Annotated in this window: 108 protein-coding genes, 4 pseudogenes and 1 riboswitch (2 of these 113 only partly in view); of the genes and pseudogenes, 78 read left to right on the top strand and 34 right to left on the bottom strand. The window is 35.7% G+C overall.

The annotated features are described in order from the left end of the window. The 6 genes from BOQ64_RS14495 to BOQ64_RS14470 form a co-directional block, all read left to right on the top strand. Positions 1–218 carry the 3' portion of a response regulator transcription factor gene (locus BOQ64_RS14495; protein ID WP_129057532.1) on the top strand. It extends 457 nt beyond the left edge of the window, so only the last 218 of its 675 coding nucleotides appear in the window; its start codon lies off the left edge, out of view; its stop codon occupies positions 216–218. 250 nt (positions 219–468) lie between these two features. Next, positions 469–1,485, top strand: a complete 1,017-nt coding sequence (locus tag BOQ64_RS14490) for a histidine kinase dimerization/phospho-acceptor domain-containing protein (RefSeq protein ID WP_228448394.1) — start codon at positions 469–471, stop codon at positions 1,483–1,485. After that, positions 1,482–1,754, top strand: a complete 273-nt coding sequence (locus BOQ64_RS24015; RefSeq protein WP_228448393.1) for a sensor histidine kinase — start codon at positions 1,482–1,484, stop codon at positions 1,752–1,754. The genes BOQ64_RS14490 and BOQ64_RS24015 overlap by 4 nt, the downstream gene beginning before the upstream one ends. Before the next feature lie 495 nt (positions 1,755–2,249). Then, a complete protein-coding gene (locus BOQ64_RS14480; RefSeq protein ID WP_129057530.1) occupies positions 2,250–2,993 on the top strand; it encodes a hypothetical protein in 744 nt (247 codons plus the stop codon). A gap of 45 nt (positions 2,994–3,038) precedes the next feature. Further along, complete coding sequence (locus BOQ64_RS14475) at positions 3,039–5,456, top strand: TonB-dependent receptor domain-containing protein (protein WP_129057529.1); 2,418 nt, start codon at positions 3,039–3,041, stop codon at positions 5,454–5,456. Positions 5,457–5,471: 15 nt separating this feature from the next. Beyond that, positions 5,472–6,278 carry a phosphatase PAP2 family protein gene (locus BOQ64_RS14470; RefSeq protein WP_228448392.1) on the top strand — a complete coding sequence of 269 codons (807 nt, stop codon included), beginning with the start codon at positions 5,472–5,474 and terminating at the stop codon, positions 6,276–6,278. 66 nt (positions 6,279–6,344) lie between these two features. On the opposite strand, the gene BOQ64_RS14465 is transcribed toward BOQ64_RS14470, so the two are convergent. Beyond that, complete coding sequence (locus BOQ64_RS14465; protein WP_228448391.1) at positions 6,345–7,268, bottom strand: alpha/beta hydrolase; 924 nt, start codon at positions 7,266–7,268, stop codon at positions 6,345–6,347. 342 nt (positions 7,269–7,610) lie between these two features. Here BOQ64_RS14465 and BOQ64_RS14460 point away from each other — a divergent pair, with 342 nt between their 5' ends. After that, positions 7,611–9,149: a T9SS type A sorting domain-containing protein gene (locus BOQ64_RS14460; RefSeq protein ID WP_129057528.1), complete on the top strand. Its 1,539-nt coding sequence runs from the start codon at positions 7,611–7,613 to the stop codon at positions 9,147–9,149. 84 nt (positions 9,150–9,233) lie between these two features. Here the strand turns inward: BOQ64_RS14460 and BOQ64_RS14455 are convergent, their stop codons facing one another. From BOQ64_RS14455 to BOQ64_RS14445, 3 genes are all read right to left on the bottom strand, one after another. Further along, complete coding sequence (locus BOQ64_RS14455; protein ID WP_129057527.1) at positions 9,234–10,037, bottom strand: SDR family oxidoreductase; 804 nt, start codon at positions 10,035–10,037, stop codon at positions 9,234–9,236. A gap of 11 nt (positions 10,038–10,048) precedes the next feature. Continuing rightward, positions 10,049–11,725 (bottom strand): FAD-binding dehydrogenase, encoded by a 1,677-nt coding sequence (locus BOQ64_RS14450; RefSeq protein ID WP_129057526.1) that lies wholly within the window; start codon positions 11,723–11,725, stop codon positions 10,049–10,051. 119 nt (positions 11,726–11,844) lie between these two features. After that, a complete protein-coding gene (locus BOQ64_RS14445; protein ID WP_129057525.1) occupies positions 11,845–12,948 on the bottom strand; it encodes an SMI1/KNR4 family protein in 1,104 nt (367 codons plus the stop codon). 125 nt (positions 12,949–13,073) lie between these two features. Here BOQ64_RS14445 and BOQ64_RS14440 point away from each other — a divergent pair, with 125 nt between their 5' ends. The 10 genes and pseudogenes from BOQ64_RS14440 (at position 13,074) to BOQ64_RS14395 (ending at position 23,760) form a co-directional block, all read left to right on the top strand. Continuing rightward, on the top strand, positions 13,074–13,349 hold the full coding sequence (locus BOQ64_RS14440) for a hypothetical protein (protein ID WP_129057524.1): 276 nt from the start codon (positions 13,074–13,076) through the stop codon (positions 13,347–13,349). Positions 13,350–13,424: 75 nt separating this feature from the next. Further along, on the top strand, positions 13,425–13,853 hold the full coding sequence (locus BOQ64_RS14435) for a rhodanese-like domain-containing protein (protein WP_129057523.1): 429 nt from the start codon (positions 13,425–13,427) through the stop codon (positions 13,851–13,853). A 1-nt stretch (position 13,854) separates the two neighbouring features. Further along, the gene (locus BOQ64_RS14430) at positions 13,855–14,358 is read left to right on the top strand and encodes a TlpA family protein disulfide reductase (protein ID WP_228448390.1); all 504 of its coding nucleotides are present in this window, start codon (positions 13,855–13,857) and stop codon (positions 14,356–14,358) included. Between the two features lie 582 nt (positions 14,359–14,940). Beyond that, a complete protein-coding gene (locus tag BOQ64_RS14425) occupies positions 14,941–16,011 on the top strand; it encodes a terpene synthase family protein (RefSeq protein ID WP_129057521.1) in 1,071 nt (356 codons plus the stop codon). Positions 16,012–16,102: 91 nt separating this feature from the next. Further along, positions 16,103–16,483 (top strand): DoxX family protein, encoded by a 381-nt coding sequence (locus BOQ64_RS14420; RefSeq protein ID WP_129057520.1) that lies wholly within the window; start codon positions 16,103–16,105, stop codon positions 16,481–16,483. 84 nt (positions 16,484–16,567) lie between these two features. Further along, a complete protein-coding gene (locus tag BOQ64_RS14415; protein WP_228448389.1) occupies positions 16,568–17,653 on the top strand; it encodes a sensor histidine kinase in 1,086 nt (361 codons plus the stop codon). Next, positions 17,634–18,335, top strand: coding sequence for a LytR/AlgR family response regulator transcription factor (locus BOQ64_RS14410; RefSeq protein WP_185147078.1), 702 nt, complete (start codon positions 17,634–17,636; stop codon positions 18,333–18,335). The genes BOQ64_RS14415 and BOQ64_RS14410 overlap by 20 nt, the downstream gene beginning before the upstream one ends. A gap of 319 nt (positions 18,336–18,654) precedes the next feature. Beyond that, positions 18,655–21,678, top strand: coding sequence for a SusC/RagA family TonB-linked outer membrane protein (locus BOQ64_RS14405; RefSeq protein ID WP_129057518.1), 3,024 nt, complete (start codon positions 18,655–18,657; stop codon positions 21,676–21,678). A gap of 11 nt (positions 21,679–21,689) precedes the next feature. After that, positions 21,690–23,128, top strand: a pseudogene (locus tag BOQ64_RS24890) (SusD/RagB family nutrient-binding outer membrane lipoprotein). A 203-nt stretch (positions 23,129–23,331) separates the two neighbouring features. After that, positions 23,332–23,760, top strand: coding sequence for a hypothetical protein (locus tag BOQ64_RS14395; RefSeq protein ID WP_129057517.1), 429 nt, complete (start codon positions 23,332–23,334; stop codon positions 23,758–23,760). An 89-nt stretch (positions 23,761–23,849) separates the two neighbouring features. Here the strand turns inward: BOQ64_RS14395 and BOQ64_RS14390 are convergent, their stop codons facing one another. After that, complete coding sequence (locus tag BOQ64_RS14390) at positions 23,850–24,167, bottom strand: DMT family transporter (protein ID WP_129057516.1); 318 nt, start codon at positions 24,165–24,167, stop codon at positions 23,850–23,852. 232 nt (positions 24,168–24,399) lie between these two features. Between BOQ64_RS14390 and mug the strand changes: the two genes are divergently transcribed. Beyond that, a complete protein-coding gene (mug, locus tag BOQ64_RS14385; RefSeq protein WP_129057515.1) occupies positions 24,400–24,903 on the top strand; it encodes a G/U mismatch-specific DNA glycosylase in 504 nt (167 codons plus the stop codon). A gap of 3 nt (positions 24,904–24,906) precedes the next feature. Here the strand turns inward: mug and BOQ64_RS14380 are convergent, their stop codons facing one another. The 3 genes from BOQ64_RS14380 to BOQ64_RS14370 form a co-directional block, all read right to left on the bottom strand. After that, positions 24,907–25,512: a DNA-3-methyladenine glycosylase gene (locus tag BOQ64_RS14380; protein ID WP_129057514.1), complete on the bottom strand. Its 606-nt coding sequence runs from the start codon at positions 25,510–25,512 to the stop codon at positions 24,907–24,909. Between the two features lie 248 nt (positions 25,513–25,760). After that, positions 25,761–27,932 (bottom strand): S9 family peptidase, encoded by a 2,172-nt coding sequence (locus BOQ64_RS14375; RefSeq protein WP_129057513.1) that lies wholly within the window; start codon positions 27,930–27,932, stop codon positions 25,761–25,763. A gap of 10 nt (positions 27,933–27,942) precedes the next feature. Further along, positions 27,943–29,337: an aminopeptidase P family protein gene (locus BOQ64_RS14370; protein ID WP_129057512.1), complete on the bottom strand. Its 1,395-nt coding sequence runs from the start codon at positions 29,335–29,337 to the stop codon at positions 27,943–27,945. A 187-nt stretch (positions 29,338–29,524) separates the two neighbouring features. On the opposite strand from BOQ64_RS14370, the gene BOQ64_RS24010 reads away from it, so the two are divergent. The 10 genes from BOQ64_RS24010 (at position 29,525) to BOQ64_RS14330 (ending at position 38,350) form a co-directional block, all read left to right on the top strand. Next, positions 29,525–29,854, top strand: a complete 330-nt coding sequence (locus BOQ64_RS24010) for a cupin domain-containing protein (RefSeq protein ID WP_228448388.1) — start codon at positions 29,525–29,527, stop codon at positions 29,852–29,854. Beyond that, entirely contained in the window at positions 29,851–30,408 is a 558-nt protein-coding gene (locus BOQ64_RS24005) for a helix-turn-helix domain-containing protein (protein WP_228448387.1), read from the top strand. The genes BOQ64_RS24010 and BOQ64_RS24005 overlap by 4 nt, the downstream gene beginning before the upstream one ends. 88 nt (positions 30,409–30,496) lie before the next feature. Next, positions 30,497–31,402 carry a dihydrodipicolinate synthase family protein gene (locus tag BOQ64_RS14360; protein ID WP_129057510.1) on the top strand — a complete coding sequence of 302 codons (906 nt, stop codon included), beginning with the start codon at positions 30,497–30,499 and terminating at the stop codon, positions 31,400–31,402. An 18-nt stretch (positions 31,403–31,420) separates the two neighbouring features. Beyond that, positions 31,421–32,905 carry an aldehyde dehydrogenase (NADP(+)) gene (locus BOQ64_RS14355; RefSeq protein WP_129057509.1) on the top strand — a complete coding sequence of 495 codons (1,485 nt, stop codon included), beginning with the start codon at positions 31,421–31,423 and terminating at the stop codon, positions 32,903–32,905. Continuing rightward, entirely contained in the window at positions 32,902–33,900 is a 999-nt protein-coding gene (locus BOQ64_RS14350) for a 4-hydroxyproline epimerase (RefSeq protein WP_129057508.1), read from the top strand. Before BOQ64_RS14355 ends, BOQ64_RS14350 begins: the two co-directional genes overlap by 4 nt. Before the next feature lie 14 nt (positions 33,901–33,914). After that, the gene (locus BOQ64_RS14345) at positions 33,915–34,817 is read left to right on the top strand and encodes an NAD(P)/FAD-dependent oxidoreductase (RefSeq protein ID WP_262708763.1); all 903 of its coding nucleotides are present in this window, start codon (positions 33,915–33,917) and stop codon (positions 34,815–34,817) included. Next, positions 34,781–35,179 (top strand): NAD(P)/FAD-dependent oxidoreductase, encoded by a 399-nt coding sequence (locus BOQ64_RS24580; RefSeq protein ID WP_262708762.1) that lies wholly within the window; start codon positions 34,781–34,783, stop codon positions 35,177–35,179. The genes BOQ64_RS14345 and BOQ64_RS24580 overlap by 37 nt, the downstream gene beginning before the upstream one ends. A 233-nt stretch (positions 35,180–35,412) precedes the next feature. Next, entirely contained in the window at positions 35,413–35,613 is a 201-nt protein-coding gene (locus BOQ64_RS14340; RefSeq protein WP_129057507.1) for a hypothetical protein, read from the top strand. A 35-nt stretch (positions 35,614–35,648) separates the two neighbouring features. Beyond that, positions 35,649–37,559: a zinc-dependent metalloprotease gene (locus BOQ64_RS14335; protein ID WP_129057506.1), complete on the top strand. Its 1,911-nt coding sequence runs from the start codon at positions 35,649–35,651 to the stop codon at positions 37,557–37,559. Positions 37,560–37,852: 293 nt separating this feature from the next. Beyond that, a complete protein-coding gene (locus BOQ64_RS14330) occupies positions 37,853–38,350 on the top strand; it encodes a GNAT family N-acetyltransferase (RefSeq protein ID WP_129057505.1) in 498 nt (165 codons plus the stop codon). Positions 38,351–38,414: 64 nt separating this feature from the next. Here the strand turns inward: BOQ64_RS14330 and BOQ64_RS14325 are convergent, their stop codons facing one another. Both BOQ64_RS14325 and BOQ64_RS14320 read right to left on the bottom strand, forming a co-directional pair. Next, positions 38,415–38,807: a DoxX family membrane protein gene (locus BOQ64_RS14325; protein WP_129057504.1), complete on the bottom strand. Its 393-nt coding sequence runs from the start codon at positions 38,805–38,807 to the stop codon at positions 38,415–38,417. A 43-nt stretch (positions 38,808–38,850) separates the two neighbouring features. Continuing rightward, the gene (locus BOQ64_RS14320) at positions 38,851–39,831 is read right to left on the bottom strand and encodes a polysaccharide deacetylase family protein (RefSeq protein ID WP_129057503.1); all 981 of its coding nucleotides are present in this window, start codon (positions 39,829–39,831) and stop codon (positions 38,851–38,853) included. 89 nt (positions 39,832–39,920) lie between these two features. On the opposite strand from BOQ64_RS14320, the gene BOQ64_RS14315 reads away from it, so the two are divergent. From BOQ64_RS14315 to BOQ64_RS14255, 13 genes are all read left to right on the top strand, one after another. After that, a complete protein-coding gene (locus tag BOQ64_RS14315) occupies positions 39,921–40,775 on the top strand; it encodes an AraC family transcriptional regulator (protein WP_129057502.1) in 855 nt (284 codons plus the stop codon). A 95-nt stretch (positions 40,776–40,870) separates the two neighbouring features. Then, positions 40,871–41,287 (top strand): RrF2 family transcriptional regulator, encoded by a 417-nt coding sequence (locus BOQ64_RS14310; protein WP_129057501.1) that lies wholly within the window; start codon positions 40,871–40,873, stop codon positions 41,285–41,287. Positions 41,288–41,366: 79 nt separating this feature from the next. Further along, on the top strand, positions 41,367–42,080 hold the full coding sequence (locus tag BOQ64_RS14305; protein ID WP_129057500.1) for a phosphoadenylyl-sulfate reductase: 714 nt from the start codon (positions 41,367–41,369) through the stop codon (positions 42,078–42,080). Between the two features lie 12 nt (positions 42,081–42,092). After that, entirely contained in the window at positions 42,093–43,001 is a 909-nt protein-coding gene (gene cysD, locus BOQ64_RS14300) for a sulfate adenylyltransferase subunit CysD (RefSeq protein ID WP_129057499.1), read from the top strand. 105 nt (positions 43,002–43,106) lie between these two features. Continuing rightward, positions 43,107–44,345: a sulfate adenylyltransferase subunit 1 gene (locus tag BOQ64_RS14295; RefSeq protein WP_129057498.1), complete on the top strand. Its 1,239-nt coding sequence runs from the start codon at positions 43,107–43,109 to the stop codon at positions 44,343–44,345. A 4-nt stretch (positions 44,346–44,349) separates the two neighbouring features. Beyond that, positions 44,350–45,180, top strand: coding sequence for a serine O-acetyltransferase EpsC (gene epsC, locus BOQ64_RS14290; RefSeq protein WP_129057497.1), 831 nt, complete (start codon positions 44,350–44,352; stop codon positions 45,178–45,180). A gap of 29 nt (positions 45,181–45,209) precedes the next feature. Then, complete coding sequence (cysK, locus tag BOQ64_RS14285) at positions 45,210–46,121, top strand: cysteine synthase A (protein WP_129057496.1); 912 nt, start codon at positions 45,210–45,212, stop codon at positions 46,119–46,121. A 25-nt stretch (positions 46,122–46,146) separates the two neighbouring features. Next, on the top strand, positions 46,147–46,992 hold the full coding sequence (gene cobA, locus BOQ64_RS14280; RefSeq protein WP_129057495.1) for a uroporphyrinogen-III C-methyltransferase: 846 nt from the start codon (positions 46,147–46,149) through the stop codon (positions 46,990–46,992). After that, complete coding sequence (locus tag BOQ64_RS14275; protein WP_129057494.1) at positions 46,982–48,691, top strand: sulfite reductase flavoprotein subunit alpha; 1,710 nt, start codon at positions 46,982–46,984, stop codon at positions 48,689–48,691. The genes cobA and BOQ64_RS14275 overlap by 11 nt, the downstream gene beginning before the upstream one ends. Before the next feature lie 28 nt (positions 48,692–48,719). Next, the gene (locus BOQ64_RS14270; RefSeq protein WP_129057493.1) at positions 48,720–50,393 is read left to right on the top strand and encodes an NADPH-dependent assimilatory sulfite reductase hemoprotein subunit; all 1,674 of its coding nucleotides are present in this window, start codon (positions 48,720–48,722) and stop codon (positions 50,391–50,393) included. A 352-nt stretch (positions 50,394–50,745) separates the two neighbouring features. After that, on the top strand, positions 50,746–53,619 hold the full coding sequence (locus BOQ64_RS14265; protein WP_129057492.1) for a TonB-dependent receptor: 2,874 nt from the start codon (positions 50,746–50,748) through the stop codon (positions 53,617–53,619). Between the two features lie 5 nt (positions 53,620–53,624). Then, positions 53,625–55,145: a TSUP family transporter gene (locus tag BOQ64_RS14260; RefSeq protein ID WP_129057491.1), complete on the top strand. Its 1,521-nt coding sequence runs from the start codon at positions 53,625–53,627 to the stop codon at positions 55,143–55,145. Positions 55,146–55,383: 238 nt separating this feature from the next. Next, positions 55,384–55,611 (top strand): hypothetical protein, encoded by a 228-nt coding sequence (locus BOQ64_RS14255; protein WP_129057490.1) that lies wholly within the window; start codon positions 55,384–55,386, stop codon positions 55,609–55,611. A gap of 367 nt (positions 55,612–55,978) precedes the next feature. On the opposite strand, the gene BOQ64_RS14250 is transcribed toward BOQ64_RS14255, so the two are convergent. Further along, a complete protein-coding gene (locus BOQ64_RS14250; protein ID WP_129057489.1) occupies positions 55,979–56,482 on the bottom strand; it encodes a hypothetical protein in 504 nt (167 codons plus the stop codon). Positions 56,483–56,691: 209 nt separating this feature from the next. Between BOQ64_RS14250 and BOQ64_RS14245 the strand changes: the two genes are divergently transcribed. Together BOQ64_RS14245 and BOQ64_RS14240 are read left to right on the top strand one after the other, a co-directional pair. After that, positions 56,692–57,141, top strand: coding sequence for a GNAT family N-acetyltransferase (locus BOQ64_RS14245; RefSeq protein WP_228448386.1), 450 nt, complete (start codon positions 56,692–56,694; stop codon positions 57,139–57,141). A 293-nt stretch (positions 57,142–57,434) separates the two neighbouring features. Further along, complete coding sequence (locus BOQ64_RS14240) at positions 57,435–57,917, top strand: hypothetical protein (protein ID WP_129057487.1); 483 nt, start codon at positions 57,435–57,437, stop codon at positions 57,915–57,917. 146 nt (positions 57,918–58,063) lie between these two features. Here the strand turns inward: BOQ64_RS14240 and BOQ64_RS14235 are convergent, their stop codons facing one another. Further along, entirely contained in the window at positions 58,064–58,453 is a 390-nt protein-coding gene (locus BOQ64_RS14235; protein ID WP_129057486.1) for a Fur family transcriptional regulator, read from the bottom strand. Positions 58,454–58,540: 87 nt separating this feature from the next. Here BOQ64_RS14235 and BOQ64_RS14230 point away from each other — a divergent pair, with 87 nt between their 5' ends. The 3 genes from BOQ64_RS14230 to BOQ64_RS14220 all read left to right on the top strand — a co-directional run bounded on the left by BOQ64_RS14230 (position 58,541) and on the right by BOQ64_RS14220 (position 61,556). Then, the gene (locus tag BOQ64_RS14230; RefSeq protein WP_129057485.1) at positions 58,541–58,879 is read left to right on the top strand and encodes a MerC domain-containing protein; all 339 of its coding nucleotides are present in this window, start codon (positions 58,541–58,543) and stop codon (positions 58,877–58,879) included. A gap of 6 nt (positions 58,880–58,885) precedes the next feature. After that, complete coding sequence (locus BOQ64_RS14225; RefSeq protein WP_129057484.1) at positions 58,886–60,085, top strand: GTP-binding protein; 1,200 nt, start codon at positions 58,886–58,888, stop codon at positions 60,083–60,085. A 76-nt stretch (positions 60,086–60,161) separates the two neighbouring features. Beyond that, entirely contained in the window at positions 60,162–61,556 is a 1,395-nt protein-coding gene (locus tag BOQ64_RS14220) for an alkaline phosphatase (protein ID WP_129057483.1), read from the top strand. 108 nt (positions 61,557–61,664) lie between these two features. Here the strand turns inward: BOQ64_RS14220 and BOQ64_RS14215 are convergent, their stop codons facing one another. Next, entirely contained in the window at positions 61,665–62,456 is a 792-nt protein-coding gene (locus BOQ64_RS14215) for an XRE family transcriptional regulator (protein WP_129057482.1), read from the bottom strand. A 436-nt stretch (positions 62,457–62,892) separates the two neighbouring features. On the opposite strand from BOQ64_RS14215, the gene BOQ64_RS23130 reads away from it, so the two are divergent. Then, complete coding sequence (locus tag BOQ64_RS23130) at positions 62,893–63,177, top strand: bacteriocin-like protein (RefSeq protein WP_164975811.1); 285 nt, start codon at positions 62,893–62,895, stop codon at positions 63,175–63,177. 176 nt (positions 63,178–63,353) lie between these two features. Here the strand turns inward: BOQ64_RS23130 and BOQ64_RS14205 are convergent, their stop codons facing one another. Next, positions 63,354–63,815, bottom strand: a complete 462-nt coding sequence (locus tag BOQ64_RS14205; RefSeq protein WP_045496937.1) for an Lrp/AsnC family transcriptional regulator — start codon at positions 63,813–63,815, stop codon at positions 63,354–63,356. A 187-nt stretch (positions 63,816–64,002) separates the two neighbouring features. After that, positions 64,003–64,189: riboswitch (cobalamin riboswitch) on the top strand. A gap of 174 nt (positions 64,190–64,363) precedes the next feature. Here BOQ64_RS14205 and metE point away from each other — a divergent pair. After that, positions 64,364–66,667 carry a 5-methyltetrahydropteroyltriglutamate--homocysteine S-methyltransferase gene (gene metE, locus BOQ64_RS14200; RefSeq protein WP_129057480.1) on the top strand — a complete coding sequence of 768 codons (2,304 nt, stop codon included), beginning with the start codon at positions 64,364–64,366 and terminating at the stop codon, positions 66,665–66,667. A gap of 104 nt (positions 66,668–66,771) precedes the next feature. Here the strand turns inward: metE and BOQ64_RS14195 are convergent, their stop codons facing one another. Together BOQ64_RS14195 and BOQ64_RS14190 are read right to left on the bottom strand one after the other, a co-directional pair. Further along, a complete protein-coding gene (locus BOQ64_RS14195; RefSeq protein ID WP_129057479.1) occupies positions 66,772–67,578 on the bottom strand; it encodes an anti-sigma factor domain-containing protein in 807 nt (268 codons plus the stop codon). A gap of 1 nt (position 67,579) precedes the next feature. Continuing rightward, positions 67,580–68,149, bottom strand: coding sequence for an RNA polymerase sigma factor (locus tag BOQ64_RS14190; protein ID WP_228448385.1), 570 nt, complete (start codon positions 68,147–68,149; stop codon positions 67,580–67,582). Positions 68,150–68,267: 118 nt separating this feature from the next. Between BOQ64_RS14190 and BOQ64_RS14185 the strand changes: the two are divergent. From BOQ64_RS14185 to BOQ64_RS14170, 4 genes and pseudogenes are all read left to right on the top strand, one after another. Further along, positions 68,268–68,381, top strand: a pseudogene (locus tag BOQ64_RS14185) (peptide-methionine (R)-S-oxide reductase); the annotation flags it as partial. Between the two features lie 128 nt (positions 68,382–68,509). Then, positions 68,510–69,079, top strand: a complete 570-nt coding sequence (locus BOQ64_RS14180) for a fasciclin domain-containing protein (protein ID WP_129057478.1) — start codon at positions 68,510–68,512, stop codon at positions 69,077–69,079. A gap of 84 nt (positions 69,080–69,163) precedes the next feature. Then, a complete protein-coding gene (locus BOQ64_RS14175; protein WP_129057477.1) occupies positions 69,164–69,877 on the top strand; it encodes a ferritin-like domain-containing protein in 714 nt (237 codons plus the stop codon). A 25-nt stretch (positions 69,878–69,902) separates the two neighbouring features. Next, positions 69,903–70,706: a ferritin-like domain-containing protein gene (locus tag BOQ64_RS14170; RefSeq protein ID WP_129057476.1), complete on the top strand. Its 804-nt coding sequence runs from the start codon at positions 69,903–69,905 to the stop codon at positions 70,704–70,706. Positions 70,707–70,827: 121 nt separating this feature from the next. Here the strand turns inward: BOQ64_RS14170 and BOQ64_RS14165 are convergent, their stop codons facing one another. Then, positions 70,828–71,250 carry a GNAT family N-acetyltransferase gene (locus BOQ64_RS14165; protein WP_129057475.1) on the bottom strand — a complete coding sequence of 141 codons (423 nt, stop codon included), beginning with the start codon at positions 71,248–71,250 and terminating at the stop codon, positions 70,828–70,830. Between the two features lie 59 nt (positions 71,251–71,309). Next, positions 71,310–71,888: a Crp/Fnr family transcriptional regulator gene (locus tag BOQ64_RS14160; RefSeq protein WP_129057474.1), complete on the bottom strand. Its 579-nt coding sequence runs from the start codon at positions 71,886–71,888 to the stop codon at positions 71,310–71,312. 229 nt (positions 71,889–72,117) lie between these two features. Here BOQ64_RS14160 and BOQ64_RS14155 point away from each other — a divergent pair, with 229 nt between their 5' ends. The 4 genes from BOQ64_RS14155 (at position 72,118) to BOQ64_RS14140 (ending at position 77,887) form a co-directional block, all read left to right on the top strand. Continuing rightward, positions 72,118–74,502, top strand: a complete 2,385-nt coding sequence (locus BOQ64_RS14155; protein WP_129057473.1) for a TonB-dependent receptor — start codon at positions 72,118–72,120, stop codon at positions 74,500–74,502. Between the two features lie 239 nt (positions 74,503–74,741). Next, entirely contained in the window at positions 74,742–76,235 is a 1,494-nt protein-coding gene (locus BOQ64_RS14150; RefSeq protein WP_129059740.1) for a BspA family leucine-rich repeat surface protein, read from the top strand. A gap of 231 nt (positions 76,236–76,466) precedes the next feature. Then, on the top strand, positions 76,467–77,261 hold the full coding sequence (locus tag BOQ64_RS14145; RefSeq protein ID WP_129057471.1) for a hypothetical protein: 795 nt from the start codon (positions 76,467–76,469) through the stop codon (positions 77,259–77,261). A gap of 164 nt (positions 77,262–77,425) precedes the next feature. Then, a complete protein-coding gene (locus tag BOQ64_RS14140; protein ID WP_129059739.1) occupies positions 77,426–77,887 on the top strand; it encodes a hypothetical protein in 462 nt (153 codons plus the stop codon). 128 nt (positions 77,888–78,015) lie between these two features. On the opposite strand, the gene BOQ64_RS14135 is transcribed toward BOQ64_RS14140, so the two are convergent. From BOQ64_RS14135 to BOQ64_RS14125, 3 genes are all read right to left on the bottom strand, one after another. Further along, positions 78,016–79,374, bottom strand: a complete 1,359-nt coding sequence (locus BOQ64_RS14135; RefSeq protein ID WP_129057469.1) for a S41 family peptidase — start codon at positions 79,372–79,374, stop codon at positions 78,016–78,018. Positions 79,375–79,541: 167 nt separating this feature from the next. After that, positions 79,542–80,138, bottom strand: a complete 597-nt coding sequence (locus tag BOQ64_RS14130; protein WP_129057468.1) for a hypothetical protein — start codon at positions 80,136–80,138, stop codon at positions 79,542–79,544. A 3-nt stretch (positions 80,139–80,141) separates the two neighbouring features. Then, positions 80,142–80,684, bottom strand: coding sequence for a hypothetical protein (locus BOQ64_RS14125; protein WP_129057467.1), 543 nt, complete (start codon positions 80,682–80,684; stop codon positions 80,142–80,144). A gap of 152 nt (positions 80,685–80,836) precedes the next feature. On the opposite strand from BOQ64_RS14125, the gene BOQ64_RS14120 reads away from it, so the two are divergent. After that, positions 80,837–81,232, top strand: coding sequence for a VOC family protein (locus tag BOQ64_RS14120; protein ID WP_129057466.1), 396 nt, complete (start codon positions 80,837–80,839; stop codon positions 81,230–81,232). A 369-nt stretch (positions 81,233–81,601) separates the two neighbouring features. Here BOQ64_RS14120 and BOQ64_RS14115 read toward each other — a convergent pair whose 3' ends face one another. After that, positions 81,602–82,384 (bottom strand): YdcF family protein, encoded by a 783-nt coding sequence (locus tag BOQ64_RS14115; protein WP_129057465.1) that lies wholly within the window; start codon positions 82,382–82,384, stop codon positions 81,602–81,604. 472 nt (positions 82,385–82,856) lie between these two features. Continuing rightward, positions 82,857–83,087 (bottom strand): SymE family type I addiction module toxin, encoded by a 231-nt coding sequence (locus BOQ64_RS14110; protein WP_228448384.1) that lies wholly within the window; start codon positions 83,085–83,087, stop codon positions 82,857–82,859. 149 nt (positions 83,088–83,236) lie between these two features. Between BOQ64_RS14110 and BOQ64_RS14105 the strand changes: the two genes are divergently transcribed. The 12 genes and pseudogenes from BOQ64_RS14105 (at position 83,237) to BOQ64_RS14050 (ending at position 94,855) form a co-directional block, all read left to right on the top strand. After that, entirely contained in the window at positions 83,237–83,638 is a 402-nt protein-coding gene (locus tag BOQ64_RS14105; protein WP_129057464.1) for a helix-turn-helix transcriptional regulator, read from the top strand. A gap of 131 nt (positions 83,639–83,769) precedes the next feature. Beyond that, positions 83,770–84,336, top strand: coding sequence for a hypothetical protein (locus BOQ64_RS14100; RefSeq protein ID WP_129057463.1), 567 nt, complete (start codon positions 83,770–83,772; stop codon positions 84,334–84,336). Positions 84,337–84,717: 381 nt separating this feature from the next. Then, positions 84,718–85,044 carry an ArsR/SmtB family transcription factor gene (locus BOQ64_RS14095; protein ID WP_129057462.1) on the top strand — a complete coding sequence of 109 codons (327 nt, stop codon included), beginning with the start codon at positions 84,718–84,720 and terminating at the stop codon, positions 85,042–85,044. A gap of 218 nt (positions 85,045–85,262) precedes the next feature. After that, a complete protein-coding gene (locus tag BOQ64_RS14090; RefSeq protein WP_129057461.1) occupies positions 85,263–85,748 on the top strand; it encodes an SRPBCC domain-containing protein in 486 nt (161 codons plus the stop codon). A gap of 94 nt (positions 85,749–85,842) precedes the next feature. After that, positions 85,843–86,421: a YdeI/OmpD-associated family protein gene (locus BOQ64_RS14085; RefSeq protein ID WP_129057460.1), complete on the top strand. Its 579-nt coding sequence runs from the start codon at positions 85,843–85,845 to the stop codon at positions 86,419–86,421. An 18-nt stretch (positions 86,422–86,439) separates the two neighbouring features. Continuing rightward, complete coding sequence (locus tag BOQ64_RS14080) at positions 86,440–86,838, top strand: DoxX family protein (protein WP_129057459.1); 399 nt, start codon at positions 86,440–86,442, stop codon at positions 86,836–86,838. A 37-nt stretch (positions 86,839–86,875) separates the two neighbouring features. After that, complete coding sequence (locus tag BOQ64_RS14075) at positions 86,876–87,433, top strand: DUF4256 domain-containing protein (RefSeq protein ID WP_129057458.1); 558 nt, start codon at positions 86,876–86,878, stop codon at positions 87,431–87,433. 816 nt (positions 87,434–88,249) lie between these two features. Then, positions 88,250–89,764 carry a hypothetical protein gene (locus tag BOQ64_RS14070; protein WP_129059738.1) on the top strand — a complete coding sequence of 505 codons (1,515 nt, stop codon included), beginning with the start codon at positions 88,250–88,252 and terminating at the stop codon, positions 89,762–89,764. A gap of 233 nt (positions 89,765–89,997) precedes the next feature. Then, a pseudogene (locus BOQ64_RS24575) lies at positions 89,998–91,628 on the top strand (LodA/GoxA family CTQ-dependent oxidase); the annotation flags it as partial. Positions 91,629–91,709: 81 nt separating this feature from the next. Then, positions 91,710–93,116 (top strand): LodA/GoxA family CTQ-dependent oxidase, encoded by a 1,407-nt coding sequence (locus BOQ64_RS24570; RefSeq protein WP_410494853.1) that lies wholly within the window; start codon positions 91,710–91,712, stop codon positions 93,114–93,116. Positions 93,117–93,118: 2 nt separating this feature from the next. Then, complete coding sequence (locus tag BOQ64_RS14055) at positions 93,119–94,240, top strand: NAD(P)/FAD-dependent oxidoreductase (RefSeq protein WP_129057455.1); 1,122 nt, start codon at positions 93,119–93,121, stop codon at positions 94,238–94,240. Positions 94,241–94,354: 114 nt separating this feature from the next. After that, positions 94,355–94,855, top strand: a complete 501-nt coding sequence (locus tag BOQ64_RS14050) for a hypothetical protein (protein ID WP_129057454.1) — start codon at positions 94,355–94,357, stop codon at positions 94,853–94,855. 160 nt (positions 94,856–95,015) lie between these two features. Here the strand turns inward: BOQ64_RS14050 and BOQ64_RS14045 are convergent, their stop codons facing one another. From BOQ64_RS14045 to BOQ64_RS14035, 3 genes are all read right to left on the bottom strand, one after another. Next, positions 95,016–96,014 carry a phosphotransferase enzyme family protein gene (locus tag BOQ64_RS14045; protein WP_129057453.1) on the bottom strand — a complete coding sequence of 333 codons (999 nt, stop codon included), beginning with the start codon at positions 96,012–96,014 and terminating at the stop codon, positions 95,016–95,018. A 108-nt stretch (positions 96,015–96,122) separates the two neighbouring features. After that, positions 96,123–97,103, bottom strand: a complete 981-nt coding sequence (locus BOQ64_RS14040) for a threonine aldolase family protein (RefSeq protein WP_410494465.1) — start codon at positions 97,101–97,103, stop codon at positions 96,123–96,125. Between the two features lie 175 nt (positions 97,104–97,278). Further along, on the bottom strand, positions 97,279–100,290 hold the full coding sequence (locus BOQ64_RS14035) for a reprolysin-like metallopeptidase (RefSeq protein ID WP_129059735.1): 3,012 nt from the start codon (positions 100,288–100,290) through the stop codon (positions 97,279–97,281). A 226-nt stretch (positions 100,291–100,516) separates the two neighbouring features. Here BOQ64_RS14035 and BOQ64_RS14030 point away from each other — a divergent pair, with 226 nt between their 5' ends. After that, entirely contained in the window at positions 100,517–101,170 is a 654-nt protein-coding gene (locus BOQ64_RS14030) for a metal-dependent transcriptional regulator (protein WP_129057449.1), read from the top strand. 45 nt (positions 101,171–101,215) lie between these two features. Here the strand turns inward: BOQ64_RS14030 and BOQ64_RS24885 are convergent, their stop codons facing one another. Further along, complete coding sequence (locus BOQ64_RS24885; RefSeq protein ID WP_228448405.1) at positions 101,216–101,638, bottom strand: DMT family transporter; 423 nt, start codon at positions 101,636–101,638, stop codon at positions 101,216–101,218. 114 nt (positions 101,639–101,752) lie between these two features. Next, positions 101,753–102,123 (bottom strand): annotated as a pseudogene (locus BOQ64_RS24880) (DMT family transporter); the annotation flags it as partial. Between the two features lie 112 nt (positions 102,124–102,235). On the opposite strand from BOQ64_RS24880, the gene BOQ64_RS14020 reads away from it, so the two are divergent. Both BOQ64_RS14020 and blaIND read left to right on the top strand, forming a co-directional pair. After that, a complete protein-coding gene (locus tag BOQ64_RS14020) occupies positions 102,236–102,709 on the top strand; it encodes an Lrp/AsnC family transcriptional regulator (RefSeq protein ID WP_129057448.1) in 474 nt (157 codons plus the stop codon). Positions 102,710–102,863: 154 nt separating this feature from the next. Continuing rightward, on the top strand, positions 102,864–103,583 hold the full coding sequence (gene blaIND, locus BOQ64_RS14015; RefSeq protein ID WP_129057447.1) for an IND family subclass B1 metallo-beta-lactamase: 720 nt from the start codon (positions 102,864–102,866) through the stop codon (positions 103,581–103,583). 79 nt (positions 103,584–103,662) lie between these two features. Here the strand turns inward: blaIND and BOQ64_RS14010 are convergent, their stop codons facing one another. Genes BOQ64_RS14010 through BOQ64_RS14000 form a run of 3 tightly spaced genes read right to left on the bottom strand, consistent with a single transcriptional unit; the run spans position 103,663 to position 106,703 of the window. Continuing rightward, positions 103,663–104,802 (bottom strand): hypothetical protein, encoded by a 1,140-nt coding sequence (locus tag BOQ64_RS14010; RefSeq protein ID WP_129057446.1) that lies wholly within the window; start codon positions 104,800–104,802, stop codon positions 103,663–103,665. A gap of 26 nt (positions 104,803–104,828) precedes the next feature. Further along, positions 104,829–105,731, bottom strand: a complete 903-nt coding sequence (locus BOQ64_RS14005; protein ID WP_129057445.1) for a TssN family type VI secretion system protein — start codon at positions 105,729–105,731, stop codon at positions 104,829–104,831. Positions 105,732–105,785: 54 nt separating this feature from the next. Beyond that, complete coding sequence (locus BOQ64_RS14000; RefSeq protein ID WP_228448383.1) at positions 105,786–106,703, bottom strand: type VI secretion system baseplate subunit TssG; 918 nt, start codon at positions 106,701–106,703, stop codon at positions 105,786–105,788. A gap of 545 nt (positions 106,704–107,248) precedes the next feature. Here BOQ64_RS14000 and BOQ64_RS13995 point away from each other — a divergent pair. The 6 genes from BOQ64_RS13995 (at position 107,249) to BOQ64_RS24550 (ending at position 111,842) form a co-directional block, all read left to right on the top strand. Next, entirely contained in the window at positions 107,249–108,040 is a 792-nt protein-coding gene (locus BOQ64_RS13995) for a S1/P1 nuclease (RefSeq protein ID WP_129059734.1), read from the top strand. A 193-nt stretch (positions 108,041–108,233) separates the two neighbouring features. Continuing rightward, entirely contained in the window at positions 108,234–109,100 is an 867-nt protein-coding gene (locus tag BOQ64_RS13990; RefSeq protein WP_002979276.1) for an RNA polymerase sigma factor RpoD/SigA, read from the top strand. Between the two features lie 257 nt (positions 109,101–109,357). Continuing rightward, on the top strand, positions 109,358–109,957 hold the full coding sequence (locus BOQ64_RS13985; protein WP_129057443.1) for a hypothetical protein: 600 nt from the start codon (positions 109,358–109,360) through the stop codon (positions 109,955–109,957). 8 nt (positions 109,958–109,965) lie between these two features. Further along, positions 109,966–110,466 (top strand): GNAT family N-acetyltransferase, encoded by a 501-nt coding sequence (locus BOQ64_RS13980; RefSeq protein WP_129057442.1) that lies wholly within the window; start codon positions 109,966–109,968, stop codon positions 110,464–110,466. 258 nt (positions 110,467–110,724) lie between these two features. Beyond that, positions 110,725–111,189, top strand: a complete 465-nt coding sequence (locus BOQ64_RS24555) for an FAD-dependent monooxygenase (RefSeq protein WP_262708759.1) — start codon at positions 110,725–110,727, stop codon at positions 111,187–111,189. Further along, positions 111,153–111,842, top strand: a complete 690-nt coding sequence (locus BOQ64_RS24550; RefSeq protein ID WP_317127667.1) for an FAD-dependent monooxygenase — start codon at positions 111,153–111,155, stop codon at positions 111,840–111,842. Before BOQ64_RS24555 ends, BOQ64_RS24550 begins: the two co-directional genes overlap by 37 nt. A 33-nt stretch (positions 111,843–111,875) precedes the next feature. Here BOQ64_RS24550 and BOQ64_RS13970 read toward each other — a convergent pair whose 3' ends face one another. The 3 genes in view from BOQ64_RS13970 to BOQ64_RS13960 are tightly spaced (at most 46 nt apart) and all read right to left on the bottom strand, a layout consistent with a single transcriptional unit that may run on beyond the window. Further along, complete coding sequence (locus BOQ64_RS13970) at positions 111,876–112,340, bottom strand: heme-binding domain-containing protein (RefSeq protein ID WP_129057440.1); 465 nt, start codon at positions 112,338–112,340, stop codon at positions 111,876–111,878. A 4-nt stretch (positions 112,341–112,344) separates the two neighbouring features. Beyond that, positions 112,345–112,983, bottom strand: coding sequence for a DUF3347 domain-containing protein (locus tag BOQ64_RS13965; protein ID WP_129057439.1), 639 nt, complete (start codon positions 112,981–112,983; stop codon positions 112,345–112,347). Positions 112,984–113,029: 46 nt separating this feature from the next. Continuing rightward, a protein-coding gene (locus tag BOQ64_RS13960) for a multicopper oxidase domain-containing protein (protein WP_317127589.1) crosses the window boundary here: on the bottom strand, positions 113,030–115,343 show its 3' portion. 449 nt of this gene lie beyond the right edge of the window; 2,314 of the gene's 2,763 nt are visible here — the last part of the coding sequence; the start codon falls outside the window, past its right edge — the gene reads right to left on this strand; it ends in the stop codon at positions 113,030–113,032.

Raw genomic sequence — 115,343 nt, 5'->3', positions numbered from 1 at the left:
AAGAATTTGACTTACTGATTTACTTTATTGGAAACAAAAACAAAGTTATTTCTAAAAGTACCCTTGCTGAACATCTTTCCGGAGATTTCGCAGATATGCTTGATAACCATGATTTTGTGTATGCTCATGTGAAAAATCTTAAAAAGAAACTGTATGATGCAGGTTGTGAGCATTATCTTAAAACAGTGTATGGGACGGGATATAAGTGGGAAGCTTAAATTGGGGTTTCGAGATACGTGATGCGGGGTTTGGGGTTCGGGGTTCGGGTTTTAGAGATAGTTCATCAATAGGAACAGATTCCTTGTTTCACTCGGAATGACAGAAAATTAGAGAAATTTTCTCATTATTTAAATATAAAATCTAGCTGCAAAATAAATACTAAATTGCAGAGAATAAATACAAATTCCATTTCAAAGAGCACTTGCTTTAAACTATAAACATTGAACTTTAAACCCAACAACAATCAATTTGAATCCACTTTTAAGCAAAACCACGAAGCCTTTTATCATCTATGTACTTATTGTTCTCACAGTAAGTATTCCTGTATATTATTTTGTGGTGGATACCATCTGGCAACATGAATTGGATGAACATAATCAAATTGTTGTAGAAAAAACGGCTTATGAGTTCAATCAATTAAACCTTTCTGATACAGAACTTAAAAAAAGTCTGGAGCTCTGGAATCATATTCAGCCTGAAACCAGTATTGAAAAAATTTCAGTAGAACATATAAAAGGGGATAAGATGTATACTACTGAAAAACATCTCCCATTTATCTCTGAACAGAAGAAAGAACGCTACAGATGCCTTGAAAAAGTAATCTACATTGAAGATAAACCTTATCTCTTCACAATACAAACCAATATTGAAGAATCTCACGAAACCATCGCGGTTATCGCTATGATTACAACATTTTTCTTCATTATGATTGTTATTGGACTTTTATACTTAAACAGAAGGCTTTCAAAATCAATATGGAAACCCTTCCGCGATACTTTAGATCAACTGAAAACCTTTAATCTGAACAGTCAGAACAGAATTGATTTTCCTCCTTCTGAGACTACTGAATTTGAAGAACTCAATCAATCACTCAGTAAGCTGATAGAGCGCAATATCTCTGTGTATAAAACCCAAAAGGAATTTACGGAGAATGCTTCCCATGAATTACAGACTCCATTAGCCATCATCAAAAATAAACTGGATCTTTTATTGCAAGACCAGAACCTTACTGAAAAGCAGTACCGAATTGCCGAAGATATCAACAGAGCCCTCACCAGAAGCTCCCGAATCAATAAAAATCTATTACTGCTTGCCAAAATAGATAACCATCAGTTTGATAATTCTGAAACCATTTTGTTCGATCAGATGCTTACTCAAAGTATTGATATGCTTGAAGAACATTTTGAACAGAAAAATATTGCAGTTGAGAAAAATATAATGTCTGACATTAAGGTAATGGTAACAGCAGTCTTACAGAGATTATGATTAATAATCTTATCATCAATGCAATTCGTCACACAGTTCCTGATGGTTCTATTTCCATACAATTATCTGATTCTGTTTTTGAAATCTCCAATTCCGGCACTCAACAGCTTGATGAAACATTATTATTTAAAAGATTCTCAAAACTATCTGCAGACAGCAATGGAAGTGGGCTTGGCCTTTCTATCATCCAGGAAATCTGCAAATTTCATCACTGGACAATCAGTTACCGATTTGAAAATGGGTACCATACTTTTTCAGTAAGATTATAGTTTTCTTAACATTCTGAATCTAAAAATTCAAAATTAATTCTAAATCAGATAGCACCTTTGTACTGAAAATATGATGTACTGAAGTGTAAATTTTATTTAGAAATGATTTTAAAAATTGCCCTTTTATTCACAGGAACAATCCTTGCATTCTGGATCAGTGCCATTTGTGGCGGTGGCGCAAGTCTTATTTTGATCCCTACCTCACTGATTTCTTTTATTGCTATAAAGACAATATGCTCACAACGTTTAAAACTTAATAATGTAAGGTTGGAAAACGCCAAGCCGCAAAGCCATTTTGATTCATGCTATATTTTTTTAAGGCGCAAGGATTTTATCTTCGATAAAATTTATTTTTTTCTCTCGCAGATTATGCTGATTACGCAGATTTAATAGCCACGAATTCACTATAAAATCATTCGTGCATTTGTGGGATCTAGATACTGAAACATGATCATTTACCCTTCGAATAGTCTAACTCTCTAAAAAATAAACACGATGAGAACAGCAAACAAAGTAGCAGCCGTCACTATACTTTTCTGGCTCATGAAAATTGTAGCGACCACATTAGGAGAAACACTTGGTGATTTTATTTCTATGACTCTCAATTTGGGGTACACTAAAGGGATTCTCATTACCTTATTCTTTTTCATTATTATACTATCCATACAGCTTGGTGTTAAAAAATACATTCCCGTTGTTTATTGGCTGGTCATTATCGGAACAACAACCCTTGGAACAGAGATTTCCGACTTTATAGACAGAACGTTGAAAGCAGGATATCTGTTTGGCAGTCTGATTCTTCTTGCCGGGCTTCTGATCTCCCTATTTCTATGGTACAGAAAGTACGATAATCTTGAGGTGTATCCAATCTTTGAACGGAATAAAGAATTTTATTATTGGACGGCCATTCTGTTTTCCAACAGTTTAGGAACTGCATTTGGGGATTTTCTGAGCGATAATCTGGGATTAGGATATATGACCGGAGCCTTTATTACCGGACTTATTATTCTGATTGTTGTTCTGCTTCATTATTTCACAAAAATCAATCATGTTATCCTGTTCTGGATTGCATTTGTATTCACCAGACCGTTTGGGGCTACGTTCGGGGACCTTTTAACCAAGCCTCTTGCAAAGGGTGGTCTGGATCTGGGAACAATCAATGCTTCTCTTGTATCTCTGGCCTTAATGGTTCTTATGGTCATTATTTCACAGAAAAGATATCGTAAGGAGCTTTCGTGACCATTTTAAGTTTGAAAATATTAAAAAAATAGTAAAGATTATATTATGAATAAAACGAGGCTTTTACTTTTTCCAACGTTTGCCATTTCTTCCATGATAACGGCACAAACTGCTTCGGTTACTGTTTCCGGAAAGGTAACCAATACCGACAAGGCAGCATTACCTTATGCCAGTATCATTTTAAAAAAGGAAAAAGACACTGCATTTGTTGCAGGAACCATTACCAACGAGGAAGGAAGGTTTTCTATCACAGGGATTAAACCGGATCATTACCTTATGGAAACTTCTATAACAGGCTACAACAAAAAGATTCTTCCGGTATTTATAGGAAGTCTATCTGAGTTTTTGGAAATTCCTCTTATTGAACTGGAAAGAAAAAAAGAGCAGGAGACAAAAATTGAAGAAGTAATTGTCTCCGGAACCAAAAAAAATGAAATCAACAACCAGCTAGATAAAAAGACCTATTCGGTAGCAGACAACATCAGCCAAAGCGGAGGATCGGTATTACAGAGTATGCAGAATCTTCCCGGAATAACCGTACAGGATGGCAAAGTACAACTCAGAGGAAATGATAAAGTAACCGTTCTGATTGACGGAAAGCAAACGGCACTTACAGGATTTGGAAGCCAGACAGGGCTGGACAATATTCCATCTTCTGCGATTGATAAAATTGAGATCATCAACAATCCTTCTTCAAAATATGATGCCAATGGAAATGCCGGAATCATCAATATTATTATGAAGAAGAATAAGCAGAACGGGTGGAATGGTAAGGTAGGGTTCACCACAGGATTAGGATCTCTTTGGGTAAGGAAGGAGAATCTTCCAACCATTCGTTCACAATACACCCTTACTCCAAAAATAAATCCATCACTATCTGTTAACTATAGAAAGAATAAAGTCAATCTGTTTTTACAGGCAGATAATTTATATACTGAGACGCTTAATAAGAATGAATTTGTAACCCGTACTTATGATAACGGAACCATCATCAACTCACAGCTTAAAAGAAACAGAAACACCAATTTCTTCACCACAAAAGCCGGAATGGACTGGAATATTGACGATCAGAATACGTTAACCATCTCAGGAATGTATGGCAGTGAGAAGATTATAGACCGTGGTGACCAGCCTTTCTTTAATGGCGATCTATCTCAACGTCTGCGTTTATGGCAATTCCTTGAGGATGAGTTGAAAACCACAGTGATGGGAACGGCTTCCTATCAGTATAAATTCAAGGAGGCTGGACACTTGCTAAATGTAGGATTCAACTACACCTTCCATAGAGAGGATGAAAAATATTTCTATGATAACTATCTGCCTGCTTCTACAGGAACAGATGCTTTTAAGTTATTGTCTGATGAACAGGTCTACGATTTCAATGTTGACTATATAAAGCCCCTCAAATACGGAAGATTAGAAACGGGTATTAAGCTAAGAAGCAGAAGCATCCCTACCAATATGAATTTTATTCCGGGGACCAATTCAGTATTAGATGCTGCTGCCGGAGGAAAAGCTGATTACAAAGAGTTTATTCCTGCTGTATATGGAAATTATGTTCTTGAAAATGAAAAATGGGAAGCAGAACTAGGATTGAGGCTGGAGTATGTAAGAATTGAATATGATATAAATCCCAATCATCCTACCTACAAAAGTGATGGGTATAATTATACACAGCCATTTCCAAATTTCAGATTAGCTTATAAACTTAATGACCGTAATAAGTTCTCTATCTTTTACAACAGAAGAGTAGACCGTCCCAATGAAGTAGATATCAGAATTTTCCCTAAATATGATGACGCAGAAATCATCAAAGTAGGAAATCCGGCATTAAGACCTCAGTTTACCAACTCTATTGAGCTTGGATACAAATATAACTGGGACAACGGCTATCTGTATTCTGCATTATATCATCGTTTTGCAAACGGAACCATTACAAGAATTTCCAGTATTGTTTCAGGAAGCAATCTTATTTATGCTATATTCCAGAATGCAGGAAGAAGCTATAATACAGGACTAGAAGCAATATGGAACCAGAAAATTTCAGATGTGTATTCCTTTAATGTAAATGGAAACCTGTATCGAAATCAGATTGATGCATTTTCAGTGCAAAACCTTTATCCAACTCCGAATGTATTTTCTGCAGGTCAACAGACTGCTGTTTCAGGAAACATCAAATGGAATAATGCTTTTCATTTTGCCAAAGGATTGAGCGCACAGCTTACGGCTGTCTATCTGGCTCCGGATATTATTCCTCAGGGAAGAATACAATCCCGGTTTTCAATGGATATTGGATTGAAAAAAGCAATTCAGAAAGGAAAAGGAGAACTCTTCTTAAATGCGTCTGATCTGCTTAACACTATGATGATTAAGAAAAATATTCAGGGAATGGGATTCGCTTATTCAAGCAACGATTATTATGAAACCCAGGTGGTAAGACTTGGATACAGCTATAAATTTTAATCAACTATAAATATCATGATGAAAAGGGAGTTTCAAAAATCATTGATCTGTTTGTTGGTCTTCATGTCATTTTTTAATCATGTGAATGCCCAGAATAGTGTTGATAGTGTTACTGTTCAGAAACCTGTTTCAGACAGTATTTCCAACATTCAGTCAACCAAGCTTAATTATAAGAGCCTCATTATTCCTGCAGCCTTCATTTCTTATGGGGTAATAGGACTTTCTTCAAGCAAACTTAAACAGCTGAACTTTTCAACCCGAACAGAGATCAGTGAGCATCAGCCTACGCAAATGAATCTGGATAATTATACCCAATATGCTCCGGCATTGATGGTATACGGATTAAATGCCATAGGAATAAAAGGAAAACATAACCTGAGAGACCGTACCATTATTTATGCCTCTTCACAACTGATTTCTGCAGCATTTACAATGCCTTTAAAATATCTTGTCAAAGAAGAGAGACCCGATCAGTCTAACACCCTTTCATTCCCATCCGGACATTCTGCTACCGCTTTTTCTTCTGCACAGTTTATGTTCAGAGAATATAAGGATACTAATTTCTGGCTCAGTCTTTCCGGATATCCGTTTGCTATTTTTACAGGGGTGTACAGAATGCTCAATGATAAACACTGGTTAGGAGATGTGATTGCAGGAGCAGGTTTTGGAATTCTTTCTACAGAATTGGCCTACTGGCTTTTTCCAAGGATCGATAATTTATTGCGTGGAAAGAACAAAGCTAAAAGCCTCACCAGCTCCACAATGATAATACCTTTTTACCAGAATAAAATAGTAGGAATAGGAGTAATCAAAAGTTTTTAAATTCAACCCCTCACTAATATAAAAAAACACAGCTCAATTGAGCTGTGTTTTCTTTTTTTCTATTGACTACAAATTTTCTTTGTAGAAAGGGATCAGTTTATCCAGTGCTATTTTTACAGGTTCCGGTTGGTCATACAGTTCATAATGTGACCATCCTTCTGCAATAACAAGCTCTTTTTTCTCTGATCTGGCTCTTCTGATAATTTCAAGACCATCTCTGTATGCTCCAAAACCACCAGGTTTATCTCCAATTACTACCATTAAAGGCTGTGTTAATAATACTTCTGCTAAATAAAAAGCATCCCAGCCCACTGCAGCACTGCTTCTTGAATACAGATAGCTGGTTGCTCCATGGGGTTTTTCACCTCTTGATGTTTTGTAATATTCTGTAGCTTCCAATACATCAATATCTTTAATCCCGGCAGCTTTTCCCACTTCTACAGAAGGTGGTAAAAACTGATCTACACGGAGTTCAGCTCCTCTTACTTCTGCTGTACGCTGTGCTGCAATTTTTTCCAGAGCATCAATAGGGTTCCAGTTTCCGAATGCTTCTCTCCAAAGTCTTCCATAATTTGCACCTGTTACACTTCCTACAGCTTTAATTCTACGCTCCGTCATTGCTGCATTAATAGCATAACCGCCACCGCCACAGATTCCTAATACACCAATACGGTTTTCATCTACGTAGGGAAGGCTCACAAGGTAATCACAGGCACAACGGAAATCTTCCACTCTTAAGGTAGGATCTTCAATGAAGCGAATATCTCCGCCACTGCCTCCCTGAAATGAAGCATCAAATGCCAATACTACAAATCCTGCATCGGCTAATGCCTGTCCGTACACATTTCCGGAGGTCTGTTCTTTACAGCTTCCTATTGGATGTGCACTGATGATGGCTGCATATGTTTTATTTTCATCAAAGTTCGGTGGGAAATACAGATCTGCTGCTACGTCCCAGTTAAGATTTTTAAATGTTACTGACTGAATCATAATACTTGTTTTTTTTAGTAATTAATACTGTGATTATTTTATGATACAAATGTACAGTCAGCTATTTTCAAAAGAGGTAGACATTTTACCTGAAAATGGATACATTTTACTGATAGAAGAACCTCTATATTTCTATAGTATTTATTAAAAGTCTTTCAAATTATTATTCATAAATAAAACCAAAAGACATTACAGCATAAGTGAAAAAACACAAAACATAGAAATTTATTCTCAAAGAAAGTATATTTTTGCGCTTCTAAGTTTAAAAACTAAAAAAACCATGAAACTCAATTACAAAAGTACAATACCATTATTAGCCGGTATCTTTTTTCAGGCCTTAGTATGGCCCAAGCTCCGTCCATACAATGGCAAAAATCTTTCGGTGGAACTAATTCAGACAGAGCAAACAAAATTATTCAAACCTCGGATGGTGGATATATGATTAGTGGTGCTTCTAATTCAAATAACGGCAATGTAACCGGAAATCACGGAAACCAGGATTATTGGCTTTTAAAATTAAATTCAACAGGAAATCTTCAATGGCAAAAATCTTTAGGTGGAACAGGAAATGACTATGGAAGTTCTATTATTCAAACTTCCGATGGCGGATATGTTGTTGCCGGAACCACTGACTCAAACAATGGAGACGTTACAGGAAATAAAGGCTTAACAGATGGATGGGTCGTAAAATTAAATTCTGACGCTGGAGTTATTTACTGGAAAAAAACTTTCGGTGGTACTGATTATGATGTGATCAATGAAATGGTTCCTACCGCGGATGGTGGTTATATCTTTGCAGGAAACTCTTCTTCCACTACTGGAGACGTAACCGGAAATAAAGGATATGTAGATTATTGGATTGTAAAAATAAATGCTAACGGAGATATCCAGTGGAAAAAATCTTTAGGCGGAACAGGAGATGACAGAGCCACATCAATCATTCAAACTACTGATGGTGGATATGTAGTTGCCGGATATGCAGAGAACAATAATGGTGATGTAACAGGAAATCATGGTGGTAAAGATTACTGGATTTTAAGATTAAACTCTGATGGTGGGGTTATTTTCTGGAAAAAATCTTTAGGGGGTTCACATCAGGATTTAGCATATTCTGTTAAACAAACTTCAGATGGAGGTTATATCGCAGTTGGCAGTGCTTTCTCTAATGATGGGGATGTAACAGGAAATCACGATGGAACCGATTCCTGGGTTGTAAAAATTAATGAAACAGGAAATATTCAATGGCAAAAAGCGTTGGGAGGAAGCAAAGTAGATGATGCCAGCTCTGTGATTCAGACTGCAGATGGCGGATATTTAGTAGTAGGAAATACTTCTTCCAATGACGGACAGGTAGTAGGATATCATTCTCCTTCAGGCACAGGAGTTGGAGAAGCACCTATTTCTTATGATTATTGGGTTGTAAAGCTTAGCACTACGGGAGCCATTCAATGGCAAAAATGTTTAGGAGGATCAAAAAGTGATGAAGCCAGCTCTGTTATTCAAACCACAGACGGCGGCTATGTCATTGCAGGTAGCTCTCAGTCAAATAATGGTGATGTAACAGAAAATAAAGGAAATTATGACATTTGGATTGTAAAACTTGCCCCGGAAAACCTGTCTACTAACGAAGTTGTAAAAGATGCTACAGTTACAGCTAATGTTTATCCTAATCCAGCAAAAGATTATGTTACTTTAAAGCTTGATTATTTTGACTCTTCCATGAAAGCTACCATTACGGATATGTTAGGAAAAACAGTTCATCAGCAAAAATTAGAGGGATTAAGAACCAAGATCAATACAAGTCATCTTGAAAAAGGAGTTTATTTCTTAAACGTACTCGGTGGTACATTAAAAACGACCAAAAAAATCATTAAAGAATAGTTCTTTATAAGATCTGAAAAATTAAAACCGCACTTCTTGTGCGGTTTTTCTGTATTGTATGAGACTATAGTTTGTAAAAAATCTTCAGACAACTTTTGCCTTCCGGATTACTTTTGCCAGCAGGGCAGGGAAGAACCTTTTCAGATAGACACCCAATACCTCTTTACCACCAATCGCTTTTTGATTTTTCTTTTTTTCGATGGCATTCAGCATTTTTTTAGCAAAAACATCTACAGGCATTCCATTATGGGTAGCATCATCCATCGTACCCTGCGATGAACCGTCACCGGTTACCGCATGAACGGAAATATTGGTCTGTATAAATCCCGGACAGATGATTGTTATTGAAATATTTTGATTATATAATTCTGCACGTAAAGCATCAAAGAACCCATGAAGGGCATGTTTTGCCGCTGCGTAACCGCTGCGCATAGGAGCTCCGAAAATTCCCATAAGACTCGAAACAACAGCAATCTGCCCGCCTTTATTTCGGATCATATAAGGGACTACCGCTTTAGTTAGAGCCACAGTTCCTATAAAATCTACATCCATTAAACGTTTATCCACTTCTATATCTGTTTCCATGGCTAAAGAACGTTGAGACAGCCCTGCATTATTGATAAGAATATCTATTTTTCCAAAGGTTGCTATGGCCTTAACTGCTATTTCAGGCATTTCTTTATAGTTCTTCAGATCTAAAGGGATTACAGCATATCTGTTAACGGTAAGCCCAGCACTTTCTGCCACTTCGTAAAGCTGTTCTTCATTTCTGGAGGAAAGAATAATTTTTGCATTGCTATTTTTCACCAATTCTCTTACTAGGGCTTCACCAATTCCGGATGACGCTCCTGTAATCCATACTACTTTATCATTATAATAATTGCTCATTATGAATGGTATTAATTTGAATGGTTCTTTTTTAATCCTGCAATATATTTTCCAGCTTTCATTCCTGAGAAAATACATCCACCGAGAAATGTTCCTTCTAAAGCTCTATAGCCATGCATTCCGCCACCGCCAAAACCTGCCACTTCGCCAGCAGCGTAAAGCCCTTCAATGATACTGTTGTCCTCTCTTAAAACCTGGCCGTTCAGATTGGTTTTTATTCCACCCAGAGTTTTTCGGGTTAAAATATTTAGCCTTACAGCAATTAACGGCCCATTTTCAGGAGAAAGAATCTTATGAGGAGCAGCCACTCTTCCAAGCTTATCTCCTAAATAACTTCTGGTACTTCTGATGTAGTTTACCTGTGTATCTTTTGAAAACTTATTATCCAGTTCTCTGTCTCTTGCTTCGATTTGGAGTTTTATTTTTTCATAATTCAGAAGATGATCTCCTGACAGCAGATTCATCTTATCTACCAGATCTTTAAGGTTATCCGAAACAATAAAATCTTTACCATGTTCTTTAAAAGCTTCTACAGGTCCCGGTGCTTTTTTACCAAAAATACGTTTCAGAAAAAGGGAATAATCTTTATTTGTAATATCCGGATTCTGTTCAGAACCTGAGAGTGCAAATTCTTTTTTAATGATTTTTTGTGTCAGAATAAACCAGGAATAAGAATATCCCGTATCCTGAATGTATTTCAGTGTTCCAAGTGTATCAAATCCGGGAAGAAATGGAGCAGGTAGTCGGTTTCCTTTGGCATCAAACCATAATGACGATGGCCCCGGTAATATTCTGATCCCGTGATTGGGCCAGATGGGATTCCAGTTTTGTAACCCTTCTGTGTAATGCCACATCCTGTCCCGGTTGATGATATTGGCCTCTGCGTTTTCAGCAATACCTATCATTTTACCGTCAACATAGGCTGGAACTCCACAAACCATATTCTCCGGTGGAACTCCCAGCCTTTCAGGCCAGTTTTTCCTTATCAGTTCATGATTGGCACCAATTCCTCCTGAAGCAATAATGATATGGGGTGCAGAATATTCAAATTGAGAGATAATATTTCTATTGGTAGCAACGCCTCTTTGCTGAGAATCATTTTCAAGGATATCTCCCTTCAGACCTGTTATTTTGCCATTTTTTACAATCAATTCCGTGACTCTATGACGGAATTTCATCTGCAACAGACCTTTTTCTTTGGCTTGATAGGCTTTTTCAACAAAAGGCTTTACTACACCCGTTCCGGTTCCCCAGCTTACATGAAAACGGGGAACAGAATTTCCGTGTCCGGAAGCTGATCCGTCACCACGTTCTGCCCAGCCTACCATAAACATCAGTTTAATCCCAAGCTTAGAAATGTATTCGTATTTTTCGCCTGAGGCAAATTTTAGATAAGCTTCCGCCCATTTTCTTGGCCAATAATCTTCATCACGGTCAAAACCTGCTGTCCCTTTCCAGTCCTGTAATGCCAGTTCATAAGAATCTTTGATTCCCATTCTGCGTTGTTGGGGAGAATTAATCAGAAAAAGACCGCCAAATGACCAGAAAGCCTGCCCGCCAATATTCTGTTCGGTTTCCTGATCCAGCAATAATACTTTTTTCCCGGCATCTGTAATCTCCATTGCAGCAGTAAGTCCTGCCAACCCGGTTCCTATGATAATAGCATCAGGTAGGAATGTTTCTTCCATGATAAAGGTGTTTTTTGATTCACAATACTTTATATAAATGTATAAAATATTTGTGCTTAAATAAGTAAAACACTTTCAAAAATTATAATAATCAGAAGTTTACAGTTCTCTGAATAATTTTACCCTAAAATCTCAAATTCAACTTTAGCTCCAAGGTCCTCCAACTGCTTTCGGTCATGCTCCAGCCATTTAGTATAACCGGTTCTGAACAGTATTTTGGGCTCTTTACTGAGTTGAAGAGCTTCTGTTCCGGAAAGTCCCAATTCTTTTTTCAGTAATGCAATGATCTTCATTTTATTGGGTCCGATATCAGTAATGTATAAATTGACTTCCTTGCCCCATGATTCATAAGTTTCTATCTGCTCTGAATCATCATCTTCGTCTTGAATATTGGTATATACTTCTTTCCATAAAGGATTTTCCAGATCAATATTTTCATCAAAACACTCTTTTAATCCTGATTTATCAAACCTTAAGTTTTGGATCTGATGTAATACTTTCTGAAATGCAGTCAAGCTTTCAGCTACTTTTATTGGTTCCCATTTTCCCTGTCCGTGATAGGCAAAATAAACAGGAAAGTTATCCTCGGCTTCATTCAAATCAATAAAAAAAGGATCTGCAAAATAATTGGATGCTAGTACTATCCAACTTGGTTTAAACGCTCCCGGAACATCTTCTGTTAAAACTTTATTTTCTACGGAATTATAATGATATCCATCCTGAAAATAGTAAATAGTTTCTGCAGAAGCATAATTTTCAGGTAATGCAAGCCCTTCAATAGATACAGGTTCTTCCAAAAACTCTATAATGCCAGGAAATGAAGATATTTTTTGAGTCCACACCATGTTTTCTTTCTCTCTTTTCTCAATTTCCGCGGGGGAGATGATATTTCTTTCCCTTTCAAAAGGAAATTTCCTTTGCATCCAATGGAGTAAATCCCGGTCCAGCACTTCAAAATATTTCTCCTGCAACACTCCATACGAACTCAGATATACTTTTGTATTGCTGCTGTCTTTAGAAATAACGGCAACCTGACCACCTGAATCGTCCGCAACCGGAATATACCCCGGAAGGTATTCTTCAAATTCATAGGTATCATAACGTTCCCGGATTTCTTCTTCAGTACGGAATACACGCACTGTATCATATACAATGTCTTCTTTATGTTTTTTAGTAAAAATCTTTATAAAATCTGACCAATGGGCAGGAAGATTGATTTTCATGGAATGAAGGAGTACTTTAAAGTTATTGAAACCACAGCAACTATTGACTATGATTCATTTTTTACCACTAAAATACAAAAAGTGGATTCATTTGAAGTTTTATCTTTGTTAAAAATCATATTACAATGGAAGAGTCTAAACCTTATCAGGTATTTGCAATCGCTAAAGATGGAACCCGCCATAACATTGATGCTACATCCATTATCATACAGCTTGAAGAAGAGGAAATAGAAATATCACTAATCCCGCCACATCCTGTTTTTCAGGGAAAGCTGACATTGGCTACGGGCTCAGCTATTCAAGGCAGAGAACAGGAAAGAGGACCAGGAACTCAACTAATTATTGAACCTGGAGCAGCCAACGTAGTGCACATCACTCCTAAAAAGAATAAAAACAAATAATAAAAGCAGGAAAATACACCCATATAGCCCATTATCATTCAACAAATCATTTATATATTTGTGAAAAATAGAAGTATGAAGTATTTGTTTATCATGGTTTGCTTTGTCTGCTCCATTTTCAGCCAGGCACAGCAAACACAGAATCCATGGAAAGAGAACCAACTGATGAATCCGGCATTATTAGCCTCAAGAATTGTAAAGCAAAAGACTAAGGATTTACTGATTATTTCAGTAGGTCCGGAAGCCATTATTAAAGGGTCTGTAGACATTGGTCCAACCCATGAACCTGAAAATCTGGAAAAATTAAGAAACTATCTTAAAGATGTTCCTAAAAATAAGGAAGTGGTAATCTATTGCGGATGCTGTCCTTTCGTAAAATGCCCGAATATTCGTCCTGCATTTAATTTATTAATGGAAATGGGCTTTAAGAACGCCAAGCTTTTAAATCTTCCTAAAAATATAAAAACCGATTGGCTGGATAAAGAATATCCAACAAATGATTAATATGAAAAAGAGTTTTACGATATTATTTTTAGCCTTATTTTCAGGATTTATTTTCGCTCAAAACAAGATTGAAGTAGGGAAGAAGGCTCCTGAAATTACAATGTCTAAACCGGATGGCTCTTCATTTTCTCTTTCAAGTCTAAAAGGAAAGCTTGTTCTTATTGACTTTTGGGCCACCTGGTGTGCTCCGTGTGTAGGCGAACAGCCTGAATTGAAAAAACTGTATGAGACCTATTCGGAGCAGGTGAAAGCCAATAAATTTGAAATTTTGGGAGTTTCTTTGGATAAAAACAAAGAAAGCTGGCAGAAAGCGATAGACCGGTTTAATATCAACTGGATACAGATCAGCGATTTAAAATTCTGGAAAAGTCCTGTTGCAAAAGCATATGAAATAGATGAGCTTCCCTTTAATGTGATTATTGACGGTGAAGGCAATATTATCGCTAAAAATCTTCATGAAAAGGAGCTTGAGGAATTTTTAAAGAAAAGATTAAGTCAAAATTAAGATTAGAAAAATAAGTATACAAAAGAGTGGTCCGGGTGGCCACTCTTTTTGTATTTGTGCATTAGAATCGGAGCTGAGTTAATCTCTTGCTATCAATCGGAAATGGTATAGAGGGAAATTTATTCCCGATTGAACTTTATTTCTTCAGTCAGGTTTCATCAATTCCTTTAATTAATACAGTAAAAATAAGAATTTAATTAATAAAAATCACAATTTAGGGAATAATCAAAGTGTTAAATTTTGTATTTTATTAAGTAACAATAACTTAATATTAAAAATAGATGTAGAATAACATTAATTAGCAAAGGTAAAGGAGAAAAATTGAACATATTACAAAATCCACCATAACTCTAATTTTAAATTATAAGTTAAATTTTAATATATAATTTAAAAATTTAACAACAATAATATTTTATTGATAAATAATCAATATATTTATATAGTGGTCCTGCAAAGATTATTCTTAACCTTCAATACACTTTCCATGTGGGGCCTTCTTCTAAGTGGTGCCGTCTTATTTTTTCTGATATAAAAGTATTACCCGTAAAATAACATATAAAATACCTAATCAAAATAAATAGTATGAATTCAATTATTCACAAATTCCCGTTACCGGGAATTAAAAAGACAGAGACAGCCATAATAGATTCAATGGGATGGCTTAAAAAGTATCAATTAGTGGCAGATGAGCATCAAGCTGAAAATATTGCGAATGCAGGTTCTTATTTTACAGCACTTAGTTATCCGGATATCAAATATTTCCAAGTAAGGGATATTACAGACTTTTGTTCCTGGGTCTGTCTTTTAGATGATGCAGGGGAAGAGCTCCTGCTCCATAATAGTTTTCCTCAATTAATTCACTTTTTTTCAAGTTTAAAATACATTTGCGAAGAACCTTCTTATCAAAATCCTACTCATCTTGGCCTATCTACAGAAAATCCAATAGTACAGGCACTGTTGGATCTTAAATCCAGATTGAGCAACTGGGCAGGAATTCCTCAAATCAATAGACTCATGAAGGCAGTTGGAAGTTTTGCATCTGGAATACAATGGGAAAATACTTTTAAAATTCAAAACAAATATCCAGATCTTACTACTTTTTGTGCTATGAGAATAGCAAGTGGTGGAATGGAAATTCCTTCTGCACTGGCAAGTTGTATAAATAATGTACAATTAAGTATGTCAGAATACACGAATCCTGTTATACAGGTTTTAACGAAGTCTGTTTCTTTTGTGGCGCTTCTCGACAATGATATTTACTCATATGCGAAAGAGAAAGCTTCTGATTCCGGCTATTATAATAATATTATTCAAATTTATCTTATTTCCTACCCGGATCTCGGTGAAGAACAAGCTATATCTAAAGCGATAGATCTTCGAAACCAAATTCTATTTCTGTATCATTTATTAAAACAAAAATATCAATATATCTGCGAACCAATTTCTTTATACTTAAAGGGGCTGGAAGATGTTGTTTCCGGAAACCTCATTTTTTGCAGTACCAATAAACGATATAAAGTAGCCAATGACCGGAAAGGATATGACTTTAAAATTATTCAGCGTTGTGAACAATCTATGAGCCCACCAAAAGACATTGTTTCTATCTCATGGTGGTGGTCATTATTAGAACCTCAATATTCTCTGGCAGATTAAAAATACTGATAAAGATATTTTTATATACACTTAAGAGTCATTAATATACTACAGAATATATTCAGCAATTCTGATGTTTATTTTTGATTCTATGAAAAAGAACTACTTCCTCAGATGTGCATTATCAGTCATTTTGCTAATGCACAGCGTAATCTCCATTTTTAGTGGAGATGTAAATACTTTTGGTACCCAATATTTGGATGCCATAGGATTTTCTCCAATCGGCTTATATCTTGCCTGGTTAATAAAGCTAACCCATCTCGTTTCTGTTTTTCTCATCTGGATAGATAGATATATAAAGCCTGTAGCTCTCTGTAATATACTGATCTTCGTTCTGGGGATCTATTATATCCACTGGGAGAACGGATGGTTTGTGGTAGGTGGTGGTACCAATGGCATTGAATTTAATGTTCTGCTGATATTCAGTTTTATGAATTTGATGTTTCCTGAAATCATCCTGAAAAAGAAATAAGACTGCAGTTTGTAGATGAATGGCTGAAATTGGTAGACTTTATATTTTTATATTTGACTGAATCTTATTATTTTACCTTTTCAAATGACAGCAAGATTGAAATCAGATTATAAATCTAAGCTAAAGATACATCTGCTTTTTTGGATATTATACTATATTCTGGAAGCTTATTTAGATTTTTACTGGTCCAGATATCAGTTTCCTGACTTCCAATGGCAGACAAGGCTTCAGAATACGCTTCTTCTGGAGCTGGGCTATTTTCTGGTTAAAATTCCTCTTGCTTACTCCTTGCTGTATGTTTATGAAAAGGTTCATCTTAACAGGATTCTTAAATATGGTCTTTGTATTTTAATCATCATACTTGCTGTTTTAGGACACCGTTTTTTCACACATTATATTATTTATCCTTATATCTATGGCGTTACAGAAACTTTAGACGGCAAAATACCTTCAGGATTTATCAACGGGTTGGTTGCTTTTAATTCTTTTATGGACCTTATTTTTATGGTAGGGCTGGTTTTTGGAGTAGAAATTACCAGACAGAAAAATATGTTGAAAGATCAAATTTCTCAATTGAAATCGGAAAAACTGGATCAGGAACTCACTATGCTAAAAGCACAGATTAATCCTCATTTCTTATTTAATACCCTGAATAATATCTACGGAATGGCTCTTAAAAAAGCAGATGAAACCCCTGATGTAATTCTCCAGCTTTCCAAAATCATGCGGTACAATATCTACGAGGCCGCTGAAAAAAACATTTCCATAGAAAAAGACATTGAAAATATTAAGGATTTTATACAGATTCAGAAAATCAGGCACCATCATCTTACTGTTCATTTTCAGGAAAGTATAGACCATCCATCACAGGAAATTTCGCCGCTAATCCTTATTCAGTTTGTTGAAAACGCTTTTAAACATGGTGTTTCCGAAAGTCTGGGAGATTCTTTTATTTCCATTGATATTGAACTTAAAGAGGGAATTCTTAGCTATTGTATCGAAAATTCCAAAGAAGAAAGACCTCATCAGCATTCTACCAAAATAGGACTGAAAAATATTCGCCGCCAGCTTGAATTGCTTTATCCTAAACATCAACTGACTGTAGAGGATAAAACGGACCGATATGTTGTACAACTAAAAATTGATTTCAATGATACATCCAGCCTCTAAAAAATACAACTGCATCATTGTAGAAGACGAACCTATTGCAGCAGAAATCCTGGAAACATTTATATCCAGAGATCCGGAGCTTATTCTCATAGGAAAATGCTCCGATGCTGTACATGCAAGCAATCTTTTGAGCATACATGAGGTAGACCTGATGTTTTTGGATCTTCATCTTCCTGTAGTGAAAGGCTTTGATTTTTTGAAGAAACTGAAAAATCCACCATTTGTAATTGTGACTACAGCTTATCATCAATACGCGATAGAAGGGTATGAGCTGGACATCGCAGATTATTTACTGAAGCCTATTCCATATGAACGATTTGCCACAGCCGTTGGTAAGTTTAAATATTTAATGGAAGCAGAAGATGCTTTACTGGAAATGGCTGAACGGGATCATATTTTCATCAGTAGCGGGAAAAAGCAGATTAAGATTATTCTGCAGGATATTTTTTATATCGAAAGCTTAAGAGAATACATTCATATTCATACCAAAACAGAGACTTTCACTTTTAAAATGCCCATCAGTAAAATAGAGGAAAGTTTAAATCCCAACATATTTACCCGCATCCATAAGTCTTATATTATTTCCAAACCTAAGATAGAAGTTAAATCTGCTACCGTTGTACAGGTGAAAGGAAAAAAACTGCCTATTGGAAGAACGTATAAGCCGTTTATTGATTTGTAGTACCCGTGATGAAGTATTGTAACTTTTAAAACCACCCCGTCAAAAATTCCTTGAATTTTTGCCACCCCTCCAGAGGAGGGGAATGCTCAGCCCTTCGAGGGTAATATCTGTAGAAGTTGTACGGTATTTTATAAAACAATCCCGCAACTCATTACTCATTACTCATTACTCATTACTCATTACTCATTACTTATTACTCATTACTCATTACTTATTACTCATATTTTAGTAGACCGCATCCTGCCATTCATATATAGATTATCTTATATTCTTCACCAATTATTGAATTTTGGTTAAACAATAAACAAAATCAATAATTATGAAATACAAGTTAAAGCTTTTAAGTGCCGGAGTCGCTTTTTTTATTGGGAGCGAAACCTATTTCAGCCAGAGTAAACAGGATACCCTTACCACTAAGAATATCGAAGGAATTGTTGTTACCGCACTAGGAATCAAAAGAGAGAAAAGGTCTCTGGGCTATTCCACACAAGAGGTAAAAGGAGAGGATATTAATAAAAATCCAACGACCAATTTCCTGAATAATCTGTCAGGAAAAGTGGCTGGACTTGAAATTAGGCAGTCTACCAACTTTGGAGGTTCGATAGATGCTGTTTCAAGAGGCTATAAATCTATTTTAGGGGATAATCAGGCCCTTTTTGTAGTGGATGGAGTTCCTATTATCAACAGGAATATCAATTCTACAGTACAGCAAAATGGATTTGGCGGCTATGATTACGGAAGCCCTGTCTCGGATATCAATCCTAATGATATTGAAACTGTAAACGTACTAAAAGGGGCTGCTGCAACCGCTTTATATGGATCAAGAGCTCAAAACGGAGCTATTATCATCACTACTAAGAAAGGGAAGAAAAATTCACAGGGAATCGGTCTGGAATACAGTGGAAGTATTACCGTTTCCACTGTTGACAAATCTACGTTCCCTGAATATCAGACGCAATATGGGCAAGGGTATTGGGGAGATGTTTTCCCTAAATATCAGAATGAACCCATGGCCATTTTCTGGCATGATGCTTCCTATGGCGCTCCTTATGATCCTAATCTCATGGTATGGCAGTATGATGCCTTCACTCCCGGTTCCAAGAACTTTGGAAAGAAAACACCATGGGTAATGGCTAAAAACGGACCGATTACCTTCTTTGATAAAGCAATTAATCAAACCAATAATATCGCTCTGAGTGGCGGAAATGAGAAGGCAACCTTCAGACTGAGTTATTCTAATACCAATGCCACGGATATTATGCCTAATTCTTCTTTAATGAAAAATAATTTTGGTGGAAATGCCTCTTATAAAATTACGGATAAGCTTACCGCAACCATTTTTGCCAATTATATTACCCAAAGAACCAAAGGACGAAATTCTACAGGATATACAGACAATATTATGAGTGGTTTTCGCCAATGGTGGGCAACCAATATAGATCTTCAGGATCAGAAATATCTTTACGACACCTACAATAAAAACTATACATGGAATATAAAAAGACCTGATAATCTATCTCCTTCCTATTGGGATAATCCTTATTTCTCCCGGTATCAGAATTATCAGAATGACAGAAGAGACCGTTTTGCCGGAAACTTCAGTCTCAGCTACGACCTTTCAAAAAGCATCAACATTCTGGGAAGGGTAGGTATTGATGGCTATACAATGATTACCGAGGAAAGAAAAGCAGTAGGTTCCATGCCGGCTTTTTTCAGCTTTAATCTGATAGAGCAGCCTTCGGGATATGCGGTAACCAATCTGCGTTTTACAGAAACCAATTATGACCTGATTGCTACTTATAAAAAGAATATTACAGAAGACTTAAATTTACAGGCTTTACTGGGTGGAAACGTCAATGTTCAGTCCAACTATTCCAATGCACAGACAACAACCGGAGGTATATATATTCCGGATCTGTATACCATCTCCAATTCGGTGGCTACTCCTGCAAAACCTATTACAATAGATAATATAAAATATATTTACGGGGCATTTGTACAGGCTTCTTTAGGCTATAAAAACACCTATTATCTGGAAGGAACCTTCAGAAGAGATCAATCCAGCTCATTACCTAAAGAAAAACAGGTCTATTATTATCCTTCGGTTTCTGCCAGTGTAGTATTCTCCAATCTGTTGAAACAGGAATGGTTAAGTTTCGGAAAAATAAGGGCAGCCTATGCAGAAGTAGGTTCAGATACCAATGCAGATCAATTAAGAAACAGATATATTCCTCAGGCATCTTTAGAAAACAATCCGGTTTATTCCTATAATACTTCTCTGAGGAATGCTGATCTCCTTCCACAGAAACTGAAAAATTTTGAAATAGGCACCAATTTGCAGTTTTTAAAGAACAGAATAGGTTTAGATCTTTCATGGTTCCAAAATACTGCATTTAACCAGATATTACCGCTTCCCGTTTCTCTGGCAACAGGCTCTCTGTCTAAAATTCAGAATACAGGTGAACTTACAACAAAAGGAGTGGAGCTTACTTTAAATATAACTCCATTAAAATTTGAGCATTTTACATGGGATATGGCTATTAACTGGTCTAATCCCAAAACCAAAGTCACAGCTCTGAGGGAAGGAATAGAAAATATTACATTGGGCTCATTACAGGGTGGCATCACCATCAATGCTCCTCTTAATGAAGAATATGGAAGCATCTGGGGGGCAGATTTTGTATACGATCCTAATGGAAATAAGATCATAGGAAGCAATGGAGCGTATCTTCATACGGACGATAGCAATCATAACTTGGGAAGCTTTCAGTCTGATTTTGTAGCAGGTCTGAATAATTCTTTTACATATAAAAACTTTAACCTGAGCTTTCAGATCGATTGGAAAAAAGGAGGTAAGGTATTTTCTCTGGATCAGTATTATGGGTATGGAACGGGGCTTTATCCAGATTCTGTAGGTTTTAATGATCTTGGAAATCCTATCAGAAATACTCTCGAAAATGGTGGCGGAGTTATTTTACCGGGCGTAATGCAGGATCCTAATAATCCAGGACATTATATCCCAAATACAATTCGGTTAGACCGTTCGCAGTCCAGCCAGACTCTGGAAACCGATCCGCCGGTAGCTGCGTTTGTTTATGATGCAAGCTTTATCAAGCTCCGTCAGGTATCTGTTTCTTATACCTTCAACAATCAGTTTCTAAAAAAAGCAGGTATTCAGAATCTTACCCTTGGCCTGATAGGAAGCAATCTGTGGATTATTCATAAAAATTTGCCTTATGCAGACCCGGAATCCGGACTTTCATCAGGAAGTATTCAAGGCTATCAATCCGGAGTAATGCCTGCAACCAGAAATTTTGCCGTTAATCTGAAAGTTAATTTTTAAAACCTGTCACAATGAAAAATAATATTATAATCAGCTCTCTTTTAGTATTGGTACTAACGGGCTGTACATCAGATAATGTGAACGATGATCCTCATGTAGCTTATAATATGTCTCCTGAGCCTCTACTTACCTATGCAGAAAAAGAGCTGAGCGATTATATGACCACTCCCAGTGTCAACGAGAATAATTTCCGTCTTACCATGCAATACTGGCAGGAAGTAACCTATGTAAGTGAAAGCAATTATAATTTTACAGCAAGAAATGTTTCCAATACCGTCTGGACAGACAATTATGTGAATGTTCTGAACAATCTGAATAAAGCTAAAGAACTTATAGAACAATATCAGCCTACAGCTTCAGAAGTGAATAGCTGGCCTGCCAGGAAGCAGAATCAGTTAGCTATTATTGATATTCTTTCCGTCTATACATTTCAGACGATGGCAGATACTTTCGGTGACATTCCTTACAGTCAGGCGCTTAATTATGAAAAATATCCTCTTCCCAGCTACGACGATGATGCACAGATTTATGAGAAATTAATTACCCGTCTAAAAACAGATATTAATAATCTGAAGGAAGGGGAAGGAAGTTTTGGTTCCGGAGATATTTTCTATAGAGGTGATATAGGTAAATGGAAGAAATTTGGAAATTCACTGCTTTTGAAATTAGGAATTGCGCTCTCAGACGTTAATCCCTCCTTAGCTCAGTCTACGATCAATACAGCCGTTACAGGTGGAGTTATGACCAATGAAACAGACAATGCCGTTTTCAGGTATCAGGAAGAAACCCCAAACTTTAATCCGCTGTTTGAAAATATTGCCAACAGTGGAAGAGACGATTTTTTGGCGGAAAACCTTTTATAGATTTCCTTAATGCAACGTCCGATCCAAGAAGACCTCAGTATTTTAAAGATGTACATGGTGAATATATTGGGCAGATCATCGGATTGTCAGGGGTCTTCTCAGATTTTTCCGCTCCCGGACTCTTTGCTTATATTCCTACTACCCCCGGAAAGATAATGACCAGTACTGAGGTGGCTTTTTATCTTACAGAAGCAGCTGCCAGATTTGGAATTGGGGGAACTCCTGATATTCTTTATCAAAATGCAGTACAGGCATCCTTTAAGGAATGGAACCTTTCTGCACAGGATGCACAGGCCTACTTGCTAAGCAACCCTTATAATGCAGCCAATTGGAAAAAATCAATCGGAGAACAGGCTTGGGTTGCCATGTATAATCATCCTGTAGTATCCTGGAATTTCTACCGAAGACTGGATTATCCACTATTGCAGGCTCCACCCACAGCTATTGCCAATGCAAGCGGAAAAGTCCCTGTAAGACTTCAATATCCCACTTTAGAAGCTACCACTAATGGCACCAATTATACTAAAGCAGCTACAGCTATTGGGGGCGATAAGCTCACCACGAAAGTTTTTTGGGATGTTCAGTAAAAATAGTTAGGATTTAACACAATATAATTTTTTCTATTTTTTTCATATCTATTATTTTGTATCAAACCTGTATTATAGCAATACAGGTTTTTGCATGTTTATTGAAACCATTGATAGACCATAATTTTCTTTTCATAGATGTTTTTTCGGGGTTCCCCTCCATTTAATCACCTTTGAAAGGTAAATAATAAATGATTAAAATTATGGTAAACAGATTTCAAAGACTTATAAGCAGTTTTATGGTAATTGCATTGGTGGGAAGCCTATTTTTAAGCTGCAAAAGCAATGATGGTAATGATGATCCTACACCAATCACAGGCCAGAGTATAGATCCTGTACTTGGCACATTTAAAGGGACCATAAGAATTGCCACTCAGGATTATTACAACGCTATTGTTGTGGTTACGAAAGTAGATGCCTCTCATATTAAGGTTCAGCCTAAATCCGGTGAAGCATATTCTACAGCAACTCCCAAAGTTCTGACTGCACAAAATCCTGTAGGGGTAGGAGTAGGCGGGAATGATCCTGAAGGAAGTGTTAACTACCTCATCTCCACAAAAGCTTTACAGATCAGTACAAAAAAAACAGCGGCCACTGATGTGGAATTTTATTACGAAGGTACTAAACAATAATAAAATAATATAATGTGGTTGGTTTATTATTCGAATGTTGAATAATGGTTTGGCTTAATGATTAGCAATAATCTTAAGCCAATTTTCATTTAAAAAAGTTTAAGACCTATGATTCCCACCACAATCAGTAATGCAGATAGCAGTCTCAGAATACTGGCTGAATCCTGAAAAAACAGAACACCTACCAATAAAGTCCCTACCGCACCAATTCCGGTCCATACAGCATAAGCAGTCCCGATAGGAATACTTTTCTGGGCATACCAAAGAAATGCGCCACTCACTGTCATACATGCTATTGAAAACATAATCCAGGTCCATTTATTACTTTCAGGCTGCTGAGATAACTTAAGACCCAATGGCCATCCGATTTCAAAAATTCCTGCAATAATTAATGCAATCCAGTTCATACTATTTATTTTTAATGATTAGGAATGAAAAAATCTTCATCCTTACAATTACCCTGCAAAATTACCAGAACCTATTCATATTTAAATATATAAACTGAGTGATCCTGCAAAAAACACAGATAAAACGTAGTATACACAGGATGAGCCGTTAAACATTTTATATTCAGATGTAAGCCGAAATATTTGGAATATTGATACCTTTAAGCAATAGAAATAAGAACAGAAATCAAATATGTTAACTGATATTATTGCTCCTCATCTCGATGTTATTTTTTGCGGAATCAACCCTGGTTTAAAATCTTCAAATGATGGTCATCATTTTTCAGGGAGAAGTAACCGTTTTTGGAAAGTACTGCATCAGTCCGGATTTACTCCTTATGAAATTGAGGCTGTAAATGATACTGTGATTTTAGACTTCAGGTGTGGCTTAACAACCGCTGTAGAAAGAGCAACTTCCCGCGCAGATGAGCTTTCAAAGAACGAGTTTGATGAAGCTTTTGAAACTTTCAAAGCTAAAATAAATGAATTCCAGCCGGAATATGTAGCTTTTTTAGGGAAGGCTGCTTATAAAGCTTTTTCTAAAAAGAAGGAAATTGAATGGGGCCGGCAGCCAGAGGATTTCTGTGGAGCAAAAGTATGGGTTTTACCCAATACCAGCGGTCTGAATCGTGGGTTTTCTTTGGATGATCTTGTTCAGTATTATAAAGAGTTTTATCAGACCATTCATCCATCATAAGGTCTATACTTTGTTAGGCTTGCTTACATATTTGTTTCCTTTCACAAAAAATCGCCAGGGTAGCAGAGCATCTTCCTGTGCATAAGCAACTCCTATGCGGGGTCCTGCTGCAATAATTTCAGAAGCATACTGAATCCCATGATCTTCAATCCATATTTCATTTCCAGCCAGATCTTTTTTATTCAATGAACGGTCAATTCCCAATGCTTTAGCAGCTGATCCCGGACCGGCAGAAATGGCTGCTTTGGAAGCCGGCATATTTCTTCTGAATTCCATAATTTCTTTTCCAATTAATGGCTCAACGGCTCTCACCAAAACAGCATGAGGATCATCTTCCACAGAAGTCACTACATTGAAAAGGTGATGAATTCCATAGCATAAGTACACATACGAAACACCGCCTTGGTTGTACAACGTTTCAGTTCTATCTGTTCGCCTTCCACCATACGCATGAGAAGCTTTGTCTTTCACTCCAAAATAAGCTTCAGTTTCTACAATAATTCCGGCTGTAATTTCTCCATTTATTTCTGTAAAAAGTACTTTTCCCAATAGATCCTGAGCTAGAAAAAGAACGTCTTGATTAGAATAATAGGAGAGTGGTAGTTTCAACGGGTGGGTTTTTAGTAATTATTTACTCAAAATTAATGATAATTTGTTAAATAGAAGGATGGATGTTGGGTGCTGGGTGCTGGATGTTACTATTGGGAATATAATGACTGAAGAACCTTTTAACTTCTTAAAAATATTTATTAATAGGTGATACCCTCAACATCTGACTTCAAGTACTTCCATCTCCCAGCATCCAGCCTCCTTACTCAAAAAAAGCCCCACATTTCTGTGAGACTTTCATTCATTATTTATTTTCCTCCGGGAGGACAATGTTCTTTTAAATATTTTGTAAACATGGTAGCCAAATGCAATGATGTTCCTTCTCCTTCACTGATAGAGTGGGTTCTGTTAGGATAAGACATCAGCTGAAACTGCTTATTGTATTTTACCAATTCATTAATATAAACTTCCGTATTCTGATAATGTACGTTATCATCACCTGTTCCGTGAACCAATAACAGGTTTCCTTTAAGGTTTTTAGCATAAGCCAACGGAGAACCGTTTACAAAATCTTCTCTGTTTTCCTGTGGAAGCCCCATATAACGTTCCTGATAAATATTGTCATAGAATAATTGATTAGCTACAGGAGCAATCGCAATTCCGGTCTGGTAAATATCAGGATACTGTCCTAAAAGGTTTAATGTGGAAGAACCACCACCGCTCCAGCCCCATACAGCCACTCTGGAAGTGTCCACATAAGACCATTTTGCAAATAAAGCTTTTGCACCCATAGCCTGATCGCGGATATTGAGCTGACCTATTTTACGGTAAATGGATTTTCTCCACTCACGGCCTTTAGGAGCAGGTGTTCCACGGTTTTCAAGGGAAACATACAGATAACCATCCTGAGCCATATCTCCAATATATAAACCATTTTTCCCTGCATAGAAACTATCCGTTACCGTCTGTGATCCAGGCTCTCCATAGACCATGAAAACAATGGGATATTTTTTGTTGGAATCAAAATCTTTAGGCTTTACCACCCATCCGTCCAATGTAACACCATCCTGTGTGGTAATCTGGAAAAATTCTGTTTTAGCTCTTGAAGGATCTGCTTTTGAAACACTCTTCGCTGCTACAAGTTCCTTATGTTCCGGCAATGATACCACAGCTCCGGCTGAACGGGCATTGACACTGCTGTTGTTAAACATGGCAATTTTTCCGTTAGGAGATATTGTATATTGGTTAGATCCGGTATACGCTTCTGGAGTAAGTCTTTGGGATTTTCCACCCTGCATGCTTACTTTATACAGATATTTCTGAGTAGCATTGCCTGGAGAAGCCAAAAAGTAGATCTGCTTGTTCGGAACATCAAAAAACTCCGGTTTAATCACATCAAAAGCATCTTTTGTAATCAAAGTTTCTTTACCATTCATATCTATTTTATAAATATGTCTCCAGCCGTCTTTTTCAGAAAGCCATAGAAACTCTTTACCATTATTGATCCAGTCCCAGCCGCTTGGATCGTTTTCATTCCATCTGGATTTGATATCAATCCATGCTGCATCCGTCTCTGTATGGATTGTTTTGCTGCTTCCTGACTGGGCATCAGCCACCATAATTTTACTTTGATTCTGTTTTCTGTTCAGTTGCTGCAGAATAATAGATTTAGAATCCAGTACCCATTCCATTCGGGGAATATAATGCTGTACTTCGTCACCTGCAATATCTGCTTTTTTAGAAGACTTTGAGGCAAGATCATAGAACCAGATGCTGCATCCTGAAGGATTTTCACCCACTTTCGGATATTCTACAGGAACAGTAAACGAGTATAAACTATCTGTATTATTAATCATCAGAAAGTTTTTTGTTTCTCTTGCGTCTAACTTCCAGTAAGCAATTTTACTTCCGTCAGGAGACCATCTGAAGCCATCCTGAGTCCCGAATTCTTCTTCATAGGCCCAATCGAAGGTTCCGTTAATCATTCTGTCTGTACCATCATTCGTAATTTTGGTAAACTGATTATTGGAAAGATCTTCAATATAAATATTATGCTTAGAAACATAAGCTACCTTTTTACCATCAGGAGAGAACTTGGCAAACATTAATGAAGAAGCAGGCAGGTCTTTTCCAAGCTGAGTAAGTTTCTTGGTATTTTTATCAAAAATCCAGTAATCTCCGCGGGTATTATCCCGCCACACTTTCTTAGTATTGGTAAAAAGCAGCAAGCTTTTCCCATCAGGAGAAACCTGAAAGCTCTGTACTTCTAAAGCTGTGGAGCTTCCAGAAGGGATCAATTCATTATTACTTAAAAATGCCTGATCTTTTCCGGGATTCAGTACATCAATAATTCCAACCCCATTTTGGGTAAACGAATAATAAGCATTGCCATCAGGAGTCCATTGCGTCTTTTGGGCTGCCAATGGTGACAGGCACAGGAAATATAAGGCAATTGACGTTATTTTTTTAATATTCTTCATATGATATTTCTTAAGCTAAGTATTCTGCTCTGTAGTTTTCTATTTCTTCAACAGTACTAATCAATCCGTTTCCTAGAAGTCTGTAACCGTCATCAGTAATCAGGAAATCATCTTCTACACGAATACCGCCGAAGTTTCGGTATTCATTTACTTTATCATAATTAATGAATGCTGCATTTTTATTTTCAGCCTGCCAAATATCGATCAATTCAGGAATCATATAAATACCAGGTTCTACCGTCACTACATATCCGGATTCTAAAGCTTTTCCTAAACGTAAAGATTTAAGACCGAATGTATTGGTATCTTTTGGTTCGTCTTCTGTATACCCAATATACTGCTCTCCAAGATCTTCCATATCATGTACGTCCAATCCCATCATATGCCCTAATCCACATTGGAAAAACAGGGTGTGGGCATTGTTTTTCACGGCTTCTTCAGGGTTTCCTTTCATCAGCCCAAGATCTACAAGTCCTTCTACCAGATATTCAGAAGCTTTCAGATAAATATCTTTAAATTTTACCCCAGGTTTCAGAAGTTGATGAGCATTATTAAATGAATTCAGAACAATTTCATACATTTCCTTTTGCTTCGTGCTGAAAGTTTTGCTTACAGGGAATGTTCTGGTTAAGTCACCTGCATATCCCATCGCCGTTTCTGCACCGGAATCATTAAGGAAAAGATCTCCTTCTCTCAGCGTATTAAGACGGTAATGATTGTGAAGGATACCACCGTTGATGGTAACAATCGGCGGATAAGACATCTGGCACTCTTTATTGGCAGCAAGATATTGAATCGCATTGGCTATTTCATATTCTTTAACACCAGGTTTCGCTATTCGCATCGCCAGTAAATGCATTTCATTGGATACATTTACAGCCTCTTCTATCTGTACGATTTCCTGAGCTTCTTTTACAGAGCGCTGCTTTACCACAGCCTTAATCATCTCCACAGAAGGTTGTAATTCTGCTATTTTAATCCCTAAAAGATCAGTCAGTAAAATCTTATTGGAAGGCTGATAAGGCGGAAGATAATGTACTTTTCTTCCAGAGGATTGTGCTTTCAGAAGATATTGAGAAAGTTCTGTATACGGTAACGTTTCCTGTACTCCGGATTTCAGACTTTTTTCTTTCAACGTTTCCTGTCTTCCCATCCATACAATATCATCTATACTCAGTTCATCTCCGAAAACGATGGTCTTATTCTCATCAATGTCAATAATAGCTGCAATTTTAGGCTCCTGAATTCCAAAATAATACAGAAAAGTACTGTCCTGACGGAAATAATAAGGATTATGCTCAAAATTTACAGGATTCTCTATATTTCCTAAAAATAATAGAATTCCACTGGCCACATTGCCCTGCAATACAGCTCTTCTGTCTTGATAAGTTTGTGCTGAAAACATATGTTTATGAATAGTTTTTATTTTAAAAGTTTAAAGTTACGATTTTGTACTATTTGAAGTACTTCATTCATTAAAATAATGGAGATGTAAAGTTTGTATTTTAATATGATATTTAATGTTCATATTTTGCTTAAATTCGGCAATATTTTAACACTCTAATCCGTTAGCTTCATAAAGTATTGATTCTATGAAAAGTCTTCAGTTTTCAGTTCCGGCAGACACCAATAAAAGTATCCGTATTCAGGAAGATATTATGCCTAATTTCTATCCCTATTTCCATCGGCATACCGAAACACAGATTATGTGGATTCTTAAAGGACACGGTACTCTTGCTATAGAACAGAACCTTTTCGCTTTTGAACCCGGAGATATTTTTTATCTGGGTGCTAATCAGTCGCACGTTTTCAAAGGTGATTTTGCTGAAAATGAAAAACAGAAAGTACATGCTATCTCTATTTTCTTCGATCCCAATAAAAAATATCTGCTTTTTTTGACCTACCTGAGTTTGAAGAATTGAAAAATTTCATCGAACACTCAAAAATAGGATTTCAGGTCGCTTCAAAATTAAAATCAAGTGTAGGAGAAAGTATGGCTGCTTTACAAAAGACACAAGGAGTAGAACAGATTATAGATTTTATAAAGATTTTAAACCATCTGATGCAGAACAGACATCTGCATATTCCGTTGTCTTCAGAAAAAAACCTACCTAATCATATTTCCGACAATGATCAGAGAATTATAGATGCTCAATCCTATATTAAGAAAAATTTTACCCAGCATAAACTTACTCTTGATACCATTGCTAAAGAAGCCTGTATGACTCCGCAGGCATTTTGCAGATCCTTTAAAAAACACACCAGGATTACTTATATCCAATATCTTAATGAATTGAGAGTGCAGAGAGCATGCAGATTATTGACGTCCAGCAGCAGATACAGTATTTCCTCTGTTGCCTTTAATAGTGGATTCAACAGTCTTACCAATTTCAACCGGGTTTTTAAATCCATTATGAAATACTCTCCCAAAGAATATCTGAAGCATTATAAAGAAGCTACTTTTGACCACGAATAACCACATGTTAAAATACGGTCAGAACTCATTAAAATATTAACATTTATCGTTTTGAAATTCACTTAGTTTTGAATAAATATTATTTGATATGAGTACAAAACTAAACTGGGAAGGTATTTACCCTGCTGTATTAACTCCTTTTACGAAAGAAGGAAAGATTGATTTTGAAATGTTTGCGATTAATACAGAAGCCCAGATTAAAGCCGGAGTTCATGGGATTATCCTTGCCGGAACATTAGGAGAAGCCAGCGCGTTGGAAGCTGAAGAAAAATTTGAACTTCTTCAATATGCAAAAAAAATTACACAGAACAGAATTCCGGTTATCCTTAACCTTTCTGAAAATACAACTAAAAATGCAGTAAGCTTTGCTCAAAAAGCAAAAGAACTGGGTGCTGACGGATTAATGCTTCTTCCACCAATGCGTTACAAGGCAGACAGTCGTGAAGTTGTAGAATATTTCAAAGCGGTGGCTACTGCTACAGATCTTCCTATCCTTATCTATAACAACCCTGTTGATTACGGAATTTATGTAACCCTGGAAATGTTTGATGAGCTTATAGAATTTCCAACCATTCAGGCGGTTAAAGAATCTACAAGAGATCTGGCCAACGTAACCAGAATGATTAACCGTTTTGGAAAAAGAATTAAAATTCTTGGTGGAGTAGATACCATCTGCCTTGAAACCCTAATGCTTGGAGCTGATGGATTGGTTGCAGGACTTGTAGACGCTTTCCCTAATGAAACAATGGCCATGTACAAATATACTAAAACAGGTGAATATGATAAAGCGGTAGCCATTTACAGATGGTTTATGCCATTATTGGAATTAGACATTCATCCAAAGCTTATCCAATATATCAAACTGGCTGCTACCGCTGAAGGAATCAGCAATCCGTATGTAAGAGCTCCACGTCTTGAACTTCAGGGTGAAGAAGCTGAAAAAGTGAACAGAATCATTGAAGAAGGCAGAACAAATCGCCCAACATTAGGCTAACATCAGAACAAAAAAGCTATGATTGAAGAAACATCAAAAGAAAATATTGAGGTAAGAATTCAGATGGCTTCCGAAGCATATCAGTTCCTGAAAAATACAACGATAAAAGAAAGAGCAGCATTTATGAATGCGGTTGCTGATCAGATTGAAGCGTTAGGAGAAGAACTTCTCAACATCGCTCATGCTGAAACTTCATTACCTCTGGCAAGACTTACCGGTGAAAAAGCAAGAACAATAGGCCAATGGAGAAGTTATGCAAAAGCAGTAGCCTCAGGAATCTACATTGAGCCAAGAATTGATCTGGCCCAGCCTGAAAAGCAGAAAGGAGATCTCAGAAAATATAATATAGGCTTAGGGCCTGTGGTGGTTTTCGGAGCCAGTAATTTTCCATTTGCTTTTTCCACAGCAGGTGGAGATACGGCAAGTGCCATAGGAGCTGGCTGTCCTGTTATTGTAAAAGCACATCCGGCTCATCCTAAAACCTCTCAGATGATGGCTGATGCTATAACAAATGCCGTAAAAGAATTTGGATGGCCAGAAGGTATTTTCAGCCATATTACTGGAACCTCTTATGAAACTGGAGCTTATTTAACACAGCACAAAGATATTCAGGCTGTAGCATTTACAGGTTCCTTCAATGGGGGAAAAGCTTTGTTTGATATAGCCAATCGCCGTGAAAATCCTATTCCGGTATTTGCAGAAATGGGAAGCATTAATCCGGTATTTGCACTTAAAAACTTGATTGAAAACAGAGCAGAGGCTTTAGCTAAAGAATACATCGGTTCATTAACATTAGGAGTAGGACAATTCTGTACCAATCCGGGAGTATTTATTACTGTTAAAGGAGCATCTCTGGATCGTTTCATCGATGCAGTCAAAAATGAAATTCAGGAAGTTACACCTGCTAGTATGCTCCACAATGGCATATATGAAAGTTTTGAAAAACATAAAGTCAATGCAATAGAGCAGCCTGATATTGAAGTAATCGCTTCAAGAGAAACTGAAGAAGGAAAAGGAAGTGCAGCCATTATCAAAACCAATGCTCAAAATTTCCTCAATAATCCCGTGCTGAGCGAAGAAGTCTTCGGACCTTTTGGAATCATTGTCGCTTGTGAAAGCAGGGAAGAGCTTATACAGATTGCTCAAAACTTAAAAGGGCAGTTAACCATTACTGTAGCAGCAACTTATGATGATGTTCGTGAAAACGCTGAACTCATTCATCTTTTGAAAGATAAGTGTGGAAGACTTTTATTCAACGGAATGCCTACCGGAGTAGAAGTTGTTTATGCCATGCAGCATGGAGGGCCTTTCCCGTCTACCACAGATGCACGCTTTACTTCCGTAGGACCGGATGCCGTAAAACGATTTGTTCGTCCTATTTCTTTTCAGAACTGGCCGGATGAATTCTTACCAGAAGAACTTAAGAATGAAAATCCATTGCAGATCAGTAGAATCGTAGATGGAGAAGTGAATTCAGGATCATTAAAATTAGAAACCGTATGAACAGAACATTTTTTTGTGTAGACTCCCACACCTGTGGCTGCCCGGTACGTCTGGTTGCTGGTGGTGGGCCGATTTTAAAAGGAAATTCTATGATGGAGCGCAGGCTTCACTTCATGAAAGAATATGACTGGATCAGAAAAGGATTAATGTTTGAACCCCGCGGCCATGATATGATGAGCGGAAGCATTCTCTATCCACCTATTGATGAAGCAAATGATATTGGTGTTTTATATATTGAAACCAGCGGCTGCCTTCCCATGTGCGGACATGGAACCATCGGAACAGTTACCATTGCCATAGAAGAAGGACTCGTTGTTCCTAAAATCCCTGGAAAATTACGATTAGAAACGCCAGCAGGACTTATTCTGATAGACTATATCCAGGAAGGGAAAAAAGTAAAATCTGTAAAACTGACCAATGTAAAATCCTTCCTTTATGCTGAAAACCTTGAAGTGGAATGCCCCTATCTGGGATTGATAAAGGCTGATGTAGCTTATGGTGGAAACTTTTACGCCATTATTGATCCTCAGGAAAATTTCAGAGATATTTCTGATTTCTCGGCAAGCCAGCTTATTCATTATGGGAAGATCATCAGAAAACTGCTTAATGAAAAATACCAATTCATCCACCCTGAAAATGAACATATTTCCGGATTAAGCCACATCCAATGGACGGGAAATCCTACAGATCCTAAAGCCAGCGGAAGGAATGCGGTATTAGTAGGCGAGAATGCTTTAGACCGTTCTCCTTGTGGTACAGGAACTTCTGCAAGAATGGCTCAGTGGTATGCAAAGGGGAAATTAAAAGAAGGTGAAGAATTCATCCATGAAAGCTATATCGGTTCCCAGTTTATCGGAAGAATTGAGGGAACAGCTACTGTTGATGGTAAACCGGCTATTATTCCTTCAGTAGAAGGTTGGGCTAGGATTACCGGCTATAATCAGATTATTATTGATGATGAAGATCCTTACTGGCAAGGATTTCAGGTAATGTAAAATTTACAACGAGTATGACACAAAATAAAGGCAAAGCACTGATTATAGGTGCCGGAATCGCAGGATTAAGCTCAGCATATTATCTTTTACAGAAAGGATGGCAGGTAGAAATTCTGGAACAAAATGACCTTAGCAACAATTGCTCTTATGGCAATGCAGGCATGATTGTACCCAGCCATTTTACCCCTTTGGCTGCACCCGGAGTTGTTGCACAGGGAATCCGTTGGATGTTCGACAGTAAAAGTCCGTTTTATGTAAAGCCCTCACTCAGTACTCAGTTATTATCCTGGGGGTTAAAATTTCTGAAACATTCTAATCAGAGCCATGTAGACCGTTCTGCACAAGCAATCAGGGATCTCAATCTCGCAAGCAGCAGCCTTTACAATGAAATTGCCGGAAAAGAAGAATTTAATTTTGAATTGAATCAAAACGGAATTCTGATGCTCTATAAAACAGAAAAAGTAGCGGAAGAAGAAACAGAATTAGCCTATAAAGCCATCAATTTGGGACTGTCTGTTGATATCCTTGACAAAAAGGAAATTCAGACCCTGGAACCAAATGTTCAACTGGATGTTATTGGAGGAGTTAATTACAAATGTGACGGTCACATGAATCCCATGAAGCTGATGAAACAAATGATTTCTTACCTTAAAAATAATGGGGTCACTTTCCATACACAGCATCAAGTAACAGCCTATGAAACAGTTGGGAATACCATTAAAGCAGTAATCGCCAATGGTAACAAGTTTTCAGCAGATCGTTTCATCATGACCGGAGGCTCATTTTTACCTGAATTAGCGCAAAAAGCAGGCATTAAAATTCAACTAATGCCTGGAAAGGATATTCCTTCATGCATACTCCTGAAAATCCAGTCAACAGATTGGAACATGCAGCATTATTACTGGAAGCAAGAGTAGCGGTAACCCCAATGAACGGGCAGATCCGTTTTGGAGGAACCATGGAACTGGCGTCCCATCATAATAAAGTGAATATGAAAAGAGTAGAGGGGATCGTAAATTCTATTCCTAAATATATGCCTGATTTTCAAGTTAAGTTACCTAAAGAATCGGAAATATGGTTCGGCTATAGACCTTGTGCACCGGATGGACTTCCTTATCTGGGCCAATCTTCGAAGCTAAAAAATCTGATTATTGCTGGTGGAGGCGGAATGATGGGCTTAAGTCTCGGACCTATTTTCGGAAAAACAGTTTCTGAGCTGGCCAATGAAGAGAAACCAACTGTTGATATCAGAATTTTTAATCCTGAAAGATTTAGTTAAAAAACATCACATAACACACCAAATTATTATTTGAACCTGTTTAATTTTTTTAAAGAAAGAGTTCCCAGAAAATTAACAATCATGAGATAAGCATTATCCCACAGAACTTGATGATAAAGGATGGCAAAGTTGTAGGCAAGTTAAAATCATTCTAGAACCAATTAAACAGGTTAATTAAGCATAAAACAATTTGATTATTAAAATAATTTATTAACACCCAAATCCAAAAAATCATGAAAATTAAATCATTATTAATTATGTCCCTATTTCCAATAATAGGTTTTGCTCAAGAAAACAGACCTCATGAGTGTAAAGCAGATGAAATGATGAAAAAACATTTTGAACTGCACCCTAAAGCTAAGGCTGATTATGAAAATTTTGAGAGATACACCAAAGATTTCATAAAAAAAGGGGATCAAACAGAAATTCGTTAAATAATAGGGCTAACAATCCAACCTACATCATCCCTGTGGTTTTCCATGTTTATGGAGAATCTCAAAGTAATGTAAAAGTAAATTACCAAAAAGTAGTTGACTTACTGCAACAAATCAATTTAAATTTCAATGGAATCAACACTGATTCAAATACTGTAGATCCTGACTTCCAATCTATCAGAGGAGCGTTAAATATTGAATTTCGATTAGCTAAAATTGATCCAACCGGAAAAGCAACAAGCGGAGTGATTTTTCACCCTTTCAAAGGTGGATATGGCAATGGAGGCGGATATGATACAGAAATTGGCGCAGATGCATGGAATAATACAAAATATATGAATGTGTATATCCAAAATGATCTATATGCTGATAAAGATTTATATCAATCGGGAGTTGCCTGGTATCCGGATTCATATATGACTTCAGTAAATACAGCCAGAGTTGTTTATAATGGGCGTTATATATTTAATGCTGCTGGTACAGCAGCTTCAAACGAGTTTTCTGATACATTTACTCACGAATTTGGGCATTGGTTAAATCTTCAACACACGTTTAATGTTCCATGTTCAACTGCAAACCCAACTAATGATGGTGATGGTGTTGCTGACACTCCTGTAGAAAATACTTCTTCCGGATTAGGATGTACAACTGGAAACAATTGTCTCGGACAAAAAGTAAACGTTGAAAACTATATGGGATACAATGGTTCTTCCGGTTGTTATAAAATGTTTACCAATGGACAGGTTGACAGAATGCTGGCAGCATTAAACCATCCATCGCGAATAAATTTATGGCAACCTGCCAACTTAGCCGCAACCGGAGTTGCCAATACTCCGCCTAAATTAACCCTTAGCAACAGTACATTTACAGAGAACTTAAACAATAATGGAGCCGTGTCATTAGATGGAACAGTAGCATCTGCCCCTAAATCAACGATTACGCTAAACGGAGCAACATTTGCCGTACCCAATGGAACAATTCTTACTGCAGGAATACATTTCACTTCTTCATTACCATCAGGATTAACAGCAGCTATAGCAGTTACAAGCCCTACTACTGCTACACTTACCATAAATGGTGCAGCAACCAGTCATCCTAAAAGTCAGGTCCTGAATTCGTCAATTACATTCCTGAATCCGGCTATAACAGGAGGCGTAACTTCATTAGGATCAACTACAGCTTTGGCATTAACTTTTTCTTACAAAGATCCGTATAAAATCGTTACAGGAAATCCTCTGGAAAGTTATGCCAACCCAAATGTAACAACAGTAACAACCAACTCCGGGGCAACTTGGAAATATTTTATCATTAACCCGGAGCTTAGTGATGATGCAGGGTATGGCGCTTGGTACTATGGAGCCAATCAATTAAAATTGGAAACCTATTGGAAAGGATTAGTATGTGAAACAGGAACAAGAAATATTAGTTTAATTCCGGCTTGTACCACTATAACTAATGCAAATAATATAGGTTACCCAACTGGTACTCCAGGGCAACTTGACGTATATACTCCTACATACACTAACTGGTCTGGCAAAACCGCTTATGTTGGTTTTAGAAACCAATTTGAAGGTTACAATATTAACGGCTATTTCAAACTGATTGTTGGGGCCAATGGTTCAGGTTATTCTGTCACAGAGTATGGATATAATACACAACCAAATGGCAGTATTACAACACCTTGTGTATTATCATCATTATCCACTTCAGACGTTGATACAACAAACTCAGAAACCTCCATCTATCCAAATCCAGTTTCTGATGTATTGAATATTAAAACAAAAGGAAAAATTAAATCAATTTCTGTTTATGACATGTTTGGAAGAAAAATGAATGCTAAAGTTACTGGTGACAAAGTTGATGTTAAAAACTTCCTAAGCGGAGCTTATTTAATTGATATTGAAACTTCTTTAGGGAAGTCTTCCCAAAAATTCATTAAAAAATAGGATCAGAATGCTATATCAATACAATATTGAAGATGGGCAGTATTCTGGAAATGGAACCTTTCTTTCCTGATTACTACTTCAAAGCGGTTACAAACTGATTTAAAGCTTTTTAAACAGATGCATTTAATGAAATAATTTAGTATTGATATGTTAGTTATTCACTTGTTGAATACAAGATGGGCTTAATTTTTTAAGCCCATTTTTGTTTTATTACGAATATTATCAGGTTTTATCGGCAATTATAAGTTTATTTCTGTAATTTTATTCATCAATTTCAAAAGCAAATTATTCTTATGTACTATAAAAACGATACCATCATCATACGGGAATTTGTCCCTCAGGAACTCGATTTATTTTTGAATCTTTTTAAAAATGAAAATGTTACCCGTCATCTGCCTTACAAATCTCCTGAAGAATTTAAAGAGATGTTTGAAAAAGCTTTGCTAGATTATAAAGAAGGGCCATTCAGCAGATGGGGAATATTTGATGCTCAGAATGATGATTTTGTTGGAATGTGTCTGGCCAGAGATTTTCATCATAACCCAGATCAGGCAGAAATTGGATACATCCTTGGAGAAAACTATTGGGGAAAAGGAATCGGAACTCAAATATGCAAAGCCCTTACCAGCCACTGTCTTTCAACAGATGAAAAGAAAGAAATTGTTGCCGTAACAGATCTTGATAATATCGGTTCTCAAAAAGTCCTTCTCAAATGTGGATTTAACAGAAACGAAAATCTGATAGAAGAAAACAGAGAACTCGCTTATTTTTTATATTCAAAAGAATCATAATAGATGAAGAAACAAAAAGAGAGAAAATAAACTGGATGATCTTTTCAGTTTACTTTCTCTTTTATTATTTGCTATTTCTGTCCAGTGAGAGAGCATTATCATCCATTCTGGAAATCAGGATATAAAACAATCCTGCGTAGATCATCTGAATTCCCATTGCTTCCCAATTCTCAACAGTACTGCTGCCCAATAACAGCAGAATAATGAGGGAAGCTCCCGCCATTGTAGCAATTCTCATCTTAAAGCCAATAATAAGCATAAACCCTATTGTAAATTCTAAAAAGGGAAGTGCAGTACTGAACATTTGCACAAATAGCTGGGGAAGCCAGCTTTTTTCAAAACCTTTCATCATTCCGTCAGCAAAATCCTGAAGCTTGGTTAATCTCACCAAACCATGACCGAAAAAATTGATTCCCATTGATAAACGAAGGAAAAAATAGGCTGTTTTTGTATTCATAAAATTATATTTGAGTGGTTATTTTAATCTGAAAGGCAAATTGTTAATCATTAAACTTTGCTTCGCTATTATCAACAGGAGTATCCGGATCATTCATCACCATTTTAGCAATCTCATCCTTTCTCATAAATACAACGCCTTGTTTTTCCCTTGTATATTTTATAAATTCTTCCATAGCGTGAACCATCGCAGGAGTTCCACCTATTCTGTCATGAAAACTGATGCTCATCATTCTTCTTTTCGTTCCCCCTTCCTCGTAAAGCCTGTCAAACTCAAACTTTAATTGGGCAAGAAACTGATTGGGGCTCCAGTGTTTTCCCTCAATATTGACAATATCATTATTACGAAGAGTGTACGGAATCACTACAAAATTTTTCCCTTTTACTTTGGTAATAAAAGGCTCATCATGGCTGAGATCATCAATATGATAAAGAAAACCAAGCTCTTGTAGTACTTTCAGAGTATTCGGACTTCTTCTCAACCAGTTGCAGTTGTAACCTATAGCCTTTTGTCCTGTAATCTTTTCAACAGCATCCACTCCTTGCTTTACAAACTGTAATTCTTCATTATAATTTTTATTCCATTGGTTATCCCATGAAATCCCGTGAGCTGCGATCTCATGGCCACCTTTTGCAATGGCTTTTACGATCTCCGGATATTTCTCAGCAGCAGTTCCTACAATATGAGAAGTTACTTTGATATCATACTTTTTCCAAAGATCCAACATCCGATAAATACCTTCGTTTCCACCATAGCGATACCAGCTTTCCGCAGGGAGATCCGGCTGCCCTTTAGGAAGTGGAGTATTACTGAAAGGACTTTCTGCTCCTTCAGGCTGACCACCCGTTTCAAACTGCATAGATACCGAAATCACTAATTGAGCTCCATTAGGCCAATGCTTCTTGGTTACTGAAATCTTTTTTTCCTGTGGCATTCCTTTTCCAATGCTGTCGTTAGCTTTCAGCCCGGATATTAGAAATACCGTTGTGGCAAGCATCATTACCGATTGTCTTATATATTTCATTTTACATGTATTTACACTGCAAAATTGACTATTAAAACATTCGGTTTTATTGTAAAAATTAATCCTAAATTTGTAAAAATCCATTATTCATGAAAAGAATTGTTAACTTCAATTCCTTCAACGTTTTCAGAATCGAAAAGGAGGTCTGGGATATTGAATATCATAACCATAATTTCTATGAACTCATTATTATAGAAAACGGAAAAGGATCTCATCACCTGAACGGAGTTACATTCCCGTACCAAAAAGGAGATATTTTCCTTCTCAGGCCAAGTGATGCTCACGAATTTACCATTCAGAATAAGACCCGGTTCATTTACATAAAATTTACAGAAGAATATATCTGGGAAAACCTTCTGATGAATAAAAAAAATGAGCTTAAAAAAATGATTCAGCTTCTCATAGAAGACCGGTCTTTTGTGTATGAATCCGTTATTAAAAATAAAGCAGACAGGGAACACCTTCTTCAGCTTTCCCGGATTCTTTTAAATGAATTCAGCCAGAAAAACTTATACAGTAAAGAAATTACCGCTGATCTCTTTTCTACAGTTCTTACCATTCTCATTAGGAATACGATGAATAATAATATGAATCAAAAATGGCTGTCTAAGAATCTAAGCAGAATCGATAGAATTTTATATTATATCAACGTCAATTTTCTGGATGCAGACAAAATGAAAATTGAAAACCTGGCTAAAGAATTCCTGCTTTCCCCAAATTACATCAGTATTTATATTAAAAAAGAAACGGGGTTTTCCATCCAACAGCATATCATTCAGTATAAAGTGAAAGCTGCTGAAAAACTTCTGCTTCAAAGTAACTATAACATCAGTGAAATTGCAGATAAACTTGGTTTTAATGACGTTAACCATTTCAATAAAATATTCAAAACCTATAAAAGCAAGTCTCCGTCTGCCTTTAAAAAAGAAAATAAAACTTTATAGGAATTTTGGACTTCAACTCCATAATTGCTAACCAGGGTTTTCATTCCGTAAAAACATTTCGATAATCAGATAATTTGTTATACCTTGCGTAGATTATGATGTCCAAACGTTGCAAATATGCGCTGAAAGCAATGGTCAGATTAGCAAGAAATTACAATCAAGGCTATCTGTCCACTTCTGTTATTGCACAGGATGAGAATATTCCCAAAAAGTTTCTGGAGCAAATCCTTCTTGAACTTAAAAGAACCAAACTTGTCAATAGCAAACAGGGTAAAGTAGGAGGGTATTACCTTTTAAAATCCCCTGATGAAGTTTCATTAGCAGATATCTACCGCATTTTTGACGGACCTATTGCATTAACTCCCTGTGTGTCTCTAAATTTTTACGAAGCATGTGATGATTGTGTAGATGAAGCAGAATGTTACCTTAGAAATGAACTAATCATTGTTCGTGAGAAAACCAGAAAAAGCATGATGGAGGCCACTCTGACCTCGTTTATCAACAAAAAATAATTTTTTTCATTTAAATTCTACTATTTTGATAGGAGTTATAGAATTTTATATATATTTGCATCAACAAATTTGAATGGAAATGGAAAACAGTCTGAAAAATGAATTCGAAAAATTGAAAGAAGAAGTCTCTGGACAGCCTTCTCAATCGGATTTTCTACAAATATTGACAGAGAAATTTCCAGGTGAAGTAGTATTTTCAACCAGTTTCAGTTATGAAGATCAAGTGATCACTCATCTGGTAAAAAACTTGAATGTTGATATTTTCACTCTGGATACAGGAAGACTTTTTGAACAGACGTATGAAACCTGGGCCTTAACAAAAGCCTTTTTCAAAAAAGAAATCAAAGCTTATTACCCGGACACTGAGGAATTGAAAAAATTTGTAACAGAAAACGGACCTAATTCATTTTATCAATCCGTAGAGCAGAGGAAAGCCTGTTGCACGATCAGAAAAGTACATCCTTTGAAATCTGCTTTAAAAGGATATAAAATATGGATCACCGGTTTAAGAGCTGAACATTCCCCAAACAGGCAGAATATGCCGGCCCTGGAATGGGATGAAGATAATCAGATCATTAAGTTTCACCCACTTCTTCACTGGAGTACAGAGCAGGTGACAGATTATGTAAAAAACAATCAGTTACCCTACAATTATCTTCATAAAAAAGGATTTGTAAGCATCGGATGCGAACCTTGTACAAGAGCCATCCAGGAAGGAGAAGATTTCAGAGCAGGCCGATGGTGGTGGGAAGATGCCAATAAAAAAGAATGCGGTCTGCATATTCATCAATAAAAAAAAGAAAATATGTCAACATATCACATAAATTACCTGGATCAGTTGGAAGCTGAATCTATTTATATTCTAAGGGAAGTCGCAGGACAGTTTGAACGCCCGGCACTTCTGTTCAGTGGCGGAAAAGACAGTATTGTCCTGGCTCATTTAGCATCAAAAGCTTTCCGCTACGGAAAAATACCTTTCAAATTTGTTCATGTAGATACAGGGCATAATTTTCCTGAGGTATTAAACTTTAGAAATGAGCTTGTTAATCAGCTGGAGGTTGATCTGGTAGTTCGTAAAGTAGAAGATACGATCAAAAAGAAAAGTTTAACAGAGCCTAAAGGAAAATTTCCAAGCAGAAACTGGTTACAAACCTATACTTTGCTTGATACCATAGAAGAATTTGAATTTGATGCCTGTATCGGAGGAGCCCGAAGAGATGAAGAAAAAGCCCGTGCAAAGGAAAGAATCTTCTCAGTTCGTGATGAATTCGGACAATGGGATCCAAAATTACAACGTCCCGAATTATGGAGCATCTTCAACGGAAAAATCCATAAAGGAGAGAATGTAAGAGTATTCCCAATCAGCAACTGGACAGAACTTGACATCTGGAATTATATCCGAAGAGAAAAAATTGAACTCCCTTCCATTTATTTCTCGCATGACAGGGAAGTGGTAGACCTTAACGGACAATGGATTGCCAATTCTCATCACGCTACTTTAGAAACAGATGATATCATTACCGTAAAAAAGATAAGATACCGTACTGTAGGAGATATGACCTGTACCGCAGCAGTAGAATCTAAAGCAACCACCATAGATGCTGTCATTGAAGAAATTGTAGCCACCAGAATTTCAGAACGCGGAGAAACCAGAATTGATGACCGCGTGACGGAAGCGGCGATGGAAGACCGTAAAAAAGGAGGCTATTTTTAGATAAGTAATTAGCAATGAGTAATAAGTAATTGGATTAACAGCTTTTTACTTATGATGTTCACCATTACTCATTGTCCGTTATTCATTACTCATAAACAAAAACAGATGGATATATTAAGATTTATAACAGCAGGAAGCGTAGATGACGGTAAAAGTACCCTTATCGGAAGACTGCTATACGATAGTAAAAGTATTTTACAGGACCAGTTAGAAGTACTGGAAAAACATTCTAAAAACAAAAATGATGACGGCGTAGACCTTGCTCTGCTTACAGACGGATTACGTGCTGAAAGAGAGCAGGGGATCACCATTGATGTTGCTTACAGATATTTTTCAACCTCGAAGAGAAAATTCATTATTGCAGATGCTCCAGGCCATGTACAATATACCAGAAACATGATTACAGGGGCTTCCAACTCTGACCTGATGGTGATTCTTATCGATGCCAGACAGGGAGTTATTGAACAGACTAGAAGGCATTCTATCATCGCTTCATTACTAAAACTGAAAAAAGTAGCGGTAGCCATCAATAAAATGGATATGGTAGATTACTCACAGGAAGTGTTTGAAAACATAAAAGCAGACTATATTAAAATTGCAGAAAACCTAGGGTTAAATGAGGTAAGCTATTTCCCAATTTCAGCACTGAAAGGGGATAATATCGTTTCCCAATCATCTCAGACAGACTGGTATCAGGGTCCTTCTCTTTTAGAATATCTGGAAAATGTAACCCTGAATGAAGAATTAAATACAGGAAGCCGTTTTCAGGTTCAGTATGTAATCCGTCCTCAAACTGAAGAATTACATGATTACAGAGGATATGCAGGACAGGTTTTAAGCGGAAAGTTTCAGAAAGGAGATAAAATTCAGATTCTTCCGGCAGGAATTACCAGTGAAATTGCAAAAATCGAGATCAACGGAATCGAAAAAGAAGAAGCCTTTGAAGGGCAGCCTGTCGTTTTCCATGTAACAGACGATGTGGATATCAGCAGGGGCGATATTTTTGTTACGGAAGAGCAACTTCCTGTGATTGAAAAAGACCTTGAAGTTCTTCTCTGTTGGCTTGACCAGAAATCTCTGCAACCAGGTAACAAATACCTGTTACAGCAAAACAGCAGACTGATAAGAGCTGTGGTAAAAGAGATTGATTATAAAATTGATGTGAATACATTAACCCAGGAAAAAGCTGAGGGCGACATCAAGCTGAATGAAGTGGTAAAAGTAATGATACGAACAGCCCAGCCTTTAGTGTATGACAGTTTTATTAATAACAAAAGAACAGGTTCTGCCATTTTAGTAGATGAAACATCCAATTCAACGGTTGCAGCCTGTATAATTCAATAAGAAAATGTCAGTTTCAAACCATTTTATTGAAAAAATTCATCAGAGCAAACAGGATAAAACTCATGGATTCTTTGACAGAGCAAGGGTAAAGGTTTTCGTAACAGAATTGTATAAAGTATTGTTTCTGCCTCAGCAAATCAATACTCCCGATCATCTGAAGCAGGATTTTGATAAGCTGCATGCCCATCTTTTCATCCTGATTAATACTATCACAAGAGATGAAGACCTTACCGAAGTACAGGTGAATGCTTTTTTTGAGGCTCTGCCACAAATCTACAATCATCTGGTTCAGGATGCACAGTCTATTCTGGAGTTTGATCCGGCAGCAGATTCCTTAGATGAAATATACCTTGCGTATCCGGGATATTTTGCAACCTATGTTTACAGAATCTCCCATCAGCTCTGGAATCAGGAAATACCGGTTTTGCCCCGTGTTATTTCAGAATATGCACACAGCAAAACAGGAATAGACATTCATCCCGGTGCAGTAATCGGAGAATACTTTTTCATCGATCACGGAACCGGAATTGTCATTGGAGAAACTACCATTATTGGCGATCATGTCAAAATATATCAGGGAGTAACCCTGGGCGCTTTGAATGTCTCCAAAGAAAAAGCCAACCAGAAAAGGCATCCTAATATTGAAGACCATGTCATTATTTATTCAGGAGCAACCATTTTGGGAGGCAATACAACCATAGGAAAGGATAGTATTATTGGGGGAAATGTATGGATTACCCAGGATGTACCCCCTAATTCTCTGGTCTATAATAAAAGTGAAATAAGAATAAAGGATAACAATCCATTACCGGAATCATTAACCTTTGTAATATAAAAACAGAAAAAACAAAAAATTGTATTGATATGAAATTTCAGAACGCACTAGAAACCATTGGAAATACACCAGTCGTAAAGATTAACAACTTATTCAGTTCAGATCACGAAATCTGGATTAAATTGGAAAAAAGCAACCCCGGAGGAAGCATCAAAGACAGAATTGCTTTAGCGATGATTGAAGATGCAGAAGCCAAAGGATTATTAAATAAAGACAGCATCATTATAGAGCCAACCAGTGGAAACACAGGAATAGGATTGGCATTAGTGGCTGCAGTAAAAGGATATAAGCTTATCCTGGTTATGCCGGAAAGCATGAGTATAGAACGTCGTAAAATCATGGAAGCCTATGGAGCTGAATTTGTGCTTACACCGAGAGAAAAAGGGATGAAAGGAGCTATTGAGAAAGCTAACGAATTAGCAGAAGAAACGCCCAATTCATGGATTCCTAAACAGTTTGACAATCCTGCCAACGTAAAAGTACACGTAGAGACAACAGCTCAGGAAATTTTAAAAGATTTCCCGGACGGTTTAGATTATGTGATTACAGGAGTAGGAACAGGAGGCCACATCACAGGGATTGCTAAAGCATTAAAAGAGCAGTATCCTAATCTTAGGGTAATCGCTGTAGAACCTGAACTTTCTCCTGTATTAAGTGGCGGAAGCCCTGCACCCCATCCACTGCAAGGGTTGGGAGCCGGTTTTGTACCATCCATATTAGATATTACCCTTTTAGACGGTGTAATTACAGTAGGGAAGGATGAAGCGTATGAATATGCCATTAATGCAGCTAAAAAAGAAGGACTTTTTGTGGGGGTTTCCACAGGAGCCGCTTTAGCCGCTATTGCAAAACATTTACCACAAATTCAGCCTGGAGCTAAAATTCTTACCATTAATTACGACACCGGAGAAAGATATCTTTCTCTTGAGGGACTCTTCTAAAATCCTTTAACCAACACCGATTTCAATGAATACAACAATAAAATCACCTAAGGTTTACCTTATCGGTGCAGGGCCCGGCAACCCTGATTTAATCACAGTAAAAGCCGTTAAAGCCATCGCCAAAGCAGATGTTGTTCTGGCAGACCGCCTCGTAAGTCCTGAAATTTTGGAAACTTACGTCAACAAAGATACAGAGCTTATTTATGTAGGCAAAGAATGCAGCAAAAATGCGTCTACGCCTCAGTCTCTTATCAATACTTTAATGGTTGATTATGCTTTGCAGAACAAAACCGTTGTAAGACTTAAAGGCGGAGATGTTTCAATCTTCTCCAATATTCTGGATGAACTACAGACGTTGAAAGAAAATCATATTCCGTTTGAGATTATTCCCGGAATTACGGCTGCTTTAGGAGCTGCTGCCTATGCGGGAATGCCTTTAACAGCAAGAGGGTATTCAACATCTGTTCGTTTTCTTACCTATTATAAATCTGAAATTCTTACAGAAGACTATTGGAAAGAGCTTGCAGCAACCCAGGACACTCTTGTATTCTATATGTCTAAAGGTAACCTGACTGATCTTGTAAAGAAATTCAACAGATTGAATATTTCTGACGAGAAAAAAATTGCTGTGATTGAACAGGCTACAACGCCTTATCAGAAAGTCTACACCTCATCTTTTGAGGATTTCAGTAAAAATCTGGGTGATAAATCCTTCGCCTCGCCATCATTGGTAGTGATAGGAAAAATTGTGAATCTCCATGAAGAGTTTTCCTGGCTTGAAAATGCAGAACAGGAAGGCCTTTACTTTAAATCGGTGGAAAATGGAAGCTTAGTATCAAAAACTCAAAATTTCTTCGAATATGCTGTCTGAAACTAAATTAAACATCCTTAAACAAATCTCCAGTGATTTTTCCAGAGACGAATCCATCTGGGCAAGCGGATATCTCGCCGGATTGGCAGGATCACCTCTTACTGGGGTACAGCCACCTTTACAGGTAACTCTTCCGGAACAGAATACGGTTAAAAAAATCACTTTAGCTTATGGCACAGAAACCGGAAACAGTAAAAAATTAGCTACATCACTTGCTGGAATCATTAAGAAAAAAGGAATTCAGGTGAAATTAGCAGATCTTTCCCAATATAAGCCTAAAGATCTTTCTAAAGAAGAATTTTTCTTTGTGGTCATCAGTACTCAGGGCGAAGGAGATCCGCCGGTATTGGCCAAAAAGTTCTATGATTATATTTATGAAAATGAAATCAATCTCAGTGCTTTAAAATTTGGAGTTCTGGCATTGGGAGACAGCAGTTATCCTTTGTTCTGCAAAACAGGAGAGGACGTAGATTCCAGATTTGAACTCCTTGGAGCTCAACGAATCATTCCATTAAAAAAATGTGATATTGATTACGAACAGGATGCCCAAAACTGGATAGAGCATGTCTTTGAAGCTGTTAATAAAACTTCAGCCAATACTGTTAAAAATGTATCTGTTCAGAAAGCTTCAACAGGTAGAAAAAAATACCAGGGGAAAGTATCAGCCATTATCAATCTGAATGATATCACCTCTGAAAAGGAAACCTATCATATTGAAATAGAAACGGAAGAAACTTTAAGCTATCAACCCGGCGCTGCATTGGGTATTATTCCTTACAATTCAAAGCTCGTGGTAGATGAAATCATTGCCGTAACAGGAATTGATCCTAAGAAACAGATCGAAACCACAAAAGTTACAGACACCGTAGAAGAGCTTTTACACAAACATCTTAATATTAGCTACTTATTAAAAACCGTAGTCGCTCAATATGCTAAGATTACAGGACATTCCATTCCGGAAGTACGTTTGAGTCTTTTGGACCTTTTAAGAATTTATCCTGTGAAAAATGCTGAAGAATTTGAAGAAGTAATTCAAGTCTTAACAACACAGGCACCACGTCTATATTCCATTTCATCTTCTCCGGAAGCCCATGGAGAAAATGAAATCCATATTACCGTTGCCAGATCGGAATTCTTTATTGACCACCAGAAACACAACGGTCTGTGCAGCGGTTATCTGAGTGAGTTCTCTGAAGGAAGTGACGTTGAATTCTACATTCAGGATGCAGGACACTTCAAATTACCGGAACCGGATAAAGATATTATCATGATTGGCCCTGGAACAGGAATCGCTCCTTTCAGATCATTCCTTTGGGAGCGTGATGCTGTGGGTGCAGAAGGGAAGAACTGGCTGTTCTTTGGAGACAGAAACTTTGTATCAGACTTTATTTATCAGTCTGAGCTTCAGGATTTCCTTAAAACAGGAAGCTTAACCCATTTGGATCTTGCTTTTTCAAGAGATACTGCTGAAAAAATATATGTTCAGCACAAACTGGAACAAAAAGCACAGGAAGTCTTTTACTGGCTTGAAAACGGAGCTTCAGTGTATGTATGCGGAACTAAAGATCCAATGAGCCGTGATGTAGAAAATACACTGCTCAATATTATTCAGCAACACGGAAAACGCAGCCAGGAAGAAGCCGTAAACTATCTGGAAGAGATGGAACTCAACGGCCGATATGCTAAAGATGTTTATTAAAACCCCACACCCTTAAAAGAAAACAATTATGAACCATAAAGATAATCTTTCCCCTGTAGAAAGAATTAAAACCCAAAGCAACGGACTCCGAGGGACTTTAAAGGAAAGTCTTGCCGATGATTTTACAGGAGCCATAAGAGAAGACGATCAGACCTTAATCAAATTCCATGGAATGTACCAACAGGACGACAGGGACAGAAGGGAAGAACGTGTTTCTAAAAAACTGGAATGGCTGTATTCCTATATGATAAGACTGAGACTTCCCGGTGGATTTTTAACCTCAGATCAATGGATCGGAGTGAATGATATTGCCAATGATCATTCTACAGGAACCATTAAAATAACAACCCGACAGACGCTTCAGCTGCATGGTATTTTAAAATCACATTTAAGACCAACTATTCAGAATTTTAACCTGAACCATCTTGATTCTATTGCTGCCTGTGGGGATGTGAACAGAAATGTGACGTGTACTGCCAACCCTTCAGAATCGCCATTGCATCATCAAACTTATGAATTGGCAGGTAAAATCAGTGAAATGTGCCTTCCGAAAACCAAATCTTATTACGATATCTGGATTGATGATGAATTGCTTGTAGACCGAAAAACTGAAGAAGATCCTTTATATCAGGACAGATATCTTCCCAGAAAGCTGAAGATCGGAATTGCCGTTCCACCCAATAATGATGTAGATGTATTCATTAATGATATTGCCTTGATTGCCATCGTTGAAAACAATGAGATCGTAGGATACAATATTGCTGCAGGAGGCGGATTAGGAGCTACTCACGGAAATGAAGCTACCTATGCAAGATTAGCTTCTGTACTTGGATTTGTAGATTCTGAAGAGAAAGCTTTAAAGGCAGTCTATGAAATCATCACTGTACAGCGTGATTTTGGGAATAGAAGCGACAGAAAACTTTCAAGATTAAAATATACCATTGATAAGCTTGGCATCGATCAGTACAGAACTGAAGTAGAAAAAAGAACCGGATTCAGCTTTGAACCTGCAAGAGAATTTAAGTTTGAACAGAGAAAAGACCGCTATGGCTGGACTCAAAACCATGAAGGGAAATGGTTTTATACTGTGTTTGTAGAACATGGAAGAGTTCTTGACATTGAAGGCTATCCTTTAAAATCAGGATTATTAAAGATTGCTCAAACCACAGATGTCAATTTCAGATTCACCTGTAACCAAAACCTGATTATTGCTGATATCAATCAAGAAGATAAAGCAGCTATAGAAAGTCTTTTACACGAATATGGAATTTCAGAGGCTACTGAAAAGGCAAGTGCTCTGCGTAAAAACTCTGTAGCCTGTGTTGCTTTAAATACATGTTCCCTGGCTCTGGCGGAAGCACAGCGTTATTTACCATCTTTGGTGACCAAGATAGAGCCTATTCTTGAAAAACATGGTCTTTTAGAAGACGATATTACAATAAGAATGACCGGATGTCCTAACGGATGCGGAAGATCTCCTAATGCTGAAATCGGATTTGTAGGAACAGCTTATGGGAAATACAATCTTCACATTGGAGGAGACCGATTAGGAATGCGTCTGAATACGAAATACAGAGAAAACATTGGTGAAGAAGAAATTCTGACCACTCTGGATGAACTTTTCGGAATCTATGTACAGAAAAAAGATACAGAAGAAACCTTTGGTGACTTTTCATACCGTTACTTACAAACCTTAAACTGATTATATGACCAGCCTTTTTTATAACCCGAAAAAACTAAAAAAACATCAACCATTTCTTCTAGGTGAACGAATGTGTATGTGCTGTTGATTTTCAATACAGACAACATACATGCTGTTTGAATTTTATTTAAACCACAAAAGTCACAAAAACTTTGACAATTAAAGTTGTTCAAGTAACATACTTTGTGTATAAAAGCACATTAAAGTTTTGTAAAACCCTTGTTACAATTGAAAAACTTCATATTCCCCTCCGCTGGAGGGGTGGCGAAAATTCAAAGAATTTTTGACGGGGTGGTTAAATAAAAGACCACATTCAAACAGCTCATTCTTACTCACCTAAAATAGAAGAACAATGAAAAACAAAAGACAGGGATATTTCCTGCCTAAAACAGGAGTTATATTATTTACATTTTTATTCTGCAATCTGGCAGAAGCACAGCAGCTTATAGAATTAAGCGGAATCATTAAGAATACAGGGACTCAAAAAGGACTTGATGCCGTAAAAGTTCAGATTGAAAATACACAGGATACAGCATCAACAGATCAACTTGGAAATTTTAAAATAAGAACAAGAGTTACCATTCCTTTCCGTTTGATTATCAATAAAGATGGTTTTTCCAGCCAGACTGTGGAGATTCTTTCGCTTTCCAACAAACTTACCATTGGGCTTAATCCTCAGAATACCATTATTGATGATGTGGTTATTTCCGCATCCCGTATTCCTGAAAAAATTCTGAAATCTCCCATTGCTATTGAAAAAATTGATATTAAAACAATTAGGGAAAGTCCGGCTGCCTCATTTTATGAAACCCTTGAAAACGTAAAAGGGTTACAACTCCTAACTTCCAGTCTTACGCTGAAAATTCCTAATTCCAGAGGATTTAATTCTCCCAATAACTTCAGGTTTATGCAGTTGGTGGATGGAGTAGATGTACAGTCTGCCACCTTAGGAGTTCCACTTGGAAACGCTATTGGTCCTACAGAGCTGGATATTCAATCGATGGAAGTCACTCCGGGAGCCGCTTCCGCTTTATATGGAATGAATGCCATCAATGGACTCGCAAGTCTCCAGACTAAAGATCCGTTTACATCAGAAGGAATAAGTGTTTATTTCCGTGGCGGCGTGAATCATGTAGATAATTACAATCATAAAATCAGTTCTCTGGGGGAAAGTGCCATAAGATTTGCCAAGGTATTCAATAAAAACTTTGCCGTTAAAGTAAATGCTTCCTATTTTACTGGAACAGACTGGATTTCAAATAATCAGACCGATCAGAATCCTAATTCATTAATCACCGCGAATCCTAATTTTTCTTTAGCCAATAATCCGGCAGAAGACCTTTGGAACAAATACGGTGACGAAAGAAACAACAGGGTAGCGGTAAAAGTAGATTATAATGGGAAACCAACCACATTTAATGTTTCCAGAACAGGATATCTGGAAAAAGATCTCGTAAGTCCGGAAGTAAAGAATATAAAATTTGATGCCGGATTATACTATCGTTTCGGAGATCAGTGGAAAGCTTCTTACGTGTACCGTTACGGATTACTTGACGGAACTTTTCAAAGAGGAAACAAAATCCGTTTACAGAATGCTACCGTACAAAACCACAAAGTAGAGCTTACCGGCAAAGAACTTACTTTCAGAGCGTATGTCTCCATAGAAAATACAGGAGATTCCTATAATCTGAAACCTTTGGCTGATAATCTGGATCTTACCAACCTTTCTAATAACAACTGGAAAAATATCTTCCAGACGGCACTTCAAAATAACCTCAATGCAGGCACAAACCTAAATGATGCGCTTATCATTGCACGTCGTGAAGCGGATAAAAATAGAGTAGTACCAGGAACTACAGCCTTTGAACAGTTAAAAAACACAATTATCGGGATCAATAACTGGGATTCTGCCAATGCAGGAATTGCCGGAGCTCCTGCAACAGGTGGAGCGAAACTGGAACAGAAATCCAGGTTTTATCAGGGAGAACTTACTTATGATTTCAGCAGGTTTGTAAAGATTTTTAACCTTTTAGCAGGAATAGATTACCGTTTGTACAGCATAACACCTGATGGAAACAACTTCGTAGATTTTAACAGACCGGTTAAAGAAAGAAATATCCCTTTATCTGACGGTACTTTCGGTAAAGATGTAATCTATCAGAAATATGGAGCTTTTGCCCAGATTACCAAGCTGTTCTTTGATGAAAAATTAAAAATTAATGCAGCACTTCGTATCGATAGGAATCCGGAATTTGAAGCTAAGCTAAATCCGAGAATAAGTATTGTTTACTCTCCCGTTAAACAGCACAATTTCAGAGCATCTTTTCAAAACGGATACCGTTTTCCATCTTTATTTGAAGCTCTTTCCTTCGTGAATAACGGAAATGTAAGAAGAGTAGGCGGACTCACAAAAGTGAATGACGGATTAGGCTATCTGGAAAACTCTTACACGTTAGCATCAATTGATAGGTTTACAGCAGCAGTGAATGCTGATGTAGATGGCGGAAAAAGTCAGAGCCAGGCTGCACAGGACAATAAACAGCTTTTAGCCGTTGCCAATCTGCAAAAATTACAGCCGGAAAAGATCAATTCCTTTGAAATAGGCTATAAATCAGTATTTTTTAATAATAAATTAGCGCTGGACTGGGACTTTTACTACAATATCTATGAAGGATTTCTGGGTCAAGTAGAAGTAGCCGTCCCTAAAAATAGCCAGATAGGAAGCAATACAGCCGTTCTTGCAATGTTAGACAGAAGCAAACAGGACCGATACAGAGTATATACCAATAGCAACACCACTTACAAAAGCTATGGAACATCCTTTGGAATCCGGTATAATGTAGTTAAAAACTACAATGTGAATGCCAATGTATCTTATAACGACCTCGCTTCCAATAATTCTTCAGACCTGTTTATTACGGCATTCAATACGCCGAAGTGGATGGTGAATATAAGTGTGGGAAACAGGGAAATTGTTAAGAATATAGGATTTACAGTAGTCGCCAGATGGCAGAATAGTTTTGCGTGGGAAAGTCCTTTAGCATCCGGACAAATTCCTGCTTACTATACCATAGACGCCCAGGCAAGCTGGAAAATTCCTGAAATTCACGCGAATGTAAAAATTGGAGCCACCAATCTTCTGAACAGACGTTACTTCCAATATGCAGCAGGTCCTGAAATTGGCGGTTTGTACTATCTGGCTTTTACCTATGATTTAAAACTGTAATCAAGATGAGCAATTCCTTATATCCCGTATTTTTAAAACTTGAAACCCTATCGTTACTCATCATCGGAGGTGGAAAAATTGCCCTTGAAAAGCTTGAATCGGTATTGGGTAATTCTCCTGAAACCCCAATAAGATTGATAGCCAAGGAAATTAGCCCTGAAGTGAGAACTTTACAGAATCAGTATTCAAATATAAAGTTGTACGAAAGAGCTTATCATGGGGATGATTTCAATGATACCGATGTAGCAATTATCGCAGTGAATGACATTGAATTAGCTGCACAGATCCGTGAAGCGGCCCATCAGAAAAACGTATTGGTTAATATTGCAGACAAGCCTGAACTCTGTGATTTCTATTTAGGTTCTATTGTGAAAAAGGGAAGTCTCAAAATTGCCATTTCTACAAATGGAAAATCACCAACCATTGCCAAGAGACTTAGAGAGACTTTTACAGAAACCATCCCTGATGAAATGGATCTTGTGTTGGATAATATGCAGAACATCCGCAATCAGTTGAAAGGAGATTTTAATCACAAAGTTACAGAGCTTAATAAAATTACTACCCAATATCTATCCGAGGGAAAAATTTCTCCTGCAAAACCTGATCTGGAGATGGAAAAACTCATTAGTATTACCAAAATAGCTCAGAGAAAGGCTAATATTTACCTTGCTATCATAGGAGTTATGCTTCTTTTGGGAATTTTTGGTCTTGTTGTTTATCAGTTTGATCTTGCTGATGATATACAGATTTTTCTCAGTAAAGACGGTCATATTTTTTATTGGATGCTCCTTGCTGGTTTCTTGGCTGAAATTGTAGCAGGATCTATGGGAATGGGATATGGCGTAATCTGCACCACAATATTGTTGTTACTGAACGTTCCCCCACCTGTTGTAAGCGCAAGTATTCACTCAGCAGAATCTTTTACAACGGCAGCCGGTGGGTTTAGCCATTATAAATTGGGAAATGTCAATAAAAAAATGGTTTGGGTATTATTTCCATTGGCTATTGTAGGATCTATCATTGGAGCATTAACTTTATCTCATTATGGAGAGCATTATGCCCACATTGTAAAGCCTATCATTGCCTGCTATACTTTATATTTGGGATCAAATATTCTCAGAAACGCTTTTAAGGATAAAAATAAAAGCCGTATTAAAACCAAAAGAAGAACTAACCTGAGAGTATTGGGACTTGTTGGAGGATTTATAGATTCCTTTGCTGGAGGTGGCTGGGGACCATTAGTAACCGGAACATTAATTAAAGAAGGAAGAATTCCCCGTTATGTGGTAGGTAGTTCTACAGTTGCGAAGTTTTTGCTGACACTAACAAGTGCTATCACTTTTATCTTCACCATTGGAATTCATCATTGGAATATTGTTTTGGGACTTCTGTTGGGTGGAGTCTTTACCGCTCCGTTTTCCGCAATGCTTACTTCCAAACTTCCAACCAAGAAGATGTTTGTGGTGGTGGGGATAGTTGTTATTCTGATGAGCTTGGTAACTATTGTTAAATCATTTCTAAAGTGAGGAAGTTAGAAGCCCGAAAAGCAATTATAGTTTTGTTCTGTTCTAAAGATATTTGAGCTTGAATTACTTTCACACATAAAAAGCTGAACAGTAACTTCCAGCATCCCTCTTCCAGCTTCAAAACCTTTAACACTTTTCTGTAAGATTAAGTAAAACTACTGTATGCTGCTCATCAATGGATGAGTACCTTTGATTTGTTCATATTCAATAAAGTATGATACTTATTAAAACGAAAACCATGAAAAAATTAAACAGAAAAACGTTAAAAAACATTGCCGGAGCAATTGGTATTGAGATTAATTTACCTCTTCCTGTAGGGGTTTGTATTGGAAACCTCATTGGATTATGTCCACCTAATTCTCATTGTAGAGCTGATGAGAGATGTTATCCTGATGTTGCAGGACCTTGTATTAACGGCTTGTGTCCATCAGGATATCAATGCCGCTCTGGGGAATGTGTCAGATAAAATTATTTTAACAGAACCTTTATCTTTTATTGATAAAGGTTTTTTGTTTCTATTTTTCTAAAATATATAATCCTAAATATCTGAATGTAACGCAAAGATTTTATTTACTAAATGTATCATCTTAAGGAAGCAAAAATTACGGCAAAACCTTTAACTAAGCTAATGGTAACCATACACTTCATCAGATCGATTTTCAATCGATCAACACTTTGCTCACTTACAATTTAGCAGCAGCAAAAGATAAACTTTGCGTTTTAAAAATCCTTATGTATAAAGAATTACTTTACGATATTTAGGCTCCTACGGAGTGACAGAAGTAGAAATTTAACAAAACAATAATAGCCTATAAAGTAAAATAATAGACAGTTTATTTTTTACCCTTTATCCCAATTAGCTTTAAAGCATTAGAAGTTAAAAAGATATCATCAAAAACAGTTAACGATTCTACATCATTGAAACCTGTAGGGATAAGATCATTTTTATTGAATGACAGTTCTATAGAAGTATCATAAGAAGCTACAATTCTTACTTTTGAATACCCGTTATAGTCTACTCTGAAACCTTCAAACATACAATTACGTTCTGCTTTCTGATATTCACCATATTCTTCAAAACCTGCTATATCTGTTCTTTCATCATTGCTGTCATTATGTTCCAATGATTTCCATGAAGCATAATTTTTCGGTTCCTTCAATACATTTCCGTTGGGATCTACAGGAACAAACATTCCCAGAGTAAGGGATTGTTTTAAAAAATTAGCATAATTATTCATCAAACTCAGGGTTTGAAGATCGGCATATCCTTCGTGGGCATAATATTCAAGCACGAAGGTTGTCATCGGAATCAGCTTATGAGAAGCATCAGTCGGCATACGTGGTCTTTTCTTTTTTGGCCGATAAAAATAGTATTTTTATTTACGTTTCCCAACGCAACATTAGCAATCCAACGGTATTTATACCCATTCTGAATAACAATAAGGAAAGACTCCCATGCATTTTTCGTATCTTCGCTCTATAACAAGGAATAATGATAGTGAATACTTCTTTGCAGGATATGGAGGCGGTCCTTAGCTTATACAAAATGGCTTCCGATTTTAAGAAAACCGTATCCGGTGTACAATGGCCGGAGTTTGATCGAAAAATGATTGAAACCGAAATCAATGAAGGGCGTCATTTTAAAATTACAGTAGAGGGACAGCTAGCCTGTGTCTGGAGTATTACTTTCGACGATCATCAGGTTTGGGCGGAAAAAAATGAAGACCCAGCTATTTATATACACAGAATTGCTACTAACCCTAACTTCCGCGGACAAAAGTTTGTTGAACAGATTGTAGAGTGGGCAAAACAATTCGCTCCTCAGCACAATAAGTTATATGTAAGAATGGATACTACCGCTGGAAATCAGAGGTTAACGGATTATTATGTAAAGTGTGGTTTTACTTATTTGGGAGATAAGAAAATGACAGACACAGAAGGTCGTCCGGATCATTATCATAATGCTACGATGGGACTTTTCCAACTGGAAGTCTAGAAATTCTATTACTTACAGACTGGCTGAACACATTCAGTAAAGTACCAATGAAAATAATAATGGAATAACTAATCTCATTGTATGTCTCATAATTGGCGTTTATATTTTTAAATCGTTTACATCCAATTTAATACACAATATGTCAAGTACATACAGGAAAATTTACGATGGTTTATTATGAGCCTGAAATAGTAAAAACTTTTCGCTTTTTTCATTCATTTTTATTATAATCCATTCATTTTCAATTAATTTTAAAATGACTATCTTTACGAAACCAAACAAACAATATTAATATGTCAGTAACACCAGAAGGAGCCAGAAAGGCTCAGTTATCTTTATCTGAAAGGGCACCTGTAGCCCATGCCGTTCTTTCAGGAGCAGAAAATATTTCAAAGTACAGCAACGGAGTCTGCCATGATGTGGTAGCGTATGCTTTGTATATGAGAGGAGCCAGCATCAGTCCGGATCAATTGGCAGGTTCAGCAGGCCAGAAATGGTTAGAAACCTTCAATTATTCCGGAGGAAAAAAATGGGATGGATATTCACCAATTGCTAAAGGAAAAGCCATTGGTTTCTACAGACCTATAGACAAAACCTGGTTTCATTCTGCTATTACAACAGGAAATGGAAATGAGATCAGATCCGTCAACGGGTTTGCATTAGGTTCTGCATGGTCTGTTCCGGTAGATATGAAATGGGTTCTTGGAAAGATTAATCCTGATGGAACTTTTAATTATGACGGAACTAAAATAGAAGTGTATATCTCGCCTTTATAGCGGATCTTTCAAAACACTTTATTTTTTACCACGAATGCACCAATAATTTTATAGTGTATTCGTGGCAATTATTTTATTGAAACTGAATTCAACATTTCAATCGGCCTATTTCCGGCATCTATCAATTTATAACCGTTACAGGTAATCTAAATATTACTGCATTTTGGGCACACTCCACTGATAATAAAATTGTATTCCTCAGCAATAAAATCATTCGGTAGGCTAATTTCCGGGATAGCATTCTCAATACATGTTACAGAATGACATTTTTTACAGTTAAAATGAACATGATTGTGAAAATGCTGCTCATGACTACACTTTCCACTGCACTTTGCAAAGTTAACCACACCATCCACATTAACAATTCTGTGAACAGCACCCTCATTCTCAAGACGTTCCAAAACCCTGTAAATTGTAACCCTATTACACAAATCGCCTAGCTTCTTTTGAATATCAGAATGGCTGACAGCCACCTCAGAAGCATTAATAAGGTTTAAAATTTCGGTTTTAGCGTGTGTATTTCTGACTTGTTTCATATTTTAATGCAACAAAGTTGCGTTATTTAAATTTTTATATTTACATTTGCAACAAAGTTACAATAAGTAATTTAAATTCTGAACTTTATGAAATCAAAAATTCTTGATGCTGTAGGAATCTCAGCGGCAGTTTTATGCCTGATTCATTGCATTGTTTTCCCATTATTATTGATTATCCCATTAGGAATATCACACAACCCTTATATTGATCTTGCATTTCTTTTGATTGGAGCCTGGGTTGTTTACAGAGTCACAAAACAAGTAACCCATTTTTGGTTAAAATTTTTATTTTGGGGATCAATAGCTCTCATTGCTGTTTCTGTAACAGCAGACTTCATATTTGAACTCCATATTCCTTTAATCTATGCAGGAGCTGCAGGGCTCATTACAGCCCATCTTATCAATTTTAAAAATCATAAACATTAAGAAGAAATGGAAAAGAAACTTCCTGTAACGATACTCAGTGGCTTTTTAGGAGCCGGAAAAACAACTTTATTAAATCATATTCTTCATAATAAGCAAGGTTTAAAAGTAGCTGTTATTGTAAATGATATGAGTGAAATCAATATTGATGCACGACTGGTTGAAAATCAAAATACACTTTCCAGAACAGAAGAAAAACTGGTTGAAATGAGTAACGGATGCATCTGTTGTACACTAAGAGAAGATCTTATGGTTGAAGTGGAACGGTTAGCTTATGAAAAACGATTTGATTATCTTTTGATAGAAAGTACCGGAATCAGTGAGCCTATACCCGTGGCACAGACCTTTACTTATGTTGATGAAGAAAGTGGTATAGATCTTTCCCGTTTCAGCTATGTAGATACTATGGTAACGGTAGTGGACAGCTATAATTTCATGAAAGATTTTGCTTCCAATGAACGGTTAATGGATAGGGAACTCACCGATATTGATGGAGATTACCGTACGATTGTCAATCTTCTTACTGACCAGATTGAGTTCGCCAATGTTATTATTTTGAATAAAACAGACTTAATTGATCCTGAAACACTCGGATTCCTGAAATCTGCACTTAAAAAATTAAATCCCGATGCCTCTATTCTGGAATCAGAATTTGGTCAGATTGATCCACAAAATGTTTTAAATACAAAACTATTTGATTTCGATAAAGCACAGTCTTCTTCAGGTTGGCAAAAGGAATTACAAACAGACCATCACACCCCTGAAACAGAAGAATATGGAATAGGTTCTTTAGTCTTTAGGGACAAAAGACCATTTCATCCGGAGAGACTATGGGAATATCTTAATCATTATCCTGAAGGCATATTAAGAGCCAAAGGGCTTTTCTGGCTGGCTTCCAGACCTGATGATGCACTTAATTTTTCTCAGGCTGGAGGCTCATTTCGACTGGAGAAAGCCGGAGTCTGGTGGAGCAGTATGCCCATGAGCCATAGAGCACAATATGCTTCTTTTATAGAAAATCAGGAATTTATTGAAAGCAGATGGGATAAAAATTGGGGTGACAGAATGAATGAACTTGTTTTCATAGGGCAATACCTGGATAAAGAACAGATTGTACAGGATCTTACCTCCTGCCTTATCAGCGACCGTGAAAAAGAATTGTTTGACAGAAAAGGAGACTTTGAAGATCCATTTCCTCAAAACATTTAAAATTAACTATTTATTAATGCAACTAAGTGTCATTAATTAAAATTAAGCAATAATTTAGGGTATTATTTTACAATATATGGATAGAAGAAGATTTCTAAAAGGTTCAGTCTTACTATCAGGACTATTCTCACTGTCACCTTCTGAACTCTGGAGTTCTAAAAGGAATGATAAGCCTCTTAAGGGTGGAAAAGCAAAAAATATTATATTCATGATCAGCGATGGAATGAGCCTTGGAACTCTTTCAATGGCAGATCTTTATTCAAGAAATATTTTAGGTAAACAAAGTCATTGGCTGAGTTTGTATAATGAGAAAAAGGTTTCAGGCGCATTAATGGATACAGCTTCCGCAAGCTCCATCGTAACAGATTCTGCTGCTGCCAGTTCAGCTTTCGGAGGCGGGATAAGAGTACAAAACGGAGTATTAAATATGGGAGCCAATGGGGAAGTACATATTCCAATATGGCAAAAGTATAAAAAAGCAGGAAAAAAAATTGGCTGCGTTACCACCGTTACAGTTACCCATGCCACTCCTGCAGGTTTCTGTGTTAATTCTGCCAGAAGAAATGCAGAACCTCAAATTGCCGAAATGTATGCAGAACTGGGAATAGATGTACTGATGGGAGGGGGAGATGAATTTTTTAATCCATCAAAAAGAGAAGATAAAAAAGACCTCTATGCTGTTTACAGGAAAAACAGTTATCAGATACTGAAAAACAGTACAGATCTGAAAAACAGTAAAAAAGGAGACAAGATTTTAGGAATTTTCAATACAGGAGCTTTGCCTTACAGTATAGACAGAACTACCCTTAAAGAACTTCAAAACACACCTACTTTAGCAGAAATGACAGGTGCAGCTATTAATCACCTGAAGGAACATCCGGAAGGTTTTGTCCTTCAGATAGAAGGTGGAAAAGTAGACTGGGCAGCCCATGCTAATGATATAACAGCATTGATTCACGATCAGCTGGCATTTGATGAAGCTGTAAAAACAGCAATAGATTTTGCTGAAAAAGATGGCAATACTCTGGTAATCATCACAACAGACCATGGAAATGCCAATCCAGGAGTCATTTATGGGGTTGATGCAACCAAAAACTTTAACAGTATTTCAAATTATCAGTATACCAATGAATATATCCTGAATAAAATTCATAAAGAACATTCTGCCAAGGATATTAAAGATTGGATATATGAGGCTAATAAACTCATTCTGAACGATGAGGAGGCAAAGCACTTACAAAGTTTTTATAATGGACTCGAAAAGGAAGAAGGTCTCTATAATTATAAAAAATTACCCTTCAAACTGTATTCGGAAATTCAGAAAAGCCGAAACTCAGTAGGCTGGATCAGTATGGACCATTCTGGAGATTATGTAGAAGTAGCAGCTTACGGACCAGGGAGTCAGCTTTTACAACCTTATATTAAAAATACGGACCTGCATCATCTGATGCTGAAAGCATCTCCTGTATAAACTGAAAATAGTTTCATATCATATTTACATTTTATTTGGTTTTAAAACAGGCTCTACAATATAAATTGAAGAGCCTGTTTGCTTTATCAGACGAACTTGTAAAATCGTCTATTGTGAAGACTTTCTACGGCGTGTAGAAACCTTTTTATCCAATTCTTTGATATCCTGTCTCAATTCCCTGAACATTTCTTTGAAATTATAGCTTTCATAATCTCCCGGTTCAAAATCTTCCGGGAAAATTCCTGAAGCATACTGCCAGATCTCTACAATATCCTCAAACGGAATATCATAAGGCTCATAGAAAGAGTTATCTGCGCTTACACAAATTGCATTTCCTTTATTCTCTTTAAAACGCTTATAGGTAATCCCATCATTCTGGGTAATGAAAACATAGGTTTTTCCAGGTTTAAGCTCATCTATTCCCTCTACATATTTTCCTACAATATATGAACCATTTCTGAAAGGTGGCATTGAGTCTCCATCTGCCGGAAATGCTCTGTATTTTCCATTATTTAAAAAGGGAAGAGCAATACGCTGAAGGCTTTCAATATATCCCACATCACTGTATCCTTCCAGATATCCCATGGAAGCTTTCTGTGGAATGATTTCTATGGTATCATTTCCAAGATCATCTACTGCTACGGGAAGAACAATTCTGTTATCCGGAAGCTTCAGCATATCTTCTGTTGAATATTTCTGAAGATCTACAGACAGTAACAGATCTATACTTACATGAAAATACTTGGATATCCTGATAAGAAGCTCAATAGGAGGTTCTGAAATTCCGTTTTCATATTTAGAATATCTCACTCTGGAGATGGTAAGATCATCGGCTACATTTTGTTGAGAAAGTTTTCTCTTTGCTCTCAGAGAGCGTATATTATTTGAAAAAATTGACATTGATAGAAGTATGTCCACAAAAATACAAATTTTGCCCCCTGTTATCAACAATAGGAATGGCTTTTACCATAAAATTTCGAGAATTTTATCATTTGTTAACTAAAGTCATCAAAATAGGGTGAAAAAGCATCTGTATTTTATCATTTTATGCTACGTTTTTACCCTCAAAAACTGCATTTTAACAAATTTTAAATATTAACCATAAAAAAGTTCTATTACATTGAAAATATTAACTCTAACATTTAAAATTTGAAATATGTTTTTTAAAATTTAGTAAATCAACCAGATACAAACAAAAATGATATTTCTATTATTATCCATTTATATTAACGAAATATTAAATAATAAAATTGTTTAATTATTTTATTCAAAATAATATGAGTTTATTATTATTTATCATATATTTGTGATGTATTAATCATATAAAATTTTAATCATGAAAAATTTCAAAAAACTAGACAGAAACGAGCTAAAATCTATTTCAGGAGAAGGATTACTTGATCCAATCGGAAATCTATTAGGTGGTCTAGGTGGCGTTGTTGGTGGCGTTATCGGAGGAGTAGGTACTATCGTTGGCGGTGTTGTTGGCGGTGTAGGTTCTACAGTAGGTGGTGTTATCGGCGGTGTAGGTACCGTTGTTGGAAACGCTTTATGCCAAACACAGTGTGTAGTTAATGGTGTAATCCACATCAAATTATTAGAGTGTGGTTCTACTTGCTAATCAGCAGCTCCATTAAAAGTTAAAAAAGTATGCCGCTCTTTGCAGAGCGGCTTTATATTATATATACATTTGAATGTAAGAGTAAGTAGGTTCTAATGCCCTTATTGTCATTCTGAACGAAGCAAAGCAAAGTGAAGAATCTCTTGACTGGCTAAGATTTAAGACCTCATTTCTCTTTATAAAGTCAGGCCATGGTTGTTCTTTACTTCAGCCATTACAAATGTACTGTGCGTACTTCCAATAGAATCTACAGACCCTAGTTTATTAAATACAAAGTCCTGATAATGCTTCATATCCCGGACCTGAACTTTCAGTAGAAAATCAAAATCTCCGGAAATATTATAACATTCTGCCACTTCCGGAATTTCCAGAATTTCTTTTACAAAATCATATCCTACAGACCGGTCATGAATCTTTAGTTTAATTTGGCAAAATACCGTAAACCCACGGTTAAGCTTTTCAGCATCCAGCACTGCCGCATATCTTTTCACAAAACCTTCCTGTTCCAGCCTCTTTACCCTTTCAAAAACAGGAGAGGGTGAGAGATTAATTTCCTTGGCAAGCTCTTTAACCGTCAGTTTTGCATTGTTCTGAAGCAGTTTAAGCAGCTTTATATCCTTATCATCGAGTTGTTCCAAAGAATATTATTCTTTTATGGTTTAAAATCACACAAATTTACAGAATTATATTCTGTTAAAATACAACTCTAAAGCTAAATTTACCGAATAAATTACTTTTAATTGATAATATATTCTGTTTTAATAATTTTACACAAAATTAAAATCTATTATTAATTTTGTTTGATAATAGATCAGTTCTTTACCATCTTCATCAAACAGGAAAGGTTTTACTTAAGGTAGATTAATAGGGAATCGTGTGTAAATCACGAGCTGTCGCGCAACTGTAAGTAACACACCAAAGGTTTCTGTCCTTGGATATCCACTGCCAAAAGCGGGAAGGATGACAGAAACTGTTACAAGTCAGGAGACCTGCCTTTACTGAATTGACAATGCTTTCGCGGTCTGAAGCTTTTGAGTCATACAGATGATATTGGCAGTGCAGTTTCCTTTTGGAAAGTTGTACAATCTGCCTATATCAATGATTTCAAACACTTCTTATCCATACAAAGCATTCTGAAGCATATCAAAGAGCATTAGTAATAAAGTGTAATCTAAAATTTGTAAAAATGCAAACTCACATTCTGGGCTATCCGCGTATTGGTAGCAAAAGAGAACTTAAGAAAGCCTGCGAACAGTATTGGTCAGGTAAAATTGTTTTGGAAGAACTTCTTACCACAGGAAGAACCATCTGCAGCCAAAACTGGAACCTTCAGAAAGAAGCTGGAATAGATCTTATTCCTTGTAATGATTTCTCCTATTATGATCAGGTATTGGATATGAGTCAGGTAGTAGGAGCGATTCCTACACGCTATCATGAAGTAGCCCTTAAAAAGAACAATTCTGAACTGGATCTTTATTTCGCCATGGCAAGAGGCTATCAGAAAGACGGATTGGACATTACAGCAATGGAAATGACCAAATGGTTTGATACCAATTATCACTATATCGTTCCTGAATTTTATAAAAACCAACAGTTTAAGCTTACTTCAGATAAAATTTTCAATGAATTTTCAGGAGCAAAACAGGCAGGAATCAATGCAAAACCTGTGATTATCGGCTTGGTTTCTTATTTACTGTTAGGAAAGGAAAAAGAAGAAGGATTTGATAAACTTGATCTAGCCCATCATCTTCTTCCCGTTTATGTTGAAATTTTATCAAAGTTACAAAGTCAGGGTGCTGAATGGATTCAGTTTGACGAACCTTTCTTAGCACTAGATATTACTGAAAAGGCAAAAGAAACTTATACTTTTGTATATGCAGAGCTTAGAAGACTGTTTCCAAAATTAAAGTTCATTGTAACCACTTATTTTGAAGGATTAAAGAACAATTTATCTCTAGCTGTTTCACTTCCCGTAAATGTTCTTCATATTGATCTGGTAAGAAATCCGGAACAGCTGGAAGATGTTCTTCATGCTATCCCTGAAAACCTGAGTTTATCTCTTGGTGTGGTAGACGGAAGAAATATCTGGAAAAATGACTATGAAAAATCCTTGTCATTTATTACAAAAGCAGTCGAAAAGCTAGGTTCAGAAAGAGTTTTCATTGCTCCATCATGTTCTTTACTGCATTCACCATGTGATTTAGATTTTGAAACTAATCTTAATCCTGAAATCAAAAACTGGCTGGCTTTTGCCAAACAAAAGGTAAAAGAAGTGGTTACCCTTAAGAAATTAGCTTCAGGAACAACAGACCAACAGATTATACAGGATCTCGAAGACAATAAAAAGGCTGTTTCGGCAAGAAAAACATCTCCACTTATTCATAATGAGGAAGTAAAACTAAGGGCAGCGTCTGTCACAGAACAGGATTCACAGAGAAAGAATCCTTTCAACATCCGTAAAGAAGAGCAGCAAAGAGCATTACAGCTTCCATTATTTCCAACGACGACTATTGGATCATTCCCACAAACTGCCGAAGTAAGAAGCTGGAGAGCGAAATTCAAAAAAGGAGATTTAACAGCTGAACAATATGATACTTTATTAAAAGAAGAAACCCAGAGAACTATCCGTTGGCAGGAAGATATCGGAATTGATGTTCTTGTTCATGGAGAATATGAGCGTAATGATATGGTGGAATACTTCGGTGAACAGCTGAAAGGCTTTATTTTCACTAAAAATGGCTGGGTACAGAGTTATGGAAGCCGTTGTGTAAAACCGCCGGTTATTTTCGGGGATGTATCAAGACCTGAACCTATGACAGTATACTGGTCTCAATATGCTCAGTCTCAAACGAATCAATGGGTAAAAGGAATGTTAACAGGTCCTGTTACTATTTTACAGTGGTCTTTTGTACGTGACGACCAACCCCGTTCTGAAACCTGCAAGCAGATTGCTTTAGCCATCCGTGATGAAGTTCAGGATCTGGAGAAAGCGGGAATCAGAATTATTCAGATTGACGAACCGGCTATCCGTGAAGGGCTTCCGTTACGACAAACAGATTGGCAGAACTACTTGAAATGGGCTGTAGAAGCATTTAAAATTTCAGCAAGTGGAGTGGAAGACGCTACTCAAATTCACACTCACATGTGCTATTCAGAATTTAATGATATCATTAAGAATATTGCTGATATGGACGCTGATGTGATTACCATAGAATGTTCAAGATCACAAATGGAATTATTGCATGCTTTTGCAGACTTCAAGTATCCTAATGAGATTGGTCCGGGAGTTTATGATATTCACTCGCCAAGAGTTCCTTCTAAGGAAGAAATGACAGAATTACTGATCAAAGCTCAACAGGTAATCCCTGCAAAACAACTTTGGGTAAACCCGGATTGTGGTTTAAAAACCAGACATTGGGAAGAAACTGAAAAGGCATTAATTGCCATGGTAGCAGCTGCTAAAGAAGCTTCTGTAGAATTTGCTTCATAGATATTTTCAAACTCTTAGAAAGCCAAAAAGCATCCTATTTGGATGCTTTTTGATTTGTATTATTTTGAGACCTGAAAGAAAAATCCCTCAAGTTTATTTATTACTTAGATTTCTCCCATTACAAACATATTTTCCATTGTAGGAACAGGGCTTCCGCCTTCTTTTTCAAGGGTAATGGCAAAAGCCTGTGCTTTTGAAATATTGGCTAAAGCAATCTTACTGTCTTTATCTTCTGAATACATTCCTGCACTTACCGGTTTTCCGTCTTCAATGGCCCAAAGCTGATACTGCATTCCTGTTGGAGCTTTAGGAAGATTCTCCCCATTAAGATAAACCTCTTTTGTTTTTTTATCCCAGAATACCATTGCTTTAGCATCCTGATGTTTTTCTACTCCTTTTAACATGACCATTTGCATATCAGGATTAGAAAACATAGCCACTTTCTGATTCAGCTTTTGCATGGCCAGATCCTGAGATTGTTTTTCAGTTTTTACTTTTGCAATTTCTTTCTGTACTTCAGATTGCTTACTGATCCAGAAAAGATTTCCCGCAATACTCGCTAAAAATAAAACTGAAGCAGCAATACCAAGCGTTTTCCAGTTATTTATTCTCTTAGTTTCCACTACTTCCAAAGGAGTAATAGCTGCGGATTCTGGAGGAACTATTTTTTCTTCTTCAAGAACCTGCTCGTTCTGAATCTTATTCCAGATTTTAGATTTCAAATCACTTGGAGGTGTTACAGCCTGTGCTGTAGCAAGATTTTCCAAAGTTTTCTGTGCTTCTTCAAAAGCAGCTTTTACTTCAGCATTATTCTTTATCACACACTCCAAAATCCCTGCTTCCTCGGGAGAAGCATGGCCTAGAATATAAGATTCTATAATTCCGGATGATATGTATTCTTTAGTGTTCAATTTATTGATAATCTTTTAGCAAATCCTTTAATTTCATTAGTGCATTCCGCATCTTTGTCTTTACTGTCCCAAGCGGTATCTTCAGCTTTTCAGAGATTTCGTGTTGGGTATATCCCTGATAATAAGAGAGATTAATAAGCTCCTGCTTATCAACTTCCAAACTCTCGAGTACATTGTTAAATCCAATATAATCAGCTGAATTATTAACTGTGGAAAGTTCTGTAGTATTATATACGAAATCTGGAAGAGGTTGGTTTTTAAGCTCATTCTGGAATCCTTTAGACTTTAAATAATCTATGGCAGTATTCCTTGCAATATTAATCATCCAGGTATAAAACCTTCCTTTAGACGCATCATATTGATGAATAGAGTTCCAAATCTTCACAAAAACATCCTGAATGACTTCTTCAGCGTATTCTTTAGACTGAACAATTCGAAGAATAACTCCATACAACGCACCAGAGTAGTGGTCATACAGATAATGAAAACCATTTTCGTTTTTTTCTTTTAATAAAACGATAAGTTCTTCTTCAGAGTAGGTTGTTTTAATAGTTTTTATTTTTCTATCCAAATGTAATAAAATAAAACACATTCCCAACAAAATCCAAATTATATTTTATTTCGTAAATGATTGTAAGAAAATGTTTGAAAAATTTTTAAAAATGAAAAACTTACTGTCAAAAGCAATAGCACTATGTGGAAGATGTGATTCTCATCTGAAGCATATTTTCGATGACGACCCAAAACCAACAGGAAAAAGGTTCTGTATGAACTCTATCTGTCTTGATTTTACTTCAATTTAAAAAAATAAATAATTGATTGTCAATAATTTAATTAAAATAAAATCTTTTTTCAATCCAAATTAAATCCAAACTCGTAAATGATTTTAAAAACACAAATTAACAATAACTCATTAAAAAAATTCAGTACAATGAACACAAAATCAAAAATCACAGTTTTAGCAATGGTAGCTTTATCATTTGCTTTTAGTGGGAAGGTAACTGCACAAATGATGAAAGAAAAAACAGTAATGGTAGGCGGTGCTCCTATGTATCCGTCTAAGAATATTATTGAAAACGCTGTAAACTCCAAGGATCATAAAACACTTGTTGCCGCTGTAAAAGCTGCGGGATTGGTTGAAACTCTGGAGGGAAAAGGTCCTTTTACGGTGCTGGCACCTACTGATGCTGCCTTTGCAAAGCTTCCTAAAGGTACCGTAGAAAATCTGGTAAAGCCAGAAAACAAAGCTATGCTTACAAGCATATTGACTTATCACGTTCTATCCGGAAAATACAACGCTAAAGAAATTTGGGCCGCTGTAAAAGCCGGAAACGGAAAAAGTATGATGAAAACGGTACAGGGCGAGGACCTTACTTTTTGGACTAAAGGAAAAGATCTTTACATAAAAGACGCAAAAGGAAACAGTGCGAAAGTAACGATCGCGGATGTTAATCAGTCAAACGGAGTTATTCACGTAATAGATACCGTTCTGATGCCATAGGAATTATTAAAATCTAAAACAGCATTTTCCGTATGCTGTTTTTTTCTTTTTAGCATTTAATCAAACACTTTAAAAATTAATATTATGAAAAATACAGTTCATGTTTCTAATCAGGGAGCAACTCTGGATACAGGCAGAAGAAATTTTCTGAAACTGAGTGGAGTGGGACTGGCTATTGCCGGACTTACGATGATAGGATGTAATGATGATGATTATTTTGAACAGATGGAAAACAATCCAGTTTTTGATCTTGGAGCGGGAGATGTTGGTGTATTAAATTATGCTTATGCTCTTGAACAACTGGAAGCAGACTTCTATACTAAAGTTGTCAATAATTTCTATACCGGTATTTCCAGTATTGAAAAAGAAGTTTTCACAGATCTCTATCACCATGAAGTTATTCACAGAGACTTTTTCAAAGCAGCCATCACAGGTGCTACTCAAAACGTTCTTCCTAAGCTTGAATTTCAATATCCGAATGTAAATTTTAATGACAGAAATTCTGTTCTGGCAACGGCTAAAGCTTTAGAAGATACAGGAGTAGCAGCGTACAATGGTGCCGGAAAATATATTACTAATCCAGCTTATCTTGTGATTGCCGGTAAAATAGTTTCTGTAGAGGCTAGACATGCCTCTGCAATCAGAGATCTGATTAATCCGGGATCATCCGATTTTTCAGGAGATGATGTAATAGATGCTAATGGCCTTGACCTTGCCAAAGAACCTAAAGACATTGTGGCAGCAGCAGGTGGGTTTATCAAAACCCGATTTACATGGAAAGAAAGAGGTATTAACTAGTTATTCATTTTTAAAAACTTGTATTATGAACATTCTTAGATTATTAGATAAGCTCTCCCATGATAAGTTTTTTACAACGGAAGCTTCAAGATTAGAGACCATTACGGATATTTCATCGTTCGGAAAAAAAGCAGCGGTAGCAGCAGTTCCTCTTGGTTTAGGAACTTTAATGGCTGCAGAAACAAAAAGTACCCCTATCACAGGGACAACTCTTAAAAGTACTTTAACGGATGCATTACAGCTTGCACTGGTGCTGGAATACCTTGAAAATGAATACTATGCTATAGGATTATCCACAGCAGGATTAATTCCTAATGCTGACAGAACTGTTTTTATGCAGATTTCAAAGCATGAATCCGCCCATGTAAGCTTCCTGAAAAGTACTCTTACTTCATTAGGAACAATGCCAGGTAATAAACCCACCTTTGATTTTACAGCCAGCGGTAATTTTTCTCCTTTTACCGATTACAGTCAGTTCCTTGTTCTGGCTCAGGCTTTTGAGGATACAGGAGTAAGAGCTTATAAGGGACAGGCGGGAAATGTTATGTCCAATAAAGTTGTCCTTCAGGCTGCATTACAGATTCACTCTGTGGAAGCTAGGCATGCTTCCCAAGTAAGAAGAATGAGAGCCAATAAAGGCTGGATTGAACTTGCCAATGGAGGAAGTATGCCTTCCGCAACTAATCCTGTTTATGCCGGAGAAGATAACGTAAACCAGGCAGGATATAACACAGGAACTGCATTTGGAGCTGCCGCAGGATCAGCAGCCTATGATGAGATTTTAAGCGGAAGTGATGCCCAGGCTATTGCCTCATTATTTATTGTATAGTAATTTATTGAATGATGACAAGATCATACAATACTGTCAACAGAAATATATCTTTAATTCAATATGAAAAAGCATCCAAAAGGATGCTTTTCGGCCATAGCTATAACTTGTTTTAAACCAATTATAGCTCCATATGCAGAATAGGATATTCTTTCCCTTGCCCATCTAATTCTGATCTGTTCAGAACATGAAAACCAATATGCTTGTAAAAATCGACAGCTTGAATATTTTGCTCATTTACATCTACTTTGGTTACTTTTAGATGATCTATACCATACTGAATCAGTTTTTTCCCAATTCCTTTTCCACGATAATCATTATGAATAAACAGCATCTCAAGATTTCCTTCTGCAATTCCCATAAACCCAATTAAAGCACCATTTTCTTCAAATCCCAATAAAATAACATGTTCAAAATAGCCGGGAATTTCTTTTTTATAATAATTAAAATCTTCTTCTTTTAAAAAATCGTGGGTATTGAGTACGGCACTTTCCCAAATCTTCATCAATTGTGGGTAATCCGTTTCTATAATATCTCTAATCATAATTGTAAATTTTGTGTTGCAAAAGTCCTTATTTATTAAGATCAACCACTGAACCTGGGTTAAAAAATGCGTTTACGGATTCTGCTGAGCGCCTGAGGCGTAATTCCTAAATAAGAAGCAATATCTTTTAAAGGAATATAATTAAAAGTATCTCCATATTCAGCCATCATTTGCAGATAATACTGTTCAGGAGAATATTTTATCAGGTTGATATTACGATTGAGAAGCTTATTTAACAATCTGGCAGTGAGGTCTTCAAAAACTGTTTTTAACCCTGGAATTGCTTCATAAAGTTTTCCTGCCTGCTGATAATCAATCTTATATATATCACAATCAGTAATGGTTTGCACATTAAAGGTTGACCGCTCTTTTAGGGTAAAAGAAATATTTGATAAAGAAAATGAACCTTCTTTGCAAAACCAAAACGTTTGTTCTTCACCTTTATGGTTGAGAGTCCAGCAGCGGGCCATTCCACTGAAAATAAAATAACTGTATTTTTCAAATTCTCCTTCTTTAATAAGAAATGTGTTCTTTTTAACCAGAATACGTTCAAAATATTGGTCAAAAAGTACAGAATCAGCTGAATTGAATGTATCAATTTCTACATCAAATTCCTTGAATAATTTTTCTAACAGCATAGGGATTTAAAATAGTAAAGATAAGCCAGTATTCCAATTTCGGAAAATTTCCAGCCATAAAAAAGATTATCAATTAAGAAAATAAGACAATCAGTATCTGACAGTAAATTAATACCTTACTTCTGAGTGCTCTTTTAAAAGAAGAATCATTTTAAAATTCATTAATGCAACCTTATTGCATTAATGAATTTAATTATCTAGTTTTGCTGGATAATTAAAGTATATGCACATGAAAAGAACCATCTTTTTCTTGGTGGGGAGTTCTCTTTTTTACTGTCCTTCTGCTCTAAAGGCACAAAAAACAAACTCCGAAAAAAAAGTCGTTAAAGACATTGAATCTGTAGAAGTAAAAGGAAAACAGAACCATGATCTGGTGAATGTTTCCAGGAAAACGCTGGATTTTATTCAATCAAACACATTAGGGGAAACTTTAAGTAAAATTCCTGGAATTCAGAACTCCGGCTATGGTCCTAATTCAGGCGCACCGGTAATCAGAAGTTTAAGTGGTAACAGGGTAAAGGTTCTGGAAAATGGAATGTCTGTAAATGATCTTTCGGGAATAAGCCCAGATTTCAATACTGATATAGAAATGAATAATGTACAGAGTATCAATATTTATAAGAACTCTGCTGCAGTTTTATTTGGCGGAAAAGCAATTGGAGGGGCTATTAATATTGAAACGGATTATGTTCCCAAACAACTACCCTCTAAAAATTTAAATCTAAAAGCTATTCTTGAAGGTGGAAGCAACAGCGGGCAAAAGCAGGCATTTTCAGCTAAAGGGGCTATTGCTAAAAACTGGGTCTGGACGATGGGAGCGGTTAATCAGAAACAGGAAATGGTCAGAATTCCCGGAAATACTAAAGACAGCAGGTGCTATGATCCTCAACTGGTAGGATTCAATAGCATTTTACAATCTCTTTGCCAGATCGATGTAGATTCAAGAAATGTTCTTAATACCAGTCTTTTCCCATACATCAGTCAGTTTGCTTTAGATCACTTTGAGGAATATGAACTTTCGGAAGGGGACCTTTATACCTTTAGTGCCACTTATTATAATCCTTCAGACGGCAAATATCATCCTAATCCAAAAAATGATAAATATATTCCCGGTCAAGATCCTGTAAAAGACCGTTATAGAAGTGAAGTAAACAATATCAAAGATTATGTTCAACCCAAAGATGGTGTTATTCCCAACAGCCATTCGGAAAGTAATTCATTTTATATTGGAACAAGTTATATTGGAAAATCATTGTATGTGGGAGGAGCTTATCAAAACTCTTATTCATACTTTGGAGTTCCCGGATATGCTATTTATAAGATTCCCAAACATTCTCATGGAGGGCCTCAGCAAAAAATTGAATATCTGCCGATTAATATAAGAAGCCTTTCTCATAAAGCGATGCTGGAAACAGGGTATACGTTTAAAAACTTTCCAATTTCAAGCATAAAGCTTAATTATATGGGAGTGTTTTCTAAAAATGCAGAACTTCTTGAACGTTATCGGGCAAATGAATTTACTGTTAATCAGCATCATGGTCGACTGGAAATCAATCAACAGAAATTTAAGTTTCTATCAGGTACGACAGGAGTTGAAGTTCAGTACAGAGATATGGAAGGTGAAGGAAAACAAAGATATTTACCTAATACTATCAGCCGTGAAATTGGCATATTCACTATGCAGCACCTTGATTTCAAATTTATTGAATTTGATTTTGGCTATAGAAACGATCATGTTCAGCGCAGAGCTATGGCAGATAGCAAATACAGCCGAAGCCGGGGACTTTCCGGTGGTAAACTTAGTGATAGAGACTTTACCCTCAATCAGTTTCATGCTGCGGGCCAGTGGAATATATTTAAAAAAGCTTACCTGAAAGTACAGTATAATCATTCTGAAAGAGCTCCGGAAGTGAATGAACTTTATGCAGGTAACAATCATTTTGCTATTCTGACAGAAGAAAACGGTGATGACAGCCTTGAAAAGGAAACTGCTAAAACACTTGAAATTGGTGGCGGAATCAATTTAAAAAACCTCAGATTATCAGCCAATTGGTACCATACTACTTATAAAAATTATATTTACCTTGCCCATACAGGAATTTCCAGAGAAATTTATTTGGTAAAAGAATGGCGTTTTGATGATACAGAAATCAATGGAATTGAAGCAGAAGCAGCTTACAAAGTAGATTTTAATAAGCTAGGGAAGTGGGAGATAGGTGGTTATTATGATCTGGTAAGAAACATCAGTACTGCCGATAGTTCCATAAGGAAATGGAGTGATGGAGATTATATGCCCAATATGCCTACCAGCCGTTTTGGCTTCAGTATTAGCGGGACATTGCAAAAGCTAAGTATTAATGTTACTTTGGACCATTATTTAAAACAAAAATATCTTGGCAAAAATATTAACCCTGAGCTTCCAATGCCTGCATTTTCTTTACTGAATGCCCGTATTTCGTATAAAGAGAATACCTTCAGCTTTGGAGAACTGGAATATTATATTGTAGGAAATAATTTACTGAATTCAGAGGCCAGACTTCAAAATTCCCAGTTAAAATTTTTGAGTCCGCTTCCTGGAATTAACATCTCTGTTGGCGTAAAGTTAACCATCTAATATTCTGTAATTTAAAAGCAATTATATGATCCGCTGTTATTGTTGTAATAACAGCGGATTTCTTTTTTCAATTGAGAGAAATTTCATCAAAAAATATTGAAAAAAATACTCATCAAATTATAATACGACACGTTCTGTCGCTGTGCGTCTATATCTTTGTATTAGAGATAAGATAAAGAACCCCGGGAAGTTACAACCTTATCAAACCCAATTTTAACCTTAAATTATTATTTAAATTTATGCAGAAAAAACAACTGGTAATCATTTTTATTTTTCTATTTTTCATTTCTTATGCACAGAACGAATTTATTACTTTGTGGAAACCTAACATCAATGGAGCCATCGATAATTCGATATCTTTTGGTGGAACAGGAACAGACTATACCATTAGTTGGGAAGAAGTAGGATATCCACAACATAACGGAACACTTTCTGTTACCTCCAACAGTACTATTTTTACGACTATTTCTTTTGGAACTTCTTTGAGTACAAATCCTATCCAGGCAACCTACAAAGTAAAAGCATCTAATGGTAATGGATTATTTTATGGGTTTAGAGGCAGCCCCTATATGCATGCAAGCGGAAATCCCGAACTCTTTGAAGTGAGCCAATGGGGAGATATCCTTTGGCTTCAGCAATTTGCACAAGGGTTTGCAGACTGTCCGAATCTTAATGTAACGGCTACTGATACTCCTAATTTAAGCCAAATAAACAATGTATCGCAAATGTTCTCTAATTGCCCGTCTTTGATTGGAAATCCTTCATTTGCTAACTGGAACACAAGTACCATTACTAATATGAATAGCATGTTTAACAGAGCTAAATTATTTAATCAGCCTATTGGAAACTGGAATACAGCAAAAGTAACAGATTTTGGCAGCATGTTTTCTTCGGCTTCAGCTTTTAATCAAAATATCTCTGCCTGGAACACCTCGTCCGGAACCAATTTCTATTCAATGTTCCAGGATGCAGTTGCTTTCAACCAGCCTTTAAATTCATGGAATACAAATAATGCTGTTAATTTTAATTATATGTTTTCTAATGCTAAATCCTTTAATCAGCCTCTTCATAACTGGAATACAAGTAAGGTAACAAGTTTTCAGCAAATGTTTACCAATGCAGTATCATTTAATCAACCTATCGGAAATTGGGATGTTAGTAAAGTTAATGATCCTTACGGCTTTATGATGTTTAATGGTGCTTTACTTTTTAATCAGGATATTTCTGCCTGGAATATCAAATTTCAAAACATCTATTCGAATTCGGTAACTTTCGGATTTAAAAATTCTGGTTTATCATGTACCAATTATAATAAATTTCTGATTGCGCTCATTAATAATCCAACGTGGTCAACATCAGCAATAACATCTGGAAGCATAGATGCAACGGGATTAACTTATTCTACACCACAAGCCATTATGGCAAGAGCTCAATTGGTAAACAAAGGTATTAACATCATTGGAGATACTTATAATGCTAGCTGTAATGCCAATTTATCAACCGCAGAAACTTCAAAACAAGTTAGAACTCCAGCGTATCCTAATCCAACCACAGGTTTGATTTATGTTGAGGCTGAAGCCAATGAAAATGCTTATTTATATGATATTACAGGTAAACTCATTAAAAATATGACTTTAAGTAAAGGAAGTAACCGTATCGATCTTAGTGAATATCCATCAGGGAATTATCTATTAAAAGGGAATACAGTTTTCACTAAAATCATAAAAAAATAACTTAAATTCAACAATAAATAGCCAAATGACTATTTAATTAAAGCCTCTAAAATCAGATTTTAGAGGCTTTTTTGTTAACAACAGAATACAGTTTAACGGAAATAATTTTTTACCACAGATGACTCAGATTTTCACAGATGATGAATCTCAAAATACTTCAATACAATTATAAAAATTATTTATATTCGTTAGTAAATAAGTTTCCTGATACTCTAAAACCTAGAAAACTACATGAAAAAAGTATTTATATTTCTAACAGTTGCTTTTGCATTACAATCCTGTAAAGATGAAAAGCAAAAATCAGCTGAAAACAAAAGTACCGAAAAGCAAAAAACTGAACAGAGTGATACTCCTGCAAATCAATTATCTGAAAATACTGAAGGAAATAAAAATCCAAGTGATTTTATACCGGAAGGTTATGTCATTAATAAGTATGAAGGAGGAATTTCAGCAGAAGGCTGGGATGAAATTAAAGGAGATTTGAATAAAGATGGACTTGAAGATGTAGTCCTTATCATTAAAGGAACAGACAAAAATAAAGTGATACAAGACGAAGATCGTGGCACTTTAGACAGAAACCGAAGAGGTATTATTGTTCTTTTGAATAAAGGGAATTACTATGAATTAGCTTCCAAAAACTACAGTTGTTTTTCCTCCGAAAATGAGGATGGAGGCGCCTATTTTGCCCCTGAACTAAGTGTAGGCATTGAAAAAGGAAACTTACATATCAATTATGGTCACGGAAGATATGGAAACTGGGGCTATACTTTTAGGTATCAAAATGGAGATATGGAGCTTATTGGCTATGATAATTATTCAAGCAATGGCCCGGTACCTCAATATGAAGTGAGTATTAATTTTCTAACCAAAAAGAAGCTTACCAAGGACAACTTAAATAAAGATGATAATGGTGATAATGGTGATAATTATGAAGTCAAGTACAAGAATACCTGGGAAACGATCAAATCCAACAAACTTATGAAACTATCTGAAATAAAGGATTTTGATGAGCTTGAGCTTTATTAGAATGAAACCCCAATACACAACCATCTAAAATACAGTAAATTAAATACGTATTTTTAATTAACGCGTTACAAAAAATAACCTGAAAATAGAATAGGAGAGTACATTATACATTTTCTCCGGTATATAGCTTAATACTCACATAAATATTGAAAAAGTTTTCAAATATGGATAATAATGCTTCAGCGGCTTATGATTTAGATTTATTTTTTACTGATCCTTTATGGGGCAAAGTACATCTGGCAACTGCTGGCGGGCATGTTCGGGATGAAATATTTAATGATCCTCAACATGTTGAAACCAAAATGAATCTTAGAAAATCAACGTGTACTGCAGATTATGATTACCTGGTAAATCCGAATCTGGATAGAATTTTAAGATTAGAAGATCGGGAGTTTGATTTTAAAAAATTTGATAAAGATATGTATCTGAGGGATTTTATTTTCTACGCAAAGAAAGGATATTTTTCATTTGATAAAACTTACATTAATAATCCGTTAGATTTTCATTATCATATTGTAGCATATCCAGTACTTAGTGCAAATAGTTTAAATGATCATCAACTGGAAAAGGACGAAATAATCCATAAAGCATTTGCAGAGCCTGTAGAAATGGACATTCTTAAATAAATTGAATATCAACAAAATAGAGCTATGGAAAGATTATTCTGGAATCTTGAAATATATTCAATTTAACATAATATAAATTATAGGAAAAATATAATTTTACAGAAAAGAGTATATATCAACCACACCAATCACTTTATAAGCTTCTCCAGCACATAATTTAGAGCTTCTTCAGCCTGAACCTTACTATCAGGAATTACGCCATGTACATCTTTCTCTTTAGTACCAATATTATAATCTATTGTAGATGATACATTCAAAAATAATTTTGAATTGGGCAATTGTCTTTCTACAACTTCTCCGGCCGAAATAATAAATCCACCGGATTCTGAGCCAATGACTTTTCCAGCTTTGTAAAATTTGAAAGCGTTGGCAAAATCTGCAGCCGATGAAAATGTCTGTCCGCTTATCAGCAGATAAATATTTCCTGAGAATCGCTCATTCTGTTCTTTAGGCTGAATTATATTTTTTGTGTGATCTATAACGCCTACAGTTCCGGATATTCCGCTTAAATAATTTTTTAATTCCGTAGAATCGATTTCTGAGGCTTTTAATAAATATTCTTTACGGATATCACTGTATTTAACAAGTGTTTTTTCGTATTGTGAAAACGGTTTTGTAACTATATATTTTAAAAGTTCATCTCCAAGCTCAGAATCTCCGCCACCGTTATTTCGGATATCAATGATAAGATTCTGAATACCTTGAGCTTTTAAATCAGTAAACATATCCTGTAAAAAAGCTCTGAATTTCTCCGGATTTACAAACTGATTAAACGTAAAAACAGCACAGTTTTTATCTTTTATGAGCTCATAATAGTAACTTTTAGTAACTAATTTTGGAGAAACTGCTGTTTTTTTCTGTGATTTCCTTATTAATGGAATTTTAAGTTTATCATCCTGACTTACTGTTATTTCCAGTATATTTCCTTTTTCCAGGAAAAGATTGTAATAATCATTAAAATAGTCTTCACTGAGCTCCAGTCTACTTTTTTTACTTTCACCACTGGTATAATTCTGTAATAACTCTACTATTTTCAATGAGTTTTTTCCATTAATTTCGGTAATTTTTTTTCCTGTTAAATCTCCTGTAACAGATTCTTTATAAGTTGATTTAATGGATTTTATGAAAACTCCTTCTTCGGAAACCCTTACAGAAAAAGGAAAAATAAAATAATCTGTTTGGGCTATATCATCTGAAATAGTAAGTTCTGTATGACCGTCTTCCAATTTAACAATAATTGGCTGAAATGCCTTATAAAGATCAATATTGCTTATTATAGACTTCTTTACAATAGATTTCTCCGCATTTTGCAGCTCCAAAACAAAGTCTTTCCTGGATATTTTCCGGTAAGGATCCACACTTATTTCATCAATATTTTTTATCAGGAAGTTCATATCTTCCCTCACCTGCTTTACAGTCATTTCAGCTGTCTGTGCCCAAACAATACCGGGTAAAAGGACTGATATATAAAGTATTTTACGAAACATGGGTATTGAGTTTATATATTATGTTAAATTGAAATGGCTGGAAGCTGGGAGTTTGAAGTTGGATGTTACTTCTAGCCTTAGTATTACTGCCAGCTATAAAAAATGATCTAACAGGTAGAAAAAGAAAGAGATTTATTGTCTAACCCTTATTATTTACCTTTTCCAGCCTAATTTTTTTCAAATTTATCTGTCAAATACTCTGTCACTACTTCCTGGAACTCTTCTTTCGTCATAAACCTGTCTAAAAATTCTTCAAAGTTTCCTTCATTTTCAAGTTCATCAAAATACACTTCGTGATCTGTACCGTAAACCACCGGATTAGATTGGTCTGCGTCTGCAATACATACAAAGTAATGATCCGGATATCCATAAGAATAGAATATACAAAGAAAATCTGGCTTAGAAATTCCTACCACTTCCTGTACGTAGTCTTCATCCATTAAATCTTCAAATTCCTCCTGATTTTCTGAGCCTTCCTTAAAAGGTGTAAACATCCAGTTCTTCACAAAATATTGTCCATACGCCAATTCATGATTTGAAAAATAATGTTCCAGCAGATTCTTATAAAACTCTTCCTGACGGTTGTGATATAACTCTTTATTATTCTCATAAAATTGGTCAATCCCATAAACGTCCCAATCTTTATCATATAAATAATGATTAAAAGTAATACTCTGCCAGTTTTCCATAAAGCTTTTTCCTGTATTTACAGCATCCGCGTTTCCCCCTAAAGCTTTGATTTTCTTTATAATATTATCGTTCATCTTTTATTTTTTTACTGTACTGTGTTTCAGTCCGCCTTTCCATAATGCATCTGTTATTTCTTCCTGGCTATACTCATAATAATTACCGTCTTTATCTTTATGGGCCTGAAACAGTTTAATATCATAACCTTTGAAATTTAGCTTCAAAAAATCAGTAAAATAATCGCTTCCGAAGCATATATAATTGTAAAAAATCCCTTTAAAAGATTGATCATCAGGATCGGGAATCTCAAAAGTATTCATTCTTCTTACAATTTCGGTCAATTCATCCTTTGTTATGTTCTCAACAATTTGAGGATCAGGCAAGCTTATATCAAAGGATAAATGTTCTGCCCCATCTCCTTCCCACCATTCCCAAAGATTAAACTGAGACATTTCTTTACCTGTCATTGCATGAAGCTTGTTTTCCAACTTTTTGTATTCACTATTATCTTCATCACCATGTTCATCACACCAGTCTGCATAGTCTAAAACTAGCTTTAAAACTTCCGGATACCGCTTTTCGGCAGTTTCAAAATCCGGCTCAATTTCATCTCTTAACTTCATTATGGTAATATGCTTTGAAATATTATGTTAAATTACTCTATGGAAAACCTCTTTCCTATTACTTTTCTCATTAAAAATACAAAATCTTGCCACATGGCAACCTCTATCCTTATAAAAGAAATTAATTTTACTCTAACCAAAAATAGAATAATATGAAACCTAAAATGATCTGGGCCAATCTGGCTGTTTCTAACCTGGAACGTACCCAAAAGTTTTATGAAGCCATAGGATGTACTCCCAACAATCCTCACACTTCTAATGAGTTAGTAAGCTTCTTTTTCGGAGAAAACAATTTCGTTATTCATTTTTTTCTGAAAAATATACTGGAAACCAATGTAAAAGGTGTTTCCTTCGGTGACTCCCAAAATTCGAATGAAATTATATTTACCGTTTCTGCAGAAAATAACGATCAGGTAGATCAATGGGCTGAAGAAGTTAAAAAAGCTGGCGGAACCATCGTTTCAGAACCAGAAAGTTTTGGAAACAATTATTATGGTTTTGTCTTCGCAGATCCTGATGGACATAAATTTAATGTCTTTAAGATGTAAAAATTCTGAAATTTGACTAAAATTCATTTTTGTCCATAAATCGCCTTTATTTCCAGGTAGATAGCATAGGTTGAGGATGAAAAAACATGGCTTATTCGGGCTTATTTGGATTTTTCCTTATTAAAGAGCTTTTTAGATGATTTGCCATGATTTTATATAAAAACAAGACTATTTTTTTGAAGAAAATAGACTGATGGTTTAAAATACAGCAATATCAATTCAATAGAGATGGGCTTTAGCCCATCTAATAAAAACATTACAATCAATTTGGCTTTAGCCAAAACTTAATTAAAACAATTGTAAAGCAAACCGGACTCTTAAGCTAGCTCAAGAGTCCGGTTTGTTATTCTTATAATAAACTATAAAATATTATTTATTCATTCCCAAACTATTATATAACTGCACCTGCCATATTCCCACGACCTCTTTCAGCATAACGAATGTAAATGCAGCATTATAGCCGTTAGGAAATATGGTGATTTCGGTATCTATAAAATCTGATGCCTTCGGAACAGGTTTTAATCCAAATGTCTGAAACAGCGCAACAGATCTTTTCATATGAAAACCTGAAGTCACCAGATATAGGCTGGAAGCCCCCATCTTTTTCAATATCTCGTTGGAAAATTTTGCATTCTGATAGGTATTCATGCTTTGATCTTCCTTAATGATATCAGAATCCGGTACGCCCATCTTTTTAAAATCCTCACTGAATAATTCTGCTTCACTGATTCGCCCTCTTCCTTTTCCGGAAATTAATATTTTACAGGGCTGGTTATTTTTGCTGTATTCATGGTACAGCTGGTAGGCAGTAACCATTCTGGAATAAGACATTGTATGCAGTTTTTCCGTATTGTTAATATCTACAACTCCACCACCTAATACTACGATAACAGGATTCTGAACAGATGTACTCTTTACCTCCGGCGTATTGATATAGCTTTTCTGCAGATATCCGGAAATTAGTTTACCCAGAAAGCCATTTCCTATAAGGATAACCATTGCAACTGTTACTATAAAAATTCCTACTCTCAGCTTTTTGCATTTATTTTTCCTTTTCAATAACGCAATAATAACTATTGCAAGAAATACCAGAAAATAAGGTTCTGTAAAAAGTTGAAAAACACGAAATAAAAAGTCTAGTAAAAATTTCATCTATGATAATTGATTAATGTTGAGAAAACATTGGATTTGCAAAGATAAGGTTATTTCACAACTGCTCTTTTTATCTATATATTTTTGAACCATTAAGAATATATCAAGTTATCAAAATCGGAAAATAAACATCTCTGAATTTATAATAAAGAGTTTCGGCGGCCTCCAGCCGCCGAAACTCTCCCCACAACCCTTCATCAGGCAAGTCCACTTGCCCAACCTTAGCTCCCTAAAAATATACAGCCACCATCATAAAACTTTGCGTCGAAAAAATTCTCTCACAGATCACATAGATTACGCAGATTTTTTGCCACGAATGCGCGAATAAAAAGGATTCGTTGATTAAAAAATATGCAGATTAATCTTATGAAATTTGCAAAAGAAGTTCCTCTTTTACCACAATAGAATCTTGCAAAATATCTTATTCGTGCATTCGTGGCAAGTAATATTTTTTAGTAATACACAGTTTTGTTTACACCTCTTCATAATTCATCTCCTTTTCTAAGATAATCTGATGTCTCCGAACCGTCACCAGCACTTTATCTCCCGGTTCAAAACCACTCTCCAGCAGCCACTTCCCTGCCAACCGGATTTCCGGGAAGAAAACCAATCTTCTATAAGCTCTTCCAAACGATTTATGGTAAACCGTAAGGTTTCTAATGGACACCATCTTATATTTGCCCCGAATAACTATTTCTCTCATATTGTTGTTTTTCATCAAAGCAAGAAATATCTGTTGGGCTATACCAGTTATTGAAAGGATATTTTATGCTGAAAAGCATCTATTTTAGGAGATAATTTATTTTAAGAAAGGACTCTATTCTTATCTTTTAAAACTTTATATTTGTTATTATGATTGACACAGATATGCAAAATAAAAAAATACATCAGGGTAGAAATATAAAACGTTTCCGTGAAATGCTGGGCATCAAACAGGAAGCCTTAGCTTTTGAACTGGGTGATGACTGGAACCAGAAGAAAGTTTCTCTTTTAGAACAGAAAGAAACCGTAGAATCTGATATCCTGGCGCAGGTTGCGAAGATATTAAAAGTTCCAGCGGAAGCAATTGAGAATTTTGATGAGGAACAGGCGGTTAATATTATTTCTAATACTTTCAATGACCAATCAAATGGTTATAACTACTATCCTAATTTCAATTTTAATCCTGTAGATAAGATGGTGGAGCTCTATGAGCGTATGCTTCAGCAGCAGAAGGAGATGATTGAGAAATTAGAAAAACTTTTACAAAAGTAATTATGTATATTATTAAAATAGCTCCAGGTCTTTATCCAGCACTTTTCGATATACCACTAATCTAATAAATAAGTAATTTTTATAGTCCAATAAAATAAAAATCTTTACGAATTAAACTGATATAGAAAATAATGAAAAAAATTACAGATATAGTTGGAGGAATAATTGCCCTTCTATTTATTACAGGAATTGGATATTTAATATATAAAATTATATTTATTGTTTTTCAAAATTTCAGTAAAATTGACATAAACATTTTTGTAGCTATTATTGGTGGAACAATTACAATAAGTAGTTTTTTTATAACAAGATATTTAGAACGAAAAAAAAGTATTGAGTTAGAAATAAGAAATAAAAAAATTCCCATTTATGAAGAGTTCTACGAATTCTATTTTAGCATTATGTTTAAAAGTAATACAGATGAAGAAATAACAACAGAAGAAATGGTTAAATTTTTTCAACAATTTAATCAAAAAGCAATTATTTGGTTTCCTGATAATATCTTAAAATCATATATTGAATGGAAAAATAATTTAACTAATTTTTCAAAAAATCAAGGGATAACTTTAAGAGAGATTATTCTTCATCAAGAACAATTTATGAGTCAAATTAGAAAGGATATTGGCCATACAAATAAAAATTTAGTTCCTGGAGATATTTCATCATTATATATTAATGATTTTGATACATTACAATAAACTCTTTATTTTTAATTGAATAATTATCAAGTTATTCGGTCATTCATGTGAAATCTCAGATAGAACTTTACTAACTACACTATTTGAACACAAAAATAGTAGTTCCGTTAAACCTTACTATCGTCAAAAAATGATGGAACTGATAATTACAGTGAAATGATAAGAAATATCTCTAGAAACTTCACAGATAAGGCTTCCATGAGGGACAAAGTTGTAAATAAGAAATTTACAGAAGCATTATTTAGATAATGAAATGGAGAGCATTAAGTTCTCCATTTTTCTTTTAATAGACGCATTTATAATTAATTAAAATAAAATTTCCTCCTAAAAACTTGCGTAGCTAAATAACTACACATATATTTGTAGTCAAATAACTACATAATGAATTTAAGAAGAGATGTTTTTCAGGCAATCGCAGACCCTACCAGAAGATCTATATTGATACTGGTGGCTGCACAATCTATGACTGCAGGAGCCATTGCTTCCAATTTCGATACCGCAAGACCTACCGTTTCCAAGCATCTTCAGATCCTTACAGAATGTGAACTGTTGAGATCTGAACAAAACGGCCGTGAAATTACTTACCACCTTAATCCCAATAAAATGAAAGAAATAGCCGATTTTATAGAGCCATTCCGCAAAATGTGGGATGAGAAATTCAATAAACTTGAAGAGGTGATGAAGGCGTACCAGGATAAAAATGCGTGATGCGAGATGCGAGATGCGGGGTACGAGTTATGAGGTGCGTGTTGCGCGTTTCGGGGTTCGGGTTTTAGCAGTATAAGTTTACAAATACAAAACCAAATAAAAGCCCTTTACTCCTATCCTCAACCCATTAACTCGAATCCTGCATCCCGAACCTTGTACCACGAAACACTATTACTCGAATCTCGCATCCCGAACCACGAACCCAAAACACTCAAAATATGGAACTTAAAACAAAAATCCACGCAGAAGACGGAAAACAGGAAATCTTCATCATCAGAGAATTTGATCTTCCTGTAGAACTGCTCTTCAAAGCCTATACAGAAGCTGAACTTTTCGAACAATGGATGGGAACCAAAGTCACCAAGTTTGAAAACCAACCTCATGGAAGCTACCGTTTTGAAACTTCAAACCCTCAGGGAGAAGTGATGTTCAGTGCCAATGGAACCATTCATGATATTGTTCAGAATGAGAAAATTATAAGAACTTTTCAGATGGAAAATACCCCTTTTCCGGTTCAGATTGAGTTTTTAGAGTTTGAAAAACTAACGGATAGTACCAGTAAAATCACCATTCAAACCATTTATAAATCTGTAGACTTCAGAGACCAGCACCTGAAAATGCCGTTCGCCCAGGGAATTAATAGCGCGCATAATCGTTTACAGGAAATGTTTAACGGGATACGTGTCCCGGGTTTCGAAGAGTAAGTTATAAAATTGTTATCGCTTAAACATCTCATACTCCGCATCACGAAACTCAATAACCCGCAACTCGCATCGCGAACCTCTAAACCCAACACCCATGAATCCAAAAGTTGATTTTTTCTTCGATAAAGCCACGCAATGGAAAGAAGAATTTGAAAAATTAAGAAGCATTGCCCTAAGTACCGAACTGGTAGAAGATTTAAAATGGGGCTGCCCCTGTTATACCTTTGAAGGGAAAAATATTTTCTTAATTCACGGATTTAAAGAATATTGTGCCCTACTCTTTTTTAAAGGGGCTTTGATGAAAGATCCTTACCAGATTTTAATTCAGCAGTCTGAAAACGTGCAGGCAGCAAGGCAAATCCGTTTTACAGATGTTCTACAGATCAATGATCTTGAAAAAGAACTCCAGGCTTATATGTTTGAAGCTGTAGAAATCGAAGAATCCGGAGCTAAAGTTGAAATGAAGAAAACGAAGGATTTTGAAATGGTTGAAGAGTTTCAGGACAGGCTGGATCATGACTCAGTGTTAAAAGGTGCTTTTGAAACCCTTACGCCAGGCCGACAAAGAGCCTATCTACTCCACTTTTCCTCAGCCAAACAATCCAAAACCCGGGAAGCAAGAATTGAAAAATGCATCCCTCAAATCCTTGAAGGAAAAGGCCTTAACGACTAATCACAAAACATAATCAATATGGAAACATCAAATCAATCTGAAAAAAGAACAAAAATCATCTACTGGATTTTTACCCTTTGGATGTCATTAGGCATGGTATCTACAGCCATTGTTCAGCTTATGAAAAATAAAGATGAGCTGGCCAATTTCACCAATCTTGGCTATCCTGCTTATCTTATGACCATCATTGGAGTCTGGAAACTGCTGGGCGTTATTGCCATCCTTATCCCAAAACGTTTATTACTAAAAGAATGGGCCTACGCAGGATTTTTCTTCGTAATGTCCGGAGCTGTGATCTCACATCTTATTGTGGGAGATACTGCCGGCAGAACCTTCCCTGCGGTCTTATTATTGGTTTTGGTTATCATCTCATGGTATTTCAGACCTTCCAACAGAAAAATTCCCATTGAATCTTAGTAACTTTAGTCTAAAATCAATCACTTAAAAATTTGATATGAAAAAGAAACAATTAACACCCGAACAAAGCGAAACCCTTTTAAAAGTATTACAAACGCGTTTTGAAAAAAACATGAACCGCCACAAAGGCATGAAATGGGAGAAAATTCAAACCAAACTGGAATCCAACCCTGAAAAATTATGGTCTTTAAACGAAATGGAAGAAACAGAAGGTGAACCTGACGTGGTAGATTATAACCAAAAAACAGACGAATACCTCTTCTTCGACTGCTCTCCGGAAAGTCCAAAACGCAGAAGTCTCTGCTACGATTACCCTGCCTGGGAATCCAGAAAAGCCAACAAACCGGAAAGCAACGCCATTGATAAGGCTTCAGAAATAGGTATTGAAATTTTAACGGAAGAACAATACCGCAAGCTTCAGGAACTTGGGAAATTCGATCAGAAAACGTCCAGCTGGGTACAGACCCCTTCATCAATCAGAGAACATGGTGGTGCTGTTTTTTGTGATAGACGTTACAATACAGTTTTCTATTACCACAATGGTGCAGATTCTTATTATGCTGCGAGAGGGTTTAGGGGGAGTTTGAGGGTTTGAGGGTTTGAGGGTTTGAGGGTTTTAGAGAAAAAAAGAAAAATCAAAGATTTTTCAATACTTATGTGTACTTCTTAAACGCAAAGCTTTTAACTTCAAATAACTTAAGTGTTTAAAAACTTTTGTGACTTTTGTGGTTTTATTATAACTACAGATTTCCCAGATTTACACAGAATATATTAGGCTAGAGATTCCTACGGAATGACAAACTATAAAAGATAATTAAGAACAAGAGAAGTCAGAAAAAATCAAAGATTTTTTTAAACTTATATGTACTTCTTACACGCAAAGCTTTTAACTTCAAATAAATTAAGTGGTTAAAAGCTTTTGTGTCTATTAAGAAATTGTTCTACGATACGTTCTTGAACAATGATTTTTTTCTGTAAAGACATCCTGTCTTCCCAAAATGGCTACTGGAAATCCTTTGTCTAAATCAGCATCATCCAGAATAATCAAGGGATCACTACTTCCGAATTCAAAAGTTTTTTTGACATTTCCTCCTAACGCGGAAGCAATACGTGTACCGGCTCGTTCTCTCCTTATTAGTACGATTCATTTTATGCTGGATTATCACATGAAAATTTAGTAACCATTCCATAATACATTATTTTAAAATTAAGTATTACTACTTAATTATTTTAAAAAATATTGCATTAATATTGTTTTTATGATAAAATTAAAAAGTTATCATAGTGTAAAATGAAATTTGTAAAATAGTGTAATAATTTTTTTATAATCAAAAGAATGTTATTACAATTTTAAAAATATAATCAACTAAAAAACTAATAACATGAAACTAAAATTCAAAAAATGATGCTCTTGAGCATAACGGCAGGTACTATTTTCAGCCTTATTTGTTGTAAAAAATCTATAGATTCTATAGAAATGAATAAAAATGATAAGGAGTCTATAGACCATTTTGAGAAAAAGTATTTTTCAAACTATAACAAATCATTCATCCCAGATACAGATGACGATAATCTATGGAAAAATGATACTTTAGTTGTAACCAAAGAAGATTCTGCGAGAGCATTTCATACCTGGTCTTGGCAAAAATATCTGCATTTAACACAGAATATTAAAAATTCAACAAATGAAAAAACTCAGGATGGTTTGCCATTGTTCTTAGATGACTCAAAAAATATTTTTCAAATTACTGAATATGGAGAACCTGTATATCATGAGAATAAATCACCTTTAAAATTATTTGCATTTCATCAAGCAGGTAGTGACCATCCTGTATTAAAATCAAATACAGACTTTGCTGGGATTTCTGAAGATTATACTGTTTTTTATTCAATACATATGAATAAAATTATGCATGATCAGATGGTTAAAGCGACATCTTCTGCTATAGAGAAGGTAAAAAAAGGGATTACAAATATAAGTGATTCTACAGAGGCCTATAATAATTATTCATTAGAACTAAAGGCTGCCTGGGTAGATCTTAACGCGATCCCCAAAGATAAACAGAAAAATTACTTGATTGTAAATAATGTACCACAAATAAAAAAAGCTTTTTTAAACAAATTAGATTCTCTCACCAGAAAAAATGATTATAATAATATAAATCTAATCATTAATAATCCTCTAAACTATCAAAACATATCCGCTGTTGCTCTTGTTGGTTTACATATCGTTGGCAAAGTAGAAGGATTTCCAGAAATGCTTTGGGCAACTTTTGAAGGTCAGGATTTAGCCCCAGATAATCTAAATAACTTAACTGATTTGAATTCAAAACAAAGACACGGTTTTAAATCAAATACAACTAACAGTCAGCCAATTGCTAAAACAGAAGCCAACTTTTTATTCTTTAAAAAAGGTGAACTTAGTGCAACGGATTCTCTGAATGCAATTAAGTTTGATGCCTCAACTAAAAAAGGCAAAATAGCTGATAAAGCATATCGTAAATATCCATTGGGGATATCCCAAAAGAAATATGATCATCCCAATAATTCTGAATATAGAAGACATGCTGACCTTGCTAATGAATTAAATAAAAAAGCACTTAAGAAAAGTGAAATTAAGCAATACTATAACGGTAACATATGGCTAGCAATGCTTAATAGCAAGGAGTCTAGAAATATAGATGTTTATCAGCAGTTTAATACGGGAAATTTAAAATTGGCAGGAAGTCCAAATGCGACAAATATTACGATGGAAACGTATCATCAAAATACCACCTGTTTCTCTTGTCACGGAATATCAAATTTTTCATTAGATTCTAAAAAAGATGTTCAATACAGAACCTTACTGAATGTGAGTCATATATATGGAGCTTATTTCGCTGATGCATATAGGAAAAAGATAAATCAAAAAACAAGATATTGTTAAATATCAATGACATAACATCTTTAAATGAATTGATCAAAACTCAAAACGAACAAAAATTAGAAGCAACTTTTAAATAAAAAATAAATCTCCTGTTGTTATTTGAAACAACAGGAGATTTTAAACATGTGGTAGATTATTTTTTCATATAGATCCATATAATATGATTGATTGACTCATCTCCTTTGTTAAAGATTAATAACCAAATCATTGTAAAATAATTAAAACTTATTAAAATGGAAAAAAAGTACATTAACGATCTTAAGGCTCAATTTATTGACACTTACCAAAAAGTTATGATAGAAAATGGAGCAAATCCAGCGCCTAGAGCCGTATTCAGAAAACAGCATGGTATAGTACATGGTGAATTAAGTTTAACCAATAATTTACCGATTGAAAAATTAGTAGGTGATCTTGGTTTCTTTGGTATTAAAGATAATTTCAAGTGTGTAATGCGTTTCTCAAGTGATACAGACCCTAAAAAAACAGATGTAAAGTCTACCATTGGTTTGGGTTTAAAGATTTTTGATTTACCGAATAATGCTGAAGGGTTTGAAGGAACAAATACAGATTTTATATTTCAAAATATTGATGTGTTTTTTGCTCAAAATGCACAACAAATGGTAGAATTCACGCAGATTTCCTCTTCTGGTGATATCAGCCAATTAAATGAATATTATAGAGAAAACAAAGAATTGAAACGTATTTTAGACCAAATGGAAAAATACGAAGACAGTTGTTTAACCACTGCATACTACCCTATCATACCATTCCGATTAGGTGAAAAACATATGATCAAGCTACGGCTTAAACCAGCCGTTGAAGAAAATTTCCCTGTCATTATGAAGCAGAAAGATTATTTAGCTAAAGATTTACAGCAAAAATTATCTAATGATTCTTTCCAGTTTATTCTTGAAGGACAGATCAAAGAGATTGATGAAAAAATAGCAGATAATCTACAATTAAGATGGGATGAAAGTTTTATTGAAATTGGTAGATTACACCTTCCCAAACAAGATTTGAATCTGATTGGAGTAAAAGAACTTGGTAATCATATTAATTTTAATTGCTGGCGTATAAATTCATTAAATCAACCGTTGGGTAGTATTGCTGAAGCAAGAAGAGATGTTTACAAATATGGTGCAGAAACGAGATACAGCGCTAATGCTTTAGAGTTTAGAGAACCTCAAGGAGGAATTTGCCCTTTTCATGCACAAAATAATGATGAAAAAATCACCGACCACGAAATTGTGAGTGCAGCAATATATCCTTCAATAGGTATCATGCGTGTAGGCAATAGTGATGAGTACTATATAGGCCCACAAGTTCCAGAACCCATAATGTCAATGATCTTTCTTTTTATAGGGATAAAGAAGGTAAAATTAAAAGACAGGCAGCAGAATTTAGAATATATGGTCTGAATATTAAAGGAGAAGTTGTAAAAGAACTTACCCATCCTGATATGAAAGACAAAGTTGAAATTGAGTGGTCTTGCCATTTAGCCAACCAGAAAGCAGCCTGGTATCAATTTAATCTTGCATTAGATATTCCGGAAGCCAATGAAGATGAGTATAAATATTCATTTAAAAGAAATTCAGAGATCCTGGATCGTATGAGCCTCGTTATTGATGGAGGTGTAAAAAATATAGACAGCAAATCGATCAATACATCAGCAAAATTTATAGGGAAATTTTTAAGAGATACAGAAGTTTATCTTGGAGAAATATTTTTCGATAAGAATTCACCAAATTCCAAAAGATTACATGTACTTGGAGGTAAAGGTATATCCAAAAGTTCTAAAAATGAAATTGCTTTAGATTTTGCCAATAATGATGGTTGGTATGATGACACTTCTGACGGACCAGTAACAGCCATTTTAAAATTCAATAATAAGGAAATCAATGTAAAACCGGCTTGGGTAATTTGTGCACCTCCAGATTATGCTCCTATGCAACAATCGGTAAGAACAATGTGGGATTTAATGAGAGATCTATCTGTAAGAGAACTTAATTTGCCTTCTCCACTTAGCCCTTCATTCTCTTATGATATATTTCCCATCTTTAAAAGAATGACTGAACTACAGTGGGTAAACAAAGGTTTTTTAACCACTTTTGGATTCAATGGAGCTTATCATTTCAATGAAAATATATGGATTGAAAAATTAAGGGATGGAACTATGAATAACCTGGAATTCAGAAGACAAATGTTTAATCAGTTTAGGCAGTTTGAGCTCCCAGGTTCTCAATCTCCAGCTTTATGGCCTTGGCTATATGGAGATGCTACGGAAATAGTAGGAACCGGAAGCCCCAGACAGCATAGTACACTTACAGCTTTGCAAATCAAAATGTTGCATCAATGGGTAGATGGGAATTTTATTGATGATTGGGATAAATATAAAACCAATTATATGAGTCCTAAATCTATAGATGAATATCCTGTGCAGGAGCAAGCCGACTTACTTACAAGAGCTGCTTTAGATTTTTGTTTAGCAGACGCTTTTCATCCAGGTTGCGAAATGACATGGCCGGTAAGAATATCTTCTATGTATGATTCTCCTTTTAGATTTAAATTTGATAGAGATCATCTTATTAAAGACAACCTTGATTACGGACCTTTTATAGATCAAACGTTACTTAATAAAATAGTTAATCCTTTCGAATTTCAAGTTCCAGGCGGTATAACACGTTGGATGGCTATTCCTTGGCAAACAGATACGGCATCGTGTAAAGACGGATACGACAGTTCATATGACTCTTATATTCCAACATTTTGGCCAGCACGAGTGCCTAATGAAATTATTACTTACAAGCAATTTAAAGCTTTACAAGAACAACAAGGAAATCCACAACAGCAATTAGAAATATTTAATCAGCGTTTTGAATGGTTAGAAGATTTACCGGGTAACCCCACTATTTATTCCCCATATGAAGAGATTATTAATAAAATGATCACTCATTTTGATGCTGTAGGCACAGTGCTACCTATGAAATTAGAAGAAAAAATCACGAATAATGATAGCACTAAAATTCCGGATACTGTGCAAGTTGCTTTAACCAGCTCATACACTAAAATTATCAATATCATTTTAAAAGAGACCAGACAAAAGCTAATAGATAAGGTTACAAAAGACAAGGTAATTGAAATAATTTCAGATAATGTATTGAATTCTTTCACATTACAAATAGACGGAGATATAAAAAAAGAGGCGGAACATCTATTAAATAATTCAGAAGAATTAGAAAACCTACTGTCAAAAGTTCAACAAACAAATAAAGATTTACAAATAGAATATGTTAAACCAAATCAAAAAATAGTAACTATTCATGAAAGATTTAGAAGACGTTTTAATTCTTAATAATGAATAACTATTTCGACATTATAATTATTGGAGGGGGCATAGCAGGGTGTATCGCTGCCATGCACCTCCATTCATTTTACAAAATTTTAGTCATTGAAAAACCAGAAAACACAAATGTTTTACATGGGGAAACTTTAGTGGCATCTAGTAAACGTATTTTTAGTGAATTAGGAATTGATATTGATGAAATAATGCAGAATCCATTGGTGGGCAAACCTACAATTGGCATGCAATCATATTGGGGAACCCCTCATCCTATCATGCAAGATAGCATACAGAATCCTGAAGGCCATGGCTGGTCTATCAATAAGAATAATTTTGTAAATGAATTACAAAAAACAACAAGCAAGCGAGGTATTACAATCATTAGAGAAAATATTATTAGTGTTTTTGAAGAGTCTCAACAATGGGCTTTGATTACAAAGACAAAGGAGGGTTTCGAAAATAATTATCAAGCTAAATTTATCATAGATGCTTCAGGACGTAGAAGTTTGATGGCTCAAAAAATGAACATTCAGCGCCTCAAAAAAGATCAGCTTATTGGGATTCATGGATGTATACACATTCCAACTATAAAAGAACTTTCTACAATCTATACTGTTGAAAACGGATGGTGGTATATTACCAAACTACCTAATAACAAACACTTGATTAGTTTCTTTACAGATTCCGATTTATGTGATAAAAAGTTGACAAAAGATGGAGATTTTTTTAAAAATTATTTTTTAGCTGAAAAAGATTTAATGAAAATTTTAGAAATTAAAGCAGAAATAATACAGTATGAATTTTTAGGTACAAAAGCATCACATTCGTCCTATCTTACATTTCCAATAGAATCGAATTGGATAGCAATTGGAGATGCGTGTTTAACCTTTGATCCATTATCCTCTCAAGGAATGTTTAATGCTTTAGCAATGGCTGCTCAATACTCCAAACTGATCATTAAATCGAATGTAGTTCATACCTTATCAGAAGACATTAAAAATGCATTTATAGCAGAATGTAATCGTATTGCAGAAAATATTTGGTCTCATTATGAATATCATCATTACATCTATTACAGGATGGAAAAAAGATGGCCAAACCAATTATTTTGGAATAGACGTCACTATCTTAAATAAGCATTATTGATGAAATAAGGTATGAGATTTACTTAAAATTAAGATGACAATATACTTTATACAAATACTATTATTATTTTAGCAACGTAAAAATTGGATATAATAATTAAGGAAATGAAAAAATTAATCTTACTGGGTGCTGTTTCAGCTTTTTTAATCAACTGTAATAAAAAAACTGAAGCTCCTGCTCCAAAAGTAAACACTGATACTATTGCCGTAGAAGAACCTGTAGTAGATACTTTAGGTCCAAAATCATTCTGCTATGTAGGAGTTGTGGGAAAAGACAGCGTCTTTGCTTCTATTGATGATAATCTGGGAACTATTACTGGGAAATTATCTTATAAAAACAGTGAAAAAGACAGCTCAAAAGGAGATGTAACAGGCTTTAAATCGGGAGATACTTTAAAACTGACTTATGAATTTACCTCTGAAGGGAAGAAAAGCAAAAGAGATATTTATTTCTTACAGAAAGACAATGTTTTAACAGAAGGTATTGGTGATCACAAAGAAGAAGACGGACAGTCTAAATATGCCAACGAGAATAAAATCACCTATAAAGATAGCCCTACATTGAATACTGCTGATTGTAAAGTGGTAAACAAAGCTGTAAAATAAATCAGCAAATACAATTAAAATCAAATAAAAATGCTGTTCTCAAATCCGGGAACAGCATTTTATTTTTATAAAGTTTCAGAATGAAAAGCATAAACATCTGTGAAATCTGTGTAATCTGCGAGAACCATATATCATTATCTACCCTGAATTGCCTCAATGACTAAGCTTCTTTCTCCCAATAATTGTTTACAATATTTCTCATAATACCAACATATGATTTCACATGTGGAAGCTGAGTGAAAACCTGAAACTGATCATGGGTAGTATGAAAGTTCATATAAAACAACCAAAATCCAATCGAAAGATAAGGTATAGAAGCAAGTTCCTGAGAACTTACAGAACGGTATTCACGATATCCATCCAGAAAAATATGATAAGCTCTCTGAAATTCTTCATAAGTCATTCTTCCTGCAGATACATCTAATACAAAATGGATCCAAAAAGTCATAATATCATTAACCAGCCAACCATATCCCATAAAGTCGAAATCAAAAAAAGTTACGGTGTTATGGTCAAAATGAAAATTTTTAGGCAGGAAATCAAAATGACAGTATCCTTTTGAAAACTTTGAAGTATCAAATTTTGTCAGGTTACGCTCTATTTCAGCAGCAATATTTTGCAGCCATTTGTAATCTTCGGGGTTTTCTTTAAAGACAGGTTTTAATCTTTCCAAAGGTTTAAAAACAGTGGTTTGGAGATCAAAATTCCATCGTTCGTATTCTACTTTAAAATCTGAGGAAACATTATGAAAGTGAGCCATTTCATTTCCTAAGGCACGAAACTGATTATCATTCATGACTCTAATCACACGACCTTTAGCAAAGGAAAATAGAACACCATATCTTACTCCTTCAATAGCTTCCAATTTTAAAATAACATCTCCGGAAAGGTCTTCAATTGGATAAGAAACAGATACATGAGCATCTTTTAAAGCCTGTAATAGTCTTACTTCCTCTTTAATATGCTCTAAACTTCGATGAGAAGAACGGTAGATGCGAAGTATAAAACGTTCCTCTTCCGACTCTACCCGATAAGTATCTCCCACTCCTCTTACCAGAAGCTTACATTGAACATTTTTGAGTCCATATTTTTCAGCAATAAGTTCTGATAATGCAATTGGACAAAGTGTTGAGTAAGTTGCAGGAAAAATAGATTTCATGGTATTTAATTAATTGTATGTATGGATTCAGATCCATATCTGATAAATGAGCTTAAATATATTTTCAGGCTTCAAAAACTCCCATCTTCCCTCTTCCAGCCTCCTTTCCTATAATTCTTCCCTAATAATTTTAATAAAATGGTTTACAGCATCATCACTTGTACTCCAGGAAGTAATCAGGCGAATGGCAGAGAGCTCTTCATCTACTTTTTTCCATACGAAGAAATCAAAGCTTTCTGATAAAGTTTGGATAAGATTATTACTTATAATTGGGAAAATCTGATTGGTGTACGTATCAGAAAGAAATTTAATGCCTTTTTCCTGCAAAGCGTGCTTGATCTTCATCGCCTGTTGGTTGGCATGTTTCGCTAAATCAAAATACAGATCATCCTTCATGAGTTCCAAGAACTGAATTCCCAGTAACCTTCCTTTTGCCAATAAAGCTCCTTTCTGTTTGATATTGAATGCAAAATCCTCCTGAAGAGCCGGATTATTAATAATGATAGCTTCTCCAATTAATGCTCCGTTTTTGGTTCCTCCCAGATAAAAAATATCCGTAAGTTCTGCTACTTTTTCTAAACTAAGATCGCTTATTTCAGAAGTTAATCCATGACCAAGCCTTGCGCCATCCATAAAAAGATAGAGACGGTTTTCCTTACAAAATTTGGAAAGCTCTTCCAGTTCTTTAGTCTGATAGATGGTCCCCAGCTCCGTAGAATTCGAAATATACACCATTTTAGGCATCACCTGATGGGGTACATTCTTATGATTTTCCAACACCGGAATAATATCAGATGGTCTTAGCTTTCCATCCTCTGTTTCAATACTTAAGATTTTATGGCCTGTTGCTTCAATTGCCCCCGTTTCATTATTCAGAATATGCCCTGTAGATGCAGAAACAGCACATTGATAAGGTTTTAAAACAGAAGAAATCACAATTAAATTGGCCTGCGTTCCACCGGAAACAAAATAAACGTCTGAATCTGTTTTCTTTATTTTTTCTTTAATTAACTCTTTTGCCTTTAATGAGTACTCATCTTCTCCATAACCAGCCTGTTGTTCAAGATTACACTGTAAAAGAGCCTGCAATATATTCGGATGACACCCTTCAGAATAATCGTTTTGAATGAAAATTTCATAAAGTAAAATTAAAAAAATGAAACAAGATTCTCTTATGAAAACAATTAAAATTTAATATTCTAAAATTATGTAATCAAAAGAGGTTATCTTTCCAGATAACCTCTTTTCTCACTTTCTATTCTGTTTATTCCTTAATAACTTTTAATTGGTCAACTAAAACTTTATTATTCAGTAATCTCAGCATATAAACTCCTGTTCTAAATCTGGAAAAACTAATCTTAGAACTTAACATTACATTGCTGTCTATAAGTTTTCCGGAGATATCATAGAGCTCATAATGGGTAATTTTTTCATCACTTTCCACATTAAGAATGTCTTTCACAGGATTTGGTGCAATCTCAGTGTGTTTTTTAGTTACTCCATTGACTGTTAAAGTTGATGTTATTTTTAATATAATATTATTCTGACTCAATTGATAACATACTCCTGCCTGACTAAGCTCTGCCATCGTCTTATTCATCAAGTTACTTTCTGTTCCTGTATAAGAAATTCCGTAAACTGTATAGTTTCCAACAGGTAATGTTGTAAAATTAGCTGTAGTACTTGTTTTCACTATAGAATTTGTAGAATTATTGATTGCAATATAAGTATAATTTATTCCTGCAGGCGCATCAATAATATTGTAAAACTGTCCTGCTCCGTCAACACTTATTTCTGCACTTTGCCCAACTGGAACTCCATATATATTTTTAACCGTCATATAATACTCTACACCTTTTTCGAGATTAGCGTAAAGATATCCCAAAAATGAAAAACTAGTCCCTGTACCTAAATACACACCTGTTGAAGAAATAAAATTAGCCGAAGAAACCTGATCTCCTTTATACACAGTAGGGACAAGAATTTTAGGACCTGTCCAGCTTAAAGCATAAGGCCCTGTTTCTGTAACTTTAAATCTTACAGGAAGTAGAGATGTGCTGGCAAGAACAGCATAAGGAGCTGTCATTGTCTGATTATAAATATAAAGAGGAAGTGAAATCATATTGGCTGCAAAAAAATCCAGTGATTTTATATTGTAAGCCTGGTTAGACGGAGTCTGAGGCTGTAAGTTAAGGTTAGCTTCGGGACTTCCCTGAGTGGCCGTAATTTCTTTCATCTGTTCAACTATAACAGAAGGAAAAGCTTTACAGTCTGAATCAATAGTAAAATTAGTATCAGAAACATCAAAAAACTCTGCAAATTCGTTAAGAACAGCAGTAACTTTAATTCTTGCACGATCTGTATAGATAACTGATGGCAAAACTACTGCTGCAGAACCGTTATTAGGAACATCAGAAGCCAGTATATGAGGAAAAGTGATCCCTCCATCAGTAGACAGAAGAATATTCACAGTGTTCTTTAAAACATCGGTCTGATTCACATTCCATGTTACATTTAGATTAGCTCCTGAGTTTAGGGTAATATTGGAATTAGGATAAGTAACTGCTAAAGGTCCCTGGTCAGTCACTGTTACTAAAACCTGATCAGAATCTACTCCACCTGAAACTATACTGTTATCTCTCACCGTAAATCTCATTTTAATGGTTCTGGGTACGAGAGATAATACTTCAGCAGCATTTACCGGAGGAGTATTCTGATTATCCAGTACAAATTTCATTTTAGGAAAATATCTCTCCGTAGTCTTGGTACTTTGTTCGGACCTGAATAATGGTGCTGTTGCGCTGTTAGCTGCGGGATATCCTGCTAACCCGTTTATTGTACTTCCCATTGCTCCCTTATCATAAGTAGTTGCTATATCTGTCTGATCCCAGGTATATGATAGATTTGAGTCTTCTGCATCACTTCCTATACCTTTCAATTTAAATGGTGTATTCTTTGGAATGCTGACAGCAATATTTCCAACACTTGCAAAAGGAGGAGTATTAGGAACTGTAACTGAACTATAGCAAGTTGAATTGAATTTCACAGTATTTAATATCTGGTCTAAGCTTCTGGCGTGGAAATAATCCAGTTTATTCACTCCGGAATTCGTTTGATTAAAAGGAGTAGAACAATTAGTGCCATATCCCATTATAGTAGAACCGGCTCCCGGCTCCACCGCAGAATTAAAACTCCATTCGTCTGTACAGGCTTCAGGATTAGAAGGATACCCACCCATTGCATTAAACGTATGACCTGCTCCAAATTGATGCCCCATTTCATGAGCAATCAGATTAGCTGTTGTTGATTTTGGTGCAGTAGTTATCCATTCACTCCATGCTCTGGCTTTAATAGGTGCATTACAGGGCTGAGGACCGGCTTCTCCTCTTGCACCACCTACCGTTCCCGGTAAGATATTGAAAGTATGGCCAATATCATAATCAGCTTGAACCAATGTTCCATTTGTATTCATGGTATTAAAGCCAGTTTGTGAATTGGCGGAAGATGCAAAATAAGGATTAATAGTAAATGGATCTGTAGCTCCATCTGTAAAAATCAGTGTTTTATTAAGTGTTTTTTCTATCAGTTGAAAAGAAACAGAAAGTTCTGATTCATAAATCTGGTTAATCAGATTTACCATCGCCACCACTTCTCCCAATGCCGCATCCTGACTTCCGAAAGCAGTAGTAAACTCACCTGTGGCAGCTACTGCCAATCTGTATACTCTCATGGTATTACCATAAGGAAAATTGGTTACAGATTTTTGAGCGTTTAATTGTTCAGCCACTGTCTTAAGGCTCTCTTTAAATCCATCTTTATCAATCTTACAGCTAAACTTCTCACCGAATGTTTCAAAAGAGTTATAAATTCTATATTCTCCTTTTTCTGTTTTATAAGGCTCAATAATAAAATAACCGTTAGTTGATTTAATCATAGCCGTCATTTTATCTCCTGCTAATGTTAACTTTATTTTGGATTTCCTGTCTTTCGAGTATCCGTCAAAAGTGATAATATCATCAAGCTTCTTGCTCAAAAGATTGTTTTCATGTAAAATAAATTCCTGTTGATTTCCATCTATAAGGGTTAAAATAACAGACTGATTGCTAACTTTAACCGCTTTTTTTCTATTATCCTTTACATTTCTTTTAAAATTTTCTACATTAAATTTAAAGGTGGTTCCGGGAAGAAGTTCTGGGTTTAAACCATTAGTATTTGAAATCTGTGCATTCATAAGAAAAGAAGCACAGACCGAGAGGAATGTGAGTTTTAATTTCATAGTTATTTTTTCTTAAATATATACATTAATCGCCTTCAAAAGACGTAGCTGTATAAAATTATTAAAAAATCAACATATTAAATACCCAATCACTAATTCCTATCTTTCAATAAAAAAGAGTGCTTTTTAAGCCATATTAGAATCTTTATAAACATATATTCATATTCGGGAATGCATAAACTTTAATATTATTTTGTTAGATTTGTATTGAAAATCATCTAACATTTTGAAAACAACCCTAACAGAAGAAAATTACCTGAAAGCTTTGTTTCATTTAGTTGACAATGAAGGAAAGGTGACGATTAACGAACTCAGCAAATTTTTAAATGTAAAAATGCCGAGCGTTAACAATATGATGAAAAAATTTGCAGAAAAGAAATGGGTCATTTATGAAACCTACAAACCTCTGATCGTTACAGAAAATGGCAGACGTGAAGCAGCTTTAGTAGTACGTAAACACAGACTTACTGAAATGTTTCTGGTTAAGAAAATGAATTTCGGCTGGGAAAATGTTCATGAAATTGCAGAACAGCTGGAACACGTTCATTCTCAAATTTTCTTTGACAAAATGGACGAAATCCTGAACCATCCCAAATTTGATCCACATGGAGAACCTATTCCTGATAAAGACGGAAATATTATCGCCCAGGACCTGCAGAAATTAAGCAGCTGTGAAGAAGGAGAAACGGTTGTCTTTGCATCTGTCACCCTTTCTGATGATGCTTTCTTAACATATCTAAATGATCGGAAGCTTCTGCTTAATACCAAAGTAAAGATTATTAAAATTGAAAGCTTTGACAAATCCATGACCATAGAGATTGATGAAAAGAAAGAAATTCTCAGTAAAAAAGCTACTGAAAAAATATTGGTAAAAAAATAAAAAAACAGTGATTTTCACTGTTTTTTTATTCTTCTTATATTAATTTCAATGCTCCTCTATAGGTTTAACCTTTTTTGGTTTTATACTCAGTAAAAAAACAGTTGATATAATAAAAAGACTCCCCACCCAATCTACTGGAGAATAAGAAACATTAAGCCATAACACGGCTAAAACTGTTGCTGAGAGGGGCTCCATGGAAGCAAGAAGGCTTGTTTTCTGTCCACCAATAATCTTTACCGCTGATAAATAAGCATAAAATGCAACTAACGTACCCAAAATAACAATAAAAGCTGTGTACCCGAATGCCTGTAAATCCCATGTACCTTCTACCTGCCACGGAGCTTTTACAAAACTGAACACAATACCACCACATAGCATTCCCCATCCAATTACCAAAGAAGATTTATATTTTGAAAGAAGCTTTACTGGCTGTAGTGTATAAATAGCCAGAGATACAGCAGATGCCAAACCAAAAAACAAAGCAGCTCCGGAAATTGATAAACTTGAAATATCTCCATGAGTGACAAGCAATACTGTTCCCAATACCGCCAGAACAATAGCTATTATTTCCAATAAAACAGGAACTCTCTTGTTTTTAAAAGCAAGATATATAGCAATAATTACAGGTCCTGCATACTGTAAAACTGTAGCAGTTGCAGCATTGGAATGCTTTATCGCTGCAAAATAAGTATACTGAACAGCCAACATCCCTGTTATGCTGAAAATAATAAGCTGTACAGCATCCTTTTTATTTTTCCAAATCTCAAAAAGATCTGATTTTTCTCCAAATTTTGCAAAAACAAGCAGAAAAAACCTGAGACAAGCAGCCTCATTGTAATCATCCATTCAATATTAATCCCTCGTTGCTGAAAGAGAAACTGGGCAAATGTTCCGGAGATTCCCCAAAATAACGCTGCCAAAACAGCCAAACAAAATCCTTTTACAATATTCATAAGTTCAAACAGTATTTAAAATGCAAAATTGCATCAAATACTGCTTGATTTTTAACGAAATTTGAGTAATTATTTGCAATTTTGTTTCATCAACCTATTAATTTTCAAAAAAATGAATGAACTGGATCATTTTGATATTTCAATTCTCAACATACTACAGAAAAATAATCTTACTCCACAACGTGATATTGGAGACACTATTGGCTTATCAGCTGCTGCTGTTCAGAGACGTATCAAAAGAATGCGTGAAACGGAAGTTATTAAAGCCGATGTATCTGTTATTGATACAGAAAAGCTTAGCCATTCGGTGACCCTTATTGTAGAAGTCTTTTTGGAAAGAGATAAAATACATCTTATTGATGAGGCTCAGGCATTATTCACTTCTGCTCCCGAAGTACAGCAATGTTATTATGTAACCGGTGAATCAGATTTTGTTTTGATCATTGTTGTTCCCTCTATGAAAGAATACGAAATTCTGACCCGGAGAATATTTTACAGTAATGAAAATATTAAGCATTTCAGAACCTTAGTTACCATGAATACAGTAAAATCCGGACTTGATATTCCTTTGGATCTGTTGTTATGATTATCAATACATCATTAACTTAATTCGTTAAAAAACGGTTAAATTCTGTCTTAAAAAGAGTCTGTTGCTTTAAAATGATTAGGTTTGCAAAATATTCTGTGGAGGTATCATATCTCCTATACGTCCTAAACTTTAACTATTACCTTTAAAAATTATGAAAAAAAGAATTCAGTTCTTTATGGTTTCGATGATGCTTACCCCAATGTTCAATGCGCAGGTAAAGGATTTCGTAATTGAACCACCCATTAAAAATAACTTACATATTTATAAAACATTTGGAGTATTTGGTGGTAAAGAATATTCTGCCAACTCAGTATATCTTGTCACTAAAAAAGGAGTCGTTTTATTTGATGTTCCATGGGAAAAAGTACAGTACCAGAGCTTAATGGATACTATCAAAAAACGTCATAACTTACCCGTTGTTGCTGTATTCGCTACCCATTCTCATGACGACCGTGCCGGAGATCTTAGCTTTTTCAATAATAAAGGGATTAAAACCTATGCTACCAGCAAAACCAATGAATTTTTGAAGAAAGATGGAAAAGCCACATCTACTGAAATCATCAAAACCGGAAAACCTTATCGCTTTGGCGGAGAAGAATTTACCGTTGATTTTCTGGGTGAAGGACATACTGCTGATAATGTGGTGGTATGGTTTCCAAAATACAAAGTACTGGATGGCGGATGCCTTGTAAAAAGTAATTCGGCTACTGATTTAGGATATATTAAAGAAGCCAACGTAGAACAGTGGCCAAAGACTATGAATAAACTGAAAGCCAAATATTCACAGGCAACATTAATTATTCCCGGACATGATGAGTGGAAAGGCGGTGGACATGTAGAGCACACACTGGAACTTCTGAACAAAAAATAAATAAGGTTTTTATTTAACCAATAAAAAAATCCCGAATTAGAAAATTCGGGATTTATCTTTTTATAACGGGAAGAAGATTTTAATCTAAAACACTCCAACCTCTCTTTGGATTGGTATTGGTAGAAACTTCCTGTTCGTTAACAATGATATTTTCTTTTCTCTGACCAATATAGTCCAGTTCGCTCAGTTTAGAGAAAATAGTTTCTAAACTTCTCAGCATCTGCTGAATGTAAAGTAACGGTTCACCACAGTTATGATGATCGTAATTGGTTTCTGCTACAATAGAAAGCTGATTCAGTAAAGTATGTGGAGCAATTTCACTCCATTCTAAACTATAGTTCAGCATTTCTTCCAATTCTGCAGGAACCAGAAGCTGAGTTGAGTTATACAAATGAAGAGCTAATCTTGCAAAAGATTCAATTAAAAATACAGGTGGTTGGTAAGGTGTAATATTTCTGAACTGGAAATACATATCTCCAAAAGTAGTTACCATGGTATTACAAACAAACTTAACATTCTGTGCTAAGGCTGTATTCTGGTTCTTATGAGATGCCTTCTGAATGATTTTGAAAGCATACTGCTGAAGATTTCCAATAGATTTTGCAAAATTGCTGTAATAATCTACCAAAGCCGGATGACTCTGAATTGAAGTACATGGTGGAATAAAATTAGAATCTACCTGTGCAATATTTGCCTTTAAATCTACCTTTCCGATAATCAGATAATTCCCCCCCGAATAGCTGCTGTTCAAAGAAGTTACAGGAAGAAGTTCAATATGGTGATTGGGCTGTGCATTTGGGTGACGTGGCGGAATTTCTTCCGGATCAATATCTCCAAAAGGAACTTTATCAAACGGATTTACAGAGATCAGAATATAATACTCACCGTCTGCCTGCTCTTCGTTCATTGACTTTGCCAGCGATTTTACACTGATTCTTCTGTCATTTAATTCAATACGGTAACCCGCCATGGTAACAGCACTGCATCTTTTGATAACAAGCTGTACATCATTGGTAGCAGTATTGTGAACATCAAAAATAGTACGGTCTGTATACTCAGTAGAGATAGGCAAAAGCCCATAATTATATGTAGTAATCCCAAGAGAATTGGAATCTCTGATCGTATCAATTAAGAAATTATCCTGATCATTAAGGTGCCTTTGGGAAACCTTCATCCCATCCACCCAATTGATTGCAAAATGTTTAATAGGCTGTATCATGTTTAATACTTTTTAATTTTTTGTGTTTATGATTTTCTTGCGACTCCCTCCTCTTCATGCTGAATGACTCTCTTACAAATAACCACTTCATTTTCAGAAATGCTGTTTGCAGTAATGTCCTGGTCGAAATCTATATATTTTCTAAAGCTGAAAAACGATTTTTTGGTGTAAAAGATCCAGTAATAAGGTTCTCTTACTTCATCAGAAAGATGAATGATAGATCCTGGGTTTTTATGGTTATAGTCATCTACCACTCTGTAAAACCAGTCTCCAAAAGTGATTCCTGTTGGAAGCGTTTTAGCTTTAATTCTGAATCGGTTTGAATCTTCAAGGTTTTTACTTAATTCAACATTCAGAACCATCAGACGGTCAAAATCTGCTCCTTCAAAATCAGGAAGCTTTTGCTCCGGAGAATATCTCCATGTTTTGTAAATATCAAAAGGAATACTGATAAACTGAATATAGCAGTAGTAAAACACCATAGGAACTACAAAGATCAGCATACTTGTAGCAGCCATTACAGCATATCCCGTATCTCTGCTCATCCAGTTGAATAACAGGGTAAACAAAAATCCACCCAATGCAATACACGTTAATGAAAGTATAGATTCAAACAAAATACTCATTGCCAGAGAATCAATATGCTTTTTGAAATATTTGTGTAATAAATTAACGTGGATAATCCCAAAAATAAGGTAAATAACCTGTGCAATGAGATACCAGTACGGATTAAAAAGGTTTCCGGCAAATCCAAAGAAACCTGGAAGAGCCAGGCATAAGCTGCACAGAAGAACATATACAATAATTACTTTAATTTTGATCGCAGGTTTGTTTCTCCTGATAATTCCCAGGATAAACATCATAATGATTGCGATTAAAGGCATTAAAATATACCTTAAAAAAATACCTTTTACTGAAGAAATTTCCATTTGTTTCTTTTCGAATTTATACTTTGTTGGTAGTTGTAAATATAATAAAATAATTTAGAGGAATGTAGAGTATCCAAGGCGGCTGGCATTTCTTTCATCATCCTCAAGACTGAACGAGTATTCCAGTTTTTCTGTAACGAAATTCTCTTCTATATCCACTGTAACAGGAAGAAAATAATCGTACAGTGTCTGAAGAACTTTTCTGAATGGGCTTCCCGGAATGTATTTTTTCATCTCTGTATAAGGAATTGGGCCGATATTCACTACCCAGTTCCGTTGTCCGTCCATATGTCTTCCACTCGGAATATAGGTTACTCCCAATCTTGAGTTCCCCAACAGCATTGAATCATCATTTTTCTCTATTTCATCAATAACATTGGGAGAAAAAGTTACCTTAACCGGAACCTGAAGAAAAGCAGTCATACATCTTTCAAACCATCTTTTATCTCCACGGATCTGATGGAAAAACGGCAGAATATGTATAAAAATATAGGCACTCTGTCTGTCCAGCATATCAATAAGCGGCCAAAGCTCACTTACGGTTTCCAGTAAAGCATCTGTATTACTGGTAATATCAAATTCAGATTCTTTAAGAAGCGCACTGATCTCTGTGAAAAAGACCTCCAGCTCAAAAGGGCGGAAAAATTTTCGTGCATCATCCTCTACTCTTTTCTGCTTTCTGATTTCTCTTACAACTGTATCTACATTTTTTCTTGAAGCTCCCAGAGAAGGTGGATGGAAAAGTCCTTCAGGAAGATAATCATAAATTCCTTCCCTATAACTTTCTATCGTGAATACTTCCTCATCAAAACCTAGATAACTGCTAGAAATGCTTTTAATATCCTTAAGATAAGCACGGTCATTCACCCCGACTCTCTCAATAAATATATTGCTTACCGTCCGGTGATATTTTAAAAGATTAACAGCTACAGCCTCTGCTTTAAAGTCTGTCTGCAGCTTATTATAGTTCATATCTACTATATTGTTCTCATGCATAGTGTTTCCTGTGATTATGACTTGTAAAGATAATATATCTCATAAGTTTGAAAAAATATTTTGGCAATAATTTTATTTTAAAAATACTAATTTATTGACATTAAAAGGAATAATTTACAGTAAATTCCGTAAAAATACGGTAATAAGCGAATTTATTCAAGGTTTAAAGTTTAAAGTTCAATATTCAGAATCAATAGGTTATCGTTTTGAGTTTAAGATTCAATTGATGTAGTCTGCCTGATCTAAGCCCGTTTTAAAGTATTCCTGATGAAGTAAAACTCAAATACTTTTTAAAGTTCAAAACTTCAATGTATATCCTTATTATTATATATTACCTAGATCCTCTGCATCCCTCACCTCTCACTCCGTATCCCATCAATCCCTCTCCCGCAAACCTAATACAATTCCCTATTTTACTCAGATTAAATTTTATTAACACTATCCTTTGGAATAAATCCAAGATTATGTATGTTCATTCGGAAAGGGACCGTATCTTTGCAGACTGAAAATTGTTATTTAAAATGAAAAGTATTTATTCTAAAATTCTGATTTTAGCATTCATTTCCTCTTCACTTTATTCTTATGCGTGGGGATTAACGGGGCACAGAGTTATTGCAGATATTGCAGAAAACCACCTTTCGAGAAAGGCTAGAAGAGAAATTAAAAAAATAATGGGCAAGGAACGTCTTGCTTATTGGGCTAACTGGCCAGACTTCATTAAATCTGATACTACCGGAGTTTGGAAACAGGCTTCATCATGGCATTATGTAAACATTGATCCGCAAGCTGATTTTAAAACTTTTGACCAAAACTTAAAAATGCAGGCAGGGCCTAGTCTTTATACTCAGGTAAACACCCTATCCAGCCAGATTAAGGATGAAAAAACATCAGCAAAAGACAGAAAAATTGCTTTAATCTTCCTTATTCATATTATGGGAGACCTTGCACAGCCACTGCACGTAGGAAGAGCAGATGATTTAGGTGGAAACAAAATTAATGTTACCTATTTCGGAGATAAAACCAATTTGCATTCTGTTTGGGACGGTAAATTAGTAGATTCTCAAAAATACAGCTATACTGAATATTCTAAGCTTCTGGATATTAAATCTAAGGAAGAAGTTGCACAAATCCAATCCGGAACTCTGGAAGACTGGTTGTATGATTCTCATAAAATTGCCAACAAAATTTATGCACAGACTCCTGACGGATCAAAATTATCTTATGACTATCAATACAAATTCAATGATACTCTTGAAAGACAGCTGTTATACGGTGGATTAAGATTGGCAAAAGTATTGAATGAGCTATTCTAATTAGACATAGAATTCTTATAGATATAGATAAAACGGGACTTTGGTTCCGTTTTTTTTTGTTTAAAATAACAGGCTACTCCAGCTCTTTTCTCATCTTCTGATAAAATATTTAATAAAAAAATAAAATTGGTGTAACCTTTTTACTTTTCCATACGTATATTATATAGTAACTCTTTTTTGAGGATAAAAATAAATGAGACAATTAAAAATCACTAAGCAGGTTACCAACAGGGAAACTGCTTCATTAGACAAGTATTTGCAGGAAATTGGTAAAGTGGAACTGATTACTGCGGACGAGGAAGTAGAATTGGCACAAAGAATACGTGCTGGCGATAGAGCCGCACTGGAGAAATTAATTAAAGCCAACCTTCGTTTCGTAGTTTCTGTATCTAAGCAATACCAAAACCAAGGTCTTTCCTTACCCGATCTAATTAACGAGGGTAACTTAGGATTAATGAAGGCGGCAAAAAGGTACGATGAAACTAGAGGTTTCAAATTTATCTCTTATGCAGTATGGTGGATCCGTCAATCAATTTTACAGGCGTTGGCTGAGCAATCAAGAATTGTAAGACTTCCGTTGAACAAAATTGGTTCCATCAATAAAATTAATAAAGCATACGCTCACCTTGAGCAGGAAAATGAAAGACCACCTTCTCCGGAAGAATTGGCTGAAGTTCTTGACATGAGTGAGGAAGATATTAAAGAATCTATGAAAAACTCCGGTAGACACCTGTCTATGGATGCGCCTTTAGTAGAAGGTGAAGATTCTAATCTTTATGATGTATTGCGTTCAGGAGAATCTCCAAGTCCTGATAAAGACTTAATGCTTGAATCTCTTCAGATTGAAATTGAAAGAGCATTAAATACTTTAACGCCAAGAGAGGCTGATTTGGTAAGATTATACTTCGGACTGAACGGAAAACACCCAATGACTTTAGAAGAAATTGGTGAGACTTTCGATCTTACAAGAGAGAGAGTTCGTCAGATCAAAGAAAAAGCAATTAAGAGACTAAAACACAATACCAGAAGTAAGATCCTTAAATCTTATTTAGGTAAATAATTTTAGCGTAAACAATTTTATAGGCGGAGTCTGTTTTCAGGCTCCGTTTTTTATTTTTGACATAGGAGATATTAATATCACTCTGAATTAAAAAAATAAAAATTTCGATTTACATTCTATTCTATAAGCTTCTGTAACATTTTTCAAAGTTTGTTCAACTAATTAAAATCATATCTTTTATCCCCTGTGGTAGAATTCAAATGATTAATTTTAGTTATTGGGATATAATACTGATTACCAATCAAAACAAACATATTATGAAAAAAATACTTTTCGCAGCTACATTAGCTTTATCTTTACTCTCCTGCAGAGAGAATAAACCAAAAAATAAACCTGTTATAGAAAACGCTGTTGATAATGCAGAGTCTTCCATTTCATCCATTGCCAAAAGTGGTTATTCCCGCGGTGGAAATCTGGTTGAAAGCATCTATGACGAACTTTTAAAAAATGATAAAGCACTGCAGGATCTTGATAAAAGAATAACAGATATTAACAGTGAAACCAATACTGTTATTAATGAGTATACCAGTATTATTGATAAATCAGAAAATTATTATCATGATGCTAAAAATCTTACCGGTTCAATTACAGATTCTATCGCAAAAAAAGAAATTGAAAAAGAGATTCAAAATAGTGCAGATAAGTACAATATAAAAAATCAGAACATCAAAGATCTGATCAAAAAAACTAAAGCAAACCAAAGTGCAATCTACAACCAGTATACTGTATTCAAAATAAGAAAGACCCTTCCTGAAATTGAAAAGTACCAGAATGCCCATCCTTTAAAAACAGATCATCTGGATCAGTTTATCAACAAACAGAATAAATTACTGGAAGAATTAAAGAAATTAAAATAAAACATCTCATGAACTATACTACACAATGGCTTAAAGATAAAACGCGCGTCAAGGAATTGGTAGACTTTTTTATCACCCATAAAACAGATTCTTACATTTCCCATGGCGAAATGATGTCTGGCAGAGCTGTAGACACTCATCACTGGAATCCGGATCTTGAAGTTATTTTAACAGAACAACTCCTTACCGATTTCAATTCCGATGGAAGCTCCAAACTGAATATCTTGATTGCAGAAGATGAAAACAAAGAGATTGTTGGGATGATGGTTTTCAATATTATCAACAGTCCTTTTAAAAAGTATGCAATTCTGGAAGATATGCTTCTGGATCAGTCCGTAAGAGGACAGTCTCTTGGAAGTAAACTGCTGGAAAAGGCTATTGAGGAATCTAAAAGCTGGAATATCAGTTTTATTTTGCTGGAAAGCGGAGTGAATAATCACGGAGCCCATCAGTTTTTCAACAGGTATGGTTTTAAAAAAGTATCGGAAAGTTATATTTTGACATTATAATCTTTGAAAGTTGGAAAATTGCAAAGGCGCAAAGAAGCCGGATCTATTAAATGCTTTTAAGGCGCAAGGATTATTTTATCTGTTTAAACCTGTGCATCTGAAAATAATAGTGTTTATATCTATTTTATGGAATTGTCATTCTGGTCTATATTTAGAATAGCAAAATACAGAATAACAAAGAATTTTATTCGTGCATTCGTGGCAAAAAGCATTTGTGTCCTTACTTATTTCCAACATTATCATTTCACAAGATAAACAATGAAAACAATTTCAATCATCGGAGCCGGAATTGGCGGACTTACCTTAGGAAATGTCCTTCAACAGCATGGATATGATTTTACCATCTACGAATCTGCACCGGAAATAAAACCTGTGGGAGCCGGAATTATGATGGCTGTAAATGCCATGCAGGTATTTGACAAGCTCGGGTTGAAGGAAAAAATTGAAAATGCCGGAAATAAAATTCACAGAATTACATTATCTGATGAATCACTGAAACCTTTTTCAAAAACGGAAATTCTTGAGCTTGAAAAGCAATATAACTCATGTAATGTTGCTATTCACCGGGCAGAATTACAACGTATTCTTGCAGAAAACCTGGACCAGAACTCCATTCATCTCAATCATTCCTTACAGAAAATTGAAAAGAAAGAGAATTATATTTTAGATTTTGAAATGGTAATCAGATTGAAAGCTCCATTGTTTTCGGTGCTGATGGTATAAAATCTCCTATCCGGAATCAAATATTAAAAACAGGATCTATCCGAAGTTCCGGACAGAAATGCTGGCGTGGTTTAGTAGATTTTGAACTCCCTGAACAACATCATCACGAAGCTTTTGAAATGTGGGGAAAAGGTAAACGATTTGGTTTTGTAAAGATTTCTGAGAAAAAAGTATATTGGTATGCATGTATCAATGAACGAAGCTTTAGCAGGGATTCAGAAATAGAAGACATCTTTAAAGACTTTAATGAATTGGTTTTAAATATCATCAAAGCTACCTCAAAAGACAATATCATCTGTAACGAAATTTCAGACCTCACTCCTATCCCTCAATGGTATGCTAAAAACCTTTGCCTGATTGGAGATGCAGCCCATGCTACCACTCCCAATATGGGACAAGGTGCCTGTCAGGCTATTGAAGATGCTTATGTTATTGGCCGATTACTGGAGAAAAACAAAGATTTTAATTCGGTTTTTGAAGAATTTCAGAAAATCAGGAGAAAAAAAGTGGATTATATTGTGAATACCAGCCGTACTATTGGTAAAATTTCTCAATGGGAACACGGAAACTCATTGCGTAATTTTATGATGAGTTTAATTCCGGAAAGCATCAATCAAAAGATGGCTAAGAAGATTATTGAACTTGAGCTATAAAAAAAGCCGGAAACTATTTCCGGCTTTAATCTATTACTTGCTGTTCTCTGTATGGACTAACTCTATCCAGTCAACAACTTCTTTAATCTTTTCATCAGACAACTTTGCATCACGATGAAGATAGAGATAAGAAGAAAGTGGCATTTTACCCTGTTTTATCTGGTTTTCAACAGCTTCTAATTTATTAGATTGTTTTCTTTGGCTGTATAATCCCCATTCGCTGAAGTTCAACTCCTTTTTTCCATCTTTGATATGATTTTCTATGAAATAGCTAAAGGGCTGAATGTATGCGTAAGCAGGATAATCCGTTCCATTACTGTGACAATCATAGCATGAAGTTCTCAAAATAGATTGTACGTTTTTAGGGATCTTATAAACCTTTGAAATGTCAGATGAAGGTACCTGCCCGTAATCAATATTACGAACAGGCTGAATCACCTGAATGATTAAAAAAATAAGGAAAAAACCTAAAAATATTCTTTTAATAAAGAGGCTCATTAATCTACAAAACCTTTTTTACAGATCCACAGTTAAGCATTTTTGTCCCTTCATAAGGATTGACAATCTCTTTTGTTTCACTAATCCAGGTTCCTCCTTTTCCATTATTATACATAGGGCAGAAATCCTGATATAGCTTTAAACCACCGTTTCCAACTTCCCCAATCAAGTCTGTAATATCATTACTCAAAGAGAGTAAATGTTCTCTCTGATGCCCTATATCACTAGAATTTTCTCCAATATGTTCTGCGTTTTCTGATGCACTTTCCAAAATATCACGCACTTCGGAACTGTTTTTTACATTGATCTGGCTGATATCTATTCTCTTTAATATAGAAAAAAGAGTTTTAGCTGCATCAGAAGCTTTTTCAGAATCATCCTGAGTCAAAGCATTTTTTAAAGGAAGATATGCTTTTATCACTTGCTGTATTGGAAAAGCTGAAAGTTCAACGGTTTCTTTCTTATTTTCTTCCGGATTTTCTTCTTTTCCTTCTGGGTTTTGGTTTGAAGCGACAACGGAATCTGTTTTATTTACGTTTTTGATTTCTGGTTCTGCTGATTTATTTTCAGATCCTTTATTTTCGGGTTTCGTACATGAATATAATGTAGCTCCCACTAATAATACGGTTATTATATTTTTCATTGTTTCTGACTGATTTTATAAAATAATGCGGTTAAAAATTAATACGTTAAGGTAACACCTGCTCCAAAGCCCATTTCGTTATCATAATTTCCGGAAACAGATAACCATTTTGCAAGATATATCTTATTCCTGTTGAAAATTCTCCATCGGAATTCACACTGAAATTACCTCTCAATCTTCTGGAAAGTGGAATATCTTCTCTGCTTAACTCCAATAATACCTTTCCATTTTGGTCTACGCTTGCGTCTGCTGTAATTAACATCGGTAATACATACTGCATCCCCACGATGAAGGAATATCTGCTTTTTGAAGCTTTCTGTTGCCCGAACCAGGTTTTCTTTCCATGAAAATCCATTCCCATATCCTCTGCCATCTGTCTTTCCATAATTTCATGGTTTTTCTGAAATCTAACCCCAGCATAAGGTAATGCCCACTGGAATTTGCCTAAGAATCTTCCTACTTTTGCACTTCCTTCAAAATGATCGAAGTTCCAGTTGGTATGAAATTCGTTCAGGTTAGCCCATCTTGGTCCGAACATCGTCATGGTTTCTGCATGAATTTTATTGCTTGCTACATCCAGCATTGCCATAGAACTAACCATTTTATTGTCTTTCAAAAAGTTTTTCCAAGCTAACTTTCTGTTAGGAAGCTGTGGATTTGGTTTTGAATTTTCATAACTGAAGATTCTTCCCATTCCTGCCATCATGTGGTACAGGATATGACAGTGGAAAAACCAGTCACCATCCTGATTAGCAGCAAATTCGATTGTAACAGTTTCCATTGGCATGATATCTACCACGTTTTTCAATGGGGAATACTCTCCTTTTGAATTAATCAATCTGAAATCATGTCCGTGAAGGTGCATCGGGTGACGCATCATGGAGTTGTTATACAGTTTGATTCTTAAAATCTCTCCTTTTTTAATCAGAATTTTATCTGTTTCTGTAACCGTTTTATTGTCTAGAGTCCACAGATAATGGTTCATATTTCCTTCCAGCGTAAACTTCATATTACGAACGCTGTCTGTTGGAAGAATGGTCTTTTCAGGAGACTTTAAAATATTATAAGACAATCTTTTGATCGTTTTTTCTTCCTTCATATCCATTCCGCTATGTTGAGAATGATCCTCTTTCTCTTCTTTCGTTTTCACGCCCATCATCTCGTTGATGTGCTTCGCAGTCGTTTTTCTTTGACTTTCTGGAATTTCCGGGTACATTACTTCATTCATATCCATCATCTGGTTTCCCATCGTCATGGTCATTGGCTTCATATTTCCGCTCATTTCCATCATTCCGTTCATCATTTTCATTCCTTCAAAAAGCATCAGTCTTGGTAAATTAGGAGCTTCTATTTTTTCACCGGAACCCAACCAAAGGGAAGCATGTCCTATTCTGTCTTCTGAAGTGGCACGGAATTCAAAGCTTTTATTCTCAGGAATCGTAACTTCAATATCATAGGTTTCTGAAACTCCGACAATCAATCGGTCTACTTCTACAGGAACCACATCATTTCCGTCATTTCCTACTACTTTTATTTTTCCACCACCATAATTCAGCCAGAAATAAGTGGATGAACCGCCGTTGGCGACTCTTAATCTTACTTTATTTCCTGCTTTCAGATTAGAATAGTCAGAACTTGGAGTTCCATTAATTAAGAACTTATCGTAATATACATCACTTACATCCATGGCTTCCATCCTTTTCCATTCGTTCAGTGCTTTTGTTCCAAAATTTCCTGATTTAATGGCTTCCCAATAACTTTGAACAGCATTTTTCTTTACCGCATACCAATCTGTATTGGCCATGTGAAGTCTGCGGGCAATCTGCATGGGATCATCATCACTCCAATCTCCTAATAGTACAGGGATTTCTGCATTATATTCGGTTCTTGGTTCACCTTCTCTCTTTTTAAAGACTAAAATCCCGTTCATTCCTATCTGTTCCTGCAGTGCTTCATGAGAATGATACCAATAAGTTCCGTTTTGAGAAACTTTAAACTTATATAAATGGGTTTCCCCCGGTTTTACAGGTTTTGTGGTAAGATAGGGAACTCCATCCTGCTCATTAGGAAGAATTACTCCATGCCAGTGAAGTCCTGTATTCTCCTTCAGCATATTGTGCAGATAAATTTCAGCAGTATCTCCTTCTGTAAAGTACAGTGTAGGTGCCTGAAGTTTGCCGTTGATAGCAAGAGCTCTTCTGTTTTTCCCCGTAAAATTGACAATGGTGTCTTTTACATACAGATCATAACGGACTTTTTTACCGCCAAAAGTAAGTTTTCCGTTCTCTGAATTTCTTTTCAAAACAGATTTTTCACCTTTTGGGTTTTCAACGACAGTATGTTTGTGGTCTTCTTTTTCT

Source organism: Chryseobacterium sp. CH25 (genome assembly GCF_004119455.1).
Lineage (GTDB): Bacteria > Bacteroidota > Bacteroidia > Flavobacteriales > Weeksellaceae > Chryseobacterium.
This window is presented reverse-complemented; position numbering and strand designations above follow the sequence as displayed.

Excerpts from the sequence above, each read along its gene's own strand:
- BOQ64_RS24015 (WP_228448393.1), top strand. The coding sequence starts at position 1,482 with ATGATTAATAATCTTATCATCAATGCAATTCGTCACACAGTTCCTGAT.
- BOQ64_RS14480 (WP_129057530.1), top strand. The coding sequence starts at position 2,250 with ATGAGAACAGCAAACAAAGTAGCAGCCGTCACTATACTTTTCTGGCTC.
- BOQ64_RS14475 (WP_129057529.1), top strand. The coding sequence starts at position 3,039 with ATGAATAAAACGAGGCTTTTACTTTTTCCAACGTTTGCCATTTCTTCC.
- BOQ64_RS14470 (WP_228448392.1), top strand. The coding sequence starts at position 5,472 with ATGATGAAAAGGGAGTTTCAAAAATCATTGATCTGTTTGTTGGTCTTC.
- BOQ64_RS14465 (WP_228448391.1), bottom strand. The coding sequence starts at position 7,268 with ATGATTCAGTCAGTAACATTTAAAAATCTTAACTGGGACGTAGCAGCA.
- BOQ64_RS14460 (WP_129057528.1), top strand. The coding sequence starts at position 7,611 with ATGGCCCAAGCTCCGTCCATACAATGGCAAAAATCTTTCGGTGGAACT.
- BOQ64_RS14455 (WP_129057527.1), bottom strand. The coding sequence starts at position 10,037 with ATGAGCAATTATTATAATGATAAAGTAGTATGGATTACAGGAGCGTCA.
- BOQ64_RS14450 (WP_129057526.1), bottom strand. The coding sequence starts at position 11,725 with ATGGAAGAAACATTCCTACCTGATGCTATTATCATAGGAACCGGGTTG.
- BOQ64_RS14445 (WP_129057525.1), bottom strand. The coding sequence starts at position 12,948 with ATGAAAATCAATCTTCCTGCCCATTGGTCAGATTTTATAAAGATTTTT.
- BOQ64_RS14440 (WP_129057524.1), top strand. The coding sequence starts at position 13,074 with ATGGAAGAGTCTAAACCTTATCAGGTATTTGCAATCGCTAAAGATGGA.
- BOQ64_RS14435 (WP_129057523.1), top strand. The coding sequence starts at position 13,425 with ATGAAGTATTTGTTTATCATGGTTTGCTTTGTCTGCTCCATTTTCAGC.
- BOQ64_RS14430 (WP_228448390.1), top strand. The coding sequence starts at position 13,855 with ATGAAAAAGAGTTTTACGATATTATTTTTAGCCTTATTTTCAGGATTT.
- BOQ64_RS14425 (WP_129057521.1), top strand. The coding sequence starts at position 14,941 with ATGAATTCAATTATTCACAAATTCCCGTTACCGGGAATTAAAAAGACA.
- BOQ64_RS14420 (WP_129057520.1), top strand. The coding sequence starts at position 16,103 with ATGAAAAAGAACTACTTCCTCAGATGTGCATTATCAGTCATTTTGCTA.
- BOQ64_RS14415 (WP_228448389.1), top strand. The coding sequence starts at position 16,568 with ATGACAGCAAGATTGAAATCAGATTATAAATCTAAGCTAAAGATACAT.
- BOQ64_RS14410 (WP_185147078.1), top strand. The coding sequence starts at position 17,634 with ATGATACATCCAGCCTCTAAAAAATACAACTGCATCATTGTAGAAGAC.
- BOQ64_RS14405 (WP_129057518.1), top strand. The coding sequence starts at position 18,655 with ATGAAATACAAGTTAAAGCTTTTAAGTGCCGGAGTCGCTTTTTTTATT.
- BOQ64_RS14395 (WP_129057517.1), top strand. The coding sequence starts at position 23,332 with ATGGTAAACAGATTTCAAAGACTTATAAGCAGTTTTATGGTAATTGCA.
- BOQ64_RS14390 (WP_129057516.1), bottom strand. The coding sequence starts at position 24,167 with ATGAACTGGATTGCATTAATTATTGCAGGAATTTTTGAAATCGGATGG.
- mug (WP_129057515.1), top strand. The coding sequence starts at position 24,400 with ATGTTAACTGATATTATTGCTCCTCATCTCGATGTTATTTTTTGCGGA.
- BOQ64_RS14375 (WP_129057513.1), bottom strand. The coding sequence starts at position 27,932 with ATGAAGAATATTAAAAAAATAACGTCAATTGCCTTATATTTCCTGTGC.
- BOQ64_RS14370 (WP_129057512.1), bottom strand. The coding sequence starts at position 29,337 with ATGTTTTCAGCACAAACTTATCAAGACAGAAGAGCTGTATTGCAGGGC.
- BOQ64_RS24010 (WP_228448388.1), top strand. The coding sequence starts at position 29,525 with ATGAAAAGTCTTCAGTTTTCAGTTCCGGCAGACACCAATAAAAGTATC.
- BOQ64_RS14360 (WP_129057510.1), top strand. The coding sequence starts at position 30,497 with ATGAGTACAAAACTAAACTGGGAAGGTATTTACCCTGCTGTATTAACT.
- BOQ64_RS14355 (WP_129057509.1), top strand. The coding sequence starts at position 31,421 with ATGATTGAAGAAACATCAAAAGAAAATATTGAGGTAAGAATTCAGATG.
- BOQ64_RS14350 (WP_129057508.1), top strand. The coding sequence starts at position 32,902 with ATGAACAGAACATTTTTTTGTGTAGACTCCCACACCTGTGGCTGCCCG.
- BOQ64_RS14345 (WP_262708763.1), top strand. The coding sequence starts at position 33,915 with ATGACACAAAATAAAGGCAAAGCACTGATTATAGGTGCCGGAATCGCA.
- BOQ64_RS14340 (WP_129057507.1), top strand. The coding sequence starts at position 35,413 with ATGAAAATTAAATCATTATTAATTATGTCCCTATTTCCAATAATAGGT.
- BOQ64_RS14330 (WP_129057505.1), top strand. The coding sequence starts at position 37,853 with ATGTACTATAAAAACGATACCATCATCATACGGGAATTTGTCCCTCAG.
- BOQ64_RS14325 (WP_129057504.1), bottom strand. The coding sequence starts at position 38,807 with ATGAATACAAAAACAGCCTATTTTTTCCTTCGTTTATCAATGGGAATC.
- BOQ64_RS14320 (WP_129057503.1), bottom strand. The coding sequence starts at position 39,831 with ATGAAATATATAAGACAATCGGTAATGATGCTTGCCACAACGGTATTT.
- BOQ64_RS14315 (WP_129057502.1), top strand. The coding sequence starts at position 39,921 with ATGAAAAGAATTGTTAACTTCAATTCCTTCAACGTTTTCAGAATCGAA.
- BOQ64_RS14310 (WP_129057501.1), top strand. The coding sequence starts at position 40,871 with ATGATGTCCAAACGTTGCAAATATGCGCTGAAAGCAATGGTCAGATTA.
- BOQ64_RS14305 (WP_129057500.1), top strand. The coding sequence starts at position 41,367 with ATGGAAAACAGTCTGAAAAATGAATTCGAAAAATTGAAAGAAGAAGTC.
- cysD (WP_129057499.1), top strand. The coding sequence starts at position 42,093 with ATGTCAACATATCACATAAATTACCTGGATCAGTTGGAAGCTGAATCT.
- BOQ64_RS14295 (WP_129057498.1), top strand. The coding sequence starts at position 43,107 with ATGGATATATTAAGATTTATAACAGCAGGAAGCGTAGATGACGGTAAA.
- epsC (WP_129057497.1), top strand. The coding sequence starts at position 44,350 with ATGTCAGTTTCAAACCATTTTATTGAAAAAATTCATCAGAGCAAACAG.
- cysK (WP_129057496.1), top strand. The coding sequence starts at position 45,210 with ATGAAATTTCAGAACGCACTAGAAACCATTGGAAATACACCAGTCGTA.
- cobA (WP_129057495.1), top strand. The coding sequence starts at position 46,147 with ATGAATACAACAATAAAATCACCTAAGGTTTACCTTATCGGTGCAGGG.
- BOQ64_RS14275 (WP_129057494.1), top strand. The coding sequence starts at position 46,982 with ATGCTGTCTGAAACTAAATTAAACATCCTTAAACAAATCTCCAGTGAT.
- BOQ64_RS14270 (WP_129057493.1), top strand. The coding sequence starts at position 48,720 with ATGAACCATAAAGATAATCTTTCCCCTGTAGAAAGAATTAAAACCCAA.
- BOQ64_RS14265 (WP_129057492.1), top strand. The coding sequence starts at position 50,746 with ATGAAAAACAAAAGACAGGGATATTTCCTGCCTAAAACAGGAGTTATA.
- BOQ64_RS14260 (WP_129057491.1), top strand. The coding sequence starts at position 53,625 with ATGAGCAATTCCTTATATCCCGTATTTTTAAAACTTGAAACCCTATCG.
- BOQ64_RS14255 (WP_129057490.1), top strand. The coding sequence starts at position 55,384 with ATGAAAAAATTAAACAGAAAAACGTTAAAAAACATTGCCGGAGCAATT.
- BOQ64_RS14250 (WP_129057489.1), bottom strand. The coding sequence starts at position 56,482 with ATGCCGACTGATGCTTCTCATAAGCTGATTCCGATGACAACCTTCGTG.
- BOQ64_RS14245 (WP_228448386.1), top strand. The coding sequence starts at position 56,692 with ATGGCTTCCGATTTTAAGAAAACCGTATCCGGTGTACAATGGCCGGAG.
- BOQ64_RS14240 (WP_129057487.1), top strand. The coding sequence starts at position 57,435 with ATGTCAGTAACACCAGAAGGAGCCAGAAAGGCTCAGTTATCTTTATCT.
- BOQ64_RS14235 (WP_129057486.1), bottom strand. The coding sequence starts at position 58,453 with ATGAAACAAGTCAGAAATACACACGCTAAAACCGAAATTTTAAACCTT.
- BOQ64_RS14230 (WP_129057485.1), top strand. The coding sequence starts at position 58,541 with ATGAAATCAAAAATTCTTGATGCTGTAGGAATCTCAGCGGCAGTTTTA.
- BOQ64_RS14225 (WP_129057484.1), top strand. The coding sequence starts at position 58,886 with ATGGAAAAGAAACTTCCTGTAACGATACTCAGTGGCTTTTTAGGAGCC.
- BOQ64_RS14220 (WP_129057483.1), top strand. The coding sequence starts at position 60,162 with ATGGATAGAAGAAGATTTCTAAAAGGTTCAGTCTTACTATCAGGACTA.
- BOQ64_RS14215 (WP_129057482.1), bottom strand. The coding sequence starts at position 62,456 with ATGTCAATTTTTTCAAATAATATACGCTCTCTGAGAGCAAAGAGAAAA.
- BOQ64_RS23130 (WP_164975811.1), top strand. The coding sequence starts at position 62,893 with ATGAAAAATTTCAAAAAACTAGACAGAAACGAGCTAAAATCTATTTCA.
- metE (WP_129057480.1), top strand. The coding sequence starts at position 64,364 with ATGCAAACTCACATTCTGGGCTATCCGCGTATTGGTAGCAAAAGAGAA.
- BOQ64_RS14180 (WP_129057478.1), top strand. The coding sequence starts at position 68,510 with ATGAACACAAAATCAAAAATCACAGTTTTAGCAATGGTAGCTTTATCA.
- BOQ64_RS14175 (WP_129057477.1), top strand. The coding sequence starts at position 69,164 with ATGAAAAATACAGTTCATGTTTCTAATCAGGGAGCAACTCTGGATACA.
- BOQ64_RS14170 (WP_129057476.1), top strand. The coding sequence starts at position 69,903 with ATGAACATTCTTAGATTATTAGATAAGCTCTCCCATGATAAGTTTTTT.
- BOQ64_RS14165 (WP_129057475.1), bottom strand. The coding sequence starts at position 71,250 with ATGATTAGAGATATTATAGAAACGGATTACCCACAATTGATGAAGATT.
- BOQ64_RS14160 (WP_129057474.1), bottom strand. The coding sequence starts at position 71,888 with ATGCTGTTAGAAAAATTATTCAAGGAATTTGATGTAGAAATTGATACA.
- BOQ64_RS14155 (WP_129057473.1), top strand. The coding sequence starts at position 72,118 with ATGAAAAGAACCATCTTTTTCTTGGTGGGGAGTTCTCTTTTTTACTGT.
- BOQ64_RS14150 (WP_129059740.1), top strand. The coding sequence starts at position 74,742 with ATGCAGAAAAAACAACTGGTAATCATTTTTATTTTTCTATTTTTCATT.
- BOQ64_RS14145 (WP_129057471.1), top strand. The coding sequence starts at position 76,467 with ATGAAAAAAGTATTTATATTTCTAACAGTTGCTTTTGCATTACAATCC.
- BOQ64_RS14140 (WP_129059739.1), top strand. The coding sequence starts at position 77,426 with ATGGATAATAATGCTTCAGCGGCTTATGATTTAGATTTATTTTTTACT.
- BOQ64_RS14135 (WP_129057469.1), bottom strand. The coding sequence starts at position 79,374 with ATGTTTCGTAAAATACTTTATATATCAGTCCTTTTACCCGGTATTGTT.
- BOQ64_RS14130 (WP_129057468.1), bottom strand. The coding sequence starts at position 80,138 with ATGAACGATAATATTATAAAGAAAATCAAAGCTTTAGGGGGAAACGCG.
- BOQ64_RS14125 (WP_129057467.1), bottom strand. The coding sequence starts at position 80,684 with ATGAAGTTAAGAGATGAAATTGAGCCGGATTTTGAAACTGCCGAAAAG.
- BOQ64_RS14120 (WP_129057466.1), top strand. The coding sequence starts at position 80,837 with ATGAAACCTAAAATGATCTGGGCCAATCTGGCTGTTTCTAACCTGGAA.
- BOQ64_RS14115 (WP_129057465.1), bottom strand. The coding sequence starts at position 82,384 with ATGAAATTTTTACTAGACTTTTTATTTCGTGTTTTTCAACTTTTTACA.
- BOQ64_RS14110 (WP_228448384.1), bottom strand. The coding sequence starts at position 83,087 with ATGAGAGAAATAGTTATTCGGGGCAAATATAAGATGGTGTCCATTAGA.
- BOQ64_RS14105 (WP_129057464.1), top strand. The coding sequence starts at position 83,237 with ATGATTGACACAGATATGCAAAATAAAAAAATACATCAGGGTAGAAAT.
- BOQ64_RS14100 (WP_129057463.1), top strand. The coding sequence starts at position 83,770 with ATGAAAAAAATTACAGATATAGTTGGAGGAATAATTGCCCTTCTATTT.
- BOQ64_RS14095 (WP_129057462.1), top strand. The coding sequence starts at position 84,718 with ATGAATTTAAGAAGAGATGTTTTTCAGGCAATCGCAGACCCTACCAGA.
- BOQ64_RS14090 (WP_129057461.1), top strand. The coding sequence starts at position 85,263 with ATGGAACTTAAAACAAAAATCCACGCAGAAGACGGAAAACAGGAAATC.
- BOQ64_RS14085 (WP_129057460.1), top strand. The coding sequence starts at position 85,843 with ATGAATCCAAAAGTTGATTTTTTCTTCGATAAAGCCACGCAATGGAAA.
- BOQ64_RS14080 (WP_129057459.1), top strand. The coding sequence starts at position 86,440 with ATGGAAACATCAAATCAATCTGAAAAAAGAACAAAAATCATCTACTGG.
- BOQ64_RS14075 (WP_129057458.1), top strand. The coding sequence starts at position 86,876 with ATGAAAAAGAAACAATTAACACCCGAACAAAGCGAAACCCTTTTAAAA.
- BOQ64_RS24570 (WP_410494853.1), top strand. The coding sequence starts at position 91,710 with ATGCAACAATCGGTAAGAACAATGTGGGATTTAATGAGAGATCTATCT.
- BOQ64_RS14055 (WP_129057455.1), top strand. The coding sequence starts at position 93,119 with ATGAATAACTATTTCGACATTATAATTATTGGAGGGGGCATAGCAGGG.
- BOQ64_RS14050 (WP_129057454.1), top strand. The coding sequence starts at position 94,355 with ATGAAAAAATTAATCTTACTGGGTGCTGTTTCAGCTTTTTTAATCAAC.
- BOQ64_RS14045 (WP_129057453.1), bottom strand. The coding sequence starts at position 96,014 with ATGAAATCTATTTTTCCTGCAACTTACTCAACACTTTGTCCAATTGCA.
- BOQ64_RS14035 (WP_129059735.1), bottom strand. The coding sequence starts at position 100,290 with ATGAAATTAAAACTCACATTCCTCTCGGTCTGTGCTTCTTTTCTTATG.
- BOQ64_RS14020 (WP_129057448.1), top strand. The coding sequence starts at position 102,236 with ATGAATGAACTGGATCATTTTGATATTTCAATTCTCAACATACTACAG.
- blaIND (WP_129057447.1), top strand. The coding sequence starts at position 102,864 with ATGAAAAAAAGAATTCAGTTCTTTATGGTTTCGATGATGCTTACCCCA.
- BOQ64_RS14010 (WP_129057446.1), bottom strand. The coding sequence starts at position 104,802 with ATGATACAGCCTATTAAACATTTTGCAATCAATTGGGTGGATGGGATG.
- BOQ64_RS14005 (WP_129057445.1), bottom strand. The coding sequence starts at position 105,731 with ATGGAAATTTCTTCAGTAAAAGGTATTTTTTTAAGGTATATTTTAATG.
- BOQ64_RS14000 (WP_228448383.1), bottom strand. The coding sequence starts at position 106,703 with ATGAACTATAATAAGCTGCAGACAGACTTTAAAGCAGAGGCTGTAGCT.
- BOQ64_RS13995 (WP_129059734.1), top strand. The coding sequence starts at position 107,249 with ATGAAAAGTATTTATTCTAAAATTCTGATTTTAGCATTCATTTCCTCT.
- BOQ64_RS13990 (WP_002979276.1), top strand. The coding sequence starts at position 108,234 with ATGAGACAATTAAAAATCACTAAGCAGGTTACCAACAGGGAAACTGCT.
- BOQ64_RS13985 (WP_129057443.1), top strand. The coding sequence starts at position 109,358 with ATGAAAAAAATACTTTTCGCAGCTACATTAGCTTTATCTTTACTCTCC.
- BOQ64_RS13980 (WP_129057442.1), top strand. The coding sequence starts at position 109,966 with ATGAACTATACTACACAATGGCTTAAAGATAAAACGCGCGTCAAGGAA.
- BOQ64_RS24555 (WP_262708759.1), top strand. The coding sequence starts at position 110,725 with ATGAAAACAATTTCAATCATCGGAGCCGGAATTGGCGGACTTACCTTA.
- BOQ64_RS13970 (WP_129057440.1), bottom strand. The coding sequence starts at position 112,340 with ATGAGCCTCTTTATTAAAAGAATATTTTTAGGTTTTTTCCTTATTTTT.
- BOQ64_RS13965 (WP_129057439.1), bottom strand. The coding sequence starts at position 112,983 with ATGAAAAATATAATAACCGTATTATTAGTGGGAGCTACATTATATTCA.